Genomic DNA, 111,260 nt, shown 5'->3' on the forward strand with positions numbered 1-111,260 from the left:
CGGCTGGAAGGAGGAGATGCCGCGTCTCGTCGCGGGACTGCTCGCGTTGCAGAAGAACGGCGCGTGGCCGACGACGACCGCGAACCTGTGGGGCACGCTCGCGGTCGGCCGCTTCTCGCGGTTGTTCGAGAGCACGCCGGTCACCGGTCACACGGCGATTCAACTGGGAACGGCCACGCAATCCGTGAACTGGAGCGCAGCGCCTTCGGCCGCGCCCGCATCCGCCACGCCCGCGACGAAGACCGCGACGAAGACCGCGAACGCGCGCAGCGTGATGCTGCCGTGGACGAGCGGCTCGCTCACGCTGACGCAGGACGGCACTGGCAAGCCGTGGGCGACGATCGAAAGCCTCGCGGCCATCGCGCTGAAGGCGCCGTTCGCGGCGGGCTATCGCATCGCGAAGACGGTCACGCCTATCGATCCGGCCGTGCAAGGCGTGCTCTCGCGCGGCGATATCGTGCGCGTGCACCTCGACATCGACGCGCAAAGCGACATGACCTGGGTCGTCGTGAACGATCCGATTCCCGCGGGCGCGACGATCCTCGGCTCCGGGCTCGGCCGCGATTCCGAAGCGGCGGCCCTGGGCGAGAAGCGGGATCGCGACGCGTGGCCCGCGTTCGTCGAGCGCGGCTTCGAGGGGTATCGCGCGTATTACGGCTACCTGCCGAAGGGCAAGCTGCAAGTCGAATACACCATGCGGCTGAACAACCCCGGCACCTTCGGCCTGCCGCCGACGCGCGTCGAAGCGTTGTACGCGCCCTCGTCGTTCGGCGCGCTGCCGAATGCGCCGGTGGTCGTGAAGCCGCTCGCCGCGAAGTGACGCCATGAAGCGCCCCGGAGGAAGTCCGCTTGGGAGACGAGCCGCCTGTGTCGTCATCGCGTGCATGTTGCCGGCGACAGCCCACGCGTCGCCGAGCTTCGACGACGTGCGCGCGAATTGGCGCAGCTCCGACTGGGTGCTGCTTTCACGCGACGGCGAACCGCTTGCGCGCACGCGCATCGACAAGCGTGCGCGGCGCGGCGACTGGATCGCGCTCGCGGACGTGTCGCCGGCGTTGCGCGAGGCGATCGTCGTATCGGAGGACAAGCGCTTTTACGAGCACGCGGGCGTCGACTGGCGCGGCGCGGCCGCCGCCGCGTGGGGCAATCTGTGGAACACGCGCACGCGCGGCGCGTCCACGGTGACGATGCAGCTCACCGGCCTCATCGATGAGGATGACAAATCAACTGGACGCCGCTCGATCGGCGAAAAGGCGCAGCAGACAGTCGGCGCGCTGTGGCTCGAACGCAGCTGGCGCAAGGACCAGATTCTCGAGGCGTATCTGAATCTCGTGCCGTTTCGCGGCGAGATCGTCGGCTTGTCGGCGCTGTCGCAGACGCTCTTCGGCAAGGCGCCTTCCGGGCTCGACGAACGCGAAGCCGCGCTCGCCGCCGCGCTCGTGCGCGCGCCCAACGCGGCCTATCCGAAGGTCGCCGCGCGCGCCTGCGTCATCCTGCGCGACATGCAGACTTTGCATGGCATCGCGCGCGGCGTCGATCCTTGCGTCAATCTCGATAGCTACGTCCAGCTCACGCTGACCCGCACCGCATCCGCGCCCGCTCTCGCGCAGGGCGACGACGCGCTCGCGCCGCATCTCGCGCGGCGTATCGCGAGCGAAGTGCATCCGCAAGCCGGCGCGCGCGTGCGCTCGACGCTCGATGCACGTCTGCAGCGCTTCGCCCGCGACACCCTCGCGCGCACGCTCGCCGAACTGAACGCGCGCGCGCATCCGCGCAACGTGCACGACGCGGCCGCCATCGTGATCGACAACCGCTCGGGCGACGTGCTCGCGTGGGTCGGGTCGGCGGGCGGGCTGTCGAACGCGCCCGAGGTCGATGCGGTGCTCGCCGCGCGTCAGGCCGGCTCGACGCTCAAGCCCTTCCTCTACGCGCAGGCGATCGACGAGAAGCGCGTCACCGCCGCGACCCTGCTCGACGATGCGCCGCTCGATCTCGCGACCGGCGGCGGTCTCTATATCCCGCAGAACTACGATCACGACTTCAAGGGCTGGGTGAGCGTGCGCACGGCGCTCGGCTCGTCGCTGAACGTGCCGGCGGTGCGCACGCTCGTGATGGTCACGCCGCACCGGTTCGCGAAAACGCTCGTCGCGCTCGGTCTGCCGTTGTCGCAGGCGGGCGATTACTACGGCTTCAGCCTCGCGCTCGGCAGAGCCGACGTCACGCTGGCAACGCTCGCGAATGCGTATCGCGCGCTCGCGAACGGCGGCGTCGCGCGGCCCTTTTTCGATCTCGCGGAACATCGCGCGGCGCCAGCCGGCACGCGCGTGTTCAGCCCGGAGGCGAGCTTTATCGTCACCGACATCCTCGCGGACAACAACGCGCGCACGCGCACCTTCGGCTTCGACAGCGTGCTCGCGACGCGCGCCTTCAGCGCCGTGAAGACCGGCACCAGCAAGGACATGCGCGATAACTGGGCGGTCGGTTTCACGTCGCGCTACACCGTGGGCGTGTGGGTAGGCAATGCCGACGGCGCGCCGATGTGGGACGTTTCAGGCGTGACGGGCGCGGCGCCGGCGTGGAACGCGATCGTCAACTATCTGAACCGGCGCGCGGATAGCCGCCCTCCTCGAGCGCCCGCGGATGTGGTGACGACGCGCGTCACGTATCAGCACGACATCGAGCCGGCGCGCAGCGAATGGTTCGTGCGCGGCACGCAGATGAGCGCCATCGGTCTCACGTCCAGCGCGGCGCAGGCGGCGCGCGACGCGCAAGCCGACGCGCGGTCGGCACGCATCGCCACGCCGACCGACGGCACGATCTTCGCGCTCGATCCGGATATCCCGCCCGCGCGGCAGCGCGTCTGGTTCGAGCGCGCGACGAACGACGCGCGCCTCGCGTGGCGGCTCGACGGCAAGCCCTACGGCCACGACGCTCGCGCGGCGTGGCTGCCCTGGCCGGGCCGTCACGTGCTGGAACTCGTGGATACGCGCGGCGAAGTCGTCGATAAAGTCGGCTTCGAGGTGCGCGGCGCATTCGCGAAAACCGCCGCGCCGCCATCCAAATGATGCGTCTGAATTGCGCGGAAGTTTGCAGCGCGAAGCATTCTTCGGTATTTGTATGCGTGAACGCAGATAAAAAACCGCAACGTCATCCAATCGGCGTTTCGCAACGTTAAAGATTGTGCGGAAAGCGCGGTGCACGCGGTGGGGTCGTGCACAATGCGAGCCGTTATCGTTCGGGACGATCCATGCCTCGCGTTTTTTTGCCCTATGCTTAACGGCATCTTCCCAATTGGCCCGAACTTATCGATCCGTCATTTCTCTTTCAAAGCCTGGAGTGCCGTCATGCTGAAAAAGCTGCTGATGCTGTGCTTAGCGTTCATGATGTCGATCGGTGCGGCGTTCGCCGCGGTCGACGTCAATACCGCCGATCAAGCCGCGCTGGAATCCGTCAAGGGTCTGGGGCCGGTGAAGTCGAAGGCGATTATCGACGAGCGCACGAAGAACGGTCCGTACAAGGATGCCGACGATCTCGCGACCCGCGTCAAGGGTTTGGGCACGAAGTCGGTGGCGACCCTGGAGCAGAACGGCCTGACGATCGGCGGTTCTTCGCTGCCGCCGACTGGCAAGCCTTCGAAGCCCACGACGACGCAAGGCGGCAGCGCCGCGCCGAACTCGACCGTCAAGTCCTCGACGGCGGCCACCGCCGCGACCTCGCCCGCGGCCACGACGGCGCAGACCCCGGCCGCGACGCCTGCTGCGCCCGCCTCCGGCTCGAAGGCTTCGAAGAAGTCGAAGAAGGAAAGCGCGGCGGCAACGGCAGAAAGCGCATCGGGCCCGTCGGCGGCGAGCGATGCGAAGTCCGGCAAATCGAAGCACAGCAAGAAAGACAAGGCCGCCAGCGCCGCGGCCGCCAGCCAGTGATTCATCGGGGAACCTTGACGCAGGAAATTTGCCTTCGCGTATGACCATCGCTGAACGGCCGCTCGCGGCCGATGCCCGCGCCGCCACGTCCCGGTTTCGTCCGGATGCGGCGGCGCGAGCGAACCCACCCCACAACCTCTCGTAGTGAGACCGCCATGAGCCTACTCGATATCCTCGCCTCCACCCTCGGCAACTCGTCGCAACAAGGCGGCCAGCCTGCCCAGTCGGGGCAAGCCGCGCTGATCGCGGCTGCGCTCCAGTTCATCAACAGCCAGCCGGGCGGCATCATGGGCCTGATCCAGCGCTTCCAGCAGCACGGCGCGGGCGATGTCGTCCAGTCGTGGATCGGCACCGGTGAGAACAAGCCCATCAGCCCCGATACGCTCACGAACGTGCTCGGCCACGACAATGTCGGCGCGCTCGCCCAGAAGGCAGGCGTTTCGGGCGATCAGCTTTCGGGCATGCTGGCGGCGGTGCTGCCGCATATCGTCGATCGCGCGACGCCGAACGGCGAAGTGCCGGCCGAAGGTCAGCTCGATCTGACCGGTGTGCTCGGCTCGCTCGGCGGATTGGCCGGCCTGTTCGGCAAGAGTGAAGAGCCGAAGCAGGGTTGAGCGCGGATCGCGCAGCGTTCGGCTGATCGAAGAAAGCCCCGCAGGGTGTGCGCCCTGCGGGGCTTTTGCATTGCCGGGACGCTGGCCCGGGCGCAACAGGAAGCAAGAAAAAAGGGGCAGCGGTCTTTCCGCTGCCCCTTCGTCATTCGAATCTCGTCAGCGGACGCCGACGAGATTCGCTTTCCGCGTCAATGCACCACACGATCGAACACGAACTTCCCTTCCCGCACATCGACCGGGATCACGTCCTTCGGTCCGAAACGCCCGGCGAGAATCAGCTTGGCGACCGGATTCTCGATCTCCTGCTGAATCGCGCGCTTCAGCGGCCGCGCGCCGAACAGCGGATCGTAGCCAACCTTGCCGATCTGCTCGAGCGCCGCTTCCGCCACGTCGAGTTGCATGTCGAGCTTCGCGAGACGCTCCTGCAGACGCTGCAGTTGAATCTTCGCGATCGACTCGATATTCGTGCGATCGAGCGCGTGGAACACGACGACATCGTCGATACGGTTGAGGAATTCCGGCCGGAAGTGCAGCTTCACTTCCTCCCAGACGGCGTCCTTCACCCGCTCCTGCGGCTCGCCGACCATGCCCTGGATGACTTGCGAACCGAGGTTCGAGGTCATCACGATCACCGTGTTCTTGAAGTCGACGGTGCGGCCCTGGCCATCGGTCATGCGGCCGTCGTCGAGCACTTGCAGCAGCACGTTGAAGACGTCCGGATGCGCCTTCTCGATTTCATCGAGCAGGATCACGCTGTACGGCTTGCGACGCACGGCTTCGGTCAGATAGCCGCCTTCCTCGTAGCCGACGTATCCCGGCGGCGCGCCGATCAGACGCGCGACGCTGTGCTTCTCCATGAACTCGCTCATGTCGATGCGGATGAGATGATCTTCCGAATCGAACAGGAACGCCGCGAGCGCCTTGCACAGTTCCGTCTTGCCGACGCCCGTAGGCCCGAGGAACAGGAACGAGCCATACGGACGGTTCGGATCCGAAAGACCCGCGCGCGAACGGCGAATGGCGTCCGCCACCGCGCCGATCGCCTCGTCCTGGCCGATCACGCGCTCATGCAGCTTGCTCTCGATCTGCAGCAGCTTCTCGCGCTCGCCTTGCATCATCCGCGACACTGGAATGCCGGTGGAACGCGACACGACTTCCGCGATTTCCTCCGCGCCGACCTGCGTGCGCAGAAGACGCGGACGCGTCGGATTGTTCTGCTCCTGCGATTCGGCCTGCGTCACCTGCTTCAGACGCGCTTCGAGCTCGGGCAGCTTGCCGTACTGCAACTCGGCGACCTTTTCGAGCTTGCCTTCGCGCTGCAAACGCGTGATGTCCGCGCGCACCTTTTCGATTTCTTCCTTCAACTGCGCGCTGCCCTGCACCGCGGCCTTCTCGGCGGTCCAGATTTCCTCGAGGTCCGAGTATTCGCGGTTCAGCCGCTCGATTTCTTCTTCGATCAGTTGCAGACGCTTCTGCGATGCCTCGTCCTTCTCCTTCTTCACGGCCTCGCGCTCGATCTTCAGCTGAATGAGACGACGGTCCAGCTTGTCCATCTCTTCGGGCTTCGAATCGATTTCCATCTTGATGCGCGACGCGGCTTCGTCGATCAGATCGATGGCCTTGTCCGGCAGGAAACGGTCCGTGATGTAGCGATGCGACAGTTCCGCCGCCGCGACGATCGCCGGATCGGTGATCTCGACGCCGTGGTGCAGCTCGTACTTCTCCTGCAAGCCGCGCAGGATCGCAATGGTCGCTTCCACCGACGGTTCATCGACGAGCACTTTCTGGAAGCGACGCTCGAGCGCCGCATCCTTCTCGATGTACTTGCGGTACTCATCGAGCGTGGTCGCGCCGATGCAATGCAGCTCGCCGCGCGAAAGCGCCGGCTTCAGCATGTTGCCCGCGTCCATCGCGCCTTCGGCCTTGCCCGCGCCGACCATCGTGTGAATTTCGTCGATGAAGACGATGGTTTGCCCTTCGTCCTTCGCGATGTCATGAAGCACGGCCTTCAGGCGCTCTTCGAACTCGCCGCGATACTTCGCGCCCGCGAGCAGCGCGGCCATGTCGAGCGACAGCACGCGCTTGCCCTTGAGCGTTTCCGGCACTTCGCCGTTGACGATGCGCTGCGCCAGCCCCTCGACGATCGCCGTCTTGCCGACGCCCGGCTCGCCGATCAGCACGGGATTGTTCTTCGTGCGGCGCTGGAGGATCTGAATGGAACGGCGAATTTCGTCGTCGCGGCCGATCACCGGATCGAGCTTGCCCGCGCGGGCGCGCTCGGTCAGATCGACGGTGTATTTCTTGAGCGCCTCGCGCTGGCTTTCCGCGTCCTGGCTGTTCACCTGCGCGCCGCCGCGCACGGCGTTGATCGCCGCCTCGAGCGCCTTGCGCGTCAAGCCGTGCTGCTTCGCGATGCGGCCCGCTTCGCCGCGGTCATCGGCGACGGCAATGAGGAACATCTCGCTCGCGATGTAGGTGTCGTTGAGCTTTTGCGCTTCTTTATCGGCGGCATTGAGCAGACCGGCGAGCTCGCGGCTCACTTGAACATTGCCGTCCGTGCCCTGAACTTGCGGCAGGCGGTTGATCGCGTCGTTCAGCGCCGTCTGCAGCGCCTGAACCTGCACGCCCGCATGCGACAGCAGCGAGCGCGCGGAGCCGTCCTGCTGCGCGACGAGCGCCGCGAGCAGGTGAACCGGCTCGATGTACTGGTTGTCGTGTCCAACTGCCAGGCTTTGCGCGTCGGAGAGCGCTTCCTGGAATTTGGTGGTGAGTTTGTCGATTCTCATTTTCTGAAGCTCCAATTCTGAATACGACCAAAATGAGGCGCTTTCTGTCACTTTCAAGCGTTGTTAAGCTCGATAAGTGCGCAAATTTGCTCTTCGACAATGACGGGCGCGAGCGCCCCGGCTCAGGATGGACCTCCGGCGTTCAGCTTTCGTTCGACGGGTTCGTCAAGAAATCGGCCCGATGCGCTCAGGAAGGCGCACGGCTCGGCTCGAATGCACCCGGCGGAACCGGCGCAATGGGAATGATGCCCAGCAGCCGCGCGAGCTCGTTCGCCGGATGCGCGAGCTCGCCGACCGTGTGCTTGTCGAGTTCGGCGAGAAAGGCATCGCGCGCCGCCGCGAGCACGCCGCGCAGGCGGCAATGCGGCTGGATGACGCAGCGCTGCTGTGAGGCGGCATTCTCACCGGCGGGTTGATCCGCGAAGCAGCCGACGATCGCAAAATCGCTTTCCGTCTTGCGCACGATGTCGCCGATCGTGAGATCGTTCGAGCTCGCCGAAAGCCGCAGCCCGCCATTGCGGCCGCGCACGGTTTCGACCCAGCCGAGCTCGCCGAGCTGCTGCACGATCTTCATCAGATGGTTCTTCGAGATGCCGTAGGCATCCGAGATTTCCTGGATCGTCGAGAGACCGGACGGTCGAACGGAGAGATAGAGCAGAACGCGCAGCGCGTAATCGGTATAGTCGGTCAGTCGCATGGTGTCGCGCGAATGGGTTTAAGCGCCTCGGCACACCCTCGGCGCTTCGGCAGGCAGAGGAGAACACGAGAAAGGCCTTGAAAGGACGCGGCGTCGGGTCGCACCGATGGGCGAAAGTCCGCGCGGCGGCCAGGGAGATGACTTTCGCCCCGCCCCGCAAGGGCTAATATCCGCACGCGGGCAGCCGGAAATGAAACCGGCACGGCGCGTCGGGCAGCCGTCGCCCAAGGCAACGCCCACCCGAGTATCCGATATTTTGCTTCATATTGTTGCGTTTCGTCATCAAAATCGGCCAGCGGTCTGACCGCCGGCTTCTTGCACGACAGCTTTGCCATGAATCCAGACCATCAGCCCGCCGCGACCGAGCGGGACAGCGAACCCAACGAGACCAACGTGCGTGCGCTCGTCGAGGCCTTTTATCGCCGCGTCGATGACGATCCGCTCCTCGGTCCGATCTTTTCTCGCGCGCTCACGGGCCGCTGGGACGAGCATCTCGCGAAGATGACGACCTTCTGGTCGAGCCTCGTGCTCGGCTCGAAGCAATATCGCGGCAATGTGCAGGAGGCGCATCGGCCGTTCGACGATATCGAGCCGCGTCACTTCGCGCGCTGGCTGTCGCTGTTTCTGAACACCGTCGAGTCACGTTACGAGCCGGCCGCCGCCGTGCAGTTCATGGAGCCCGCGCTGCGCATCGCGCAGAGCCTGCAGCTCAGCAAGTTCGGCTGGGATTATCAGATTCCCGTCGAGCAGCAGGAATTGCTCGCGGCGCTCAAGCGCCAGCGCACGGGCGGCGCGCCCGAGCCGCGCTTTCCCGAGCGGCCGGACGCGGAGCCGTTTCCGGCGAAGTTCGTCGGCAAATCCGTAGACGGCAAGTAACCGCGCTCAGGTTTTCGAACCTTCCCAGCGCGCGAGCGCCGCATCGTCGGATTCGCGCGCATCAACCCAGCGCTCGCCCGCCTCGGTTTTCTCCTTCTTCCAGAACGGCGCCTGCGTCTTCAGATAGTCCATCACGAAGGCGCACGATTCGAACGCCTCCCCGCGATGCATCGCCGTCGTCGCGACGAGCACGATCTGATCGAGCGGCTTCAACTTGCCCACGCGATGCACGATCAGCACGTCCGAGCCGCGCCAGCGCTCGCGCGCCTGGTCGGCGATCGCTTCCAGCGACTTTTCCGTCATGCCGGGATAGTGCTCGAGCTCCATCGTCTCGACGGCGCTGCCTTCGTTCAGATCGCGCACCGTGCCGACGAAGCACGCGACCGCGCCCACTTTCGGATTGTCGGCGCGCAACGCGGCCACTTCGGCGCTGATGTCGAAATCGGCTTCCTGAACGCGAATTTTCGAACGCGTGGACATGTCAGCCGCCCGTGACCGGCGGGAAAAACGCGACCTCGCAACCCTCGGTGATGCGCTGCGACGGATTCGTCATCACGTGATTGCAGGCCATACGCAGCGCGCGGCCCTCGGCAAGCGTCTCCGCCCACGCGCCGCCGCGCATGCGCAGCCACGCGCGCACGTCGCCGACGTTGACCACCGTGTCCGGCACGCTGACCGTTTCGTTCGCGACGCCCAGCGCCTCGCGCACGCTCGCAAAAAATCTCAGTTCGACTTTCATGTCCAGCTCGTCCTTACCGCATCAGTTCTGAAAATGGGATGAAGCGCACGATCTCGCCCTCGCTGATCGCGTGATTCGGCGGATTGTCGATGAGGCCGTCGCCCCAGACGGTCGATGTCAGCACGGCCGAACTCTGGTTCTCGAAGAGATCGAGCCCGCCCGCCTCGTTCACGCGCGCGCGCAGGAATTCGTTGCGGCGGTCGCCTTTTTTCTGGCTGAAGTCCGCGCGCATCGAATAGACGCGCGGCGTGACGTTCTTCACGCCCGCGAGCCGCAGCAGGAACGGCCGCACGAACAGCAGGAACGTGCAGAAACTCGACACCGGATTGCCCGGCAAACCGATGAAAAACGCCTCGTCCGCCGAATCGCCGCGCCGCACCGCGCCGAACGCGAGCGGCTTGCCCGGTTTCATCGCGATCTGCCACATCGATATGCGCCCTTCCGCCTCCACCGCCGGCTTCACGTGATCCTCCTCGCCGACCGACACGCCGCCGCAGGTCAGGATGAGATCGTGGTCGGCCGCCGCGCGCCGCAGCGTCTCGCGCGTCGCGTCCAGCCGGTCCGGCACGATGCCGAGATCCGTGACCTCGCAGCCGAGCTTCGCGAGCAGCGCGCGCAGCGTGAAGCGGTTGGAGTTGTAGATCGCGCCGGGTTCGAGCGGCTCGCCTGGCATGCGCAATTCGTCGCCGGTGAAGAAGATCGCGACGCGCACCGGACGCACTACATCGAGCTCTGCGCAGCCGACCGATGCCGCGAGCCCGAGCGCCTGCGGCGTGAGGCGCGTGCCCGCCGGCAGGATGACCGAATCGCGCGTGATATCCGCGCCCTGCCGCGTGATCCATTCGCCCGGCGCGGGCGCCTGCGCGAACGCGACGCGTCCGTCGCCGGAAACTTGCGCCATTTCCTGCATCACCACCGCGTCCGCGCCCGGCGGTACCGTCGCGCCCGTGAAGATGCGCGCCGCCGTGCCTTGCGCGAGCGGTTTGGCCGCGTGACCGGCCGGAATGCGCTGCGACACCGGCAACGCGATGTTCGCGCCTTCGCCCGCGCCCGCGAGATCGGCGGTGCGGACCGCGTAGCCGTCCATCGAGCTGGTGTGCATCGGCGGGACATCGAGCGGCGAGGTCACGTCGGCGGCGAGCACGCGGTGCAGCGCGTCGAGGGTATCGACGCGCTCGCGGCCCTCCACCTGACGCGCGGCATCGAGCAGGCGGCTGAGCGCCTCGGCGGTGGCGAGCATAGGAGGACGGCTGGAAGCGGCGGGCGTGGATGACATGGAGTTCGCTTCGGGCACGCGACGCGCCCTGTTCTTGGCAATGGAGACTGCAATCCGGTCAACTATTGTAACGAGAAGGCGGGCGTCGCACGCTTTGCCGCGAGGAAGCCGTCCATGCGAGAAAACCGATACGTGCGCCGCGCCGAAGCGCCTCAAAGCCGCCGCAGGGCGGTGATACACTCGCACCACACTTCCCACGTCCATTTCCATGAAATTCTGTTCCGTCTGCGGCCACGAGGTCGGCCTGGCCATTCCGCCCGGCGACAATCGCGAGCGCTTCGTCTGCAACAACTGCGGCACCGTTCACTATCAGAATCCGCGTAACGTCGTGGGCACCGTGCCGGTGTGGGACGACAAGGTGCTGCTGTGCCGCCGCGCGATCGAGCCGCGCTACGGCTACTGGACGCTGCCCGCGGGCTTCATGGAAATGCAGGAGACGACGAGCGAAGGCGCCGCGCGCGAAACGCTCGAGGAAGCCGGCGCGCGCGTGGAAATCCAGAGCCTTTTCACGCTGCTCAACGTGCCGCACGTGCATCAGGTGCATCTCTTCTATCTCGCGCGGCTGCTCGACATCGAAGTCGATCCCGGCGAGGAAAGCCTGGAAGTGAAGCTCTTCGACGAAAGCGAGATTCCGTGGGACGAGATCGCCTTTCCGACGGTCGGCCAGACCTTGCGCTTTTTCTTCGCCGACCGCGCCGCGGGCAACTTCACGCTGCATACGGGCGACATCTTCCGCACGCTGCGCGACGGCTGATCGCACGACCCGACGCGGTCTCAAGTTCCAAGCACGAAACCTGCTTTCCCGAGAACATGGTTCCCTGGCTCGCCGACGAAGATCCCTTCCCGCCCGTCGAGCGCGCGCTCGGCGCATCGAGCGGCGCGCCGGGCCTGCTCGCCGCTAGCGCGGATCTCCTGCCTTCACGTCTCATCGACGCTTACGGACGCGGCATCTTCCCCTGGTATTCGGACGGCCAGCCCGTGCTCTGGTGGAGCCCCGATCCGCGCATGGTGCTCTATCCGGCCGAGTTCAAGGTATCCGATTCGCTGCGCAAGACCCTGAAGCGCGTGGTGCGCGAATCCGTCTGGGAAATCCGCGTCGACCACGACTTTCCTGCCGTGATGCGCGCCTGCGCCGAGACGCCGCGCGACGGCCAGCGCGGCACGTGGATCACGTCGGACATCGTGGATGCTTACACGACGCTGCATCGCGCGGGCAACGCCCACAGCGTCGAAACGTGGCACGACGGCGTGCGCGTGGGCGGGCTGTACGGCGTATCGTTCGGGCGCATGTTCTTCGGCGAATCGATGTTCGCGCACCGTACCGATGCATCGAAAATCGCGCTCGCGGCGCTCGTCGGACACTTGCGCCGCAACAAAATAGAGATGATAGACTGCCAGCAGAACACGTCGCATCTGGCGTCGCTGGGCGGCCGCGAGATTGCCCGCCGCGCGTTCGTCACGCATCTCAGACGGGCTACGGCGCAACCCGCGATCGGCTGGCGCTTCGATAAATCCGTCCTTCTCGACGTGCTGGCACGCTGATCGCTCACATAGCGTCACGCCTTTTAGCGACAAACGAATGCAGCCGCCAGGCGCGCGCCCGAATCACGCGCGCGGGCCGCCAACGACGAGACGACGCCTGCGAGAGCCGCCAACGTGACACACCCGAACGAGCTGCCGCTGTCACCGCTTTCCGCGCTGCAATTCTATGCAACAGCGCCCTATCCTTGCAGCTATCTGGAAGGGCGCGTCGCACGCTCGCAAGTCGCCACGCCGAGCCATCTGATCAACTCCGACGTCTACACCGAACTCGTGAAAGCCGGCTTCCGGCGCTCGGGCGTGTTCACGTATCGCCCGTATTGCGATGGCTGCCGCGCCTGCGTGCCGGTGCGCGTGCCGGTCGCGCGCTTCGTGCCGAACCGCGCGCAGCGCCGCGTGTGGAAGCAGCACGGCGATCTGGTGGCGAGCGTCGCGCCGCTGCATTACGACGAAGAGCATTACGCGCTCTACATGCGCTATCAGTCGGCGCGGCACGCGGGCGGCGGCATGGACCGCGACAGCCGCGACCAGTACGAGCAGTTCCTGCTGCAAAGCCGGATCAACTCGCGCCTCGTCGAGTTCCGCGAGCCCGGGGACCCCGCGCATCCCGACGAACCGGGCGAGCTGCGCATGATCAGCATGATCGACATTTTGGGCGACGGGCTTTCATCGGTGTACACGTTCTTCGAGCCGGACATGCCGAAGACGAGCTACGGCACCTTCAACATCCTCTGGCAGATCGAGCAGGCAAAGAGCCTCGACCTGCCGCACGTCTATCTCGGCTACTGGATCCGCGAAAGCGAAAAGATGGCGTACAAGGCCAATTTCCGGCCGCTGGAAGGCCTGATCGACGGCCGCTGGACGCTGCTCGACCCGGTGAACACGCAATCCGCCGGCACGCTGCCGATGCCCGGGCGCATCCACTCGCCGGACCAGCCGAAATAACCCGTGGCGCGGCCCGGACCGGCACCGCGGACAAAGCCGCTAAAATAGCGGTCTTAAAAAAATTCGCCCTCGCCGGCTTTCATTTCGTGTTCAGTTCCTTCTATCCGCTCGCGCGTTCGCATCTCTTCAAGATGGACGCGGAAGACGCTCATCACCTGACGCTGCGCATGCTGGGCGCGGCCGGCCGCACCGGTCTCGCCGGCATGCTCGCCACGCGCGGCCCCGATTCGCCGCGCACCGTCATGGGCCTCACGTTCCGTAATCCGGTCGGGCTCGCGGCCGGTCTCGACAAGGACGGCGCGTGCATCGACGGGCTCGCCGCGCTCGGCTTCGGCTTCATCGAAGTGGGCACCGTCACGCCGCGCGCGCAGCCGGGCAATCCGCGCCCGCGCATCTTCCGGCTGCCGGAGGCGAACGCGCTCATCAACCGGATGGGCTTCAACAATCGCGGCGTCGATCAGTTCGTCGCCAACGTGAAGGCCGCGCGCTATCGCGGCGTGCTGGGGCTGAACATCGGCAAAAATGCCGATACGCCGATCGAGCGCGCCGCCGACGACTATCTCTACTGTCTCGAGCGCGTCTATCCGTTCGCGAGCTATGTGACGATCAACATTTCGTCGCCGAACACGAAGAATCTGCGGCAATTGCAGGGCGCGGGCGAGCTGGATTCGTTGCTCGGCGCGCTCAAGGACAAGCAGCAGCGCCTGTCCGACCTGCACGGCAAGCTCGTGCCGCTCGCGCTCAAGATCGCGCCCGATCTCGACGACGAGCAGATCAAGTCGATTGCGGGCACGCTGCTGGCTCACAAGATTGACGGCGTGATCGCGACGAACACCACGCTTTCGCGCACCGCCGTGACCGGCATGAAGCACGGCGACGAAGCCGGCGGCCTGTCCGGGCGTCCGGTCTTCGATGCATCGAACGAGGTGATCAGCAAGCTGCGCGCTGAAGTCGGCTCGGACGTGCCGATCATCGGCGTGGGCGGCATCTTCTCGGGCGAGGACGCGCGCGCGAAACTCGCGGCGGGCGCATCGCTCGTGCAGATTTACACGGGGCTGATCTATCGCGGTCCCGCGCTCGTGAAGGAGTGCGTCGAAGCGCTCGCGTGATCCCGCCGAACGCGCATATAGACATAAGCAAACGGTATGACGCGGCGATTGCATTTTCACTATGATCGCCGCATATAACGAAGACGCTTTGCCCATCAAGAGGAAAACAACACAATGAAACTGTCCACGCTCAAGAAGCTCGTCGCCGCCAGTCTGATCGGCGCGGCATTCACGGCCGTCACCACCGCCGCTCACGCGGAAGACCTGCTCGATCAGGTCAAGCAGCGCGGCACGCTGCGCGTCGGTCTGGAAGGCACCTTCCCGCCGTTCAACTCGAAATCGCCGAACGGTGAGCTGGTCGGCTTCGATGTCGATATCGCCAAGGCTGTCGCCGCCAAGCTCGGCGTGAAGCCCGAGTTCATCACGACGGAATGGAGCGGCATCATCGCCGGTCTCCAGGCGGGCAAGTTCGATGTGATCGTGAACCAGGTCGGCATTACCGATGCGCGCAAGCAGACGCTCGATTTCTCCCCCGCCTACACGTACTCGAACGCGCAGCTGATCCAGCGCAAGGACGACACGCGCGAGTTCAAGTCGCTCGAAGAGCTGAAGGGCAAGAAGCTGGGCGTCGCGCTGGGCACGAACTACATGGACATGGCGAAGGCGGTTCCCGGCATCGACGTGAAGACGTACCCGGGCGCGCCGGAATATCTGCGCGATCTCGCCGCGGGCCGCCTGGATGCCGCGCTCAACGACCGTCTGATGCTCGCGTACCTGACGAAGAATTCGAACCTGCCGCTGCGTCCGGGCTCGAATGTCGGCGCGGGGAATCCGTCGGGCATTCCGTTCAAGAAGGGCAATCCGAAGTTCGCGAAGGCGATCGCCGACGCGATGACCCAGCTCGAAGCCGATGGCACGTTCACGAAGATCTCTGACAAGTGGTTCGGCATCGACGTGACGAAGCCGGCGAAGTAATTCGCGGCCTCTAAAGGCCGACGGGGCGGCATCGTCTGTCGATGCCGCCCTTCGTTTTTTCTGCACCGGTTTATGATGTGCCGGATTTTTCCCATTCGGCCCATTCCGTTCTTTCACCGCTTCCCCGTTCATGTCCACGACATCCCTGCTCGTTCAATCGGCGCCCGTGCTGGCGCAAGGCGCGCTACTGACGATCAAGTTCGCGCTCTATTCGATGTTCTTCGGCCTCATCGCGGCGGTCGTGCTGGCATTGATGGGCATCAGCCAGAATCGCGCGCTCGTCGCGATCGGGCGCGCCTACGTGAGCGTGATGCGCGGCACGCCGCTCCTCGTGCAGATTTTCGTCGTCTATTACGGCCTGCCGAGCATCGGCATCTCGCTCGAACCGACTCCGGCGGGCGTGATCGCGCTGTCGGCGAACGTCGCCGCATATCTGTCGGAAAGCATGCGCGGCGCGATTCTCGGCATCCACACCGGGCAATGGCTCGCCGCGTACAGCCTCGGGCTGTCGCGCGCGCAGACGCTGCGTTATGTGATCGGGCCGCAGGCGCTGCGCATCGCGGTGCCGAGCCTGTCGAACAGTCTTATCAGTCTGATCAAGGACACGTCGCTCGTGTCGGTGATCACCGTGACCGAGCTTTTGCGCAGCGCGCAGGAAGTGATCGCGGCGACCTATCAGCCGTTGCCGCTCTATCTCGCGGCGGCGTTCGTCTACTGGATCCTGTGCAGCGTGCTCGAATTCGTGCAACGGAAATTCGAGCGGCGTCTCGCGCTGCCCGGACGTCACTGAGAAACGAAAAAGCCGCTGGAAAAGCGGCTTTTTCGTATCAGTCGGTCTCGAAGGGAAAGCGCAGCTTCAGATCGCGCCGCGCGGCATCGATGATCGCGATCATGCGCATCGACATCGCGTGCGGCATGATCGGGCTCTCCGTTTCGCCGGCGCGCAGCAACTCGCAGAAATGCGCGGTTTCGTAGTTCAGGCCGCCGCCCGTGAAAGGCTCGTCGAGCTCGATCCTGCGGCCGTCCGTGTACGCGATCGTCGCGCGCGCCGGGTTCCACCAGTTCTCGTGGATCGTCACCGTGCCGAGCGTGCCGCCGATCAGCGCGTCGCCGCGGCCTTGCAGATCGAGCCCGCAGAACAATTGCGCGATGCCGCGTTCGTGGCGCACGTTGAGGCTTGCAAACACGTCGACGCCGGTTGCGCCGAGGCGCCCGATGGTCTGCACGTCGAGCGCCTCGCCCAGCCAGTCGACCGCGAGGAACGCCTCGTAGATGCCGATGTCGAGCAGCGCGCCGCCGCCCGCTTCCAGCGAGAACGACGGATGATCGAGCGGCACGTTCGCCATCGAGCAGCCCGCGCGCACGAGACCGATCTCGCCGACCGGATCGCTCTTCAGATGCTCGCGCAGCCGCAGGTAGAGCGGATAGAACGGCGGCTTCATCGCCTCCATGAAGAGCAGCTTCGCCGCGCGCGCCGCATCGATCATGCGTTGCAGGTCGCGCGCATTGACGGCGGCGGGCTTCTCGCACAGCACGGGCTTGCCCGCCGCGAAGGCGCGCAACGCGTACTCCGGGTGACTGTCCTGCAAGGTCGCGATGTAGAGCGCGTCGATGTGCTCCAGCATCGCGTCGAAGGAGTCGAAAGCGCGCGCATCGAATGCATCGGCCAGCGCGTGCGCGGGTTCCGCTCGCCGCGACCAGACGCCCGCGAGCCGCGCACCTTCGACGTGCGCGAGGCCATCGGCGAAGCGCCGCGCGATGCGTCCCGCGCCGACGATGCCCCAGCGTATCGTCGCTGCGTTGATGTTCGTATCGGTCAAATCGTGCCTCCGTGCGCAATGTTCGTCGTGCGACGCATTGTGCCTCATTGCATCGCACGGCGAATCCGCGCGGCGCCCTGAACGGCAAAAAGCCGGGACAGGTCCCGGCTTTTTGCTGACGGCGCACCCGCCGACCGACGCTTGAGACCGCCTCACACGCCCGCGGACGCGTTCACGTTCGGCGAGGCCGGCTGGCTGCTCACGCGCTCCAGCGAAAAGGCGCGGCCCACTTCCTCCGCGGCCAGATCGACGAGCGCGCGCGTCGCGGCTTCGGCGGCCGCGGGATCTTTCGCCTCGATCGCCTCGACGACGCTCTTCTGGGCCGCGAGCGTCGCCTCCCGCACGGACTCGATGCCGTCGACGATCGGATTCACCGTCACGAGCGCGCCGCGCACGATCGCCGTCATCTGTCGGAAGAACTGGTTCCCGCTCGCCGCGACGATCCGCGTGTGCAGCACCTCGTCGGCCGCCTGATATTCCGGCTCGCCCACCTGCAGGCGCGAGAGCGTGTCGAACGCGTCGCGGATGCCGGCGATCTCGTCGGGCGTCGCGCGCGCGGCGGCGAGCGCTGCCGCGCGCGGCTCGATCAGCATGCGGAATTCGATTACATCGCGCAAAAATGTCTGATCCGGCTTCGCGCGAAATCGCCAGCTCACCACATCCTCGTCGATAAGCCGCCAGTCGCTCATCGGACGAATACGCGTGCCGGTTTTCGGCCGCACGTCCAGCATGTGCCGCGCGAGCAGCATCGAGAGCGCCTCTCGCATGACGGTGCGGCTCACGTCGAACTCCTTCGAGAGGATGTCCTGCGGTGGCAGTATCGCGCCATATTTCTGCTCGACGATCCCTGAGACGAGTCCATCCATGACCTTCGACACCAGCGATCGCTCTTTGTTGTCATCCATCTCGCTTCTCCCCTCTTCGCCTGTTCCGTAGCCGTGTATATGAGCGCATCGCTTTCGCTTCCCCGGACTGCGAAAGGCACGACGGGTTCCCGACAGGTCCATTCGTCGTGCTCGATACGTTGCGTCTTCGTTGCGCCGAATGCCAGTTAGGAATTTCCTTAAAGGGTAATCCCTCTGACCTCTGCGTCGATGTTTCGTTTTCTTTCTTCTTACCGCTGCACGTGCATCCGCTGCGCTCGCGCCGCGCGCGCGCCGGCATTCATCAGGGAAACTGAAGAATGGCGGCAGCGCGGCGCGGCGCAAGCGTTTTTTGTGGCCCCTTTCGATGTCGTCGGACCGATCATGTACTCATTTGAGCAAGCATCTCGTATGCGTTCTGTGCGAACGCGAACGGAAGCTTGATGCGATATGGCTTTTGTATGATCCGACGGTTGGAACGAAAGCACCGTGGAACGGCGCGGCGCGGGGATTCGTCAGGCCTATGCTTAAACCGCGCCATCCGGTGCGCGCGTGCGTCGCGCGTCGATTGTCATTTGCTCGCGGCGCATCGATTCCCGCTCCGCCAGCGTGTGTTGATAGACCGCCATGTACTCGCTGCACACTCTTTCGACGGAAAGCTGCTGCAGATTCTGCCGCGCACGCGAGGCGAACTGACCGCGCGCCTGTCCGTCGAGCAGCAGCCAGTGCAGTTTCGCCGCCGCCTGAGCGATATCCTCCGCCGGCACGAGCACGCCCGCCGCGCCGCCGTCGAGCATTTCGGGGATGCCGCCCACGCGCGTCGCGACGATGGCGCAACCCGCCTCGCGCGCCTCGGCGATCACGAGCGGGCCCGGGTCCTGTATTGACAGCAGCGCGAATACGTCGGCGCTCGCGAGATACGGCCGCGCATCGGCGATGAATCCCGTGAAGTGCGTGACCGCCGCGATGCCGAGTTCGTCCGCGAGCGCTTCGAGCGAGCCGCGGTCGGGGCCGTCGCCGACGAGATAGAGATGCGGCTCAGGCAGAAACTCGCGCTCCTGCGCGGACTGCTCGCGCACGAGCGCGAACGCGTGCAGCAGGTCGGCGATACCTTTTCGGCGATACATGCCCGCCACGCAGACGATGTTCGGATGCCTGAGGCGCACCGGCTTCGCGGCGGGCCGGCACACGAGCCGCGGCGCGCCCACGGCACCGTTGAGCACGACCGACATGCGCTCGGGCCCGATGCCGCGCGCCTCGAGATCCAGCGCGACCGCGCGGCTCACGGCCACCATGCGATCACCCGTGCGCACCAGCGACGCGCTTTTCTGCAGTTCGTGATGAACTGTCGTGACGAGCGCGAAGCGGCGCCGCATGCTGCCGAAGCGCGATATGAGCGCGCCGGTCATCATGTGCGCGTGCACGATGTCGGGATCGAAACGATCGATGAGACGATTGAAGCCCGCGATCATCGAAGGCACACGCCACGGCTGCCGCGACTGCTGCAGCGGAATATGCGTGATGCCGTGACGTCGCAACAGCGGCTCGAAACCGCCGCCCGACGACGCGACGATCACGTCATGGCCCATTCGCGCCTGCACGCAGGCGAGATCCACCATCATGTTGACGGTGCCGTTGCCGATCGTCTGCGCGTGATTGGCGAGATGGACTATTCGCATGAGAAGAGCTTTTTTCGTGCGCGCGCCGGCGCATGCCGGCGGCGTTGATTCTTATTGTGTCGAGGCCGCGTTCCGAGGCGGCGTGAGCCGCGCTCTTTCGTCGTTCTTGCCTCGATGCCCGATGGTCCACGCCTGAACTGCTACTGACTGCTTTCCTGCGCTTCTCTCCGCTGTGCGCGCCGCCATGTGACGCCCGCAGCGGATCTCCCGTGGCGCTTATAGCAACTCGTAGGTGGTCGCGTTTTCGCGCGGAGCGAATTGCACCGCGCTCGCGCCGAGCGCTTCACGCGGCTGCCTGCTCTTTCTCGTCAGACCGATGTACGGCATGCCGTGCTCGAGAAACGGACCTTCCGTCTTGCGAAAGCCGAATGCTTCATAGAAACCGCGCAGGCTCACAGGCGCGGTCAGACGCACGCCACGGCCCGGCCAGCGTTCGGCGGCCACCGCGAGCACGCGCTCGATCAGCGCGTGCGCCGTGCCGTCGCCGCGGCGCAGCGGGCTCGTCAAGATCTTGTCGACCACCACTTCGGGATCTTCCGCATCGCCCCCTTGAATGCGCGCATAGGCGAGCACGGGCATCGAACGGCTCATATCTTCTGCTGCGAATACATGCGTGCCTGTTTCATCGCGGCCATCCGGGTCGAGATGGACATGCGACTGTTCGACGACGAACACCGCACTGCGCGCGCGCAATATCAAATAAAGCTCCCGCGCAGTGAGTTGTTCGAAATCCAGGTTTTTCCAGTTCATCGATTATCTCCATGCTTTACCGGTAATTACCGGTGTTGCGACGATTAAACGTTACTTTCTGAGCGGCCGAAAATCAGTGCGCCATCGCACCGACCCAGGCCGCACGTGCCTTTCAAATAAGTGAGACCACACGCAAAAAGGCGTCCCGGGGAAAAAGACGCCTGCTCGACGATCGGGAACGAACCACGTGGCAGCCCTTGCCTCGGGCCGCCGCGCGCGTTCGCATGCGTCGATAGCGCTCGCGTAATACGGCACCTTCATGGGAAAATCACAATGCATACCGCCATCGAACGCGACAGAGACGCACAACAAGCACATTCGCTCCGACGCGCATGCGGTATCGGATGCCGGCATTCCCGGCCCGAGGTCACGGCATGAGCGCGTTCCATACGAGCGGTGTGACGAATTCCGGCGCGAGTCGTTCCCGCGTCGTGTCACTCGATCCTCTGCGCATGCGTGCGCGGCGGCATCATGCCCACGCGCTGCATCGGGGCGAGCGCATCTGGCGAGAAGGCGTCGCGCCTGTCGATCTTTGGATAGAACTCCTGCACGGCAACGGCCTCGAGCCGCGCGCGGCGCTTGCCTTCACCGTTGCACAGGACTTCGAAGACGATCAGTTCACGCTCGGCAAGCTGCCGCCGGAAGACATCGAAAAGCTTTACGGCCTGCAGGTGCAGGAGCTTTCCGTATTCGATTCGCTCGAGGAGCGCGCGCTCGTGCAGACGCGCCGCTCGAACACCGTGCTCGTCGAAGTCGATGCATTCTTTCTGCCCGACATGCGCGCGGGCTCGTATCACCGCGAGCATGCGAAGACGACCATCGGCATCGATGTGATCGATCCGGACGCGCGGCGCCTTGGCTACTTTCATCACACGGGTTATCACCTGCTCGATGGCGACGATTACGACGGCGTGCTACGCGTCGACGCGGCGCACGATCCCGAAGCCACGATGCAGCAAGCGCTCTTTCCGCACGTCGAATTCGTCAAGCGCGTAAGAGATTCGCTTTCGGGCACGCCGCTCGCCGAAGTTTCGGCTGATCTTTTGTGCGCGCATTTGCTGCGGCGCCCGCTGCACAGTCCCATCGCCCGCTGGCGCGCGGCCTTTCCCGAGCATGTCGATACGATGCTCTCGCGCGGCGAGTCTTATGCGCGCCTTTATGCGTCCAACATGATGCGGCAGCTCGGCGCGAACTTCGAACTGCTCGCGCATTATCTGCAATGGATGCGTGAACAAGGCTTCGACATTCCCGTCCAGACGCATGCGGGCGCGCGCAAGATCGCGAGCGAAACGATGGTCATGCAATGTCGGCTCGCGCGTGCGCTTTCGCATGGACGCCGCGAACTTTGCGATGCATCGTTCGACGTGATCGAGGATGCATACGAGCGCGTCATTCCTCCCCTCGCCGATATCGTCTGTTGACCAATCCAGGCGCTGTCCGAATGGCGCTGCTTTTCGCATTCAGCAAATGCTTGCTGCAAAAACATATTCGAGGCCCTGTTTCAAGGGCTTTTTCATTCGCTTACGTTCGCGGGACATATTCGCGTTTATGTCCTCGCGATGTCTCCACCGCAATTCGCACACGGTCATTTCGCGCTCCTTAAATCGGTTCCGCATGAGATTGTCCCCAATGAAACATTTCGCGGCGCTTTTTTAGAAGGTAAATATCGGCGCCGTGAAGCATCGGTCCGACAATATTCGCGCAAACGTTTTACGGCCGAACGCCTTTCGTCAGCGGGCTGTTCCCTTCGCTACAAGCCCCGTGCGGGCGACTTCACGCCCGGTCACACACTGTTGATGCGCCAACGCGCGCGGTGTCGCGCACGCATTTTTCATAACGTGCAACGGGCGCCACGTTTTCGGCTTATGCAACGCTGCGCGGCCGACTTTTTGCGCTCCCCGTAAAGCCCCGCCCAGCAAGGCTTCGCGGGGAATCAATGGCGCTCGAATATCACGCGCGTTCGTTAGGCCACCGAGCGCATGGAACACGGATGAATCATTTTTAATTGTCCCTACGAAAGAAGGTGGATTGTCGAAGGGATGTCGACCTGTGAGGCTTGTCGCACGGTGGTCAGAAAAGCCCGGACCTCCATTCGGGGGGATTGCGCTGATGAAACTGATCGGGGCATGCACGCATTCCTAAGACCACCACCGTTCAAGACTGAAACAAAAACGCTGCGCTGCGCTGCATCACGAAAAGTACATCGGCAATGAGGCCTTGCCAGCATTGCGATTGCCCGCATTGGCATAGTCCTCGCTATTAGAGACGCACAACCCGAAGCGACGCTGACAATTAAATCAACTCAGGCGCGTGACGGGCTGCTACGGGGCTGGTGTGAAAGCTTCTTCATGCCAGTAAAAAAAATTGAAGCGCCACGCGCGAAGTTACGAGAGAGAACGAATCATGCTGACCCTCCAGTCCGACCTGCACGGCAATCACCTGCTCGGCGCACTGCCGGCGCACGAATGGCAAGCCCTCACGCCGCATCTCGAACTCGTACAACTGCGCACTGAACAACTGCTGTGCGATTCCGGTCAACGCATTCACCACGTCTACTTCCCGACGACGGCCATCATCTCCCTGCTGCACACGATGGAAGACGGCGGCTCGGTCGAAATTGCCGCAGTGGGCCGCGAAGGCATGACGGGCGTACCGGTCCTGACCGGCGGCGAAACGATGCCGACGCGCGTGCAGGTGCAGTGCCCGGGCTTCGCGTATCGCATGAGCGCGCAAGCCTTGCGCGAGCAGTTCGGCCGCTCGGACTTCTTGCGCCGCCTGATGCTGCTCTATATGCAGGCGCTTCTGACGCAGGTCGCGCAGACGGCGGCGTGCAACCGGCATCACTCGCTGAACAAGCAACTTTGCCGCTGGCTGCTGATCGAAATTGATCGTACCGCGTCGAACGAGCTGCAGGTCACACAGCAACTCATCGCCGACATGCTGGGCGTGCGGCGCGAAGGCGTCACCGAAGCGGCCGGCAAGCTTCACGACGCTGGTCTCATTCATCACAGCCGCGGCTGCATCAAGGTCGTGGATCGCGAGGGCCTCGAAGCACGCGCATGCGAGTGCTACGGGCTCGTCAAGCGGGAGTTCGACCGACTACTCCCGCGTCTTCGTGCAACCGAGGCGGCATCGGCCTCGAGCGTTTAATGGTCTGGATTAATGCAAGAAAAAAATCACGATTTGTTTGCTTGGCTGGCACGTTGTCTGGATGTAAGTCTCATCATTGCGGGCGGATTGATCGCGCATGACGTACGCTTCTCGTCGCTGGATGTCAGCGATATCGAAAGGCTGCTGATCGCGTTCAACTCCGCGCTCGCCCTCCTCCTCTTTCCCGCATTCGGCGTGTACGAAACCTGGCGCGGCAAGCCGTTCGCCATGATGCTCGCGCGCGTCACGCTCGCGTGGATGGCGGTGGTCGCGGCAGGCCTTCTGCTCGCGTTCACGCTGCATCGCATGGATGCGGTGTCGCGCCTCTGGTTCGCGTATTCGACGCTCATCTCCGGCGCGCTCATCATCGCGGCGAAACTCGTCGTGTATTCGGCATTGCGCCTGATGCGCGGGCGCGGCCTGAACCAGCGCACGGTGGCGATCGTCGGCGCGCAGGGCTTTTCGCGCACCCTGCTCGCGCATCTGAGCAGCACGCCGGAGCAAGGCTTCACGCCCGTGTGCATTCTCGATACGACGGGCGACGAAGAGCTGCACGCGGCCGGCGTCGACGCCGACGACGTTCCGACGACCGCGATCGGCGTGCGAGGCAACCGTTTGCCTGTGCTGAACGACTTCGACGAGCTCGTCGACAAGGTGCGCGACGAGGAGATCAACGAAGTGTGGCTCGCGCTGCCGCTTTCGCAGGAGCACACGATCTATCGCTTCGTGCATGCGCTGCGTCACGATTTCGTGGATCTGCGGCTGATTCCGGACACGCGCAGCATCTCGCTCTTCAATCACTCGATGACCGATGTGGCCGGCCTCGCCACGATCAACCTGACGACATCGCCCATCGGCACCTTGCAGATGTGGCCGAAGATGCTCTTCGACCGGCTGTTCGCGGCGATCGCGCTCCTCGCGCTCTCCCCGCTCCTGATTGCGATCGCGATCGCGGTGAAGGCGACGTCGAAGGGCCCGGTGTTCTTCACGCAGAACCGCAAGGGCGCGGACGGCCGGCCGTTCCGCATCTACAAGTTCCGCTCGATGGGGGTGCACCAGGAAAACAAGGGCAGCGTCACGCAGGCTACGCGCAACGATCCGCGCGTGACGAAGGTCGGCGCGTTTCTGCGGCGCACGAGCCTCGACGAGCTGCCGCAGTTTCTGAACGTGCTGTTCGGGCACATGTCGGTGGTGGGTCCGCGTCCGCACGCGCTGGAGCACGACGACCTCTACAAGGATCTCGTCTACGGCTACATGTTCCGCTACCGCATCAAGCCGGGCATCACGGGCTGGGCGCAGGTGAACGGCTATCGCGGCGCGACGGAGAAGGTCGAGAAAATGCAGAGCCGCGTGAAGTTCGACCTCTTCTACATCCACAACTGGTCGTTCTGGTTCGACATCAAGATCGTCGCGATGACGATGTTCAAGGGATTCATCGGACGCAACGCGTATTGATCTTGTCCTGGACGTAAAAAAGCCCGGCGATGCGAGTCGCCGGGCTTTTGCTTTGCCTTGCTGCGCGCGCGTGACTTACTTGTAATCGATCCGCTCGACGCCTGTTTCCGTGCCGAGCAGGCAGATATTCGCGCCGCGCGCCGCGAACAGCCCGACGGTCACGACGCCCGGCCACGCGTTGATCTGCGCTTCGAGCGCGCGCGGATCGGTGATCGACAGCCCTTTCACGTCGATGATTTCGTTGCCGTTGTCGGTGATGTAGGGCGAGCCGTCCTTCGTCACGCGCAACACGGGCACGCCGCCGAGCGCGGCGAGCTTGCGGCCGATCGCGGTGCGCGCCATCGGCACGACTTCGACGGGCAGCGGGAACGCGCCCATCACCGGCACGCGCTTGCTCGCATCGGCGATGCACACGAACACGTCCGCCACCGACGCGACGATTTTCTCGCGCGTGAGCGCGCCGCCGCCGCCCTTGATCATTGCGCCGCTGGCGTCGATTTCGTCGGCGCCATCGACGTAGATGGAGAGCGACTCGATGTCGTTCAGGTCGAACACCTCGAAGCCGTGCGCTTCGAGCCGCGCGGTGGTGGCGACCGAGCTCGACACCGCGCCGCGATAACGCGCCTTCGATTTCGCGATGGCGTCGATGAAGCAATTGGCCGTCGATCCGGTGCCGACGCCGATGATCGCGCCCTCCGGCACGTTCGCGTTCACGTAGTCGGCGGCGGCCTGGCCGACCAGTTGCTTGAGTTCGTCTTGAGTCATGGGAGCGGTGCTGCTTATCGGAGAAAACTGAGATTTTATCGGAGCGCGGGAGGTGCCCGGGCGGATCATGCAATCGCGCGCAGGAAACCGAGCGGATCGTGGCTGCGCGCCACCGACGCGATGAACGCGAACACGACGATCGCCAGCACGCCGAATACCGCCCGCGCGCCCTTCGTGCGGCCGCGCTTCAGCGCGAGCGTGCCGAGCACGATATAGATGACGAGGCCCGCGATTTTCGCGCCGAGCCACGCGGCGTTCGCCGAAAGGCCGATGATCGCGACCAGCGCGATTGCGCTCGCGAGCAGCAGCGTATCGATGATGTGAGGCAGGATTTTCGTCGCGCGCGCGGTGAGCAGGCGCGAATCCATCAGCATCCAGATCCAGCGCAGCACGAATCCGGCGATGGAAAGGCCTGCGCAGGCCATGTGGATCGCGCGCAGCGGCAGGAAGTAATCGCCCATCGTGGGCTCCCTTTTAGTTGGCGAAGTACTTGTCGAGCAAGGCCTGGGCGATGGCGTCGCTTTCCGCGTCCGCGCTGCCCGAGTAGTCCGACGGGCGGAAGTGCATCTGGAATGCGCTGAAGACGCGGCGCGTTTTTTCGTCGAGCACGCCGTCGGTGGCGACGTCGTAGCCGTAGCGCTTCAGCTTGTCCTGCAACGCGCGCACGTCGGACGGCGCTTTCGGATCGCGGCCCGCGAGATGCGCAGCGACGGTGGCGTCGTCGGGCCATGCGCCCACGCCGGCATCGTACAGCGCGTGCCATGGAAACAGCGGGCCCGGGTCGATCTTGCGCTGCGGCGCGATGTCGCTATGGCCGACGACGCGGGTCGGCGGAATGCGGTTGCGCGCGACGATATCGCGCGAGAGCTTGATGAGGGCGTCGATCTGGGCGGGCGGATAGGGTTGCCATTCGCGAACGCCGCCGTTTTCGCCGATAGGACCGAGGTTCACGTTCTCGATGCCGATCGAGGACGCGTTGAGTTCCGTCGCGCCCTGCCAGGAACTGATGCCCGCGTGCCAAGCGCGCTTGTCTTCGGGCACGAGTTGGTAGACGACCGGCTCGCCTCTTTCGATCCGCGGGGCGTCGGGGACGACGTAGTGCACGCTGACCTCGTCGCCTGTGAGGACTTCGATCGAACGGGCTTCGTCGATCTCCGTGTAATGCATCACGAGGAAGCGGATGCGGGAATCGGCGTTTTTCGCGTGGTGCCGCGTGTCGGCGATGTAGGTGCCGCGGTCGATTTGGGTGGTGCAGGCGGTGAGCAGGCAGGCCGCCATGAATCCCGCCAACGCGATTGTTTTTTTCATGCGCTTCAAGATTGTCGTTCCCAGATCGAGCGCACGTGCATCCAGTGAATCTGAAGTGCTTCGGGACTTGGCCGTTGCCGGGAATCGTTCGGCAGCCGAAGCGAACGGCCCGCGAGCGAGGCGTATTCGCTCTCTCGCAGTTCCCGCGCGATGGACACTTCATGCGTCATCGGATCGATCGCGATCAACGCGCGGTCGTACAGCGTGTGCAGGTCGGCGCGCAGCAAAAGGCCATTGCGAACGTCGTTGGTCTCCGGTCCCATGTAGCCGCAGATGTGCGCGGCTTCGAGAACCGCTTCGATCGCGCAGTCCGTAAGCGCGCAACGGCGTTCGTACGCTTCGAGGAGCTTCTTGCGGAACGCAGGCTGTCCCTGACGCATGACGATCGCGGCGAACTTCTTCTTGCGAGCATCCTCGATACTTCCGGGATCGAATGCGCCGCTCGCTTCGAGTTGCGCTTCGGCCTGCGATTCGGCTTCGCGTTCGGCTTGCGCAAACATTGCTCCTGCCCGTTGCAACGTGAAGCTCGCGGGCAGCGAGCCGCGCTGCGAGACATAGTCGAACGGGCCTTCGTATCTGAATCCGGCGCCGGCGTACTGATACTTTTTTGTGCGATAGAACAGCAACAGTTCCAAGCCGCGCGCTCGATGCTCGCTGATCCATCCATCTGTGCGCCCAGCGTTTTGACCTTGCCAGTGCAAGATGTCGCCTTCGAGCTTATCGATGTATTGGACCCGGTCCGGCGTCTTCTTCTCGGTCACGAACAGCAGGACCGAATCGAATCCGGCGGGACGAAACACGCCCGTGTTGATCGTCGCGTCTTGCGTGTTCAAGCGGCCTTTCAGATCCTCGCGCGTATAGATGCCGCCGATATCCAGCAAGTCGGAGACACGCCCGTCCGCACTTCCTTTTACGCCGCCGTCGAGACTCGCGAACTCAAATCCCAAGCTTTCGAGCTTGCGTCGAACAGTCGCCGCGCCGCCGCTGAAGTCTCTCGACCTGAGCGGGCCGCGAGCCGGATATTGATAGCCATGCGCCGCGCCGGCGATGGCTTTCGAATCGTATTGCTTTCCGCTGATTTGCAGGAAATAGCCGCGCGCTTCTCCGAAACCATATTTCGCGAGAAACGCGGGACGGCCGAGCCGATCGAATTCGTCCACCGCCGCGAGCACCGCGAGGCGGTCATTGAGATCTTCCAGCGCCATGGCGAATCGTGCTTACTTCTTGAGCTGCCTCTGCCGCACCGCCTCAAACAAACACACCCCCGACGCCACCGACACATTCAAACTCTCGACGGTCCCCGCCATCGGGATATTCATGATCTCGTCGCACGTCTCGCGCGTAAGCCTGCGCATGCCCTCGCCTTCCGCGCCAACCACGATCGCCACCGGGCCATCGAGCTTGGTCTCGTAGAGCGAAGCCGTCGCCTCGCCTGCCGTGCCGATCACCCAGACCCCCGCGTCCTTCAGCTCGCGCAGCGCGCGCGCCAGATTCGTCACGGTGATGTACGGCACGCTCTCCGCCGCGCCGCTCGCCACCTTCGCCGCGGTCGCATTCAGGCCCGCCGACCGGTCGCGTGGCGCGATCACCGCATGCGCGCCGGCCGCATCCGCGACACGCAGGCACGCACCCAGGTTATGCGGATCGGTGACGCCATCGAGCACGAGCAGCAAAGGCGTGCCCGAAATGCCGTCGAGCAGCTCGGCCAGATTCTGCGCAAGCGGCAGATCATGCGCGCGCGCGACCACGCCCTGATGCTGAATATTGCCCGCAAGCCCCCACAGGCGCGACTCGTCCGCCGCGATCAGCCGCACGCCCGCTTCCTTCGCGGTACGCAGAAAATCCTGCATGCGCCGATCCTTGCGCGTGGGGTCGTACAGCACCTCCTCGATCGACGATGCATCCGCGCGCAAACGCGCGGTCACTGCGTGAAATCCGTATAGAACCTTGAGACGTGACATGACTGATCCGAACCTTCGGTGAAAACATGAAAAGCACGACGCGGTCCGTGCCACCCGGCATCGGACCGCGCACATTCGATGGCAGCAGCGTGAACGCGCCGCCTTAACGTTTCTTGCGCGCCGGCCGCCCCTGCGAGGCCGGCTTCGACGACTTCGCCGCCGCGCCGCGTTTCTTCGCCGCGCCGCCGCGCGTGCCCGCCGCGAGCGCCGCGCCCTTCTTCGTGCCGCCGCGGGCGCGCGTGCTCGGCATATCGTCGTCGCTCATCGACCCCGTCAGCGGACGAATACGCGGACCGGCCGCCCCGATGCCGACACTCGCGGCATCGCCGACATTTGACGATAAACGCGGCGACGACGGCTTCACCGGCGTATCGCGCACGAGACGAAAATCGATCTTGCGCGCATCGAGATCGACGCGGCTCACCTGCACGCGCACACGATCCGACATCCGGTAGCGGATGCCCGTGCGCTCGCCGCGCAACTCGTTCTTGATCTCGTCGTACTGGAAGTAATCGGAGCCGAGCTCGGTCACATGCACGAGACCTTCGATGAACAACGAATCCAGCTGCACGAAGATGCCGAACGTCGTCACGCCGTTCACCATGCCGCCGTATTCCTCGCCGAGCTTGTCGCGCATGAAGTAGCACTTGAGCCAGGCTTCGACGTCGCGCGAGGCTTCGTCGGCGCGGCGCTCGTTCGACGAGCAATGCAGCCCGAGCTCTTCCCAGATCGCGACGCTGTTGCGCGCGCGGCCACGCGCGGTGTCGTCGGCTTTCTGCATCTCGCGCGCGGCTTTCGTGAGACCCGTGCTGAGCGGCACATCGTGACCGATGTCCGGCAGATACTTCTTGCCCTGCAGGATCGCGTAGATCGCGCGATGCGTGAGCAGGTCGGGATAGCGGCGGATCGGGCTCGTGAAGTGCGCGTACGCCTCATACGCGAGACCGAAGTGACCGATGTTGTCCGGGCTGTACACGGCCTGCTGCATCGAGCGCAGGACCATCGACTGCAGCATCTGCGCGTCGGGCCGGTCGCGGATCTGCGCGATCAGCGCGGCGTAATCGCTCGCGTGCGGCTTGTCGCCGCCCGTCAGCGTCAGGCCGACGCCACGCAAAAACGCACGCAGGTTCTCGAGCTTTTCTTCCGTCGGCCCCGCGTGCACGCGATACAAACCCGGATGCTTGTTGCGCTTCAAAAAGTCCGCCGCGCAGACGTTCGCGGCGAGCATGCACTCCTCGATCAGCCGATGCGCGTCGTTGCGATGACGCGGCACGATCTGCTCGATCTTGCCCTGCGAGTTCACGACGATATACGTCTCGGTCGTGTCGAAATCGATCGCGCCGCGTTTCTGGCGCGCGGCATGCAGCGCCTTGTACACGCCGTAAAGATTCTGCAGATGCGGCAGGATATCGGCGCGCTTCGCCGCTTCGGGGCCCTTCGTGTTCGTGAGCACGGCCGCGACTTCGGTGTACGTCAGGCGCGCCGCCGAATGCATCACGCCCGGATAGAACTGGTACGCCTTGATCTCGCCGCGCGCGGTGATGACCATGTCGCACACGAGCACGCAGCGGTCGACATCGGGATTCAGCGAGCAGAGCCCGTTCGACAGCTTCTCCGGCAGCATCGGAATCACGCGGCGCGGGAAGTACACCGACGTGCTGCGATCGAGCGCATCGATGTCTAGCGGCTCGTTCGGGCGCACGTAATGCGACACGTCCGCGATCGCGACCAGCAGACGAAAACCCTGCCCGCGCCCGACTGCGACCGGCTCGCAATAGACGGCATCGTCGAAATCGCGCGCGTCCTCGCCGTCGATGGTGACGAGCGGCACGTCGCGCAGATCCACGCGATGGCGGATATCCACCGGACGCACTTCGTCGGGCAGCTTCGCGGCGGTGGCCAGCGCGGCGTCGCTGAACTGATGCGGCACGCCGTATTTGCGCACGGCGATCTCGATCTCCATGCCGGGATCGTCGATGTCGCCGATCACTTCGACCACGCGGCCGAGCGGCTGGGAATGACGGCTCGGGAAATCCGTCAGATCGACGGACACCACCTGGCCGACCTTCGCCTTCTTGGGATTCTGCGTGATGAGGATGTCATGACCGATGCGCTTGTCTTCCGGCACAAGGATCAGCGCGCCGTTCTCGTTGACGAGCCGCCCGATCACGCGCTTGTTCGCGCGGTCCGTGACCTCGACGATATGCCCTTCCGGCCGCCCGCGCCGGTCATAGCCGACGATGCGCGCGAGCACGCGATCGTTGTGCATGACCTTCTGCATTTCCCCATTGGGGAGGAAGAGATCGTCCTGGCCGTCGTCGCGGATCAGGAAGCCGAAGCCGTCGCGATGTCCCTGCACGCGGCCCGCCACGAAATTCGACGGATGCGTGAGCTGATAGTGGCCGCGCTTGTCGAGGCGGATTTGCCCGTCGCGTTCCATCGCCGCCAGTCGCTTGAAAAATCCTTCGCGCTCCTGGCGCTTGATCGACAGCGCCTCGGCAATGTCGTTCGCGGCATGCGGTGTCTCGCTCGTGCGCAGCACGCCGAGAATCTCTTCACGGCTTGGAATCGGATACGGATATTTGCTCAAGGGCGTAGTCGTGTTTTTTCTCGTTGGACGGGACTTTTGCGGTGCTTTGCAACCAATAATGCGGTCATCGTTGCGGGCCATTCTAACACCCGTCTTTTAAGCGCCACGGGGCTGGGAGGCCGATCCGCCGCGGCTCGCGCCTCGTCACGCGCATTACATCGAAACGCTTGACAGGCGCTTTGGGCTCGCTATAATGGCGTTCTTTGCTGCTGACGCAACAGCGAACCGCAGCAAAAGCAACAGGAAACGCACCCTTGCCCAGGTGGCGGAATTGGTAGACGCACTAGGTTCAGGTCCTAGCGGTGGCAACACCGTGGAGGTTCGAGTCCTCTCTTGGGCACCAAGATGTTCGGAAAAGCCACCTTCGGGTGGCTTTTCCTTTTTGTGCGGAGACTGTGTTTTCGATTCAACAAGTTGTATGACTTTTCGATTGACACGGCGCCCGTTCCCGCTACAATAGCGGGCTCGCTGTACCCCTTGGCCCAGGTGGCGGAATTGGTAGACGCACTAGGTTCAGGTCCTAGCGGTGGCAACACCGTGGAGGTTCGAGTCCTCTCCTGGGCACCAAGGTCCTTATTTCGCGAGACGCTGCTTTCAGCGCATCGCATGCAAAAAACCCCACGCATCGTCGTGGGGTTTTTTGTTTTCCGCCTTCATTTTCTATTCGCTCTTCTTTCATTTTCGATTCGATTATCCAATCGATGAATCGAAACTGAATTGAATTCGTATCCTCCAATTCATTTAAAGCGCACATGCTGGCCGGATTAACCGGCCTGATTAACCGGCTGGTTTAAGCAGCCGGTTAATCGACGGCGTACACTCGTCCGTGCGAAGCGCCCGCACGCCCGGCCCGGGCGCCTGCGGCCGGTTTGCGAATTGCTGACCCGCATTGCAAATACGTCAAACGCTTGACCGAACGGAGACACTGGCAATGAGTTGGACCCGCGAACAGAGAAACGTGACGATTGCCGCCTATTTAGGCTGGACACTCGACGCGTTCGATTTCTTTCTTATGGTCTTCGTATTGAAGGATATCGCCGCCGAATTCAATACGAAAATCCCGGACGTGGCATTCGCGATCACGCTCACGCTGGCGATGCGTCCATTGGGCGCCCTGATCTTCGGCCGGCTCGCGGACAAGTTCGGCCGCCGTCCCACGCTGATGATCAACATCGCGTGCTATTCGCTGCTCGAACTACTCTCCGGCCTGTCGCCGAATCTCGCGACGCTGCTGATTCTGCGCGCCCTCTTCGGCATCGCGATGGGCGGCGAATGGGGCGTCGGCTCCGCGCTCACGATGGAAACCGTGCCGCCCTCGGCGCGCGGCTTCGTCTCGGGGCTGCTGCAGGCGGGTTATCCAACCGGCTATCTGCTCGCATCGATCGTCTTCGGCGTGCTGTATCAGCATGTCGGCTGGCGCGGGATGTTCTTCGTCGGCGTCGCGCCCGCGCTGCTGGTGATGTACGTGCGCGCACACGTGCCCGAGTCGCCCGCCTGGCGCGCGATGGAAAAGCGCGAGCGTCCCGGCCTCATCGCGACGCTCAAGAAGAACTGGACGCTCTCGCTCTACGCGATCGTCCTCATGACCGCGTTCAACTTTTTCTCGCACGGCACGCAGGATCTCTATCCGACCTTCCTGCGCGAGCAGCATCACTTCGATCCGCATACGGTGTCGCTCATCACGATCGTGCTCAATATCGGCGCGATCGTCGGGGGGCTGTTCTTCGGGGCGTTGTCGGAAAAGATCGGGCGGCGCGTGGCGATTTTCATCGCCGCATTGATCGCGCTGCCGGTGTTGTATCTGTGGGCGTTTTCGAGCGGTCCCGTGGCGCTCGCGACGGGCGCGTTCCTCATGCAGATTTCCGTGCAAGGCGCGTGGGGCGTGATTCCGGTCCACCTGAACGAGATCTCGCCCGACGACATTCGTGCGACCTTCCCGGGCCTCGTGTATCAGCTCGGCAATCTGCTCGCGGCGGTCAACGCGACAATGCAGGCATCGCTCGCCACATCGCATGGCAACAACTACGGCATGGCAATGGCGATCGTTGCGGGGGTCATCGCCGTGGTGATCGCGGCGCTGATCTTCTTCAGCCGCGAGCGCCGGGGTATCGATATGACGCGCGCGGCGCAGGAAATGGGTCCGGCCACGTAGTGCCGATGGCCGACGACTGGCCCCGCGGACATCGCGGGGCCGCGCTTACGTCAGGCTCCGCGTGGAACGCGACGCGACCCGCCTTCGCTTCCTTCGAAGGCGAGCTTTTCCAGCAGTTCCAACAACACGTGCCGGTCCGGGATATCACCTGCCTGCTTTCGCTTGCGGCGCAATCGGTGCACCGTACTCGGCGATACGCCGAGGTATCGGCTAAGCGCTCCAACCGGCGCGCCGTTCTCCAGGCAGAACAACATGACGAATCGTGCGACCGGCGTGATGCGTTCCGCTGCGTCCCAATACAGCGACAGCGCCCGGTGTGTGCAGGTTTCGTGAATGCTCGCGATTAGTCTCAGGTTCAACGGTACTCTTATAATTTTCATGCCTCCTTTGGCAAGAGTCAGCGATAACAACAAGTCTCCTGAAATGCAGGCCCAGTCCGGGAATGATGCTTCTTCGGGTACTTCACCGATATTTAGCCTGACTAATTGATCTAGACGCTTCAAAGTCCACTAAGCTCCGGTGACCATGTGCACGTGGCAGGTGGTCACGACAAGAAGCTGGCCCGTAGTGACTTGCTGTGTTGAACTTTCTCACTGGACGACACAGCGCCCTTTTGGTCCCCGCCTCGCGCGGGGATCGATAAATGCTCACGCATTGCGCCGAATGCCTTGAGCATGTACTCGATCTAGATCAAGATATTTTTATCCCGTCTCAGACAAGTCGGGAAGTGGACTATTCTGAGTTTAAGAGTCTCCTTAGTATTTGGAAGGAGTCTTATGTTTTCACGACTGAAATTGTCTCGCAACTGTAAAAAGCTCACGTAGAGAGATCAATCGAGACGATTGGCACGTCGCGTGCTTCTGGCTTTTCATCTCAAGCTCGTCGTCTCTCGTCGGAGACCCGTGATGCTCGCTGCCTACGCCGTCACATTTCTCCTGCTCGCGGGTGTCCTCACGTTCTTTCAGGCCGCCGCTCTCGCCTGGTTTGCCGGGCTGGCGGCCTGGGTCGCCCTGGGGGGCGCCGTCGGCCTCGTGAGCGTCGGCGGCGCGGTCGTTCTCTCGATCATCTTCGTGCTGCCGGCGCTCGTGCTCGCCGCGAAGCCGCTGCGACGTGCGCTGATCAGTCGCAGAGTACTGGACACGTTCCGCAAGATCTTGCCGGAGATGTCGTCGACGGAGCGTGACGCCATCGAAGCCGGCACCGTCTGGTGGGACGCCGAGCTTTTTTCCGGACGTCCGGCGTGGGACAGCCTGCTCGCGCACGGTGCGCCAAAGCTGACGCAGGAAGAGCAAAGCTTCATCGACAACGAATGCGCGCAACTGTGCGAGCTATCGAATGACTGGGATACGACCGCCATCTGGCAGGATTTGTCGCCGCAAGCGTGGGCGTACATCAAGGAACAGGGCTTTCTCGGCATGATCATCCCGAAGCGGTACGGCGGACGCGCGTTCTCCGCCTATGCGCACTCGCAGGTCATCATGAAGCTCGCGACGCATTCGTCGGCGGCGGCGGTGTCGGTGATGGTGCCGAATTCGCTCGGGCCCGCCGAGCTGCTGCTGCACTATGGCACCGAGGAGCAGAAGAACCACTATCTGCCGCGGCTCGCGCGCGGCGACGAAATCCCCTGCTTCGCGCTGACGAGCCCTTACGCCGGCTCCGATGCCGCCGCGACTCCCGATACGGGCATTGTCTGCCGCGGCGTGCACGATGGCCGCGAGACGCTCGGCTTTCGCGTCACGTGGGAGAAGCGCTACATCACGCTCGGGCCGATCGCGACCGTGCTCGGCCTCGCCTTTCGCGCGCTCGACCCCGAGCATCTGCTCGGCGGCGACGAAGCGCCCGGCATCACCTGCGCGCTCATTCCGACGACGCACCCGGGCGTCGACATCGGACGGCGGCACTGGCCGCTCAACGCGGTGTTCCAGAACGGCCCGAACTCGGGCAAGGATGTGTTCATCCCGATGGACTGGGTCATCGGCGGGCGCGCGCAAGTCGGCAACGGCTGGCGCATGCTGATGGAATGCCTCGCCGCCGGGCGCGCCATCTCGCTGCCTTCGTCGAACGTCGGCATGGCGAAGCTGGCCGTGCGCGGCACGAGCGCGTATGCCGCCGCGCGCCGCCAGTTCCGCACGTCGATCGGCCGCTTCGAAGGCATTCAGGAAGCGCTCGGGCGCATGGGCGGCAATCTGTACGTGATGGACGCGGCGCGGCGCCTGTCGGCACAGGCCGTCGATCTGGGCGAGAAACCTTCGGTCATATCGGCGATCGCGAAGTATCACATCACGGAACGCGCGCGAAAGGTGATCAACGACGGCATGGATGTCGTCGCGGGCAAGGGCATCTGCATGGGGCCATCGAATTTTCTGGCGCGCGCGTATCAGCAAATGCCGATCTCGATCACGGTCGAAGGCGCGAACATCCTGACGCGCTGCCTCATCATCTTCGGACAGGGCGCGATCCGTTGCCATCCGTACGTGCTCAAGGAGATGACAGCCACGCGCGAGGACGATCCACACCGCGCGCTGCGCGATTTCGACGAAGCCTTCTTCGGCCACGCGAGCTTTCTCGCGGCCAACGCGGTGCGCAGTCTCGTGTACGCGTTCGGCGGCACCGCGCTCATGCGCAAGCCCGCGCGCGCCGATGCGCGTCTCGTGCCGTATTACCGCGCCGCCACGCGCCTGTCGAGCGCGTTCGCTTTGTTCGCCGATGTCTCGATGCTCGCGCTCGGCGGCGAGCTGAAGCGCCGCGAGCGGCTTTCCGCGCGGCTCGGCGACATTCTCTCTCAGTTGTACCTGCTCTCCGCGACCTTGAAGCGCTTCGAGGACGACGGCCGTCCCGAAGCCGATTTGCCGCTCGTGCGCTGGGGCGCCGAAGATGCGCTCTTTCAGGCGCGCGCCGCGTTCGAAGGCTTGCTCGCGAACTATCCGAACCGCGCGGCGGCGGCGTTCCTGCGCGCGATGGCGTTCCCGTTCGGCGTGCCGCACGCAGCGAGCACCGACGCGCTCGGCAACGAGGTCGCGATGCTGATGCAGACACCCGGCGATGCGCGCGAGCGGCTCGTCGCGAACTCGCACGTTTCGGCATTCGAAACCGATCCGGTCGCGCGCGGCGAAAAACTGCTCGCGCTCACACCGGCGGTCGCGGCGCTGGAAGCGCGTCTGCGCGAGGCCGTCAAGGCGGGCCGGACCGCCCCGCTGCCGCAAAGCCCGCACGATATCGAAGCGTGGACGCAGGCTGCGGCGGAGCATGGTTTCATCGACGAAAACGAGCGGGCGCTGCTCACGCAATGGGCAGCTCATGCGCGCGAAGCGGTGAAAGTCGATGATTTTTCCTCAGACTTCGGTATCCTCGAAGCATTGCAAAAGCGCAGCGCGGCGCTCGAGCGGCAGTTGCCCGAAGCCATCGCCTGATGCATGCGGACCTGAAGCCCGCAGACCCACGGCACCGCCGCGCGCCCGACGACCGATCGCCAATCGATGAAAGACCGCTATCTCGACTTCGTCAATTCGCCCTTCGGCATGAGCATCGCACGCTCGCTCGGCCTTCCGCGTCCCGAGGTATTGCGCCGCTATCGCGCGGATCATGCCGAATTCGGCGGCATGGCCGCCATCGGCGCGGGGCCGTCGCCCGCGCTCTTCGATGACCTGATGGCCGTGCTTTCCACCATCGGCATGACGAGCGTCGCGCATGAGAGCGCGGCCGGCTGGCTGCCGGTTGCCGCGCGTCACGGCGCGATGAGCGGGCGCTTCGAGCCGCGCGCCCGCGATGCGCTCGCGAGCGATCGCGCGGATCGTGTCGAAGCGCTGATCTTCGATGCAACGGGCATCGTCGAAAGCGGCCAGCTGCATTCGCTCTACGCGTTTTTTCACGACGCGCTGCGCTCGCTCGCGAAGAACGGGCGCATCGTCGTGCTCGGGCGGCCGCCCGCCACGCGCGCGAGCGTGCCGGCCGCCACCGCGCAGCACGCGCTCGAAGGCATGGTGCGCTCGCTCGGCAAGGAAGCGCGCAACGGCATCACGTCGAACCTGCTGCGCGTCGCCGATGACGCGAATTTCGAGTCGGCGCTGCGCTTCTTTCTCTCGCCGCGCTCGGCCTATGTGTCGGGCCAGGTCGTGACCATCGATGCATCGTCCATTGCGCCGGACAGCTGGGCGACGCCGCTCGCGGGCAAGCGCGCGCTCGTGACGGGCGCGGCGCGCGGCATCGGCGCATCGATCGCGGCGGTTCTGGCCGGACACGGCGCGATCGTCACGGGGCTGGATGTCGAGACCGTCCGCGATGCGCTCGATCAAACCATGCTCTCGATCGAAGACGCATCGCCCTCGGGCGGCGCGCATGCGGCGCTCGTCGCGGACATCGCCGCGCCCGAAGCGCCCGGTGAGATCGCCGCGGCGCTTGTCGCGTCGGGCGGCATCGATATCGTCGTGCACAACGCGGGCATCACGCGCGACAAGACCATCGCGCGCATGACCGAAGAGATGTGGGACAGCGTGATCGACATCAATCTGCTGGCGCAGGCGCGCATCGATGAAGTCCTGCTCGCAGAAGGCGTGCTGCGCGACGGCGGGCGCATCGTCGCGGTGTCGTCGATCAGCGGGATCGCGGGCAATCGCGGACAAACCAATTACGCGACCTCGAAGGCGGGCGTGATCGGCCGCGTGCACGCGATGGCGCCCTCGCTGCGCCAACGCGGCATCACGATCAACGCGGTCGCGCCCGGCTTCATCGAAACACACATGACCGCGCGCATGCCCTTCGGCGTGCGCGAGGCCGGCAGACGGCTCAACTCGATGGGACAAGGCGGCCTGCCCGTCGATGTCGCCGAGACCGTGGCGTGGCTCGCGAGTCCGGGCAGCGCGGGCATCACGGGCAACGTCGTGCGTGTGTGCGGCCAAAGCCTGATCGGCGCGTGAGGGGAAAAGACGCATGCACGCACCGACCATGCCGCGCGCCCGCACCGTCGTCATCGATACGCTGCCGCCGCCCGCGAAGCTCTACGGGCGCGCACTGCCCGCGCTCTTCAGGCGCTCGCGCGCGCCGGAGCTGCCCGCGATCCGGCTCGTGCGTCCCAATGTGAAGCTCGACGCCGAGCAGGTCGGCCGCTATGCGCGCGTGTGCGGGTTCATCCCCGAGCACGGCGTGCCGCTCACGTTCCCGCACGTGCTCGCGTTTCCCTTGCATCTGATGATGCTCACGGATCCGTCGTTTCCGTGGTCCGCGCTCGGCGTCGTGCATCTCTCGAACAGCGTGCGCCTGCGGCGGCCGCTCGCGGCGGGTCAGAACCTGCGCATCGAAGTGGAGTGCGGGCCGCTCGTGCCGCATCAGAAAGGCCAGGCGTTCACGCTGCATACGCGCATCTACCGGCGCGGCGAGGCCGTGTGGGACGGCGACAGCGTCTATCTGAAGCGCGGCGTGAGAAGCGAGAGCGCCGCGCCGCCGTCAGACGTGATCGAGGCCGCCGATGCGCGCGTGCCGCTCCTCGCCCGCGAGGCGCGCTGGCAGCTTCCGCCGCAGCTCGGACGCGATTACGCGAAGGCATCGGGCGACTTCAACCCGATCCATCTGCACATGCTGAGCGCGAAGGCGTTCGGCTTTCCACGCGCGATCGCGCACGGCATGTGGACGCTCGCGCGCACGCTCGCGGCGCTGCATCCGGTCAAGGCGCTCGCGTCCGGATACGCGCACGGCGATTTCAAGTCGCCGCTTTACATCCCCGGCGAAGCGACGCTGTGGACCGCCGCGCCCTCGCCCGCCGCGCGCGATTTCGAAGTGCGCGATCTCGCGGGCGACCGGCCGCATCTGCGCGGCCATTTCGAATGGGAGCTGCCATGAGCGACGCGCGGCATGAGGTTCGCAGGGTGGCGATCATCGGCAGCAACCGCATTCCGTTCGCACGCTCGAACACGGCATACGCGAGCGCGTCGAATCAGGACATGCTGAGCTTCACGCTGCAAGGGCTCGTCGACCGCTACGGCCTGCACGGCATGCGGCTCGGCGAAGTGGCGGCGGGCGCGGTCGTCAAGCATTCGCGCGACTTCAACCTGACGCGCGAGGCTGCGCTTTCGACCACGCTCGCGAAGGAAACGCCCGCCTACGACGTGCAGCAGGCCTGCGGCACCGGCCTCGAAACGGTGATCCTGGTCGCGAACAAGATCGCGCTCGGACAGATCGACGTGGGCATCGCGGGCGGCGTCGATACGGCGTCGGATGCGCCTATCGCCGTGAACGAGCGCATGCGCAAGATCCTGCTCGAAGCGAATCGCGGACGCTCGGCGGGCCAGCGCCTCGGCGCCTTCGCGAAGCTGCGGCCCGGCATGTTCTTCAGGCCGCTTCTGCCGCGCAACGCGGAACCGCGCACGAACCTCTCGATGGGCGAGCATTGCGAACTGATGGCCAAGCGCTGGAAGATCTCGCGCGAAGCGCAGGACGCGCTCGCGGAGGAAAGTCATCGCAAGCTCGCGGCGGCGTATGGGCGCGGCTTCTTCAACGATCTAATGACGCCGTACAAGGGGCTCGCGCGCGACAACAACCTGCGCCCCGATGTGTCGCTGGATCAGCTCTCGCAACTGAAGCCCGTGTTCGATCGCGACGCCGGCACGCTGACCGCCGGCAATTCGACGCCGCTCACGGATGGCGCATCGGCGGTGCTGCTCGCCTCCGAGCAATGGGCCGCCGAGCGCGGACTGCCCGTGCAGGCGTTCCTGACGTACTCCGCGACCGCGGCCGTCGATCACTTCGACAAGCGCGAAGGCCTGTTGATGGCGCCCGCCTACGCGGTGCCGCCAATGCTCGCGCGCGCCCGCCTCGCGCTGCAGGATTTCGATTTCTACGAGATCCACGAAGCATTCGCGGCGCAAGTGCTGTGCACGCTCGCCGCGTGGGAAGACGACGAATACTGCCGCACCGCGCTCGGCATCGACGCGCCGCCCGGCTCCATCGACCGCGCGCGTCTCAACGTCAACGGCGGCTCGCTCGCGACGGGCCATCCGTTCGCCGCGACGGGCGGGCGCATTGTCGGCACGCTCGCGAAGATGCTCGCGAAGGCGCCCGCGCGCGGCGACGGCAAGCCGCTGCGCGGACTGATCTCGATCTGCGCGGCGGGCGGTCAGGGCATCGTCGCGATACTTGAGCGGTAAGCAGCAGACGTAGAAAGACAAGGCGTGCTATCGACGTGTAGCAACGAGATGAGTTGCGCCAACGGAGACACCACATGAGCCCGGGACAGGCAGCGCCGCGCGGAGCCCTGGAACCGCACGCGACGGACGGCATCTGGTATGCGTCGTATCCGCCGGATGTCGCGCGCGAGATCGATCCTTCGCGCTATCGCTCGCTCGCGCATTTCTTCGACGAATGCGTCGGGCGGTTTCGCGATCGCGTCGCGTTCGTGAGCCTCGGCTCCGAGCTGAAGTTCGCCGCGCTCGGCCAGAAGGCGCATGCGTTCGCAACGTATCTGCAGGACATCGGCGTGAAGCCCGGCGACCGCGTCGCGCTGATGATGCCCAACACGCTCGCCTATCCCGTCACGATGTTCGGCACGCTGATCGCGGGCGCGATCGTCGTCAATGTGAATCCGCTCTATACGGCGCGCGAGCTCCGTCAGCAGTTGCAGGACAGCGGCGCGCAGACCATCGTCGTGTTCGAGAACTTCGCGAAGACCGTGCAGGACGCGCAGCCGGGTACGCGCGTGAGGAACATCGTCGTGACCGGAATCGGCGATCTCCTCGGCAAGGGGCTCAACGTGAAGGGCCGCGCGATCGATCTGCTCGTGCGTCACGTGAAGAAGCAGGTGCCCGCGTACAGCCTTCCCGATGCGGTTCGCCTGCCGCAAGCGCTCGCGCGCGGCGCGCGGCGCCGGTTCGAGCCGGTGCGAGTCGGTCATGGCGATATCGCGTTCATTCAATACACCGGCGGCACGACGGGGGTCGCGAAAGGCGCGATGCTCACGCATCGCAATGTGATCGCCAATCTGCTGCAGGCGCTCGAATGGGCGGGCGGACGGCTCGTCGACGGCGAGGAGATCATCGTCACGCCGCTGCCGCTCTATCACATCTATTCGCTGACGGTGAACGCGCTCGCCTTTCTCGCGATCGGCGCGCGCAATGTGCTGATCGTCAATCCGCGCGACATCCGCGCGCTCGTGCGCGCGCTGCGTCACGAAAATTTCACGGCGATCACCGCGCTCAACACGCTCTACAGCGCGCTCATGGACAACGAAGACTTCCGCAAGCGCAACTTCTCCGCGCTCAAGCTCGCGATGGCGGGCGGCATGGCGACACAGCGCGTGATCGCCGAACGCTTCAGGGCGATGACCGGCCAGTCGCTCGTCGAAGGCTACGGCCTCACCGAATGCTCGCCGCTCGTCTGCGCGACGCCGCTCGATGCGCATGGCGACAGCGCCTTCGCGGGAACGATCGGCGTGCCGGTGCCCTCCACGATGGTGCGTCTGCGCCGCGAAGACGGCGCCTGGGCGAACGTCGGCGAACCCGGCGAGCTCTGCGTGCAGGGCCCGCAAGTGATGAAAGGCTACTGGAACCGTCCCGAAGACACGGCGCAGGCTATCGACGCGGACGGCTGGCTCGCGACCGGCGACATCGGCGTGATGGATGCGCGCGGCATCATCCGGCTCATCGACCGCAAGAAGGACATGATGATCGTGTCGGGCTTCAATGTGTATCCGAACGAGATCGAGGATGTGCTCGCGGCGCATCCGAAGGTGCGCGCGGTGGCGGCCGTGGGCGTGCCCGACCCCGTGACGGGCGAGCGCGTGAAGGCGTTCGTCGTGCGCCGCGACGACTCGCTCACGGTGGAAGAACTGCTGAAGTTCGCCCGTTTACACCTGACCGGCTACAAGGTGCCTTCGTACGTCGAGTTCCGCGACGCGCTGCCGCTCACGACGATCGGCAAGGTGTTGAGGCGCGAATTGCGCGAAGCCGGATTGCAGCCATCGAAACCGCAGGATCGGCTTTAGGAGATGCTCATGCCGCGTGCGCGATGCCGCCGGACGCTGGACGTGCGGCTCGCCCGCGCGTGCCTCTTCTGCTTCTGCGCGATGTTCGCGAGCCTCTTCGCGCGCGCGCAAACGAAAGACGAAATCGCGCAGGTCGCCGGTCTCGGCCTCGAGCAGCAAGTGCAATGGCTCGCGCAGTCGGCCGCGAGCGGCGCGCTCGCGAAACTCGACGATGCCCGGCTCGTCGCCCTCTTCCGCTCGCTCGATGCGCGCACCCTGCCGCGCTATCTGCAGGACGGCCTGCGCGACTTCGCGTCCTGCGAGTTCACGATGCGCCGGCGCGAGCGCATCAAGGGAAAATGGCCGAAGCGCGAGGATCACATGCTCGTGCGCGTCACGCGCGAGCCGCTGCGCATCTACGCCAAATGGCTGCCCGATGGCGCGCACGCGGGCCAGGAAGTCATCTACGACGATTCCAGGCGCCCCGACCAGCTCTACGGTCATCTCGGCGGCTTCCTGAGCGTCGTGCCGATGTGGACCTCGGTGAACGGCGTGTTCGCGCGCGCGCAGTCGAATCACTCGATCCGCGAACTCGGCATCGATGCAATCACGCGGCGCTTCATCGACGAGGGACGCAAGTTCGCGGAAGCCGGCATCACGAAGCCGTCGAATATCGAAGTGAAGATCGTCGACGGGATGCGCGTGGTCGCCTTCACCTATGAAACGCCCGATGGACAACCCGAGTTCTACGCGAAGAAGGAAGTGCTCGGGCTCGACCTCGAGCGGCCGCTCTTTCGCACGCTGGAGTCGTACGACAACGACGGCGAGATTTTCGAAAGCATCGTGTTCGAGCACATCGAAACCAAACCCTTCGACGATCTGACGTTCGACCCGAAGAATCCCGACTATCGCTTCTGATCGAAGCCTTAATGAAACGCCCCCTGACTTCGTGACACGTGGTGTAACAACGGGCCGCACCGCGCGCCGCGCGTTTTAAGTTTCGCCTAAGAGTCGGCCGATAACCTGCCCGCATCCCATCGACATCAAGGTCTGCGCACAGGCGTCATGCCGAGAGCGCCGCGTATCGTCATGCAAACTTGAGGACATCTTTCATGAACCTCCGCCGTCCGGCTTCCGCACCCGTGCGAGCCATCAAAAGGCTTCTGAGCCACCACGAAATCGCCACATTGCTTTTGCTGATGCACGCGCCCATCGACGTCATGGCCGCCACGCCCGATGTCGCCTCGCTGCAGGAATATGGATATGTCGAGATCGTGTCGCCGGAAGTGGGCAAGCCGGAGGTGCGGCTCACCGAAGACGGCAACGCGGTGCTGCGCGGCCTCGGCGTCAAGTAAAGGCATTCTCCGAACCGGGCCTCGCGGACGCCCGCCAACGCGAACTCTGTAATAATCGGTCGATCCCTTTCACCATCGACCAAGGAGTGATTCGCGATGTCCGCCCTCTCGCCCATCCTGCAGCGCGTGCTCATCACCAACGACGACGGCATCGACGCCCCTGGCCTCGCCGTGCTCGAAGCGGTCGCCGCGGAACTCGCGCACGAAGTCTGGGTCATCGCCCCCGAGCACGATCAAAGCGGCACGTCGCACTCCATCAGCCTGCACTCGCCGCTGCGCATATCGCGTCAGGGCGAGCGGCGCTACGGCGTGCAAGGCACGCCCGGCGATTGCGTCGTGATGGCCGCGCGTCACATCATGAAGGACGCGCCGCCCACGCTCGTGCTGTCCGGCATCAACCGCGGCGCGAATCTGGGTGTCGAAACGATGTTCTCCGGCACTGTCGGCGCGGCGATGACAGGCCTCCTGCTCGGCCTGCCGTCGATCGCGCTCAGCCAGGCATTCACCGACCGCGAGAACGTGCGCTGGGATACGGCGCGCGCGCTGGCGCCGGGCGTGATCAGCCAGCTGCTGTCGATTTCCCACGACGCCCCCACGTGCCTGAACGTCAATTTCCCCGATTGCGACGCGTCCGCCGCCGGTCCGCTCACCGTGACGCGGCAAGGCGTCGGGCTCGTGGAAGGCATCGATGTGCTGCCGCTCGTCGATCCGCGCGGCATCGACTATCACTGGCTGCGCTTCCAACGCGGCCCGCGCCCGAATTCGCCCGATAGCGAAACGGCGGTGGTGGCGTCCGGCCGCGTGTCGGTCACGCCGCTGCATTTCGATCGCACCGACGAGCGCACCTTCGCCACGCTCGAAGCGGGTCTGAAACACGGCGTCTGAGTCTGGAACGCGCGCCGCTAGAACGTTTCCTCGCAGACGTAGCCGATCGCTTTCTCGTATGCTCCAGCGATCACGACAAGGAGACGACATGACCCGTTCCATCGGCCCGCGCGGCGTGCGCCTGACGCTCGGCGCACTCTGCGCCACCCTCGCTGCGAGCGCGTTCGCGCAGGCGGCGACGCCCGTCGGCACCTGGCAGACCATCGACGATCAGACCGGCAAGCCGAAAGCGATCATCCAGATCGTCGACGACGGCAGCGGCCAGCTGTCCGGCAAGGTCGTGCGCGGCGTCGGCGAGTTCGATCATCCCGACAGGCGCTGCACGGCCTGCACCGACGAGCGCAAGGATCAGCTGATCAAAGGCATGACGATCATCACCGGGATGAGACAGGATGGCGAGACATGGGACGGCGGCCGGATTCTCGACCCCGAGAACGGCAAGCTCTACAAGTGCAGGATGAAGCTCGAGGACGGCGGGCAGAAGCTCGTCGTGCGCGGGTATGTCGGCGTGTCGCTGCTGGGACGATCGCAGACGTGGGTGCGCCAGCAATAAGCGATGAGCGGCAGCGTCAGACAAGATAAAAGCCGGTCGAAGATGCTTGTCTTCGACCGGCTTTTTCATTGCATCACGGATTTTGAAGTCAGCAGGCTCAGGCGGCGTGCCGCTCCTGCGCTTGCGCGGCTGCCGGCACTTCAGCGCTCTCGAGCTTGAACTCCGCCGGCACGCGCATGCGGGAAGTCATCAGCGAATAGAGCGATTCGCCAGCCGGCCCGAACAACTGAGTCATCACGCGCAGCAGCACGCCCGACTCGTGCCACGCCTTGAAACGCCGATACGGAAAGGCGCTGTGAGCCGCGTCCAGCAAGGCTGTAGCCTCTGACCGGGTTCCACTGGGACACTACTGGGACACCGACATGGCGACGATCACACATAGACCGGACAACGTACCTGCACGCAAATGGCAGGCGAAGGTCAGAAGGAAAGGCTTCCCCTCACAGAGCAAGGCATTCGCCTCCCGCGCCGAAGCAGAGGTATGGGCCAGAAGCATTGAGGCCGAATACGACAAGGGCCACGCCGTCGATCACAGCGACGCTCGGGACACGATCCTGCGGGATCTGCTCCGGCATTACCTCGTGGACGTGGTGCCACGGCAGAAAGGCCATGAGACGGAAGGCCACAGAGTCAGGTTCCTGATGCGGCAGCCTGTGACGGCGTTCTCACTGGCGAACCTGACGCGCTCCGCGCTCGTCGCGTACCGAGATCACCGGCTGCGTACCGTCAGCGGCTCGACCGTGCGGAAGGAACTGCTGGTCATGCGGCGGGCCATCGAACACGGCAGGAAAGAAATGGGGCTGTACTTGGCCGAGAATCCGCTCGTCTGGATCAGGTTGCCCGAGGAGAATGAAGCTCGGGAGCGGCGACTCGCACCGGGAGAGGAAGAACGCCTGCTCGTGGAGTGTCAGGCAGCGCGTGCGCCGTACCTACTGCCGCTCGTCGTGCTCGCCATCGAGACCGGCATGCGGCAGTCAGAAATGCTCGGGCTGACGTGGGATCGGATCGACACTGCGCGCCGGGTCGCGTACCTGCCGACGACGAAGAACGGCCAGCCGCGTGGCGTGCCGCTGACCAGACGGGCCGTGCAAGCAATCGAATCGATGCGGAATGCCCGCGTTTACCAATGGTCCCGCGAACCTGCTGGCGGGCCGTTCCTGCACGTCTCTGCGACAGTAGTGCGCCATGCTTTCATGCGCGCTAGAGACAAGGCCGGGATGCACGATCTGCGGTTCCACGATCTGCGCCATGAGGCTGTCTCGCGGCTATTCGAACGCGGACTGAACGTGATGGAGGTCGGCTCGATCTCCGGCCACAAGACGCTCTCGATGCTTCGCCGTTACAGTCACCTGTCGATGGATCACCTGCTGTCCAAGCTCGACTAAACAGCGCCGCTCGCGTCGGCTTCGCCTCGCTCGGCTGGCGCCCGCGCCAACAGATGGCGCATCGGAAGGCGGCTCGCGCCGCCCTCATTAGATGAACGTCCGATGCTTGCGCCGCACGATCAACGAGACAAGCGCCTCGCTCACACCGTACTTTCGGGCAAGCGCCGCGCCTCCGCATTCCTTGGAGCCTCGCACGTATTCTGCCCGGATAGCGTGTACCTTTTCATCCGTAAGCTTTGCATTGCCATTCCGTGCGCCGATCAGTTCCGTACCGTCGCGGCGTCGGTCCTTCGCGTTCTCCTTCCGCGTCTTCCAGTTCAGATGGACCGGATTGCAGCACAGCCGGTTATGGCATGGTCCGTGTGCGGCTTCTCTGTATTCGCCATCCTCCGGCCAGCCGTACGCAAACATCAGCGCCAGCCTGTGCACCGGGAAATATCGCCGTCGATGATAGACGCGCCCGTACCCATTGTCTGCAAGCGGGCCTTGCCAAATCCAGCAGCCGCGTTCGTTCTCAACGCTCCGGCTTCTGATACCACTTAACGTCATAAAAGCTCCTTGAATACTTCAGGGTTGATGTTGTTCCGCACGTCATGCCAAACTGTCTCCGCCGAGGAACGGGGACACTGACCGCCCTAGTACCTGCACTCGATCAACTATCGGAGAGCAAGGTATGGGTACGCTTCAGAAACGTCCGAACGGTAACTGGACGGGCAAGATTCGCCGCAACGGTTTTCCCTCGCTATCGCAGACATTCCGCCATCGCTTCGAAGCGGTCGCATGGCTAGCGGAACAGGAAGCTGCGCTAGACGAACGTGTTGCCGCCGTGCGCGTGGCCGAACACAACAAACGCATCGCGTCGGAGGGCGATCCTCGCTATCTGTTGTTCGGCGATCTCATGCGTCGTTACCTCGAAGAGGTGTCTCCGCAGAAGGACGCTTCTGGCGAGGAGGCCATCCGTATGCGCGGGTTGCTGAAACACAGCATCGCCGCGTGCCCTGTCGGTGCAATGAATGGCGCACGCGTCGCGGAATGGCGCAACGAGAGACTGAAGTGCGTCAGTGGATCGACGGTGAGGCGGGACAAGAATCTGCTCTCTCATGTAGTCGAGATCGCCCGGAACGAGTGGGAAGTGAACATCGACCCTAACCCGTTCAAAGGCGTTCGGATGCCGCGAGAGAATTTGGCCCGCGAACGCCGTCTGTCGCATGCCGAGGAAGTCGCGCTGCTCTCCGCATGTGGCGATACGTGGAGTCCGTTCGTCAGACCCATCGTCATACTCGCGTTGGAAACGGCTATGCGGCGTGGCGAAATTCTTGGACTGACATGGGAGCGGGTATTCCTCGCGGAGCCGTCCGTTCAATTGGTACGCACGAAGACTGGTAAGCCACGTGGTATTCCATTGTCGCGCCGGGCAATCGCCGTGCTACAAGAGCTACGCCCGAACTCGCCAGAAGACACCCGGCTGGAGGGACGCGTATTTCCGGGCCTCTCCGCGAACGCATTGAAGCTCGCCTTTCGCCGCGCCGTCGAGCGGGCGAAGATCAAGGACTTCCGCTTCCACGATCTTCGGCACGAAGCGACCTCTCGCCTGTTCGAGAAGGGACTATCCGTTATGGAAGTAGCCAGCATCACCGGCCATCAAGACGTAAGGATGCTGCGCCGGTACACGCACCTGCAAGTGCGCGATCTGGCTCGCAAGCTAGGCTAGGCGTAACGCTGGCGCGGCAGCAGCCTCGTAAGAAGCCGCTGCCGCGCCGCGCATCATGCCGTGGCGGCGCGACCGATCAAACGTCGCCCGACAATGTGAAATTGAAATTGCCGCCACTACTGCTGCTGTCGCTGCCGCCGAGATTCCAGTCATTGCGGGACTGGCCGCTGTCGAATCCGTACTTGTCACCGCCACCAGCGTTCGTATTCGTCCACGAGTCGCCCACGGAGTTGACGCCGTTGATGATCGCGTTGGACGAGTAGTTCTGCGTCTGTCCGACACCGCCGCTGCCGTTGGTGTTGTCGCTTCCGCCGATCATCGTGCCTTGGTTGTTGCCCTGCCTGAACTGCTGAAAGCCACCGCCACCTGTTGCGCCCATTAGCGCCATCTGTGCCGCCGTGAGGTCGGGCGACTTAGCAGGCTTGATGTACATCGTCGGGATCGCCGCCTGATAGTTCATGTTCGCCACCGTCTCACCGTAGTCCTGCGACAGGATGAGGTTCGAGCGCAGCCCGCTGTTCTGCATCGCCGCGTCGAAGGACACCTGCTGCATCTTCGTGGACTGGTTGACGGCGAGCCGCGCATTACGGCCCTTCATCGTGGCGCGCATGATGTCGGAGCTAGAGCCACCCACACCACGCGCCGCGTTGTCGGCGTTGATCGCACCAAGCGCCTGTGCAGCCTGAATTTGCTGCTCGACGTTGCCGCGAATCATCGAGTCCATCACGCGAGCGTGGTTGGTCTGCGCGATGTTCCACTGAGCGCCCGCAGCCTGCGCCTTGGCGCTGTTGCTGATCGAGCGCTGCGTATTGGCGAGATTCGCCTGCGCTGCGGCGAAGCCGTTGCCAGCGTCGCGCAGCTTGTTCGCGTTATCCGCCTGATCTTGAGACAGCAGATTCGCGGCATCCGTCTTGGCCGAATCCACCGTGTACTGCGCGTTGTTCTGCGCGTTCAGGATCGTGCCTTGATACACGCCCTCGACTGCGCCCGCGATCATCTGCATGAATTGACACATCGTGTTCTCCTGTCGATTAATGAATTGTCGAAGAGGCGATCACTGGGATCAGCCCGAGCATTGCGCCTTGCCCGAACCGCGTCAGGTACGCCAGCACCTCGGGTCGCGCCGGATGTCCCGGTCGCATGATGACTAGACCCATGAACTGCGCTAGCCGCACCTCGCCTTCTGCGGCGTTGCGAGCGTGCTCGTTCGCCTCCGCTGCGAGTTCAGCTAACGAACGGCCTGACGGAATGCGGCAAGGCTCTCCGATGTAGGTGATGCTCATTGTTTCCTCCTTAGATTGACCAGCCCGCCAGCCGAAGCAAGGCGATAAGGTCAGGGTGTTGGTTGCAAAGCTCGAAGATGCGATTGCGCGGGACGCTGCCGAAGTCCTCACTGTCGATGTGGAGCGCAGGACAGCGCACCGCGAGCCGCCCCGTCGGGTATTGCCTAGCGGACCACTCGCCGCTGCGGTACTCGATGGATTCGCCAGCCCTCTCGCGCCGTCGCTCGTCTTGTCGGGCCAGATAGCCGTCGCGGGATTGGCTCGCGTGCCAGCGTGTGATGCACCGGCCTCGGGCGTCCGTTTCGAAGTGCGTGCGCTTCCGCTGGCATGTCCAGCACGAGGAGTTGTACACACGTCGCCGAGTCGTGCCGCACCGCTCGCACAGCCTGCCGTCGAACCATGTGCAGCCAGCAATCAGCGCGTCGATGCGGGCTTGATACCGGGTCTGCTCGCGCAGCACCCGCTCGAAGGCATGGTCAGCGCGGGCGATTTCACGGTGTCGCTTCGTCAGCTTGGCGGCGTACGGCGCGATCGACCACAGCCCGCGCTCTCTGTGCCGCCGTGCTCCCTTTGGTCGCGCCATGTCAGCGCCCGGTCTTGCGCGCCTGCCGCTCGCGCTGGTTGCGCTGGTTGCAGGCTGAGCACTTCCCGTCCAGCACGCGGCGGCGCGTCGTCCCGTCCGTGTTGCATGTGTTCGAATGCTCGAAGCCGGACTCACCAGCTACAAAAGCCCGCCACCGTTCCGCACCGTACTTGTATCGCATCCGTGGTGCGTACATCGGGTCCACGCGCATTCGCGCCGTATGTGCTGGAAGGTCAGCCCTACGGAGAATCAGCCTCATACCGACACCTTGCGGGCTGCGATCTCGGCGGCGAAGTAGTCCCGCACCTGTCGCTTCGTGAGCGCAAGCGCCTCGTCACCCGTCAGATGGCTACGGATGGCGACGCGCTGACAGCGGTCAAGCACAGCGAGCAAGCCCCGTTGCACCTGTCGCAGCGTCCTGGCCTCAGTCTTAAGCTCAGCCTTCAGTTCGTCGTCGTACAGCAGCGGCATCACAGCGCGGCCCCGTTCATCACGGCAGCGGTGCGGGCGTGGATCAGCGCGCCGCGCACGGTCTTGAGCACGGCGGTCTGCGTGCTGCCGATGTCGTCCGCAATGTCACTGATGCGATCACCGGACAGGAAGCGGTCGAGAACCGTGGCGCGCTCCTCGGGCGTCAGGCTCTCGAAAGTCATGGCTCGATGCACGTCGGACGGACGCACGCCGATACGCGCTGCCGTAGCATTGAAGAGTTCGTTGCTGTTGCCGACGCGAGCGGCACGGATTTCGATAGCTGACAACTTAACCACTGATGTAACCCCGCGCATGGTCTGCGTAGTGCTTCATCAGCGCGTTGAACGGGTTCGCAGGATCACGTCGCAATACAGCAGCCGGAATCAGTTCGGGACGCCGTGACACGGCGCTCAGGAAGATACGGTTCTGATTGTTCAACGGCTGCTGGATCGGAGTGCCGCGCAGCGTACCGTGCACGATGTACGACGGCATCCCGCCGTTGCGAGCGTCGCCCACCAAGTTGATAGCTGTGACCTCGTACTCACGGATAGCGCGGTCATCGTCGGCAGCGCGGATGCCATCGAGATGTTCATTGATGAAGGACGCTTCCGCTTCGGCAGCGAGGAGGATTTCGCTAGCGGCCTGCAAGCGCTTAAGCTGCTCCACGAGCGGCGCAGCGTCACGGATGATCGCGGCAAGGTCGATCAAGCGCTCGCGAGCGGCTGCTTCCGTCGCAGGCATCGGGTATCGGATCAAATTCTTCTTCGACATGTGTTGCTCCTTTAGTCTGTTGGTTAGATGCCGACCCGCATCGCGGGCGGCTCTACTGTGGATGCCCGGATCACGCTCCGGCCCAGCGGCCATTAGGCGGTGACGGGCGACCCAGCTGCTGTACGGTCAGCGGCCTGCTCCTCGGCGGTGCGGGCCATGCCGCCGCCAAAGCGCGCTCTAAACGCTACTGCGTGCTGCGCCTGCCGCTCCTCGTACATGCGGACGCGCTCGATTGCCGGAATGCGCTCGCCGTCGATATGCGTAGGGACTTTCTCCATAACGACTCTTAGCGGAGAAGGTGCGGCGCGATGGCAAACATCGCTTTGCGTCCGCGATAGTCACTGCCTGTTGCGGTCGTGGCACGAACGCGACCGTTGCTTGCGCGAGCCATGCTGATCTGCTTTCCCATATCAACAATTGCGGCGCGCACGATGTCCGGAGATTCGTGTACCGCGTCGATACTGGCCTGATCCGAAACCGTCAGACCGTTAAGCTCCGCGAAGCGGATCGGGTCGTCATAGAGGTTCACGCCGTACATCGTGGTAAGCACGCGCTCCAATTGCTCGTCATGCGTGACTGCCGCATAAGCCGCACCGCCGATACGAGGACGATCAACGACAGTCCCATGGCCGCGAGTCGGGAGCGTTCCCCCGAATTGATGAACGTCATTACCCTTCGCGTCCTTCCGAACGATTCTTGCTCCACCTGCCATGTTTGTACTCCTTATTGAATGCTCGTGAAGGAGGCCACGAGCTAGCCTATGTTTACTGCTGGATTGCCTTTACTGCTGCCTTCTCGCGGGCCTTGTACTTGCGGGCCGCGTAAGTCGGGAGGGAGCCGGTAAGCTGCTCCACGACTTCACGCCATGTGCAGACGCCGCTCTTGCTCGCCCGACGAGTAAGGGCTTCGTAGTAGGCGCGGGCCTCGGCGTTGTGCTCCAAAGGGTGAGCAATCTGTTTACTCATTTCATGCTCCTATCTGGGACTACTTCTTGAGGTTAAAGGGTGGCGCGAAGTTGATTTCCGCTTCGCGGGTCTGCCGGATGCGCTCCGTATGCGCCTGATCCTCAAGCTGTTTCGGCGTGAGAACCGGCTTCCGGTCTCTCGGATCACGACGGAAACCTTCTGTCGCTAGGAACCGATGTCTGACGTTCATTTAGTACCTCGCTTCGATTGATGAAATGACCGGGATTGTTCGTTGCTCAATAAATAGGCAACGAAGCTAAAGGGACGGACCGCAAACCCTTATGTCATCGTTGCCCAAAGTGGCGGGGCCGGATCGCAAACCCGCATCCAGCCATGAGTCCCTATAGGGCTCCCGCATAGCAGCAGTAGAAGCTTTCTAGCAGCCATCAGAACGGCCAATCTGGTGACTCCAAAGTCGCCACATCGAGACGGGTCATAGTCGGTGCGCTCGCTAACCGCCTCGCGTACTCCACGACGTTCGCAGTGTGCCTAGCTCGCTTCGCTCGCTGCATCTGCTCACGCAGTACGTCTACTGCCTCGGCTCTGATTGCCATGTTCAGTCGCTTCTTCAACTGCGGATTGTCGAATAGCAGAACCTGCTCCATGTCAAGCATCAAGAGAAACTCAACGTCGCTGCGCTCCTCGTTCGCGACCAGATGAATCCTGTCCTTCGCGATGAACGACTCTCCCATTGGCTCCGGCAGTCTTGGCGGCTTCGCCTGCCCGACTGCCTCGCCTAAGCTGACGCCCTTGAACCGTCGTGCGGCACGGATAGCACGGTCAGCATCTAAGTCATACCCGGTCGGCTTCTGTACCGCTCGCTGTCCCGGCCTCCTACGTGTTGCCATAGTCCTCCTTCCTTGTTGCAGGACACCCGGCTGGATGCCCTGTAAAAAGGTTGGTCGCCATGTGGATCGAAGCGGTAGCCCGTACTGCGGCCTGCACTCCCCACTGCTGCCTTCGGTCGGCCTCAATCAGCCTGCCCCGGTGCCGCCACCGCACTCCCGCCGATGCGGGCCGTAAACGACAAAAGGCGGGTTCTGCGACTCACCGAAACGCCGACATTGGCAATCCGATGATCTTAGAACCCGCCTTCCTACCGCCACGAGAGATGGTTGTCTCGTACGGTCACTGCACTGGTGCGGTTCGGGAGAATTGCTTCTCGCCAATCAGTGCAGCGGGATGGATTCTGTCATCGGTACATTGGGCTGTCAAGCGGCATATCGAAATTTCGTTCGGTATATCGAACAGGTAGCGTGATTCAACGCCCTCCGAGGGTGGCTCACCTGCGGTTACACCTGCGCCGGACTCGGAATCCGTAGCCGCACAGCGAACGCTGTTTGTCCAATGAGTCACGCGAAATTGATTCCTCGATTCGGCGAGTAGCGAGACGGAGCGCAGACGGGCGACGTTTCCTCGTCTTTCAAGTCGTCCGAAATTGAATCTCTCGTCTTGTGAGTCCGTCAAAATGACAGAAGCCCGCTCTGTGGCGGGCCTCCGACGAAATGCTGCATTTCACTATTGAGGTTGATCTGCGGACGGCATCGGTCATAATCATCTTGGGCGCTTGCATGGCGCTCGTCCTCATAGTGTCACTTGCCCGGCCTCGCGCCGGGCCTTTCTGCGCCGCCGATACTCAATGCGCGTAGTCGGTGCTCGCCGTCACGCACCGGCAGTCCAGCGCGCACTCTCCAGCCGCTTCCGCCCGAATCAGCGCGTCGATAGCCCGAAGCTCGTCAACCTTCGCACCGGTGGCCTCGGCCACGGCCTGCCACGCAGCAGCGCCTGCCCACGCCGCCCGGACTGCACGCAGCGCCTTCTCGCCGTCGCTGGCATCAGCCGCCCACGGCGCACCCTGAAGCTGCCAGCCTGCCGTATCAGCGACGGTCCCGGCCTCGGCCAGCGCCTCGTACCCTGCTTCGCCAGCGTCGGCAAGCTCCGTCGCCCGGTCCTCATAGCCGATGTAGAACTCCATCTGCTCCTCCCGGTCGCCCCGCCATGCCGGGCATACCTCGCTGGAGACGAACGCCCACGCCATAGCGCAATGCTCGGCCATGCTCGACGGGCGATGCCCCATCATCTCGGCTTCGTCGGCGGTCGGTTCCTCGCCAATGGACATCAGCCAGCCCCAATCCACTTCAGCGAAGAACGCGCCCTCGCTGTACGCGCCGTGCGGCATGGAGTGCGTGATGGACGGTTCGAAGGTTCCTGCGTTGTTGTTCTGGTTCATGATCCTCTTTTACGGTATCGTGCGAGCGCGCTGGCCCGCGTGTTCAAGGGTTGCCCGGTCGGTCTTGGCGGATAGGCCGGGTTGCTACGGCGTGCGGTGCCAGCGCCCTACTCGGCGGCTCCTCCATCTTGCATCAGACCCGCTGCGCGCAATGCGCGTGCGATGGTGGGCCGCGTGGTCTTCAATGTGTCAGCGATCTGGCTATAGCTCATGCCCCGCTGCCGGAGGTCAACAATTCGCCTGTGCATGTCGGCGTCTGCCTTGCGACCTGCGTAGCCCTTGCTCTCGGTCAGGCCAGCCGCATCCTTCGCCCTGCGCCGTTTGACGCCCTGCGCTGCGCGCTCCCGCCGCACCTCGTAGTCCTCGCGTGCCTTAGCTGCCGCAAGCTCGACCATCAGATCACGAATGGCTGTCTTCGTCGCATCGTGCGTCCAGTCGTTGCGCTGCGCTTGTGTGGCCTTCAGCAGTTCCCAAGTCATTGGGACGTACTTGGCGACGATCAACACGCGCTTCGCCCTGATGCGCTCCTTAAGCGCTTCCCAGTCATCCTGCGTCAGACGCGTCAAGCGGTCGATTCCCTCTACCAGCAGCACATCGCCCGGATGCGCCTCGGTCAACAGATCATCCAGCGCTGGCCTGTCCAGCTTCGTGCCGGAGGCATTCTCGACGTAGAAGGCCGTAATTCGCGCACCGTGCTCTCCCGCGAACTTGGTAAGGCTGTCGCGTGCACGGTCAGCGTCTTGGTCTGATGTGGATGCTCGAAGGTATGCGCGAATCGCCATGATGATCGCTCAGTAACGTTTAGGAGCTTGAATCGTAACCAGTAACGAATAGGATGTCAATGATTCAATTACGTTACTGATAGACGCGCTGGCGCAACGGTTCCGTTACCGCATGCCCTAACGTACTGACTACACTGATGGCACGGCGATAGCTGAAAGCGCAAATGAAGAGAGAAAAGCGATGCGTGATACGCGAAGAGCAACGTCTGAACTCGTCACAGCGAGCATTCGAATCGCAAAGTTGGATGTTCAGATCGAGAGACAGCGAGTCCAAGTGGAGCGCTTTCGTCAGGCGGGAATCCCGTCTGGTCAGTCAGAGCGCTTGCTGGCGCTGTACACCCGTTCACGAGAGGCGGTCGCGATCTTTCGCGGCGTCGTTCTGAAACGTGTGAAACAGAACACCTAGACGCCGATTGTCACGTGCCCGACGGCTCAGATGAGCATTCGTGCGCGTGCTCGCGCCTCCAGAACGCGGGCGCGGGCGCACGGGGGCGCAGGCAGGCGCGTGGGCGGCGTAAGTGGCCGCGAATAGGCACAGTAATTTTGGGTCGAGCGGCTTGGACGACCGGCACCATACGACATTGTTGTAAAGACACACTTCCAATACTTGTTACATAAAATTACACTCTCCCTCGGCCTATCGTCAGGTCAATAACGGAGAACGAGGAATGAGAGGGCATCTATTTACAGCCGCAGCAGCGGCGGTCATCTTGGCGGCGTGCGGGGGCGGTGGCGGAAATGACAACGCCGCGTCGTCGGCAGCGGCACCTGCACCTACGCAGTCGGCGGCGGGGCTTTACACGGGGACCACGGACACGAATAGGCAGACTTCCCTGCTTGTGCTGGACGATGGGCGGGTGTACTCGCTGTACTCGGTGATCGGCCATCCGAGCATCATCGCGGGCGGCGTGATCGGTTCCGTCGCGTCGAGCAACGGCACGCTGTCCAGCGGCAGCGGCTTGGATTACAACCTCGAAGGGCAAGGCGTGAACTCGGTCACGCTGTCGGGCACGTACGCAGCTAAGACATCGGTGAACGCCACGGTCCAGTACGCGAACGGGGCGAAGGTCAGTTTCAATGGCAAGTACGACGCGAGCTACGACACGACGCCGACGCAGGCCACCGTGACCGGCACGTTCAAAGGCCAGAGTGTCACCAACCTCGGCAGCGATGCAAGCGTGACCATCACGGCAGACGCGAACGGCTCGATCACTGGCAACGGGACAGGATGCGCTTTCACTGGCTCCATCAAGCCGCACGCGTCTGGGAATCTGTACGACGTGACGATCACCTTCGGCGGCGGTTCGTGCGCGTATCCGAACACATCGGCAACGGGTGTCGCAGTGGTCAGCGGAACGACGATGCACGCCGAACTGCAAACGCCTTCTAAGGCGGGCGTGCTGTTCCTCGGTACGAAGCAATAACGCTGGTAGCGCAAGCGGACTGCTCCGTTGTGGCCGCTTGCGCGCCAACGGGTAACGACTCAATCAATAGGACCATCGAATGAAACGGGGAAGGTTGTTTATTGCCGCCGCAGGTTTCGCGGCACTCGCGGGCTGTGCGTCGCCTATGGTGTGGAATAAGTACGGCGCAAATCAATCCGATTATCAGCAGGACTCGTACGCTTGCGAAAAGGATGCTCGCCAAAGCGGTTACTTCGGCGGCGGAATTGCTGGCGCGATCAACATGCGTGAGTTCTTCAAGCACTGCATGGTCGCACATGGATGGGCGCTTCAAAATTCATAGTTTGCACAGGCTTGTCGCCTGAGCGCTGTTGCCGAAAGAAGCGCGTGGGGGAACCCGGTTCAGAACAAGCGTTCGGCCCCCCCCGATCGGAGCTGCCCGCGACGGGTAAAGCAGAAATGATCGACGGGCAGCGCTTCAACAGCCATTAAGAATCGACAGACCATTGCATCTGCACATGGTATAGTGTCCACGGCGAGCAGAGACACAAGATGTAGTGTCGACTTGCATGCTTCCACGAATTGTTTGCATGCCATGAGTGATAATCAAACAACGATCCTACTGCGACAAATAAAGCAGATCATTGAAGACCCGTATGCCGAGCGCGTTAGGGCGAAGTATCCTGCATTGGCCGCTCAGTGGCCGGTGGTTTCGGGCTGCAACTTGCTCGTGGGACAGTTCAGCGGATGGTTCATCCTTGTGTTCAAGCACACTGCTACCAAAGTGATGCGGGCGAACGACGGGCTTAACGGATTAACGCCAGAAATCGTTGGTGTGGACGCGATAACTGAAGAAAACAAAGAGCTTGTTCGGCAACGGTTCATCGACATGCACGGGTTGTCTTTGAATGACGCCGTTGTTTTCTCCGCCCCGCAAGGATTCAATGTCGCCGAATTGGATGTCATGATGCAACGCCATGAAAGAGCACGTGGACTCGCGCCTATGAAAATCTTCTTGAGTCACAAGTCAGCAGATAAGCCACTGGTTCGGCAGTACAAGCAGTTGCTCGCCGATCTCGGTTTTGACCCATGGTTGGATGAAGACGCCATGCATGCCGGTGTCGAATTGGAACGCTCTCTGCTAAAGGGCTTCGCAGATTCGTGCGCCGCGATCTTCTTTGTCACGCCGAACTATAAGGACGATAACTATCTCGCGTCGGAAGTGGACTACGCGATTCAGGAGAAGCGTACGAAGGGTGATCGCTTTCAGATCATAACGCTGGTCTTTAGCGAGAACGGCAAAAAAGGAGCGGTGCCTGAGTTGTTGCGTCGGTATGTCTACAAAGAGCCGTCGTCTGATCTGATTGCCTTCCAAGAAGTACTCCGAGCCCTTCCCCTTCGGGTCGGCGCGACGCACTGGTGCGTATAAGAACATGATGTTCAATCAAGATTCGCTCAGGACAATCAGATGATCGGTGAAATTTCGGCAGCGCTGTCGAGCGTTAACACGGCGATTCAGATCGCAAAGTCGGCAATGGGCGTGCAGCAAGACGTTGCAATCAAGCTTGAAATCAACAGGATGCTCGACGCAGTTCTTGAGGCAAAGACCGGTTTGTTGGATGCCTCTGAGAAGATAGCGGCACTCCAGGAAGAGTTGCGACAGACGAAAGCGAAGCTAACGGCTCAAGCCGACTTATCCAGCTACGAGTATGTACAGCTAGAGACCGGCGCGCAGGTGGTTACACGGAATGGGGAAAGCAACGGCCGACCGTTTTGCCCGACTTGCTTCGAGTCCAAGCAACTGCGCGTCCTCCAGTCAGAGTTGGATGATTCGTATCTCCGCTGCTTTTCCTGCAAAGGCGTCTTCAAGCGCGACTTCAGGCAGGACGAGGCGATGGATGAGACGCTCGGGCGTTTCGACAGCTATTGACGTGATCGACTAGCTGCGCGGTCCGTCACCTTGCTTCTGCTCGGCAAGGGCAGAACGCGACTTGGCGCGCTGGGACAATCCTGGGACAATCAGTCTGCAAAACCCAGTCAGAAGCTACGCCCGCCCCTGCCGAAGCCCCGCGCCACAAGGCTCCCGCAGCAGCACGCCCGACTCGTGCCACGCCTTGAAACGCCGATGGCAGGTCTGATACGACGGATATTTGCGCGGCAGCGTGGACCACGACGCGCCGCTGTACATGACCCAAAGCACACCGTTGAGCACGGCGCGGGTATTAGCGAGCGGCCGGCCCCGCAGCTCCGAACGCGGACGCAGTTCGGGAAGCAGCGGTGCCACCATTTGCCATTCTTCGTCCGACAAGTCGCGATAGGGCTTCACGGTATTCTCTCCAATTTGCTGTCTGATTACTGGCATCGACGATACCGAGTACCCGAGAGCAGGCAAATAAGAGTGGTCCGAATCTTGAAAAAGCCTGAAAAGCCTTATGCCGATTGGCTAGCCGCAGATTTTTGATTCTCGTATTAGGTCAGCGAAATATCCGCGACACGCCGCGGCGCCTCCAGATACTCCTTCGACTGCATCTCGACGATGCGCGAGACGGTGCGCGCGAACTCGTTGGCCATCGGCCCTTCGACGTACAACTCCTCCGCGGGCACCGCCGCCGACATCAGCAGCTTCACCTTGTGGTCGTAGAACACGTCGATGAGCCACGTGAAGCGGCGCGCCTCGGACGCCATGCGCGGTGTCATCTGCGGCACGTCCGAGAGAATCACCGCGTGAAACCGGTTCGCCAGTTCGAGATAGTCGTTCTGCGAGCGCGGGCCGCCGCACAATGTGGCGAAGTCGAACCACACGACGCCGTCGGCCTTGCGCAGCGCCTTGATCTCGCGCTTCTCGATATGCAGGATCGGGCTTTCGTCGGGCACGGCCGCGAGCTTGGCGAAGTCCGCCCGCAGCGCCTTGTCGGCGGCGGCGCCGAGCGGCGTGTGATAAGCCTGCACCTGCGACAGCGTGCGCTTGCGGTAGTCGGTGCCGGCATCGACATTGAGCACGTCGAGATACTGCTTGATAAGCTCGATCGCCGGCAGCAGACGGTCGCGATGCAGCCCTTCCGGATACAGCGTGTCCGGCTCGTAATTGGACGTCATCACGAACTGCACGCCGTTCTTGAACAGCCGGTCGAGCAGGCGATACAGAATCATCGCGTCGGCGATATCGGAGACGTGGAATTCGTCGAAGCAGATCAGCCTGTATCGTTTGGCGATGCGTTTCGCGAGTTCGTCGAGCGGATCGGCCTGCCCTTTCAATTCTTCCAGCTCGCGATGCACCTCGCGCATGAACTCGTGAAAATGCAGGCGCGTCTTGCGCTGCACGGGCACGACCGCATAGAAGCTATCCATCAGGAAGCTCTTGCCGCGTCCGACGCCGCCCCACATGTACACGCCGCGCGGCAGGTCCGGATGCACGAGAAACTTCTTGAGCGCGTTGGAGCGGCGCGACTTGTACGCGACCCACTCTTCGTAGCAGCGCTGCAGGCGCGCGACCGCCGCGAGCTGCGCCTCGTCCGATTGATAACCCCGCGTGCGCAGTTCGTTGTCGTAGTATTCGGTGACGTTCATCTTCTGCCGTTCGAAGTGACGAAGGCGAGCGGTTTGATCCGCTCGCCTTCGTTGCGATGCCTTGCGTGTTGCCCGAAGTCGAGCCGAATTACATGTTCAACGCGCGCTTGTCGACGGCGAGCGCCGCTTCACGCATCACTTCCGACAGCGACGGGTGCGGATGGCAAATACGGCCGATGTCTTCCGACGCCGCCTTGAACTCCATCGCGACGACCGCTTCGGCGATCAAGTCCGACGCGTCCGCTGCGATCACATGCACGCCGAGGATTTCGTCCGTCTTCGCGTCGGCGATCATCTTGACGAAGCCTTCTGCCTTGCCGATGCCGAGTGCGCGGCCATTGGCCATCATCGGGAACTGGCCGGTCTTGATCTCGCGGCCTTCGGCCTTGAGCTGCTGCTCCGTCTTGCCGACCCACGCGATTTCCGGTTCCGTGTAGATGACCCACGGCACGCAGTTGTAATCGATGTGCGGCTTCTGACCGTCGATGATCTCCGCCACCGCCACGCCTTCGTCTTCCGCCTTGTGCGCGAGCATCGGGCCGCGCACCACGTCGCCGATCGCGTACACGTTCGGCACGCTCGTCGCGCAGTGATCGTCCACGTCGATGAAGCCGCGCTCGTTGGCCTTCAGACCGATCGACTCGAGACCGAGGTTATCGGTATTCGGCACGCGGCCGATCGACACGATCAGGCGATCCGCTTCCAGCGTCTGCGCGTTGCCCGCGTTGTCCGTATAGGCGATCGACACGCCGTTGGCCGAAGTCTTCACTTCGCCGATCTTCACGCCGAGGTGAATGTCGAGGCCTTGCTTCTTGAACTGCTTCGCGGCTTCCTTCGCAAGCGCTTCGTCGGCGGCGCCGAGGAATTGCGGCAGCGCTTCGAGCACGGTCACTTCCGCGCCGAGACGACGCCACACCGAGCCGAGCTCCAGACCAATCACGCCCGCGCCGATCACGGCGAGCTTCTTCGGCACGGAGTCGAACGACAGCGCGCCTTCGTTGTCGGCGATGAGCTTGTTGTCGACCGGAATGCCCGGCAGATGGCGCGCTTTCGAACCCGTCGCGATGATCACGTTCTTCGCCGTGACGACTTCCGTCTCGCCTTCGCCCGACACTTCGATCTGCACGCCGGCCGCGTTCTTGCCGGTGAACTTGCCGTGACCCTTGAGCCACGTGATCTTGTTCTTGCGGAACAGGAACTCGATGCCCTTTGTCATCTTCTCGACGATGCCGTCCTTGCGGGCGAGCATCTTCGACACATCGAGCTTCACGTCCGACACGCTGATGCCGTGATCGGCGAGATGCTTCGACGCATTCTCGAATTCCTCCGACGACGCGAGCAGCGCCTTCGACGGAATGCAGCCCACGTTCAGGCACGTGCCGCCGAGCTTGAGCAGTCCGGCCGGGTTCTTCCACTTCTCGATACACGCAACCGTCTTGCCGAGCTGCGCTGCGCGAATCGCCGCGATATAGCCGCCAGGGCCCGCGCCGATCACGACGACATCAAATTCCTTGGACATGACTTTCCTTTTTTGAACTCCGCTCCTGCGGAGACGCCTCGAACAGCGCGCGCGAGCCTATCGCGCGCGCCGAGGCACGATGCTTTTTACAGGTCCAGCAGCAGACGGGCCGGATCTTCCAGCGCGTCCTTCATCGCGACCAGCGACAGCACGGCTTCGCGGCCGTCGATGATGCGGTGGTCGTACGACAGCGCGAGGTAGTTCATCGGACGGATCACGATCTGGCCGTTCTCGACAACCGCACGTTCCTTCGTCGCGTGCACGCCGAGAATCGCGGACTGCGGCGGATTGATGATCGGCGTCGACAACATGGAACCGAACACGCCGCCGTTCGAGATGGAGAACGTGCCGCCGGTCATTTCCTCGATCGACAGTTTGCCGTCCTTCGCTTTCTGGCCGAATTCGGCGATCTTCTTCTCGATGTCGGCGAGGCTCATCTGATCCGCGTTGCGCAGGATCGGCACCACCAGGCCGCGCGGCGAACCGACCGCGATACCGATGTCGAAATAGCCGTGATAGACGATGTCGTTACCGTCGATCGACGCGTTCACGAGCGGGAACTTCTTCAGCGCATGAACGGCGGCCTTCACGAAGAACGACATGAAGCCGAGCTTCACGCCATGTTCCTTCTCGAAGCGATCCTTGTACTTGTTGCGCAGATCCATGACCGGCGCCATGTTGACTTCGTTGAACGTCGTCAGGATGGCGTTGGTCTGCTGCGACTCGAGCAGACGCTCGGCGATACGCGCGCGCAGACGCGACATCGGCACGCGCTGTTCCGGGCGGTCCTTGAGCCACTGGTCAGCCGATGCCGGAGCCGAAACTTGCGGCAGCGACGGCTTCGCGGCGCGCGCGGGCGCTGCGGCCGGAGCCGGCGCGGCGGCCTTGGCGGCAGCGGGTGCGCCAGCCTGGGCGGCGAGCGCGTCGCCCTTCGTGATGCGGCCGTCGCGGCCCGAACCCGACACCTGATCCGCCGAAACACCCTTCTCGGCGAGGATCTTCGTCGCGGCCGGCGATGCAGCGCCGCCCGTCGATGCCTGCGCGGCAGCCGGAGCGGCCGCAGCCGTTTCCGCGACCGGCGCGGGCTTCACTTCGGCGTCGCCGGCAGCGGCGACGGCGGCAGGCGCTTCGCCCGCTTTCGCTTCGGTGTCGATCTTCGCGATGAGTTCGTCGGCGGTGACGATATCGCCGTCGTGCTTGATCACTTGCGCCAGCACGCCGGCGGACGGCGCGGGCACTTCGAGCACGACCTTGTCGGTCTCGATTTCGATGAGGATTTCGTCCTGCGCAACAGCCTCACCCGGCTTCTTCTTCCATTGCAGCATGGTCGCTTCCGAGACCGACTCGGAAAGCTGGGGAACCTTGACTTCTACGATAGCCATTTCTGTATCTTCCTGATGCGTGTCTGTGTGTGTACGAGCAGCGAGACCGGGGAACATCCGTTCGCCCGGCCTCGATCAAGCATGCTTACTTCGCGATGGTCTGCGCGCCCTTCAGGCGGCCGAACGCGCCTTCCACGAGCGCCTTCTGCTGCTCGTAGTGCTTCGCGTAGTAGCCGACCGCAGGCGACGCCGAAGCCGGACGGCCGCTGTAGGCCAGCTTCATGCCTTCGCGCATGCCCTCGCGCAGATGGTGCTCGATGTAGAACCAGGCGCCCTGGTTCTGCGGCTCGTCCTGCACCCAGACCACTTCGGTCGCGTTTTCGTACTTCTTGAGTTCCGCGTCGAACTGCTTGTGCGCGAACGGGTACAACTGCTCGATACGCACGATGGCGACATCGTTGCTCTTCGCTTCGCGGCGATGCGCGACGAGGTCGTAATACACGCGGCCCGAACACACGACCACGCGCTTGACCTTCTTCGCCTCGATCGCTTCGTCGACTTCACCGATGACCGGCTGGAACGTGCCCTTCGACAGTTCCGACAGATCCGACACGGCTTCCTTGTGACGCAGCAGCGACTTCGGCGTGGCGATGATCAGCGGCTTGCGGAACAGGCGGATCATCTGACGGCGCAGCAGGTGGAAGATCTGCGCCGGCGTCGTCGGCTGGACCACTTGCATATTGTGATCCGCGCACAGTTGCAGGAAACGCTCGATACGCGCCGACGAGTGCTCCGGACCCTGGCCTTCGTAGCCGTGCGGCAGCATCATCGTGAGGCCGGAGACGCGGCCCCACTTCACTTCGCCCGACGAGATGAACTGGTCGATCACGACCTGCGCGCCGTTCACGAAGTCGCCGAACTGCGCTTCCCACGCAACGAACGTGTTCGGCTCAGCCGTCGAATAGCCGTACTCGAAGCCGAGCACCGCTTCTTCGGACAGCACCGAGTCGATCACCGTGAACTTCGCCTGGCCTTCCGCGATGTTCTGCAGCGGAATGTAGGTGCCGTCGTTCCAGCGCTCGCGGTTCTGATCGTGCAGCACCGCGTGACGGTGCGTGAACGTGCCGCGGCCCGAGTCCTGGCCCGTCAGACGCACGGCGTAGCCCGATGCGACCAGCGACGCGAACGCGAGGTGCTCGCCCATGCCCCAGTCGAGCTTGGCTTCGCCGAGACCCATGGCGCGGCGGTCGTTGATGACGCGCTCGACGAGCGGGTGAACCTTGAAGTTTTCCGGAATCGTCGTGATGCGCTCAGCCAGACGCTTCAGCTCGGCGAGCGGCACCGCGGTGTCGGCCGCGTCGGTCCACTTGCGGTTCAGGAACGGAACCCAGTCCACCGCGTACTTGCTCTTGTAGTTCGAGAGCACCGGATCGATGGTGTGATGGCCTTCGTCCATCGCCTGACGGTATTCCTTGACGAAGCTGTCCGCGTCTTCGGCCTTGATCACGCCCTGCTGCACGAGCTTTTCCGCGTAGACGGCGCGCGTGCCCGGATGCTTCGCGATGGTCTTGTACATCAGCGGCTGCGTGACCGCCGGCGTGTCCTGCTCGTTGTGGCCGAGCTTGCGGAAGCAGATGATGTCGACGACCACGTCCTTGTGGAACTTCATGCGGAAGTCGATCGCGAGCTGCGTCGCGAGCACGACGGCTTCGGGATCGTCGCCATTCACGTGCAGCACCGGCGCCTCGATCATCTTGACGACGTCCGAGCAGTACAGCGTCGAGCGTGCATCGCGCGGGTCCGACGTCGTGAAGCCGATCTGGTTGTTGATGACGATATGCAGCGTGCCGTGCGTGCCGTAGCCGCGCGTCTGCGCGAGGTTCAGCGTTTCCATCACGACGCCCTGGCCCGCGAAGGCTGCGTCGCCGTGAACTTGAACCGGCAGCACTTGCAGGCCTTCTTCGTCGCCGCGGCGATCCATGCGCGCCTTGGCCGAGCCTTCGACCACCGGATTCACGATTTCCAGGTGCGACGGGTTGAACGCGAGCGACAGGTGAACCGGGCCGCCTTCCGTTGCGACATCCGACGAGAAGCCCTTGTGGTACTTCACGTCGCCGGCCGGCAGGTCATCGACGTGCTTGCCTTCGAATTCGGCGAAGAGGTCGGCCGGCATCTTGCCGAGCGTATTGACCAGCACGTTGAGACGGCCACGGTGCGCCATGCCGATCACGATTTCCTGCACGCCGTTCTTGCCCGCGTGGCGGACGACTTCGTCCATCGACGCGATGAAGCTCTCGCCGCCTTCCAGCGAGAAACGCTTCTGGCCAACGTATTTGGTGTGCAGGAAACGCTCGAGGCCTTCGGCGGCCGTCAGGCGGTTCAGGATGTGCTTCTTCTTGTCGTTCGAGAAGTTCGGCGTCGAACGGATCGACTCGAGCTGCTCCTTCCACCAGCGCTTCTGCTCGGGATCGCTGATGTACATGAACTCGGCGCCGATCGTGCCGCAGTACGTATCGCGCAGCGCCTTGACGATGTCGCGCAGCGATGCCTGCTCGAAACCGAAGTACAGATTGGTCGCGTTGAAGACCTGATCCATGTCGGCTTCGGTGAAGTCATAGAAGCCGGGTTCGAGTTCGGGGATGGCGGGACGCTCGCGGCGCTTGAGCGGATCGAGATTCGCCCATTGCGTGCCGAGGAATCGATACGCGCCGATGAGGGATTGAACGTAGACTTGCTTTCGCGCGGTGGTCAGATCACCGGTGGTTTCACGCGGCAGGAAGGCGTTCGCCTTCGCGCGCTGGGCGAAAGATTCGACGATGGGGCCGTGGGCCACGTCGTTGTGAGCCGTGCCGTCAGATGCGGGCACGTTCTGCAACGCGTCGAAGTAGGCGCGCCAGGTCTCGGGCACTGACGCGGGATTATCGAGATATTGCTCGTACAACTCTTCGACGTACGGAGCATTACCGCCGAACAGATAAGAGTTCGACTGGAATTGCTTCATCATTTTACGCTCACCTTTCTTCGAGTTTCTCGAGGAAGTGCGGGTTACGAAACCTTCCGCGCCACGGCCTGACCGTTTAGCGGATTGCGCGAATCAAGTCTGCTTGGAAGGACCTAAAAAGCGACAGCTAATCCGAGAAGCATAGCACAGAACCAATCGTCATATGACCGATCGCCGCATGTGCTCTGCCCTCGTCATCCTTTATGCAACAAGGATGTGCGGGCTTTTGTGAGATAAGCAAGAGTCCCTTGCACGGTATCGGAAAACGAAAAAGCCGCCCGAAGGCGGCTTTTGTTTGCACGAAGCGAACCGATGCTTAGTCGGCCGATGCCTCGCGGCTCGCGCGGCGACGCTCGTGCTCCTTCAGGTGACGCTTGCGCAGACGAATGGACTGCGGCGTCACTTCGACGAGCTCGTCATCGTCGATGAACTCGACCGCGTATTCCAGCGACAGCGAGATCGGCGGAACGAGACGCACGGCTTCGTCGGTGCCCGAAGCGCGCACGTTGGTGAGCTGCTTGCCCTTGATCGGGTTCACGACGAGGTCGTTGTCGCGGCTGTGAATGCCGATGATCATGCCTTCGTACAGCGCATCGCCCGGCGACACGAACATGCGGCCGCGATCCTGCAGCTTCCACAGCGCGTACGCGACGGCGGCGCCGTCATCCTGCGAAATCAGCACGCCATTGCGACGTTCGCCGACCGAGCCTTCCTTCACCGGCGCGTAGGAATCGAACGTATGGCTCATCAGGCCCGTGCCGCGCGTGAGCGTGAGGAACTCGCTCTGGAAGCCGATCAGACCGCGCGCCGAAATCTTGTACTCGAGACGCGTGCGGCCACGGCCGTCGGACGTCATGTCGAGCATTTCGCCCTTGCGTCGGCCGAGCTCTTCCATCACGCCGCCCTGATGCCCGTCTTCGATATCGACGGTCAGGTTTTCATACGGCTCGCACTTCACGCCGTCGATTTCCTGCAGCACCACGCGCGGACGCGACACGGCGAGTTCGTAGCCTTCACGGCGCATGTTCTCGACGAGAATCGTCAGGTGCAGTTCACCACGGCCCGAGACTTCGAACGTGGTTTCGTCGCCCGTATCTTTCACGCGCAGCGCGACGTTGTGATTCAGTTCCTTCGTCAGACGATCGCGGATCTGGCGGCTCGTGACGAACTTGCCTTCCTTGCCCGCGAGCGGCGACGAGTTCACGAGGAAGTTCATCGTGAGCGTCGGTTCGTCGACGGTGATCATCGGCAGCGCGTCGGGCTGTTCCGGCGAGCAGATCGTCACGCCGATGCCGATTTCCTCGATGCCGTTGATCAGCACGATATCGCCCGCTTGCGCCTCTTCGACCTGCACGCGCTCGAGGCCATGGAACGACAGCACCTGATTGATCTTGCGATTCAGAATGGCGCCGTCCGGACCCGAACGCACGGCCACCTGCATGCCCGGGCGGATACGGCCGCGCGCGACACGGCCCACACCGATACGGCCCACATACGAGTTGTAGTCGAGCGAGGTGATCTGCAGTTGCAGCGGAGCGTCCGGATCGGCCGGGCGCACGGGAACGTGCTGAAGGATCGCTTCGAACAGCGGGCGCATCGTGCCTTCGCGCGTTTCCGGTTCCAGGCTCGCGTAGCCGTTCAGGCCCGACGCGTACACCACCGGGAAGTCGAGCTGCTCTTCGGTCGCGCCGAGCTTGTCGAACAGATCGAAGGTCTGGTTGATCACCCAGTCGATGCGCGCGCCCGGGCGGTCCACCTTGTTGATCACGACGATCGGCTTGAGACCGAGCGCGAGCGCCTTCTTCGTGACGAAGCGCGTTTGCGGCATCGGGCCTTCGACGGCGTCGACGAGCAGCAGCACGGAATCGACCATCGACAGCACACGCTCCACTTCACCGCCGAAGTCCGCGTGTCCCGGCGTATCGACGATATTGATGTGCGTGCCTTCGTATTCGACGGCGCAGTTCTTGGCCAGGATCGTGATGCCACGTTCCTTTTCGATGTCGTTCGAGTCCATGACCCGTTCGGCGACCTGCTGGTTTTCCCGGAACGTGCCCGACTGACGGAGCAACTGGTCGACGAGCGTGGTCTTGCCGTGGTCGACGTGGGCAATGATGGCGATATTGCGGAGGGCGCGAGTCATATTGAGATGTCTTGGTTGTGCGCCGTCGGAGGAAGCCTCATCTATGAGACTTCATGGCTCGTCAGCCCCTCTTGAACCATCATGCGAAGCATGAGTATGCGGGCCCGGCGCGGTGAGAACCGAAAATTATAGCACGCACGGATGACCTTATCTGGCAATAGGACTCAACCCGTAACGCTCGCCCGCCATCGCTCCCGTCGGCGCGCCGCCCAGAAAGGCGCCGCCGATTGTTAAGCATTTTCAGAAAAGATCCTTGCAGCACCTGTAACGCACCTCTATAATGCTGCCTAGTCAACTATTGCATTCGCACCGTTATTTACAAATGAGCGACGCCCCGAAATCCACGGCGATCGGCGATTACGTGCTGGCCGAGAGTGTCGGCTACCTGATCGGCCGAGTGCGCTCGACCATGTGGAACATGGTCACGCAGCACACGAGTTCCGAACTGAACATCACGGGAACGCAGGCGAGCATCGTCTTCATGCTGGCCGTCGGCAAGTGCGCGACGGCGGCCGACATCGCCCGAGAATACGGCATCGACGCGAGCGCGGTCACGCGTCTCATCGACCGTCTGGAAAAGCGCGGCCTGCTCTCGCGCGTGCGCAGCGAGGAAGACCGGCGCGTCGTGCGCCTCGCGCTCACCGACGAAGGTCAGGCCACCGCCGAGAAGATTCCCGCCATTTTCGCGCGCGTGCTCGATCATCTGCTGACGGGCTTCACGCCGGAGGAAGTGGGCTTCCTGAAGAGCATGCTGAGACGAATTCTCGCGAACTCGTGCGACCCGTCCGTGGCATCGCTGCTCAACTGCAATGATAAGCCTGGTACGTGATTGCAGCGTCAAGCAAATCGGCGCGGCATCGCCTTTCAAGATCATTGCAATGTCCATCTTTAATTCTCATCTCAAGAGACGAGATATGAAACACCTCTCCCTGTCCGCGCAGCGCTTCCCGAGCCGTGCCAAAGGCGCCGCGGCCGCGGTCGCCGCTGCGTTGGCGTTCGCGGGCTGCGCGAACTACTCGGGCATTTCGAGCGACAAGCAGATTGCGTCGCCGAACAATTTCGAGGCGACGCAAAGCGTGCCCGGGCAAGGCGGCCAATGGCCGACGCTCGACTGGGCGAAGCAGTTCGGCGACCCGCAACTGCCGCAGCTGATCGACGAGGCGCTCGCCGGCAACCCGAGCATCGCGCAGGCGCAGGCGCGCATCGCGAAGGCGTCGTCGTATACCGAGACATCGCGCTCGGCGCTCTATCCGAAGGTCAACGGCTCGTATTCGTGGACGCGCGAACTGTATTCGGCCAACGCCCTCTTCCCGCCGCCCTACGGCGGCACCTGGTACAGCGAGAACAACGTGCTCGCGAGCGCATCGTGGGAACTGGATCTCTGGGGCAAGAACCGTTCGCGGCTGAACATGGCGGTGTCGCAGCAGAAGGCCGCCGAGGCGGACATGCAGCAGGCGCGCGTGACGCTCGCGGCGTCGGTTGCGCGCACGTATAACCAGTTCGCGCTGCTCTACGCGCTGCGCGATGTCGCCCAGCGCGAAATCGCGAACCGGCAGGACGTCGGGCGCATCACGAACGGGCGCGTCGCGGCCGGGCTCGACACGAACGTCGAGCGCCGCACGGCGGAAGGCAATGTCGCGACGAGCCAGACGAACTCGACCGAGCTCGACGGCCAGATCGAAGCCGTCCGCTATCAGCTCGCCGCGCTGCTTGGCCAAGGCCCGGACCGCGGTCTCAAGATCGCCAAGCCCGTGATCGACCCGAACGTCAACGTGACGCTGCCCGACAACGTGCCCGCCGATCTCGTCGCGCGCCGCCCGGATATCGTCGCGGCGCGCTGGCAGGTCGAAGCGGCGACGCACAACATCAAGGAAGCGAAGGCCGAATTCTTCCCGGACATCAACCTCGCGGCGGCGTTCGGTTTCGACGCGTTCGGCTGGAGCCGCTTCCTGCAGGCGAGCAGCCGCCAGATCCAGATCGGGCCGGCGGTGCATCTGCCGATCTTCGATGCGGGCGCCCTGCGCGCGCAGTTGAAGGGCCGTTACGCCGATTTCGAAGGCAATGTCGCGAATTACAATCAGACGCTCATCAATGCGATGAACGACGTCGCGACCAATATCTCGGCGATCCGCTCGCTCGACAAACAGATGGCCGACGCGAATCGCGCGCTCACGGCGGCGACGAGCGCCTATCAGCTCGCGGTGATCCGCTACAAGGCGGGCCTCTCGCCGCAACTGCAGGTGCTCAACGCCGACGAGAACCGTCTCGCCAACGAGCAGACCGTGACGAATCTGCGCCTGAAGCGCACCGATCTGCAGATCGCGCTGATCAAATCGCTCGGCGGCGGCTTCGACGCGACGAGCACCAATCTGGCGATCGACGGCAGCGGGCAGCAACAGGCGAGCGCGCAAGCGGCAAATCAGGCCGCGCCGTCGAAATAAGCCGCGCGCAAGAACACGCATCAGACCAAATACGAAATATTCGGAGTCTTTCATGAGCGACCCTCAACAAACCGCCGCCGCGCCCGCGCCGAAACAGAGCAACGGCAAACGCCGCCGGCTGATGACGCTGATCGTGCTCGTCATCATCATCGCCGCCGTCGCGTACGGGCTGTATTACTTCCTGATCGCGCGCTTTCACGAAAGCACCGACGACGCCTATGTGAACGGCAATGTCGTGCAGATCACGCCGCAGGTCGTCGGCACCGTGATCTCGGTGAACGCGGACGACACGCAGACGGTGAAGGCCGGCGACCCGCTCGTCACGCTCGATCCCGCCGACTCCAAAATCGCGCTCGATCAGGCCGAGGCGAATCTCGCGCAGGCTGTGCGCCAGGTGCGAACGTTCTTCGTGAACAACAACCAGTACGAAGCGCAGATCGCATTGCGCCGCTCGGATCTCTCGCGCGCGCAAGACGACCTGAAGCGCCGCATGCAGGTTGCGCAGACGGGCGCGGTGTCGCAGGAAGAAATTTCGCACGCGCGCGACGCGGTCCGCGGCGCGCAGGCCGCGCTCGACGCCGCCGAGCAGGAGCTCGCGTCGAACCGCTCGCTCACGGCCAATACGACGATCGCCGATCACCCGAACGTGCTCGCCGCCGCCGCGAAGGTGCGCGACTCGTACATCAACTACGCGCGCAACACGCTGCCGGCGCCGGTGACGGGTTATGTCGCGAAGCGCTCGGTGCAGGTCGGCCAGCGCGTGTCGCCGGGCAATCCGCTGATGGCCATCGTGCCGCTGAACGCCGTGTGGGTCGACGCGAACTTCAAGGAAGTGCAACTGAAGCACATGCGTATCGGTCAGCCGGTCGAACTGACGGCCGATCTCTACGGCTCGGGCGTCGTGTATCACGGCAAGGTGATCGGTTTCTCCGCGGGTACTGGCTCGGCGTTCTCACTCCTGCCCGCGCAGAACGCGACGGGTAACTGGATCAAGGTCGTGCAGCGCCTGCCGGTGCGTATCGAGCTCGATCCGAAGGAACTGCAGGAGCATCCGCTGCGCATCGGTTTGTCGATGAATGTCGACGTGACGATCAAGAACGAGGAAGGCGGCCAACTCGGCAACGCGCAGAACACGGTCTACCAGACCAACGTGTTCGACAACTACGGCGCGCAGGCCGATCAGGAAATCGCGCGCATCATCCAGCAGAACGCGGGCACGGGCGCGGGCACGCCCGCTCAGAGCTCGTCGTCGGCCACGCGCGGGAAGGCGACGAAGTCGGCATCGACTGCGAAGCTGATGTAAGCGGATTCGCCACATGTCTTCGCAAAACGTCGTTCATCCGCCGCTGTCGGGCGGAAAACTCGTCATCGGGACGATCGCCGTGTCGCTCGCGGTGTTCATGAACGTGCTCGACACGTCGATCGCGAACGTCTCGATTCCGTCGATCTCCGGCGATCTCGGCGTGTCGTCGGATCAGGGCACGTGGGTCATCACGTCATTCGCGGTCGCCAACGCGATCTCGGTGCCGCTCACCGGCTGGCTCACGCAGCGCCTCGGCCAGGTGCGGCTCTTCCTCGGCTCGATCATCCTGTTCGTGATCGCGTCGTGGCTGTGCGGTCTCGCGCCGACGCTGCCCTTCCTGCTCGCCGCGCGCGTGTTTCAGGGCGCGGTCGCCGGCCCGATGATCCCGCTCTCGCAAACGCTCCTGCTCGCGAGCTATCCGCGCGAGAAGGCGCCGATGGCGCTCTCGATGTGGTCGATGACCACGCTCATCGCGCCGGTCGCGGGCCCCGTGCTCGGCGGCTGGATCTCCGACAACATCTCGTGGCCGTGGATCTTCTACGTGAACATCCCGGTGGGCATCGCGGCGGCGATCGCCACGTTCGCGATCTTCCGCGACCGCGATTCCGCCATCCGCAAGGCGCCGATCGACACCGTCGGGCTCACGCTGCTCGTGGTCTGGGTCGGCTCGCTGCAGATCATGCTCGACAAGGGCAAGGATCTCGACTGGTTCAACTCCACGACGATCGTCGTGCTCGCGCTGATCGCGGTGATCTCGTTCGCGTTTTTCATCGTGTGGGAGCTGACGGCCGAGCATCCGGTCGTGGATCTTTCGCTGTTCGAGCTGCGCAATTTCACGGGCGGGACGATCGCGCTGTCGATCGGCTACGGGCTCTACTTCGGCAATCTCGTGCTGCTGCCGCTGTGGCTGCAGACCGATATCGGCTATACCGCGACGAACGCCGGCCTCGTGATGGCGCCCGTCGGCCTCTTCGCGATCCTGCTCTCGCCGCTCACCGGCAAATTCCTGCCGCGCACCGATCCGCGCTATATCGCGACGGCCGCGTTCCTCGTGTTCGCGCTATGTTTCTGGATGCGCTCGCGCTACACGACCGGCGTCGATACGTGGGCGCTCACGGTGCCGACCTTGATCCAGGGCATCGGCATGGCGGGCTTCTTTATTCCGCTCGTGTCGATCACGCTGTCGGGCTTGCCGGGGCATCGGATTCCGGCGGCATCGGGCTTGTCGAACTTCGTGCGGATCATGTGCGGCGGCATCGGCACGTCGATTTTCTCGACGGCGTGGGAGCATCGCTCGATCGTGCATCACGCCCAGCTCGTCGAAGGCGCGAACTCGTATAACCCGGTGTTCGCGAACTCGATACAGCAAATGAACGCGCTCGGCTTCTCGCAAGAGCAAGCGCGAGGCCTGTTCAACAGTATGGCCACGCAGCAGGCCGCGCAGCTCGGCGTGAACGACATGTTCTATATCTCGGCGGGCATTTTCGTCGCGCTGATCGCACTGATCTGGATCACTCGGCCCGAGCGTTCGGGCGGGGGAGATTCGGCGGCGGCGGCATCGGCGGCGCATTGATCGCCTTGCCAGCCTCGATAAAAAAGAGCCCGGTTCAAACATGACCGGGCTCTTTTTCATTGTGCCGTGACGACCAACCGTTCGGGCGCAAGCACGCCTTCTCCCGCACGCGCCACGCCAAGCAATCGGCCACCGTCTTGCGCATAGACGCGCACGCGGCCTTCTTCGAGGCGCGTTTTCACGACATCGGTCAGCTTCAGCCGCTGGCCGTGCAAAAAGCGCTTGGTCGCTTCCTCGTTCAACTGGACCGCCGGGAACGTGGACAAGAGCGCATCGACAGGTTGAAGCCGTTCGTCGCGTTCCGGTTCGCTCAGGCTCGCGAGCTGATCCAGCGTGACCGCGTGTTCGAGCGTCAACGTGCCGACGCCCGTGCGCCGCAGCGCCGTCAGATGCGCGCCGCAACCGAGGGTCTCGCCGATATCTTCCGCCAATGTGCGCACATACGTGCCCTTGCTGCACGTTACGCGGAACGTCACGAGCGGCAGCGCGCACGCGAGCAACTGCAGCGCGTGAATGGTCACCTGGCGGCCTTCGCGCTCGACCGTCTGCCCGGCGCGCGCATACTCGTAGAGCGGCTTGCCGTCGCGCTTGAGCGCCGAATACATCGGCGGGACTTGCACGATGTCGCCGATGAACCGCTTCATCGCTTCGACGACCGCTGCTTCGTCGCACGTGACCTCGCGCGTATCGATGGCTTCGCCTTCGGCATCGCCCGTGGTGGTGCGGATGCCGAGGCGCATCGTCGCTTCATACGTCTTGTCGGCGTCGAGCAGGTCTTGCGAGAACTTCGTCGCCTCGCCGAAGCACAGCGGCAGCAAGCCTGTCGCGAGCGGATCGAGCGTGCCCGTGTGGCCCGCCTTCTTCGCCAGATAAATCCGCTTCGCCTTGATCAGCGCGTCGTTGCTCGAAAGCCCGAGCGGCTTGTCGAGCAGCAGCACGCCGTCGAGTGCGCGGCGCGGAATCTTCGGCCGCGCCTGTTTTTCCGAACCGCTCATCGCTCAGGCGCCTTCCTGATCGTCGTCGGCATCCTTCGCGCGCGTCGCGTTCGCTTCGTCGATCAGGCGCGACATCTCGACGGCCTTCTCGATCGTCTGGTCATAGTGGAAATGCAGCGTCGGCACCGTGTGGATGTGCAGGCGCTTGAAGAGCATATTGTGCAGATGTCCCGCCGCGTGATTGAGACCTTGCTCAGTCTGCTTGGGATCGCCCGTGAGCGTCGTGAAGTAGACCTTCGCGTGCGCGTAGTCGGGCGTGAGCTCGACGCTCTGGATCGTCACGAGTCCCACGCGCGGGTCTTTCATCTCGCGCATGAGTTCCGAAAGATCGCGCTGGATCTGGTCCGCAATCTGCACGTTGCGGTTCGCGGATGTCCGTTTTTTAGCCATGATGTCGTTTCCGTATTTCTTTTCTTGCCGCCTGAAGCAAAAAGGGCGGAGCGAGCCGCCAGGCCCACCCCGCCCTTTTATCAGCGGCTAACGCATTACAGCGTGCGAGCCACTTCCGTCACTTCGAAGACTTCGAACTGGTCGCCTTCGACGATGTCGCTGAAGTTCTTGATCGACATACCGCACTCGAAGCCCTGACGCACTTCCTTGACGTCGTCCTTGAAGCGCTTGAGCGAATCGAGCTCGCCGGTGTGGATCACGACATTGTTGCGAATCACGCGCACCGACGAGGAACGCTTGACCACACCGTCCGTGACCATACAACCCGCGATGAGACCGACCTTCGGCACGCGGATGACCTGACGCACCTCGACCATGCCCGTCACCGTCTCGCGCTTCTCCGGCGCGAGCATGCCGGACATCGCCGCCTTCACCTCATCCACTGCGTCGTAGATGATGTTGTAGTAACGGATGTCGATGCCGTTCGCCTCGGCCACCTTGCGCGCTTGTGCATCCGCACGCGTGTTGAAGCCGATGATGACCGCCTTCGAAGCCGTAGCCAGGTTGACGTCCGATTCGCTGATCGCGCCGACCGCGCTGTGCACGATCTGCACGCGCACTTCGCTGGTCGACAGCTTTTGCAGCGATTGCACCAGCGCTTCCTGCGAGCCCTGCACGTCCGCCTTGACTATGAGCGGCAGGTTCTGCACTTCGCCTTCGCCCATTTGCTCCAGCATGTTCTCGAGCTTCGCGGCCTGTTGCTTGGCCAGCTTGACGTCGCGGAACTTGCCCTGACGGAACAGCGCGATTTCGCGCGCCTTGCGCTCGTCCGGCAACACGATGACTTCCTCGCCCGCCGCCGGCACTTCCGACAGACCCTGGATTTCCACCGGGATCGACGGACCTGCTTCCTTGGTCGGCTTGCCGGTTTCGTCCAGCATGGCGCGGACGCGGCCATAGGCGCTGCCCGCGAGAACCACGTCGCCGCGGTTCAGCGTGCCCGACTGCACGAGGATGGTCGCGACCGGGCCCTTGCCCTTGTCCAGCTTGGCTTCGATCACGAGGCCCTTGGCGGCGGCTTCCACCGGCGCGGTCAGCTCCAGCACTTCGGCTTGCAGCGACACGTTTTCCAGCAGATCGTCAATGCCGCGGCCGGTCTTCGCCGACACTTCGATGAACGGCGAATCGCCGCCGTACTCTTCCGGCACCACGCCTTCCGCGACGAGCTCCTGCTTCACGCGCTCCGGGTTCGCTTCCGGCTTGTCGATCTTGTTGATCGCCACGACGATCGGCACGCCGCCCGCCTTCGCGTGGGCGATTGCTTCCTTCGTCTGCGGCATCACGCCGTCATCGGCCGCAACGACCAGAATGACGATGTCGGTTGCCTTCGCGCCGCGCGCACGCATGGCCGTAAAGGCCTCGTGACCCGGCGTGTCGAGGAAGGTGATGACGCCGCGCGGCGTATCGACGTGATATGCGCCGATATGCTGCGTGATGCCGCCCGCTTCGCCCGCCGCCACTTTCGCGCGACGGATGTAGTCCAGCAGCGAGGTCTTGCCGTGGTCGACGTGACCCATCACGGTGACGACCGGCGGACGCGGCAGCTTCTCTGCCGTGTCTTCGGTGGCTTCGCCTTCGATGAGCAGCGCTTCCGGATCGTCCAGCTTCGCCGCGACCGCGCGATGACCCAGTTCCTCGACGACGATCATCGCGGTTTCCTGGTCCAGCACCTGGTTGATCGTGACCATCTGGCCGAGCTTCATCATCACCTTGATGACTTCCGAAGCCTTCACCGACATCTTGTGCGCGAGGTCCGCGACCGAAATGGTTTCCGGCACGTGCACTTCACGGATGATCGGCTCGGTCGGCGCCTGGAAGGACGTCGCCTGCTCCTGATGCTTGCCGCGACCCTTCGGACCGCCGCGCCAGCCGCGATCGACGCCGCCGCTCGAATCGCCGCGCGTCTTGATGCCACGGCGCTTGGATGCGTCGTCCTGCTGCCAGCCGCCCTTGCCGGCCTTCTTCTTGTCGCCTGCGCCTGCCGGAGCCGTCGATGCGGGCGCCTGTGCGCCGCCGGCAGCCGGCTTCTTCGCCGCTGCGGGACGTGCCGCCTGCGCGCCTTCCGGCTTGGCCGGCTTGTGCAGCGTGCCCTTCGCTTCGGCGGCCTTCGCCGCTTCCGCCGGCTTCGGTGCGGGCGCGGGTTCCGGCGCCTTCACCTGCGCCTTGCGCGGCGTGTTCATCATTTCGCGAATCGCGCGCGCTTCGGCTTCCGCCGCGGCACGACGCTTCGCGATGGCTTCCTGTTCGAGACGCGCCTTTTCAGCGGCTGCCTTCGCTTCTTCTTCCGCCTTCTTCGCGGCTTCGCGCTGCGCGGCACGCTCGCTCGCGGCCTTCTCTTCAGCAGCCTTTTCGGCGGCCTTTGCGGCGGCTTCGCGTTGCGCTTCGTCGTTCTGCTTTGCTTCCTGCTTGGCTTCCGCCGCCGGCTGGGCACGCGCTTCCTGACGCGCAGCCTGAGCCGCGCGCGAGATTTCCGCCGCCTGAGCCGCGGCCGCCGCGCGGCGCGCTGCTTCCTCTTCCTGCTTGCGACGCTCGGCTTCCGCCGCTTCCTCGCGGGCGCGGCGTTCGGCTTCTTCGCGCTCCAGTTGCGCCTGACGCTCCTTCAGCTCGCGCTCTTCGCGCTCGAGCTGCTCGGCGGCATGGCGCGCTTCTTCCTCGCGGCGCTGGAGTTCGGCCTCGTCGACTTCCGGCTCCTCGACATGATTCGCCGCCGGCTCGGGCTGCTCCGCGCCGGTTTCATCGCGCTTCACGAAAACACGCTTCTTGCGCACCTCGACCTGAATGGTGCGAGCTTTACCCGTTGCGTCGGATTGCTTGATTTCCGACGTATGCCGGCGGGTCAAAGTGATCTTGCGCTTGTCGGCGTCGGCGGAACCGTGCGACTTGCGCAAATGATCGAGCAGACGCGCCTTGTCCGTCTCGGACAGGTCGTCGTTCGCGCTCGCTTTCTGGACGCCAGCCGCCTGCAGCTGCTCGAGCAGGACGCCCGCAGGCATTTTGAGTTCCGCGGCAAATTGGGCTACGTTGTTACTCGCCATTCATTCCTCTTGATGCAAGGACCAATCCTTGCGGTTAGATCGGGGTCACGCGGCCAAACAGGCCGCCAAATATCAGTGCGCCATGGTCATTTCTCACTGGAACCAGTGTTCACGTGCTTTCATGATCAACGCCTTAGCGGCATCCTCTTCCATACCGGTCATTTCGACCACTTCATCTACTGCCAGCTCCGCGAGGTCGTCGCGGGTCTGAATCTGGTGCTCCGCGAGCTTCGCCAGAAGCTCGTTGTCCATGCCTTCGAGGCTCTTCAGATCGAGCGCGACGCCTTCCACTTTCTCTTCGTTGGCGATCGCCATCGTAAGCAATGCGTCGCGTGAGCGGTTGCGCAGCTCGTGCACGGTGTCTTCGTCGAAGGCTTCGATTTCGAGCATTTCGTTGAGCGGCACGTAGGCGATTTCTTCGAGGCTCGTGAAGCCTTCGTCGATCAGGATGTCGGCGACTTCCTCGTCCACATCCAGACGCGCCATGAACAGGTCGCGCAACTTGCCACGCTCTTCGTTCTGCTTCAACGCCGACTCGTCCGGCGTCATGATATTGATCTGCCAGCCGGTGAGCTCGCTCGCGAGCCTCACGTTCTGGCCGGCGCGGCCGATGGCGACGGCAAGCTCGTTCTCGTCCACGACGACGTCCATCGAATGCTTTTCTTCATCGACGACGATCGACTGCACGGCTGCCGGCGCGAGGGCGCCGATCACGAACTGCGCGGGGTCTTCCGACCATAGCACGATGTCGACGTTCTCGCCACCGAGCTCGTTGCGCACGGCCTGCACGCGCGAACCGCGGATGCCGACGCAGGTGCCGATCGGGTCGATACGCTTGTCGTAGGCGATCACACCGATTTTCGCACGCACGCCGGGATCGCGCGCGGCCGCCTTGATTTCCAGCAGGCCTTGTTCGATTTCCGGCACTTCGAGCTCGAACAGTTTCATCAGGAATTCGGGCGCGGTGCGCGAAAGCTCGATCTGCGGGCCGCGCGCGGTGCGGTCGACCTTCGCGATGTACGCGCGCACGCGGTCGCCCACGCGCAGGTTTTCCTTCGGAATGAGCTGGTCGCGGCGCAGCAGCGCCTCGACACGGCCCGATTCGACGATGAAGTTGCCCTTGTCCAGGCGCTTCACCGAGCCGGTCATGATCTTTTCGCCGCGCTCGAGGAAGTCGTTCAGGATCTGCTCGCGCTCGGCGTCGCGCACCTTCTGCAGAATGACCTGCTTGGCGGCCTGAGCCCCGATGCGGCCGAATTCGATCGACGGAATCGGCTCTTCGATGAACTCGTCCACCTGCGCGTCGGGCTTTTGCTCCTTCGCTTCGAACAGCAGAATTTCCTGATCCGGCTCTTGCAGGCCGGCCTCGTCCGGCACGACGCGCCAGCGGCGGAAAGTTTCATGCTCGCCGCTCTCACGGTCGATTGCGACGCGGATATCCACGTCTTCCTCGAAGAGCTTCTTCGTTGCGGAAGCAAGCGCAGCTTCAAGCGCTGCGTACACGACGTCCTTGTTGACGTTCTTTTCGCGTGCCAGCGCATCCGCCAGCATCAATACTTCGCGACTCATTGTTTACGGCTCCTAAAGTCAACCTTGGGGACGAGACGTGCGCGGTCGAGGTCCGCGAGCGTGAAATCCAGCATCGCAGCGCCGTCCTTCCCTTCAAATTCCAATCCGATCTTTTCGCCTTCGGGGGCGTGCACGATGCCACGGAACGACTTGCGCCCGTCCAGCGGCTTTTTCAATGTGATAACGGCTTCGCTTCCCGCGAAGCGCTCGAAATCGGCCAGCTTCTTGAGCGGGCGATCGAGCCCCGGCGACGACACTTCGAGCCGGTCGTAGTCGATGTTCTCGACTTCGAGCAAGTATTGGAGCTGACGCGTGACCTTCTCGCAGTCCTCGATGGCGATACCGGCCGGCTGGTCGATATACACACGCAGCATGCCGCCTCCCGAGCGCTCGAGATCGACAAGCTCGTAGCCTAGGCCCGAGACCGTGGTTTCTATCAATTCCGTCAGTTGCACAGTAACTCCAAGGTGTTCGCGCGCTCCACGCCGAAACACCTGCGGGCGAGCGCCTTCATGCGGGCGCGCACCCCTGCTCCCGAGATGCCGAACCGAAAAGCCAAAAAAAAATGGGCGCAACGCCCATCTTTTTCAACCGAGGTCGCACCCAGGCAGCGAAGAAAAACTACGTGCCCAGCGACTTCATGATTTTAGCCATTTTTCAGGATAAACGCAAACGTAACGCGCCCTTTCGGGCCCGTTGCGGCTACTTTCGCGTCGATTCGTATCGGCCGCGCTGAAAAAGCGCAGCGTGCGCTTTTCGTCACCGGAAGCGGCCGGGGCATCGCTACATTGCCCGATCGCGCTTCGCGGTGGCGAATTTGCATTTTCTTTACGCTTTGCGCATCAGCGGCCGCGCGAGCGATTGCGCGCGCCCCGGGCGGCACCGGCCTTGCCCTGCCCCGCGCCCTGCTGCGCACCGCCCTGGCGATTGCCGCCACGCTGCGGATTGCCGCCCGCGGCGCGCTTGCCCGCACCGCCCGCGCCCTGCGGCCCGCCTTGCGGGCGAGCGCCGCGCGGAGCCGGCCGGCCGCCGGTTGCACGATTGCCGTTCGGCTCGTTGCCAATACGGTTGCCGTTCGGCTCTCGGCCCCCGCGACGGCCCGTGCCGCCCGCGTTGCCCGCACCTGTATTGCCGCCGAAGCCGCCCGCGCCGCCGAGCCCGAAGGCACCGGGCATACCGCCCGCCTGACCGCGTCGTCCACCGCGTCCAGGCGTCTGCTGGGTCATGCGCGAATGCGAACTCAGCACTGGCTCGCGCGTGATGAAACCCATTGATGTCTGCATCGGATCGGGCTGCACGCGCGGCGTGGCACTACGGCCGCCCTTCTCGGCCGTCGGCAGCTTCAGTCCGACCGACGCCATCAGGCTGCGCACCTGATTGTCCTCGAGTTCCTCCCATCGGCCGCGCTTGAGGCCGCGCGGCAGCGCGATCGGACCGTGACGCGTGCGGATCAGGCGGCTGACCATGAGACCCGCCGCCTCGAACATGCGGCGCACTTCGCGATTACGGCCTTCCGCCAGCGCGACGTGATACCAATGGTTGGTGCCTTCGCCGCCGCCGTCCTGGATGCGCAGGAAGTTCGCGGGGCCGTCGTCGAGTTCGACGCCCTTCAGGAGCTTCTGCTTCATCGCTTCCGACAACTGGCCGACGACGCGCACCGCGTATTCACGCTCGACGCTGTAGCGCGGATGCATGAAGCGGTTCGCCAGATCGCCCGAGGTCGTGAGCAGCAGCAGGCCTTCGGTGTTGAAGTCGAGACGGCCGACCGCGAGCCACTTGGCCGTTTTCATCGACGGCAGCTTGTCGAACACGGACGGACGGCCTTCCGGGTCCGCGTGGCTGACGATCTCGCCCGTCGGCTTGTGATAGAGCAGAATGCGCGGCGGCTTGCTCGCAAGCTTGCGCTTGACCGGCTTGCCGTTGATGCGTACCTGGTCGGTCGGCATGATGCGCTGCCCGATGTGCGCGGGCTCGCCGTTCACCGATACGCGGCCGGCGATGATCAGTTCTTCCATGTCGCGGCGCGAGCCCATGCCCGCATCGGCGAGCACCTTGTGCAGCTTCGGCGCGTCCTCGTCCGGCTCCAGCACGCGCTTTTGCTGCGGGGCGTTGCGGCCGCGGCGAAGCATCGGTGCACGCACACCGGCGGCGCCGTTGTCGGCGTCGAAGGCCGGCGAGGTGACATAGGCGAAGACATCGTCGACGGCGGCAGCGGCCGCGCTCTCGACCGTCGCGGGCCCTGCGTCGTTGCGTTTGCCGCGCTTTTGCTGCGGCGGGTTCTTGCGCCGGCCGCCTTCGCGCGGCGCGGTCGCGGCGGCCTGAGCGGCCGCTTCGTCGGTCGCTGCCTCGGCACCGACTTCGGCGGCTTCGCCGGCTTCGGCGCGCGCATTCTTGCGGCCTCGCGGACTCGCCCCTTCGCTCTTGCGCGGTTTCGCGGCCGGGTCCTTGCGCGGTGTGCGCACCTGCGCGACGACGACGCCGTCCGGCGGCGTCTCGTTCACGGCGCCCGGCGCGCCCGGAGCGCCTTCCGCGCCCTTGGTCTTCGCGACAGCGCGACGCCGTGCGATCAGGCTGCGCGGCCCGCGGCGCAGTCCGCGGCGCGGACGGTCATCGCCCTCGCCGCCCTCGTCGGCGCGGTCGGTGCGCGTGCTTTCGCCGGCGTCGGCCGACTCAGGTGCGTCCGCGGCGTGCACAGGGCGCGCGGATTCAGGCGAATCGCTGTCGTGGGAGTGTGTCAAAACAACCTCAAATGTCGAATCGCGCGCCCGTCGCGGGCGCGTCTAAAAATCCGCTGATCGGTCCGGCTGGTCGTCTCGAAATGATCTTTATGGAGAGCCGATTGCCCGATCAGGGGCCATGCAATTTGCGTCAGGCGCGGCGCGCCTTCGGTTCTTCGGAGTCGTCGCCCAGTTCGTCGTCGTTCGATGGACTCGCGTTTTCTTCCTCTTCACGCGGCATCGGCACCTGCGCGGTGCTCAACGGCTGCGCGTGAAACCCGGCGGGCGATGCGACGCGCTCTGCTTGCGCGTGCACATGTTCCGTTCCGAGCCTTTCCTGCTGTTCTTCTGTCTGCTCTTGCTCCGCCGAAACGCCGGCCGCGCTCTCATCGCCGCCGGATGCTTCGGTTTGCGCCTGTTCGGCCGCCTCAATGCCGTTGACCGGTGCGGCGATATTGCGTTCCCCGTCGCCCGGCGCTTCCGATGCTTCCAGTACCTGGGCGACGGCCGGCTGCGCGTCACCGGCCACGCTGTCGGGAAATTCGATCGAATGCTGCGCGAGCAGCGACGCCTCGAGTTGCGCCGACGGATTGTCCAGCGCGGGCAACTCGTCGAGCGCGGTCAGGCCGAGGTCGTCGAGGAACTGCTTGGTCGTCGCGTACAGCGCGGGGCGGCCCGGCACGTCGCGATGACCGATCACCTCGATCCAGCCACGGTCCTCCAGTTGCTTCACGACCTGCGTGTTCACCGTCACGCCGCGAATCTCTTCGATGTCGCCCCGCGTAACCGGCTGCCGATAAGCAATGATCGCCAGCGTTTCGAGCACGGCCCGCGAATATCTGGGCGGTTTCTCCGGGTGCAGCCGATCGAGATAGATCCGCATCGCCGGCTTGCTTTGGAAGCGCCAACCCGAGGCGAGCGCCACCAGTTCCACGCCGCGCCCCGACCAGTCGGCCTTGAGCGCTTCGAGCAACGTGCGAACGGTGTCCGCCGAGATGTCGTCGGCGAACAGCTTGCGCAATTCATTCAGCCTCAGCGGTTCCTGCGCGCAAATCAAAGCAGTCTCGAGGACGATCTTCGCCTCTTGGGTATTCATGCAGCTTGGGTCAACCCTGTATGGTCAATGATTCAATTCAAATCGGGCTTGCGCAGGACCGAACGCTACCAAAATGGTGCGAACGATAAAGCTGGACGCGGAATTTCAAGACGCGCTCGCCCGATTGTAATCGGTCATATTGATTGGGAGCACGCACCGGGGAGAGGCGAAATTGGGCGATCGGTGAGCGAATCGCCGGGCCATCCCAGCCGGACGAGGTGGCGCTTTCCTAGGCGAAAGCGCGTGACTGAGCGCCATATTACGCAAAAAGAACCGGGGCGTAAAGGTGATCGCTTCATCCTCCCCTGGACTCACTCGACGCCGGCGCCTGGCGACCGGCGTCCGTCGGCACCACTCAGGCGACGCCGCGCGCCGCCAGGAAACGCTGCAAACGCTCGACGCCCGCATCGAGACGCGCCGGATCGCACGCATAGCACCAGCGCACGAAACCTTCGCCTTCCGCGCCGAACGCGCTGCCCGGCGCGAGCCCGAGGCCGGCATCGCGCACGAGCGACTTGCACAGTTCGAGGCTATTGGCCGCACCGGGCAGCGAGAAGAACAGATACATCGCGCCATCGGGCGCGCGCACGTCGACGCCTTCGATCGTCTGCAAGGCTTTCACCAGATGATCGCGGCTCGCGCGCAGATCGGCGACGAGCGTCTGCGCGAAGCGCTCGCCCTCTTCCACCGCGACGACGCCCGCCTGCTGCACGAACGACGGCGCGCACGACGTGTTGTACTCGACGAGCTTGCCGAGATCGTCCATCAACTGTGTCGGCGCGACGAGCCAGCCGAGCCGCCAGCCGGTCATGAGCCACGCCTTCGAGAACGAATTGACCGCGATCACGCGCTCGTCGCGCGTGGCGAGATCGAGGAATGACGGTGCGACGCGCGCGCCATCGCCGTAGTACAGGCGCTCGTAGACTTCGTCCGCGACGATCCAGATGCCGTGACGGCGGCAGTGTTCCAGCACGATGCGCTGCTGATCGCGCGTCATCGTCCAGCCGGTCGGATTGTTCGGCGAGTTGATCATCAGCATGCGCGTGCCGGGCGTGAGCGCGGCCAGCAGGCGCTCGAGATCGAGCGTCCAGCCGCGCGGGCCGTAGCTCAGCGAAACCGTCTCGACGCTCGCGCCGAGAATCTTCGGAATCTCGACGAGGTTCGGCCAGAGCGGCGTCACGGCGACGACGCGATCGCCCGCGCCGACGACGAGCTGCGCCGCGAGCATCAGCGCGTTCACGCCGGCGCTGGTCACCGCGATGTGGCCGGGCGTCGTCGCGCCGTGCAGCGCGCTCACGTAGCGGCCAAGGGACTCCCGCAGCGGCGCGATGCCGAGATTGTGCGTGTAGAACGTGGCGCCGTCGGCGAGCGCGCGGCTCGCGGCGTCGCGAATGAACTGCGGCGTCACGCGATCCGACTCGCCGAACCAGAACGGCAGCACGTCGGCGACGCCGAAGCCCGCGTTCGCCACCTCGCGGATCTGCGAGGGCCTCAACGCCCGCACGGCGTCGCGCGCATTCGGCGCGCCGGATCCGTGCGCGCCCGCCAGTTGACTCAGCTCGCTGACCACCGCCCCTTCGGATTCACTCATCCTGCGCCCCGTCGTCTTGTCTTAAAAAAGGAAGTCTAACGCGCGCGCCGCCAATCCGAGACGGCAAGCAAGGTCAGACGAGGTCTTCCGCACGCTGCGGCAGCGACGCAATCAGCGACCAGACCGATTCCGCCGCCGGCGACAGCGAGCGATCGCGCCGCCGCACGAGTTCCACGGTCCGTTCGGCGCGCGGCTCGAGCGGCAGCGCGACGAGCGACGAATCCGCCGGCAGCGGCAGCGCGAGCCACGGCAGCACGCTCACGCCCACGCCGGCCTCGACGAGGCCGAACACGGTGGCAGAGTGGCCGAGCTCCTGCACCACCTGCGCTTCGACGCCATGCTCCTGCATCACGGCATCGATGATCGGCCGGCTGCCGGACGCCTGGTCGAGCATCACGAGCCGCTCGCCGGCGAGCGCTTCCCACGGCACCGCGGCTTCACGCCCGAGCGCATGGTCGCGCCGCGCGACGAGACAGAACGAGTCGGTCATCACCGGCTCGCCATGCAGTTCATCCGACGAAAACGGGCCGATCACCACGCCGAAATCGACCTCTCCGGACTTCACCTTGCGCACGACATCGGACTGCACATCGTCGCGCAGGCTCAGCGTGATCAGCGGAAACTGCCGCATGCAGGCCGCGATCACGCGCGGCATCAGCCGGCACGCGACGGTCGGGCTCGCCGCCACGGTCACGCGCCCCCTGCGCTGCTGCCCGAGATCGCGCACTTCGCGCAGCGCTTCGTCGAGGTCCGCCAGGAGGCGGGACACGGTGCCGACGAGATTCACACCCACATCGGTCAACTGGACTTCGCGCGTCGTCCGGTCGATCAGCTTGAGGCCGATCTCGCCTTCCAGCTCGCGCACGCAGCGGCTCACCGCCGATTGCGTGAGGCCGATCTCATCGCCCGCGCGGCTGAAGCTGCGCAACCTCGATACTTCGATGAAGACGCGCAGTTGCCGCAACGTCACGTTCAATGGCGCAGTCATTCAAAATGCTCATCAATATGCTTGTTTCATGCGCGATTATAGCTTCCATTGAACTGATCTGATGCGCGAACGTACGTTTCGCTGCGGTGCAGCAATTTACTGAAACGCACGCCAGATGGGCCTATTGCACAGGATTGGTGATTGTCCCGATTTCTTAATCAGTCCGATTCGGGTCTGATACGGGCCATGCTGGCATCGCGTCAGCCTACTGCCACGCGGGTCTCCCGGATTTCATGACACGCATGGCACGGTTCTCGCATTTCATTGCGCACAGAGGTCGGAGCCATACGCGGTTACATCGAACATCGTCCGCCGCATCTGCTCCGGCCTGTCCCTGGTATTCGTTCTTCGGATTCCGACCAGAGTGCGCGGCGCGGGGCAGCGCACCGGGGTTAGCTTCGCTGAGGTGAGATATGGTGCTGTTCGACGACTTAAGAGATAACGAGTGGGCCTTGGTTGAGGCGTTGTTTTGTTCCGAGCCGGCGCGTAGCGAGCGGCGCGGCCGTCCGCGCGTCGAAGCGCGGGCCGTGGTGAACGCGGTGTTATGGGTGCTGTCGACGGGCGAAGGCTGGTCGAAGCTGCCGGGACGCTATCCGTCGCCGCCGACCTGCCGTCGCCGCTTCGACGAATGGCAGGCGGACGGCACGCTGGCCGAGATCGTGAAGCGCCTGTCCAGCAACGGACGCGAGGTGTCGTTGCGCGGGCGCATCGGTTCGAGCGCCGCGAAGCCGCCTGCGCCGCCGAGCCGCGATCGTCTGCGCGGCGCATTCTGGACGAACCCGGAATCGTGGCGCGCGCCGGCCAAGATGGCCTGAGCTTGTTCGCATCGAAGGGAAGCCGGCTCGACGGCTTCCTGCAGGACATTTCCGCTCTCGCGCAGGCTATGGCTTGCGCGAACCTCCCTCCCTTCCAGACTCGTCGTGCTTGCCAACCGGCAGCGGATCATTTGTCGCGCGCTCGATCTGCGTGCGTTACGTCGTAACACGGACACGCGCCGTGCTTCGCCGACGAAACAACTCTTTACCATTCCTTACAGCGCTTTGACGCCTCGAAGCATAGCTTGGTGAATGATCGAACAAGCCTCATGAAGGCTTCGAGGATTTCATCATGAAGGCATCGACTCTGCTCGTTCATGGCGCCTTCGTCGCGCTGACGAGCACCGCGGCGATGAGCCAGGCCCAACCTCCGCCTCCGTCATCCGATTTCCATGTGAGCACGAAGGCATCGATGGCCGCACCGCAGAATGCCGGAAACAATCGAGAGGCGGCACCGCCGGCGCCGCGTGGCGACTTGCGCGGCGATATCGCGAGCAATGTGCGCGCGCCGCGTCCCGATTCGGAGCGCGCGGCACGCCAGCAGCATCATTGACGCTCGCTCGCGGCCATATTGCATTAGCGTGGAACCACTCCGGCGCGCATCAGTCACAGCCTATGCCATGAGCACAGCGTGGCAACAGTGAGATCCGGTCTGCCCGTATCCTTCGTGATACGGGCATTTTTTTGACTGCAGGAACGTGTCGGACTCTTTCATCCGACGACAGCGCTCCCTCGACCCATTCGTCGACCGTCGACCGCGTCTGGGCGTGCCCGGCAGTCCTAGACTCGCGCCTCCAGAACCGCTTCCTGACCACCGAACGTGTAACGCTCAGCGCGGCGCAAATCCCAGTCGCTGGAGCGTTCGTCGCGTGAGAGCCGCGAGAATTCATGTTTGCCGCGGTCAGTCACCACGGCGATATCGACCGGTGCATGGAATCCGGGCGCGGGCGCCACGGTGCGCTGTCGGGCGAGTTCGAGCAATCCGAGCGCGCGCAGGAGATCGAAAACGTTGGGGCGTTTGGCCCAGGGAACCTGACGGTACTGCGCTCGGCGAAGTGCTTCGAGTACAACTTCGTTGGAATACGTGGTCATCTCGTTCTTTCTTCCTGTGCAGCCATGACGACGCTCGTGACAGTCGCAAGACGGTCCGCGACGTCGACTAAACGCGACGCGCCGAATTTCGTCTGCGAAGCGAACTGAGTGAATCGCAGTCGAATGTTTGGCCGCCGCTTGCGTTAGGTGCTGCTTTCTATTACAAGCCCCCGTTGAGAGCGCGCTAATCACGCGCTTTGCTGCGACTCCGCCGATGCGTTCCAAAGCACGCGATGACGGAACGAATTGTCCTAAAACCAATACGTTACCCCAATCAAATTGGTTCTATTCACTTTATTGCTGCTTTTTTTTGCATTATTCGCGCTATGGCGACGCCGTCGCGCGCAGATTGCGATTGTCATGCTGGCGCTCGCATGGGCCGTCGGCGCGGGCTGGTTTGCGAATCCGCTGCTCGATCTCGCCCAGCGCGGCTATGGCCACACCGGGACGCCCGCCTTCGCGCCCAGAACGACGATCGTTCTGATGGGCGGCGGGACAGCCCGAAGCAGCTCGGGACTCGTGCCGAAGTCCGATGCGGCGCCGCGCATCCCGGCCGCAGCGGCGCTTTATCGACAGTGCCGCGCAACCGGCGCATCGTGCACGGTGATTCTGAGCGGCGGCGATCCGCAGCACCACGGGCAGGCCGAAGCCGACAACTACGCGCCATACGTGCTCGCGCAAGGTGTCGCTCCGGACGATCTCGTGCGCGAAAACAAGAGCCTCAACACGTATCAGAACGCGCGCAACGTAGCCGGTATTCTGGGCCCCGCACATGACAATCGTTTGATCATTGTCACATCCGCGTATCACATGCGGCGCTCCCTGCGCGCCTTCGAAGCCTTCGGCTATGCGCCTGTGCCTTATGTGTCGGACGTGCGCCACATTCGCGCGACGATCTTTCCGCGCATCCGGGGCTTCGTGAACAGCGAACTCGCGCTGCACGAACTCGTGGGACTCGCGCGCTTCGACGTTTATCGCTGGCTGCATCTTTATTGACCCGGGAGTCGCTTGACCATGAGTCGATGCTAAGCACTCGCAAATAATTCGCCAGTGACATTTGGTCATACTGGCGCACAGCCGACACACCACCGTCCGATTCCGGGCTTATGATTCGAATTGACCGACCATCAACCGCGCGAGGTTCGCGGCTGACGGCTCGCGAAGCAGCGGGAGCGATTTTTGCTCACGCTGATAGGGTGGTTTCACCGGATCGGACAGGCGATTCCCGGGTTCAAATACTACTAGGAGGTAACAATGAAGAAAGTGTCCCTGGCTGTTCTGTTGTCCCTCAGCGCGGTCGCATCGGGCGCGTACGCCCAGAGCGATCAAGGCGTGACGATGAGCACCGATCCCGCGAAGATCGCTGACATCGAATCGCGCGCGCAAAACCTGCAGACGCAGCAGGCCAACATGCAGAGCACGCCCGCACAGCCTTCACACAAGTCGTCGCATCACAAGAAATCGCACAGCAAGCCGATGTCCGGCTCGAGCCAGTAAGGCCGGCTTTCTGCGACAGATGCTGTAAGGCACGGGGCCATCACGCCGCCCTTTGGTCGATGGATCGACCAAAGGGCGGCGGGGACGCTTTTGATCTGTGAATCGCGCGCGGCGTTACGCGCGCCTCGCGCGATGCTCGACCCAGTCGCCGCTCTCGATGCGCGGCAAACCGTCGACGGCCGCCGCCGCGACCGGATAAATCAGGCAATCGATCCGATCCCTTCTCCCCTCGACATCCACCTCGACGTGCAGGCGATGCGAGCGGAATAACCCTTCCACGCCTGGATAAACCTCTTCGATTTCATCGAGAACCGGCACGAGCGCGTCATCGATCTGATAGACGTCGCCGCGAATCGGCGCACCCTCGTCGTCGATCACGAGGCCCGGATACTTGCCGAAGTCGAAGAGCCGCCCCTGGACATGCGCCGCGCCGATCCATACCGGCGTCGCGATGGCATGGCGCGTGGCCGCGCGGTTGATATCGTTGACCTCGCCCGCGCGCAGCGTGCCGTAGACAAAAACGTATTGCATCGAAGAAAGCGCTCCTGTTGTCATCGGGGTGATGAACGGCATTATGCGCTGCGCAAAAATCGCGATGTCCGGGCGCACGCTTTCGGCTACCATCGGCGCGTGGCTGCCGGTGCGGACCGGACGCCGCGGCACATCAACCCGAGCGAACATGGCTACGTTTGTCGAATCGAGATCGCCGAATGAGGAAGTCGAGCATCTCGACATTCCCGTGGAGCATTCGCCGACGCTCGATCATCCGATTCGCGTGCGCTCGCGCCCGGTTCCCTACGGCGTGCGGATCGCGCTGCACACCCATCCGTGGGCGCAGGTCGCCTACACGTCGCGTGGCGTGCTGCGCGTCGCGACCGCCGATTCCACCTGGATGGTGCCGCCCTCGCGGGCGATCTGGGTGCCGCCCAATGTCACGCATGAAGTCGTGATTGTCGAGGACGCATACCTGCGCACGCTGTATGTGGATGCGAGCGTCGTGCCGGCCGGTCTGGACGCGTGCCGGGTGGTCGAGGTGTCGCCGCTGCTGCGGGAAGTCATCGCCGCGCTCGACGAAGAATCCATTTCCCGCCAGCGCGAACGGCTGCTCGGCACGCTCGCGCTCGATGAGATCATCCGCTCGCAGCCCCTGCCGCTCTCCGTGCCGATGCCCAACGAAAAGCGCCTGCGCGCCCTGTGCAACGCCGTGCTCGCGGATCCGTCCCATTCGGATCTGGAACGCTGGTCATCGGAAGCAGGCGCCAGCACGCGCACCATCGCGCGGCTCTTCAGGCGCGAGCTCGGCGTGAGCTTCTCGCAATGGCGCCAGCAGGCCGTGCTCGCGCGGGCGATTCCCCTGCTGAGCCAGGGCCGGCCGCTCGCGCAAGTCGCGCGCGAACTCGGATATCAAAGCCAGAGCGCCTTTTCCGCTATGTTCCGCCGCGCGTTCGGCGAAAGCCCGCGCGCTTTCTTCGCGCGCGATGGCGGCGACAACCGCGACTCACGCGATGCCGACGGCGTCTAGGCCATATTGCCTCTAGACCCGCCGAACCATGTGGCGGATGGCGCCGAGCTGCGCGAGCCGCGGTCCGGCGGGCCGATAGCCGAGGCGCACGTAGAGGCGTGCCGCGGGATTATCGACGAACACGCGCAACTGGCATTCGGCAAGCCCGCGCGCCCTCGCCCATCGATGCGCGGTGTTGAGCAGGAACGTGCCCGCGCCGCGCCCGCGATAGCCCGGCGCGATCTGCACATCGCGGATATGCAGCGAGTTGTCTTCCTCGGTGACACGCATCACGCCAATCGGCATGCCGTCCGCCTGAAGGATGAAGTTTTCGGATTCGCGCCAACTGGAGAGAAAAAGATCGCCGCGCCAGACGAGATTGTGACGCCGGTAATAGCCGACCATGTTGTCGTGCGTGAGCGCTTCGGCGAAGGCGAAGTCCGCCATGGTCGCTTGGCGCAGTTGGTAGAGCGAGAGATCTTCGGTCGGGTCGAGCATCGCACGGGTGCTGGGCACGAGAACAAGTGCCTAAACACTATGACAGTGCGCGCGGGCTGGCAATGGTCAATATTACGAGAGACCAGAAATAGAACGTGTACAGAACGTGTACGAAAAGGAATTGCCCGATGAACGGCAACGGCGGAAAAATGCAGGCAAAAAAAATCCAGCCCTGAGGCTGGATTTTTTCACACAACGATTTGGCGGAGCGGACGGGACTCGAACCCGCGACCCCCGGCGTGACAGGCCGGTATTCTAACCAACTGAACTACCGCTCCACTTCTTTTCATCGATTCGCGGTGTCGTCCGCGAATCTTGCAGCGCTTTTACTAGCAGCCGCCGATGTTCTGGCGTCCCCTAGGGGATTCGAACCCCTGTACTCACCGTGAAAGGGTGATGTCCTAGGCCTCTAGACGAAGGGGACTTCAACTTCTACACAGCCTGCGGCGAAAAAAAACCGGCTCTCATTAGCCGGAGTGTTCCTGCTCGCAAGCGTTGGCGGAGCGGACGGGGCTCGAACCCGCGACCCCCGGCGTGACAGGCCGGTATTCTAACCAACTGAACTACCGCTCCACTTCTTTTCATCGATTCGCGGTGTCACCCACGAATCTCGCAGCGCTTTTACTAGCAGCCGCCGATGTTCTGGCGTCCCCTAGGGGATTCGAACCCCTGTACTCACCGTGAAAGGGTGATGTCCTAGGCCTCTAGACGAAGGGGACAGAAACTTGTGATTCTGTCTTTACTACTGCTTCGCTCATCAGCTTATTTACTTGCCACCGATCAGCGAAGACCGAAATTCTATACGACTTTGTGCCGCTTGTGAAGTATTTTTTGCGACTTCCGATAATTCGGAGAACAAGCTTCGCACTACTCCAACTGTTCTTTGGTGGAGGTAAGCGGGATCGAACCGCTGACCTCTTGCATGCCATGCAAGCGCTCTCCCAGCTGAGCTATACCCCCTTGCAGAACAGAAACGAGATTGTATAGGGCGTTTTTGAAGTTGTAAATACCATCTGACGACTGAAGCGAAATTTTTTTGCCTCGCTTCGCGCGATCACGCGCAAAGGATGACGCGCCGCCGTGCAGCCGCCATCCTTCCCCATGCGTTCAGCCCGCCGCCTTCTCCAGGCGACGCAGCACCGCATCGCGGCCGAAGAGCATCAGCACCGCGTCGATCGACGGCGTATGCGTCGTGCCCGCGACCAGCAGGCGCACCGGCATCGCGAGTTGCGGCATCTTGAGCTTGTGCGCCGCGAGCGTGGCCTTGAGCGCCGCCGCGATCGCTTCCTTGGTCCAGTCGACGTTCGCGAGCGCCGCACGCAAGTCCGCGATGGCCGGACGCACGGCATCGGTGACGTGCTGCGCGAACGCTTCCGGATCGATCGCGGGCTCGCGATAGAACATCGCGGCGTTATCGGCGATCTCCTTCACCGTCGATGCGCGATCCTTCAGAAGCCCGATGACCTGATCGAGCGGCGCGCCGCCACCGACCGCCGCGGCTTCGACGCCCGCCTGCAGCAGGAACGGCTGCGTCAGCTCCGCGAGCCGGACGTTATCCGCTTCCTTGATGTAATGCGCGTTCAGCCAGTTGAGCTTGTCATGGTCGTACTGCGCGGGCGACTTGCCGAGATGCTCGAGATCGAACCATTCGACGAACTGCTCGCGCGAGAAGATCTCCGCATCGCCATGCGACCAGCCGAGACGCGCGAGATAGTTGACCACGGCTTCGGGCAGGTAGCCGTTGTCGCGATAGCCCGTCACGCTCATCGCGCCGTGACGCTTGCTCATCTTCTCGCCCTGCTCGTTCAGCACGGTCGGCAGATGCGCGTACACCGGCACTTCGCCGCCCAGCGCGCGCAGGATGTTGATCTGACGCGGCGTGTTGTTCACGTGGTCGTCGCCGCGAATGACGTGCGTGATCTTCATGTCGAGATCGTCGACGACCACGCAGAAGTTATAGGTCGGCGTGCCGTCCGGACGCGCGATCACGAGATCGTCGAGTTCCTCGTTCGAAATTTCGATGCGGCCTTTCACGGCGTCGTCCCAGGCGACCGCGCCCGAGAGCGGATTGCGAAAGCGCACGACCGGCTTCACGCCTTCCGGAATCGGCGGCAGCACCTTGCCGGGCTCGGGGCGCCACGTGCCGTCGTAGCGCGGCTTTTCGCCGGCGGCGCGCTGACGCTCGCGCAGCGCGTCGAGTTCTTCCGTCGACATGTAGCAGTCGTACGCGAGGCCCTTCTCCATCATCTGCGCGACGACCTCGCGATAGCGGTCCATCCGCTGCATCTGATAGAACGGGCCTTCGTCGAAGTCGAGGCCGAGCCACGCCATGCCTTCGAGAATCGCATCGACCGATGCATCGGTGGAGCGCTCGAGATCGGTGTCCTCGATGCGCAACACGAAGGTGCCCTTCATCTTGCGCGCGAACGCCCACGGATAGAGCGCGGAGCGAATGTTGCCGAGATGGATGAAGCCGGTCGGGCTCGGTGCGAAGCGTGTACGGACTTGGGTGGTCATTGCATTTACTCGATGGATGGCGGCGCGCGATTTCGCGCTCGAAGACCGCTCAAAATGAGACGAAATTATACTCGCCGGCCGCTTTGTGCCGTTCCGCGAACCTTTTGTTTTATGATGTGCGCGCTTTTCACGTATCTCCCGACATGCCCGCACGGACGGGCCGCACGGGGCCCGCTGCATCGCCGGAGCACACCTTGAATTCATCGTCACCTCGTCTTTCGCGCCGCGCGTTTTCGCTCGCGGCCGCATCGTCCATTCTTGCCGCCTGCACCAGCACGAGCGGCGGCGCGTCGGGCGAGACCGCATCCGCGCCCGCCGCCCCGCCGCTGAAGACGGAACCGCAACGGCCAATACGCATTGGCCTCGCGCTCGGCGGCGGCGCGGCGCGCGGCTTCGCGCACATCGGCGTGATCAAGGCGCTGGAGGCGCGCAACGTGCGCGTCGATCTCGTCGCGGGCACGAGCGCGGGCTCGGTGATCGCGGCGCTGTACGCGTCAGGCATGAACGGCATCGCGATCAACAAGCTCGCGCTGACGATGGACGAGGCATCCATCAGCGACTGGGCGATGCCCTTTCGCACGCGCGGCATCCTGCAAGGCGTCGCGCTGCAGAACTACCTGAACAAGACGCTCGACAATCGCCCGATCGAGAAAATGGCGAAGCCGCTCGGCATCGTCGCCACGGATCTCAGGAGCGGCCAGCCGATCCTCTTTCAGCGCGGCAACACCGGCGTGGCGGTGCGCGCGTCGTGCAGCGTGCCGTCGATATTCGAGCCGGTGAAAATCGGCGATCGCGAGTATGTCGACGGCGGGCTCGTGAGTCCGGTGCCCGCGGCGTTCGCGCACAAGATGGGCGCCGACTTCGTGATCGCGGTCGATATTTCGGCGCGGCCGGAAAGCGGCCTCACGTCGAGCTCGTTCGACGTGCTGATGCAGACCTTCACGATCATGGGCCAGACGATCAAGGCCTACGAGCTCGACAAATACGCGAACGCGGTGATCCGCCCGAATCTCGCCGCGATGAGCAGCAGCGATTTCAGCCAGCGCAACGCGTCGATCCTCGCCGGCGAGGAAGCGGTCGCGAAGATGTGGCCCACGCTGCAGCGTCAACTGGCGGAACGCGGCGTGCGGGTCTGAGTTTTTGGTGCCTGGAATGCGACGAGGCCACGCAATATTGCGTGGCCTCGTTTTTTTGACGTCGCGCTTAACGCTGCGACTTCACCTTGTCCGCGGTCACGTCGGCGGGCTGGCCGCCCCACGTCGCGCGCAGATAGTTCGCGAGTTGCGCGAGCTGTTCGTCGCTATAGGTGCCCGCGAAGCCGGGCATGGCCTGCATGCTTTCCACACCGGTGAACGGCTGCGCCTCGATGCCGTCCAGCATCGACGCGATCAGGTTGCGCGGATCGGCCTGGCGCAAGGTCGAGTTGCCGTGCATCGCCACCGCGACGTGCGGCTTGCCCTGACCATCGAAACCATGACAGCCCGCGCATGAATCGAGATAGAGGCCGCGGCCCGCCGCGAGTTGCGCCGCATCGTCGGCCTTGACCGCTGCGAGCGGCGCAGGCGCGGGCGGCGCATCGCCGAGCAGGTAGACCGCGAGCGCGCGCAGATCGTCGGGGTCCAGATGCTGCGTGCTCAGGTACACCACGGGATGCATCTCCCCGAACGCCGAGCCCTGCTTCGCCATGCCCGTCGCGAAGAACGCCTGCAGATCGGCGCCCGTCCAGCCGCGCGCGGCGAGCGCGGCTGGCGTGATGTCAGGCGCGCCGATGCGCCCAAGCTCGCCGCCCTGCAGCGTCTTCGCGTCCTGCATCTGGCCGAACGCGCCGCGCGGCGTGTGGCACTCCGCGCAATGGCCGAGCGCGTTGGCGAGATAACGCCCGCGCGTCCAGTCCGCCGACTCCCCCGACGATACATCGGGCAGCGCGTCCTTCAGGAACAGCAGGTCCCAGAAACGCACGGCGAAGCGCGCGTTGTACGGGAACTTGAGATCGGCTGCGATGTTCGGCACGGCGGCCGGCTTCACCGTCATCAGGTAGGCGTAGATCGCGTCGGTGTCCTCGCGCGACATCTGCCGATACGACGTGTAGGGCATCGCCGGATAGAGCTTGTGCTCGGGCGTCACGCCATCATGCAGCGCGCGATAGAAGTCCGCGGCGTTCCATGTACCGATGCCGTGCTTCCGATCAGGCGTGATGTTGGTGCCATAGAACGTGCCGAATTGCGATTCGAGCTTCACGCCGCCCGCGAACGGGGCGCCGTGGGGCGCGGTATGGCATGCGGCGCAATCGGCGGCATGCGCGAGATAGCGGCCGCGCTCGATCTGCTCGGGCGAGCGCTTCGGCGGCGTCGCGGCGTCGTTCTGCTGGCCACAGCCGGCGAGCGCGAAGGAAGCGGCCAGCAACGGAACCGCGAGGCGCGTCAGGATCGATCTCATCATGCGGCGTCCTTCACGAGTCCGGGCGTCGACAACACGAGATCCTTCACGGCCTCGTAGTAGCGCACGTAGCCGGTGCAACGGCAGATGTGCTCGTTCAGCGCAGCCATGATCGTCGACTCGATCTGATCCTTCTCGACCGGATTGCGCTTCAGCTTTTCGAGCAGCACGGTCGTCGCGTTGACGAAGCCCGGCGTGCAATAGCCGCACTGGAAGCTGAAATGCTCGAGGAACTTCTGCTGCACCGCCGACATCTCGACGACTTCGCCATGCTCGTTGCGCTTCGCGTGACCTTCCACGGTGCGCACCGTCTTGCCGTCGAAGAAATGCGCGCCGTTGATGCAGCTGCGCACTTCTTCGCTCGTGCCGTCGGCCTGATCGACGATCACGACGCACGCATGGCAGATGCCCTGCCCGCAGCCGAAACGCGAGCCGGTGAGCCCGAGATATTCGTGCAGAAAATCGATCATCGGCAGACCGGCCGGCACCTGCATCGGGCCGACCTTGTTGCCGTTGATGGTCATCGAGAGCGCGCGTGTCTCGACGCCCGCAGCGGATTGGATGGCCGTCATGCGAGCACCTCCTGAATGTTTTGCGGCGTCACCGGCAGATCGGTGAAGCGATGTCCGATCGCATGCGCGATCGCGTTGACGATGGCTCCGGCCACCGGAATCATCACCACTTCGGCGATGCCCTTCGGCGGATCGGTTTCGGTGAGCGGCGGCAGGATTTCGCTCGTCTGCTTCCACACGGCGACGTCGCCCGCGAGCGGCAGGTGATAGCGGTTGAAGTTCCACGTTCCGTTGCCCGGGCCGTCCTCGTAGAGCGGCAGATACTCGTGCAGCGCGTGGCCGATGCCCATCGCGATGCCGCCCTGCACCTGACCCGAAACGAGCGCCGGCGCAAGCTGATTGCCGCATTCGAGGATCGAGTGATGCGAGAGCAGGTCGACCTTGCCGCTCGCTTCGTCGATCGCCAGTTCGACGAGCGTGCCCATCGCGCTGTAGTAAGTGACCGTCGCGTTGTTGCGGCTCACCGGCGGAATGAACACTTTCTTGCGATTGAGCACGGTGTAACCGTTGGGCGTGAGCTTGCCGTCCTTGCCTTCGCCGTGACGCAGCGAAAGACCGTCGATAGGCAGGCGCTCGGCATTGCCGGCCATGTCGAAGAGCGCCTCGCTCCATTGCCAGCGATTGAACGTGTGCACCGTCGCGCCGGTGACGAGCCCGAGTTCGTGCGCCTTTTTCGCGAGCTGCTCGAACGGCAGCGCCTCCAGGCCATCGGCGGAAAGCTTGCCGTCGACCCAGCGCGCATCCTCGATGCGCACGATGAACGACGCCGCCTGACCGCCGCCGATACCCTGTCCCCAGATCGCCATCGCGGCGGGCCACAGACCCTGGCGGAACACGACGCGCGCCGCTTCACGCGTGGCGTGCGTGTAGTAATAAGCCGAATTGGTCGCGCTCGCGGGCGAGGCGAAGGTCGGCGACCAGCGCGGATTCGCGCTCAGCCGATCCTGCTCGGCCTGCGACATGATGTACGGATCGCCGCTCGACACGACCGGCAGATCGGACCAGTCGGTGATCGACATATGCACGTCGACGGCCGGCTTGCCCAGCCATTTCGCGACCGCGAGCGCCTGCGCCGTCGACGAGCCCGTGCCGATCTCGGTCCCCGAGTGCGACAGCGAAATGCGTCCGTCGGCGGTGAACTCGACCTTGGCGAACGCGCTTTCGGCGCCCGTGCCGAAATCCTTCTGCACGCACGAAAATCCAATGCCGTAACGCTTGCCGGGATGCGCTGCCTCGTAGTCCGTCTTGCGCTTCGAGCGGTCCTTCCACAGCGGATGCGCCTGCGCCTTCTTCAGTACTTCCTCGGCGCGCATCATGCCCGCGGGAATCGCGCCCTGCGTGTTCTTCATGCCGGTGCGGAACACGTTCTTCAGGCGCAGCTCGATCGGATCGACGCCGAGCTGCTCGGCGATGTCGTCCATCATCATCTCGGTCGCGGCCATGCTTTGCAGCGTGCCGTAGCCGCGCGCCGAGCCCGCGTCGACGGCGCGCGAGGCGCTCGCCGTCGCGGCGAGATCGCTTTGCGGGATGTAATAGATCGACTGCGCGGCGGTGGCGCCAACCATCGCGACCGAAGGCGAGAAGTTGCAGCGTCCGCCGCCATTCGCCTCGAACTCGCCCTTGAGCGCCTGAATCAGGCCGGTCTTTTTATCTACCGCCATGCGATAGCGCATGTCGAACGCGTGACGCTTCAGCGAGCTTTGAAACTGCTCGAAACGGTCGTTGGCGAGACGCACCGGACGGCCGTCGCCGTACATCGCCGCGACGAGGCCGTAGAACGGCATGTTGTAGTGGTCCTTCGAACCGTAGCCGACCGTGTAGCACGGATGCAGAAACAGGCTCTTCACCGGGAAATCCGACTTCGACGCCATGTCGATGGCGCTCTGCGCCACTTCCGTCGGCCCTTGCGTCGGAATGACCATGTGCAGTGATTGCGTCGCGGCGTCATACCAGCAATTCGCGTTGTCCGGCTCGAGCGCGGCCGTATCGACCGATTGCGTGCGATACCGGCGATCGACGACCAGCCAGTCCGCCGGCGGCTGATCGAGCGCGTGCGCGATCTGCTGCGCGTGGAACGCGCCCTGCCCGTCGAGCTTGCCGTGCTCGTCGGCATCGGCCCAGACGGGCGCGCGCTTCTTCATCATGTGCGGGAAGAGCGGCGTGTCCTTCAGGCTCGAGAACGTGTCGTCGTCATAGGGCGTCTTGCCGCCGACGCGCACGAAGCGAAACGCCGCCCACGGATCGCGCTCGAGCGGGCCGGTCACCGCGCCGTAGCGGATCACTTCGTCGCGGAACTGGAGCTTGTCCTTCGCGAAGCGAAAGCGCGCGAAGTCGTGATAGATCAGCATCGCGACCGCCTGCCCGAGATAGGCGGGGGTCTTGCCCGTGGGCAGGAGCATGTCGTCGCCATAGAACGCCGGGAACGCGAGCTTGTCGCGCGCGAGATCGTCCGCCGTGACGATGCGATCCGGCGCGAGTCCGGCCGCATCGAGCACCGACAGGTCGATGCCCTCGTAGACGCGGTCCGCGAGCGTCGTGCGCAGCATCAAAGCATGCGACTGCGCCCCGGGCCAGTGCGGCATGTCGGATGCGCGGATGTCGCGCGCGAACACCTTCGCGCCCGTCACCTTGGCAATGCCGTCGATGCGGAATTTCGCTTCGCCGTTTTTCGCGTCCCATTGGACGGGCGTCAGAATCTTTTCTTCGAACAGCGCGGCGAATGCACGGCTGCCGAGCGGCGCGACGAATATCGACACGCCCGCGAGCGCGCCCGCCTTCAGAAAACCGCGCCGGGACAGGCCGAGCCTTCCCATGTACATCTCCTTCAAGTGATCGCCAACGAGTCGTCCAGAGCGGGACCAGCGCCCGCCACCGGGGTGCGGCAAGTGAAAATTTGTATGCAATGCGAAGCATGGTCACGCAGGCGATTCATCTGCGAACGCGTGACTCAGGTGGTCGGCGTTGATTGCCGACGCGCAGCGGGCGCGATTTTAAGTCGCGGGGGAAGGCCCAACAACGCCGGCGACGTCAAGTTCTGTCAAAGATGGACGGCGTCGCGGGGGGCGAAATCGATGGACGAAAACAAAAACGGCGGCTCGCGATGAGCCGCCGTTTCCGGGAAATGCAGGCGTGACCGGATCAGTAATCCGCGTCCTCGATCCACGCTGCCTGGATCGCCTCGAGAATCTTCTCGTTGGATTTTTGCGGATCGTCGTCGAAGCCGTCGAGTTCCATTACCCAGCGATGCAGGTCAGTGAAGCGCACATATTGGGGATCGATATCCTGATGCGCGTCGGTGAGTGCCATCGCGATGTCCTGAGTATCTGTCCACTTCATGGGCGAGCCTCCTGTCAGTGATTTTCTTTGGCGTGGTTGATGGAGTACCGGGGGATCTCGACCACCAGATCCTCGTCGGCAGGCACCATTGCCTGACATGATAACCGCGATGTCGGTTCGAGACCCCACGCTTTATCGAGCAGATCGTCCTCGTCCTCCTCGGACGGTTCGAGCGAGTTGAAGCCCTCCCGGATGATGACGTGGCAGGTCGTGCACGCACACGATTTCTCGCAGGCGTGCTCGATCTCGATGCCGTGTTCCAACAGATTGTCGCAAATGCTCTTGCCGGTGTCGGCGTCGATCACCGCGCCGTCCGGGCAGAGTTCCACGTGAGGCAGCACAACGATTTGAGGCATGAGGCTGGTCTTCCGTAAATGCTTGATTGTTCGATGAATCAGACGTCGTCGAGCTTGCGGCCCGCGAGCGCGCGGCGAATGCTCTTGTTCATGCGGCGCGCGGCGAATTCGTCGGTGCCCACGGCGAGCGCCTTGGTGGCGTCTTCGATCTGTTCGACCGAATCGCCGTTCGCGAGCGCCGCCACTTCCGCCACGAGCGCCTGGATTTGCGCGCGCTCTTCGTCGTCGAGCAGTTCGCCGTCGGCTTCGAGCGCGGCGTGCGTCGCTTCGATGAGGCGCTCGGCCTCGACCTGCGCCTCGCGCAATGCACGCGCCCGCATGTCGACATCCGCGGTCCTGAAGCTCTCTTCGAGCATGCGCGCGACTTCGTCATCGGCGAGACCGTACGACGGCTTCACCACCACCGACGCCTCCACGCCCGACGTCTGCTCGCGTGCGAACACGGAAAGCAGCCCGTCCGCATCGACCTGATAGGTCACACGAATGCGCGCCGCGCCCGCGGCCATCGGCGGAATGCCGCGCAGCTCGAATCGCGCGAGCGAACGGCAGTCCGACACGAGTTCGCGCTCGCCCTGGACGACGTGGATCGCCATCGCCGTCTGGCCATCCTTGAAGGTCGTGAAATCCTGAGCGCGCGCGGTCGGGATCGTCGAATTGCGCGGGATGATTTTTTCGGTGAGGCCACCCATCGTCTCGACGCCGAGCGACAGCGGAATCACGTCGAGCAGCAGCCAGTCGTCGCCTTCGCCGCGACGGTTGCCGGCAAGCAGATCGGCCTGGATCGCGGCGCCGAGCGCGACGACCTGATCCGGATCGAGATTGACGAGCGGCGGCTGGCCGAAGAACGCCTCCACCGCGCGGCGGATCACCGGCATGCGCGTCGCGCCGCCAACCAGCACGACGCCCTTGATGTCCTTCGGCGCCACTTTTGCATCGCGCAGCGCCTTTTTCGTCGGCGTGAGCGTGCGCGCGACGAGCGCCTGCGTGAGCTCGGCGAACTGCGCTTCGGTCACGGCGATGTCGATTTCGCCGCCCGTCGACAACGTCGCCTGAACGCGCGTCTCGGGCGCGGACGAAAGCGCTTCCTTCGCCGTGCGCACGCGATCGAGCATCAGGCGCACGTCTTCCGGCGTATCGAGCGTGACGCCCGCCTGCGCCAGCACGTGACGATACAGCGCGTGATCGAAATCGTCGCCGCCGAGCGCGGAATCGCCGCCCGCCGCGAGCACTTCGAAGACGCCTTTCGTGAGCTTCAGGATGGACAGGTCGAAGGTGCCGCCGCCCAGGTCATAGACGGCGAACAAGCCTTCGGCGCCGTTATCGAGACCGTAGGCGATCGCGGCCGCCGTCGGTTCGTTCAGAAGCCGCAGCACGTTCAGGCCGGCGAGCTTCGCCGCGTCCTTGGTCGCCTGACGCTGGGCTTCGTCGAAATATGCGGGCACCGTGATCACCGCGCCGACGAGGTCCTCGCCGAGCGTGTCTTCCGCGCGATAGCGCAGCGTCGCGAGAATTTCCGCCGACACTTCGACCGGGCTCTTCACGCCGTCGATGGTGCGGATCTGCACCATGCCCGGGGCATCGATGAAGTCGTACGGCGCGTTCTCCGCGCCCTCCACTTCACTCTTGCCGCGGCCCATGAAGCGCTTGACCGAGACGATCGTGTTGCGCGGATCGGTGACGGCCTCTTCCTTCGCAGTGCGGCCGATGCGCCGTCCGCCCTTCTCCAGATAGCGCACGACCGACGGCAGCAGCACGTGGCCGTCCTCGTCGGGCAGCGCTTCGGGCACGCTGCTGCGCACGGCCGCGACGAGCGAGTTCGTCGTGCCGAGATCGATGCCGACCGCCACGCGCCTTTGATGCGGCGCCGGCGCCATGCCGGGTTCTGAGATTTGCAGTAATGCCATCGTTGATCTTGTGGGGTTGTGTGCGGCGAGCTCGTCTTTATGCGTGCTCTAGCCGTTCGATTTGCGCGCCGATCTCATGCGCCACGCGCTCGATGAACATCAACTGGCGCACCGCCTCGCTCGCGGCCTGATCCGACCCGCTGTCGAGCAGCGCCTCCAGTTTCGTAAAGCGCACGCGCTCTTCCTCGCGCAGATCGTCGAGCAATGCTTCCAGCGCGCCGATATTCTTCGCGCCCGCGGCATCCTCGATATTTTCGCGCCATTCCATCTGCTGCATCAGAAAAGCCGGCTCCATCGCGGTGTTGTTCTCCGCGCCGACGTCGACGCCGCGCTGCGACAGCATGTAGCGCGCGCGCTTCAGAGGATCGCGCAGCGTCTGATACGCCTCGTTGGCGTGCGTCGCCCATTGCATCGCGAGACGGCGTTGCGCGTCGCCGGCGGCGGCGAAGCGGTCGGGATGCACTTGCGCCTGCACGGTGCGATAGGCGTCGTCGAGCTTCTGCTGATCGACGGCGAAGGTCTGCGGCAGATCGAAGAGAGCGAAGTGACTGTCGGTAAGCGAGGCCATGACGATGGTGTGGTTTCAGGTTGCGCGAATGAAAAAGGCGGCACGCGCCGCCTCTTTTGCCGATGCTGCCGGCGCCACGCGTCTCAGACGCGGAACGATTCGCCGCAGCCGCACTCGTCCTTCGCGTTCGGGTTGTTGAACTTGAAGCCTTCGTTCAGGCCCTCGCGCGCGAAGTCCAGTTCGGTGCCGTCGAGATACGGAAGACTTTTCGGATCGATCACGATCTTCACGCCCGCCGACTCGAACACGGTGTCTTCCGGCGCGAGCTCGTCGACATATTCGAGCTTGTACGCCAGGCCCGAACAGCCCGTCGTGCGCACGCCCAGCCGCAGGCCGACGCCCTTGCCGCGCCGCGTCAGATACTTCTGCACATGTTGTGCCGCCTTATCCGTCAACGTGATTGCCATAGTCTTCGCTTCTCTTTTCAAGGCGCCACGCACACGCATGGCGCCCGCTTTCGTCACTTACGCCGCGTGCTGCTTCGATTCCGATGCCTGCGCTTCCGGCGCCGCGACGCCGTGGCGCTGCTTGTAATCCGCGACCGCCGCCTTGATGGCGTCTTCCGCGAGAATCGAGCAGTGGATCTTCACCGGCGGCAGCGCCAGTTCCTCTGCGATCTGCGTGTTCTTGATCGTGAGCGCCTGATCCAGCGTCTTGCCCTTCACCCACTCGGTGACGAGCGAGCTCGATGCAATCGCCGAGCCGCAGCCGTAAGTCTTGAACTTCGCGTCCTCGATCACGCCATCCGCGCCGACGCGAATCTGCAGCTTCATGACGTCGCCGCATGCGGGCGCGCCGACCATGCCGGTGCCGACCGTGTCGTCGTCCTTCGAGAAGGAGCCGACGTTGCGCGGGTTTTCGTAGTGGTCCAGAACCTTGTCGCTATAAGCCATGATTCAAACTCTCCTAATATTCGGTGTCGCGTGTCGCTCAGTGTGCCCGCTCAGTGCGCGGCCCACTGGATGGTCGAGATGTCGATGCCGTCCTTGTGCATTTCCCAGAGCGGCGACAGATCGCGCAGCTTCGCGATCTTGTTCTTCAGCAGGTTGATCACGTAGTCGACGTCCTGCTCGGTGGTGAAGCGGCCGACCGTGAAGCGGATCGAGCTGTGCGCGAGTTCGTCGTTGCGGCCGAGCGCGCGCAGCACATAAGAAGGCTCCAGCGACGCCGACGTGCACGCCGAACCCGACGACACCGCGACATCCTTCACCGCCATGATCAGCGACTCGCCTTCGACGAAGTTGAAGCTGATATTGAGGTTGTGCGGCACGCGGCGTTCCATGTCGCCGTTGACGTACACCTCTTCGATGTCCTGCAGGCCCTTGAGCAGACGATCGCGCAGCATGCGGATGCGCTCGTTCTCGGTCGCCATTTCCTCACGCGCGATACGGAACGCCTCGCCCATGCCGACGATCTGATGCGTCGCGAGCGTGCCCGAGCGCATGCCGCGCTCGTGACCGCCGCCGTGCATCTGCGCTTCGATGCGCACGCGCGGCTTGCGTCGCACATACAGCGCGCCGATGCCCTTCGGGCCATACGTCTTGTGCGCCGAGAACGACATCAGGTCGACCTTCAGCTTTTGCAGGTCGATTTCGATCTTGCCGGTGGCCTGCGCCGCGTCGACGTGGAAAATGATGCCCTTCTCGCGCGTGATCTCGCCGATCGCCTCGATGTCCTGGATCACGCCGATTTCATTGTTCACGCTCATCACGGAGACGAGAATCGTGTCCGGGCGGATCGCCGCCTTGAACTTCTCCAGATCGATGAGGCCGTCGTCCTTCACGTCGAGATACGTGACTTCGTAGCCTTCGCGCTCCAGCTCACGCGTGGTGTCGAGCACGGCCTTGTGCTCGGTCTTCACGGTGATGATGTGCTTGCCCTTGCTCTTGTAGAAGTGCGCCGCGCCCTTGATGGCGAGGTTGTCCGACTCCGTCGCACCCGAGGTCCAGATGATCTCGCGCGGATCGCAATTCACCAGCGCAGCGACGTTCTCGCGCGCTTCTTCGACCGCACGCTCTGCATTCCACCCGTACTGATGGCTGCGCGAGGCCGGATTGCCGAACTGCTCGCGAAGATACGGGATCATCTTGTCCACCACGCGCGGATCGACGGGCGTCGTCGCGCTGTAGTCCATGTAAATGGGCAGGTGGGGAATATCGTTGTTCATCAGTCGCTCCGGGAAAATCGGTCAAAGCTCTTGGCTGGGACGCTTCTTGTCTCGCGCGCGCGGCCCTTGCCGGCGCGGCGTTCAGTCATCCGGCCAGGTTGAAAATGGAATTCGGACCCTTGGGCACGACGCGCGCGGCCTCGACGCCTGCCGATTCGGCGCGCCGGTCCCGCAGCACCGCCGACGAGCCTTCGCGTGCGCGCTGCTGGTCGACCAGATCCTTCAACGAGACGGAATCGAGATACTCGACCATCTTCTGGTTGAGCGTCGCCCAGAGCTCGTGCGTCATGCAATGGCCGTCGTGCTGCTTGGTGCCTTCGCACGAACCCTTGCCGCCGCATTGCGTGGCGTCGATCGGCTCGTCGACCGCGATGATGATGTCGGCCACCGTGACGTTCTCCGCCCGGCGCGCGAGGTTGTAGCCGCCGCCCGGGCCACGGACCGATTCGACGATCTCGTGCCGACGCAGCTTGCCGAAGAGCTGTTCGAGGTAGGAAAGCGAGATGCGCTGGCGCTGACTGATGCCTGCCAGCGTCACCGGGCCCTGCTCCTGGCGCAATGCCAGGTCGATCATCGCCGTGACGGCGAAACGGCCTTTCGTGGTGAGTCTCATAATTGGGGGCTAACGCTAATACTCGAGGATTTTCGTCAAGTATAAATAGCCCACAGTTTTAGTCAAGTATCCGGGGCGCGATAAGTAGCTTTTTAATTGATTTTCCCTGCGCGCAGGCAATCAACAGGCGCCACCGGCATTCAGGCCGTCAGTTGGGCGCGCAGGGCTTTCAGCAAGCCCTCGCAGGCGTCCTCACACTGATCGAGCACTCTTTCGAAGCCTTCTTCTCCGCCGAAATAGGGGTCGACCACGACGCGGCTGTCGTCGCGAGTGGCGAATTCCATCAGCAGACGGATCTTGTCGCGGTGCTCGGGCGGGCAGACTGCGTTCAACGCGGTGGCGTTGGCGTCGTCCATCACGATGAACAGGTCGAAGCGCGCGAAATCGTCAGCGGCCACTTGCCGGCCACGCAGGCTCGACAGATCGTAGCCGCGCTTTTTCGCGGCTTTCTGGGCGCGCTCGTCGGGCGCCTCGCCGATATGCCAGTCGCCCGTGCCGGCCGAATCGATGACGATCCGCTCCGCGAGCTTCGCGCGCTCGACGAGGTCGCGCATCACCCCTTCCGCGCTGGGCGAGCGGCAGATATTGCCGAGACAGACGAAGCAGACCGCGATCGAGTTCATCGAGCAAAGGAAAATTCGTTATGCGCGGCGGCTGAACCAAAGCCGCCGGAATGCGTCCCGAATTATACAAAGAGGCACAAGTTCTCGCCTGAACGGTTGGTCACTCGACGCGGTGGATGTCGTGCGTGACGAAGCGGGATTCGCCGTTGGGCATGTCGAGCCAGTCGCGATGCGCAAGGGTGCGGCGCATATCGGCGAGGCCGCTTTCCCAGTGCTCCCGCATCGTCGAGAAGCCGAACTGGTAGTCCTTGTAGTGGCCCTCGTATTCCTTGTGCCGATAAATCAGGTGAATGATGTTGTAGCGCTTGGAGCACGCGAGATCGGCGGCAAGCCGGCACCATTCGTCGTTCTTGCGGATGTCCTCGGGCACGAGATCGAGCACGTGCTGCAAGACATTCCGGTAGCGCTGCGAGCGCTGCATCTGATCGGTGACGAGCCGCGTGCGGCTCGAAAACTGCACGTCCTTCACGCGCCCCATCACGTCGACGATGCTGTCCGGCACCGGCCCTTTCGCGCTCCACAGATCGACCTGGAAGGCGAGCGTGTCGCGGCGCGGCGTCGCCTGCGCGATCTCATAGAGCGGCGTGTTCGACATGAGACCGCCGTCCCAGTAGAACTGCCCGTCGATCTCGACCGCGGCGAAGCCCGGCGGCAGCGCGCCCGACGCGATGAAATGCTCGGCGCGCAGTTTGGTCTTCGTGTTGTCGAAATAGGCGAAATTGCCGGTCGCGACGTTCACCGCGCCGACCGACACGCGCGTCTCGCCGGAATTGATCCGGTCGAAGTCGCACAGGCGCTCCAGCGTGGCCTTGAGCGGCGTCGTGTCGTAATAGCTCGCGGTTTGCGGCGAGCTCGACGCGATCGGCGAAGGCGGCGGAAAGCGCGGAACGAAAAAGCCCTTCTGCCCTTCGACGATCGCGCCGAACGCCTGCATCGCGGTGAACGCCTTGCGGATCTCGTCGGCGGAGTCGAACAGCGCGCGCTCGACGAACGCCGGCAACGGAAACCCGAACGCGGGCTGGCAGATCGTCTCCCAGAATTCCAAGAGACGCGTCACCCGGTGCTCGGGCGCATTGCCCGCGATGATCGCGGTGTTGAGCGCGCCGATGGAAATGCCGGCGATCCAGTTCGGATGAATTCCCGCCTCGTGCAGCCCCTGATAGACGCCCGCCTGATACGCGCCGAGCGCGCCGCCGCCCTGGAGCATGAGCGCGATCGTTTCGTAGGGCGGCAAATGGATGCGCGATTCCTCTTCAGCGGATTCGTCACGCGCGGCCGACTTCCGATTGACCGCGCGCCCCCGTCGTACCACTTCTTCGTTTTCGATTTCCGACATCCCGCGTCTTCTCCGTTATTGCATGAACCAGCCGTGACTCACGACGAACGATTGCCCCGTCAGCGCCGCCGTTTCGAACGCGGACAGGAAAAGCACGGTCTGCGCGACATCCTCAACGGTCGTGAATACGCCGTCCACCGTGCCGCCCAGCATCACCCTCTTCACCACTTCCTCCTCGCTGATCTTCAGCTCCTTCGCCTGCTCGGGAATCTGTTTGTCGACGAGCGGCGTGCGTACGAAGCCCGGACAGACGACATGCGAGCGCACGTTGTGCTTCGCGCCCTCTTTCGCGAGCACGCGCGCGAGGCCGAGCAGGCCGTGTTTCGCCGTGACGTAGGCCGACTTGAGCGGCGATGCCTCGTGCGAATGCACCGACCCCATGTAGATCACGATGCCGCCGCGATCGTCCTTGTACATGTGCTTCAGCGCGGCTTTGGTGGTGAGAAACGCGCCGTCGACGTGGATTGCCATCATCTTTTTCCAGTCGGCGTAGGCGTAGTTTTCGATCGGATTGACGATCTGGATGCCGGCGTTCGACACGAGGATGTCGACCGAGCCGAACTCCGACGCAACGCGGTCGATGCCGCGGTTCACCGCGTCTTCGTCCGTCACGTCCATCGCGACGCCGACGGCCTTGCCGCCCTTGCCGCGAATTTCCTCGGCGACTGCGTCCGCGCCCGCCTGGTTCAGGTCGGCAATGGCGACCGACGCCCCCGCGCCGGCGAGCGTGAACGCGATCGCGCGGCCGATGCCGCTCGCCGCGCCCGTCACGACCGCGGTCTTGCCGTCGAGCTTACCGTTTGATGACATGCGAACCTCCTATCCAGTGGAAGACATCGTGAATGACAACATCCATCGGCACGGCCATCAAGCTGGCCATTCGGCATAGGAAACCTCTCGCTGAACATCGGAACGCCTAGGCCATTCGGCCGACTGTTCACGCATGCCAGGGAGCGGTTATTGTGCATGAAGGACGCGGTGCGCTGCAGCGAGGAAGCGGGCACCGCGAAAATCGCATCGGATGGCGTCGGCTAGAATAAGCACCCTTCCTTGCGCACGTTTTCATTCCAGCTTTTCACGCCCCGCGCGGGCCTCTCGTCATGCTCAGTTATCGTCACGCTTTTCATGCAGGCAATCACGCCGATGTGCTGAAACACGCAATCGTCGTTCAGATGCTTCGCTATCTCGGCCAGAAGGACAAATCGTATTGGTATATCGACACGCATGCCGGCGCCGGGGTCTACTCCCTCGTCGAAGGCTTCGCGACGAAGAACGCCGAGTTCGAGACGGGCATCGGCAGACTTTGGGATCGCGACGATCTGCCGCCGCTGCTCGCGGATTACGTCGATGAAGTGAGGGCGCTGAACACAGACGGCCATCTGCGCTTCTACCCCGGCTCGCCCTATCTCGCGTGGCGCACGATGCGCGAGCAGGACCGTATGCGGCTTTTCGAGTTGCACAGCACGGAGATCGACGTGCTGCGCCACAATTTCCGCGACGCCGGCCGCCGTGCCATGGTGTACGAAGGCGACGGCTTCGAAGGCATCAAGGCGATTCTCCCGCCGCCGCCGCGCCGGGCGCTCGTGCTGATCGACCCGTCGTATGAGGACAAGCGCGACTACGCGCGCACGCTCGCCTGTCTCGAGGAATGTCTCACGCGTTTCGCGACGGGAACGTACGCGGTCTGGTATCCGATCGTCACGCGCATGGAATCGCAGCGCTTCGCCGATCAGTTGAAAGCGATTCAGCCGAAGGGCTGGCTGCACGCGGCCTTGACCGTCCGGAAAGCACCGACGGACGGCTTCGGCCTGTACGGCAGCGGCATGTTCGTACTCAATCCGCCGTACACGCTCGCCAAGGAACTGAAGGAGTCACTGCCCTATCTCGTCGATACCCTCGGCGAGGACGACGACGCGGCGTTCAAGCTGGAACATCGCGCGGACTGAACTGGGCTGGAGATCATGGATGAGGCGTGCGCGGCACTCTCGGCCGCGGTACGCCGCCCGGCTGTACGGGCACATTGGGCTGCCCGCTCGAAAATTCGACATAAGGCGAAACGACAATGGGCGGCTGCTCCTGCTGCGGGAGTTCCGGCAACGTCGCCATCGGCACCATGCCGGGGCCGCCGAGCGTCCCGCTCTGAAGCACGGTCCCGCTCACGCCACTGTGTATGCCGGTTTGCGTATCGAGCACCAGAGGCTCGCCGCCCGGCTTCGCGAATGCCAGTTGCGAGCCGCACCATGCCACGACAAGCGCGACGCAAAAACGCGCCGGTAGCTCAACGCGATAGCGCTTCGGAGCGCGGATTTTCGTCGTGTTCTTGATGTGCCCTGCCATCGCGCGCTCTTTATGTAGACGAAACTGCTTTACCTTACCCCCGTGGCAAGCTTTAGGCTAGGCGTTCCCGCTCAGAACGAGTCATGCAACCGCCTATTTCCCAGGAGATACGATGAAATCAACGAGAATCGCGCTTGTCATCTTCACGGCCCTCTGTAGCGCAAGCGCGATCGCGCAGAACGCCGCGCCCGCGAGCGACGCAATGCCCGGCATGAACATGGAGCAGCACGCGCCGAAGCCCACCGACGTCTCGTCCACCGCGGCGTTTCAGGCCGCCGATCAGAAGATGATGTCAGGCATGTCGAGCATCGAATACACGGGCGACGCCGACCGGGACTTCGTCGCGCACATGATTCCGCATCATCAGGGCGCGGTGGAAATGGCGAAGGTCGAGCTGAAGTACGGCAAGGATGCCAAGCTGCGCAAGCTGGCCAAGGACATCATCGCTGCGCAGAACAAGGAAATCGCGTTCATGAAGCAATGGCTGGAGCAGCATCCGCACAAGCAATGAAGTGCGAATCGGCGCGGCGCTGCCGCGCGCGCATC

107 protein-coding genes and 7 tRNA genes (1 of these 114 cut by a window edge) are annotated in these 111,260 nt (G+C 63.7%); 44 read left to right on the forward strand and 70 right to left on the reverse strand.

Annotated elements, in window-relative coordinates:
* The 4 genes from AC1Z32_RS21895 to AC1Z32_RS21910 form a co-directional block, all read left to right on the forward strand.
* A protein-coding gene (locus AC1Z32_RS21895) for an alpha-2-macroglobulin family protein (RefSeq protein WP_483480540.1) crosses the window boundary here: on the forward strand, positions 1–820 show its end. The gene continues 5,216 nt to the left of window position 1, outside the view; the window shows 820 of its 6,036 coding nt (coding positions 5,217–6,036); its start codon lies beyond the left edge, outside the window; the stop codon is at positions 818–820.
* Between the two features lie 4 nt (positions 821–824).
* Entirely contained in the window at positions 825–3,065 is a 2,241-nt protein-coding gene (gene pbpC / locus AC1Z32_RS21900) for a penicillin-binding protein 1C (RefSeq protein ID WP_483480541.1), read from the forward strand.
* Between the two features lie 279 nt (positions 3,066–3,344).
* Positions 3,345–3,923 carry a ComEA family DNA-binding protein gene (locus AC1Z32_RS21905; RefSeq protein WP_483480542.1) on the forward strand — a complete coding sequence of 193 codons (579 nt, stop codon included), beginning with the start codon at positions 3,345–3,347 and terminating at the stop codon, positions 3,921–3,923.
* 155 nt (positions 3,924–4,078) lie between these two features.
* Entirely contained in the window at positions 4,079–4,537 is a 459-nt protein-coding gene (locus AC1Z32_RS21910; protein WP_483480543.1) for a YidB family protein, read from the forward strand.
* A 188-nt stretch (positions 4,538–4,725) separates the two neighbouring features.
* On the opposite strand, the gene clpB is transcribed toward AC1Z32_RS21910, so the two are convergent.
* Positions 4,726–7,323: an ATP-dependent chaperone ClpB gene (gene clpB, locus AC1Z32_RS21915; RefSeq protein WP_483480544.1), complete on the reverse strand. Its 2,598-nt coding sequence runs from the start codon at positions 7,321–7,323 to the stop codon at positions 4,726–4,728.
* Positions 7,324–7,510: 187 nt separating this feature from the next.
* Positions 7,511–8,020 (reverse strand): Rrf2 family transcriptional regulator, encoded by a 510-nt coding sequence (locus tag AC1Z32_RS21920; protein WP_483480545.1) that lies wholly within the window; start codon positions 8,018–8,020, stop codon positions 7,511–7,513.
* A gap of 333 nt (positions 8,021–8,353) precedes the next feature.
* Between AC1Z32_RS21920 and AC1Z32_RS21925 the strand changes: the two genes are divergently transcribed.
* The gene (locus AC1Z32_RS21925) at positions 8,354–8,896 is read left to right on the forward strand and encodes a group III truncated hemoglobin (protein ID WP_483480546.1); all 543 of its coding nucleotides are present in this window, start codon (positions 8,354–8,356) and stop codon (positions 8,894–8,896) included.
* Positions 8,897–8,902: 6 nt separating this feature from the next.
* Here the strand turns inward: AC1Z32_RS21925 and moaE are convergent, their stop codons facing one another.
* The 3 genes from moaE to AC1Z32_RS21940 are packed head-to-tail and all read right to left on the reverse strand — an operon-like array spanning position 8,903 to position 10,875.
* Positions 8,903–9,376 carry a molybdopterin synthase catalytic subunit MoaE gene (gene moaE, locus AC1Z32_RS21930; RefSeq protein WP_483480547.1) on the reverse strand — a complete coding sequence of 158 codons (474 nt, stop codon included), beginning with the start codon at positions 9,374–9,376 and terminating at the stop codon, positions 8,903–8,905.
* Between the two features lies 1 nt (position 9,377).
* A complete protein-coding gene (gene moaD / locus AC1Z32_RS21935) occupies positions 9,378–9,635 on the reverse strand; it encodes a molybdopterin converting factor subunit 1 (protein ID WP_062605582.1) in 258 nt (85 codons plus the stop codon).
* 13 nt (positions 9,636–9,648) lie between these two features.
* The gene (locus AC1Z32_RS21940; protein WP_483481714.1) at positions 9,649–10,875 is read right to left on the reverse strand and encodes a molybdopterin molybdotransferase MoeA; all 1,227 of its coding nucleotides are present in this window, start codon (positions 10,873–10,875) and stop codon (positions 9,649–9,651) included.
* Between the two features lie 244 nt (positions 10,876–11,119).
* Between AC1Z32_RS21940 and AC1Z32_RS21945 the strand changes: the two genes are divergently transcribed.
* The 6 genes from AC1Z32_RS21945 to AC1Z32_RS21970 all read left to right on the forward strand — a co-directional run bounded on the left by AC1Z32_RS21945 (position 11,120) and on the right by AC1Z32_RS21970 (position 16,209).
* Positions 11,120–11,665, forward strand: a complete 546-nt coding sequence (locus tag AC1Z32_RS21945) for an NUDIX hydrolase (protein WP_062605586.1) — start codon at positions 11,120–11,122, stop codon at positions 11,663–11,665.
* A gap of 56 nt (positions 11,666–11,721) precedes the next feature.
* Positions 11,722–12,453: a leucyl/phenylalanyl-tRNA--protein transferase gene (gene aat, locus AC1Z32_RS21950; protein ID WP_483480548.1), complete on the forward strand. Its 732-nt coding sequence runs from the start codon at positions 11,722–11,724 to the stop codon at positions 12,451–12,453.
* 114 nt (positions 12,454–12,567) lie between these two features.
* The gene (locus AC1Z32_RS21955; protein WP_062605590.1) at positions 12,568–13,395 is read left to right on the forward strand and encodes an arginyltransferase; all 828 of its coding nucleotides are present in this window, start codon (positions 12,568–12,570) and stop codon (positions 13,393–13,395) included.
* Between the two features lie 86 nt (positions 13,396–13,481).
* Positions 13,482–14,504, forward strand: a complete 1,023-nt coding sequence (locus AC1Z32_RS21960; RefSeq protein WP_483480549.1) for a quinone-dependent dihydroorotate dehydrogenase — start codon at positions 13,482–13,484, stop codon at positions 14,502–14,504.
* Between the two features lie 114 nt (positions 14,505–14,618).
* Positions 14,619–15,419 carry a cystine ABC transporter substrate-binding protein gene (locus AC1Z32_RS21965; RefSeq protein WP_483480550.1) on the forward strand — a complete coding sequence of 267 codons (801 nt, stop codon included), beginning with the start codon at positions 14,619–14,621 and terminating at the stop codon, positions 15,417–15,419.
* Positions 15,420–15,549: 130 nt separating this feature from the next.
* On the forward strand, positions 15,550–16,209 hold the full coding sequence (locus AC1Z32_RS21970; RefSeq protein ID WP_483480551.1) for an amino acid ABC transporter permease: 660 nt from the start codon (positions 15,550–15,552) through the stop codon (positions 16,207–16,209).
* Positions 16,210–16,246: 37 nt separating this feature from the next.
* Here the strand turns inward: AC1Z32_RS21970 and AC1Z32_RS21975 are convergent, their stop codons facing one another.
* The 4 genes from AC1Z32_RS21975 to AC1Z32_RS21990 form a co-directional block, all read right to left on the reverse strand.
* On the reverse strand, positions 16,247–17,287 hold the full coding sequence (locus AC1Z32_RS21975; RefSeq protein WP_483480552.1) for a Gfo/Idh/MocA family protein: 1,041 nt from the start codon (positions 17,285–17,287) through the stop codon (positions 16,247–16,249).
* Between the two features lie 104 nt (positions 17,288–17,391).
* On the reverse strand, positions 17,392–18,144 hold the full coding sequence (locus tag AC1Z32_RS21980) for a FadR/GntR family transcriptional regulator (RefSeq protein ID WP_483480553.1): 753 nt from the start codon (positions 18,142–18,144) through the stop codon (positions 17,392–17,394).
* 485 nt (positions 18,145–18,629) lie between these two features.
* The gene (locus tag AC1Z32_RS21985; RefSeq protein ID WP_483480554.1) at positions 18,630–19,781 is read right to left on the reverse strand and encodes a glycosyltransferase family 4 protein; all 1,152 of its coding nucleotides are present in this window, start codon (positions 19,779–19,781) and stop codon (positions 18,630–18,632) included.
* Between the two features lie 216 nt (positions 19,782–19,997).
* Entirely contained in the window at positions 19,998–20,531 is a 534-nt protein-coding gene (locus AC1Z32_RS21990; protein WP_483480555.1) for a GNAT family N-acetyltransferase, read from the reverse strand.
* 374 nt (positions 20,532–20,905) lie between these two features.
* On the opposite strand from AC1Z32_RS21990, the gene AC1Z32_RS21995 reads away from it, so the two are divergent.
* The 3 genes from AC1Z32_RS21995 to AC1Z32_RS22005 all read left to right on the forward strand — a co-directional run bounded on the left by AC1Z32_RS21995 (position 20,906) and on the right by AC1Z32_RS22005 (position 25,136).
* Positions 20,906–21,952, forward strand: coding sequence for a DUF1839 family protein (locus AC1Z32_RS21995; protein ID WP_483480556.1), 1,047 nt, complete (start codon positions 20,906–20,908; stop codon positions 21,950–21,952).
* A 982-nt stretch (positions 21,953–22,934) separates the two neighbouring features.
* Positions 22,935–23,681 carry a Crp/Fnr family transcriptional regulator gene (locus AC1Z32_RS22000; RefSeq protein WP_014191659.1) on the forward strand — a complete coding sequence of 249 codons (747 nt, stop codon included), beginning with the start codon at positions 22,935–22,937 and terminating at the stop codon, positions 23,679–23,681.
* A 33-nt stretch (positions 23,682–23,714) separates the two neighbouring features.
* Positions 23,715–25,136 (forward strand): undecaprenyl-phosphate glucose phosphotransferase, encoded by a 1,422-nt coding sequence (locus tag AC1Z32_RS22005; protein WP_483480557.1) that lies wholly within the window; start codon positions 23,715–23,717, stop codon positions 25,134–25,136.
* Between the two features lie 75 nt (positions 25,137–25,211).
* On the opposite strand, the gene rpiA is transcribed toward AC1Z32_RS22005, so the two are convergent.
* The 6 genes from rpiA to rnr all read right to left on the reverse strand — a co-directional run bounded on the left by rpiA (position 25,212) and on the right by rnr (position 31,760).
* On the reverse strand, positions 25,212–25,901 hold the full coding sequence (gene rpiA, locus AC1Z32_RS22010; protein WP_483480558.1) for a ribose-5-phosphate isomerase RpiA: 690 nt from the start codon (positions 25,899–25,901) through the stop codon (positions 25,212–25,214).
* 65 nt (positions 25,902–25,966) lie between these two features.
* Complete coding sequence (locus AC1Z32_RS22015; protein WP_483480559.1) at positions 25,967–26,362, reverse strand: SirB2 family protein; 396 nt, start codon at positions 26,360–26,362, stop codon at positions 25,967–25,969.
* A 13-nt stretch (positions 26,363–26,375) separates the two neighbouring features.
* Complete coding sequence (locus AC1Z32_RS22020) at positions 26,376–27,209, reverse strand: N-acetylmuramoyl-L-alanine amidase (protein ID WP_483480560.1); 834 nt, start codon at positions 27,207–27,209, stop codon at positions 26,376–26,378.
* A 5-nt stretch (positions 27,210–27,214) separates the two neighbouring features.
* Complete coding sequence (locus tag AC1Z32_RS22025; protein WP_483480561.1) at positions 27,215–28,414, reverse strand: HNH endonuclease; 1,200 nt, start codon at positions 28,412–28,414, stop codon at positions 27,215–27,217.
* 12 nt (positions 28,415–28,426) lie between these two features.
* Complete coding sequence (gene rlmB, locus AC1Z32_RS22030; RefSeq protein ID WP_483480562.1) at positions 28,427–29,170, reverse strand: 23S rRNA (guanosine(2251)-2'-O)-methyltransferase RlmB; 744 nt, start codon at positions 29,168–29,170, stop codon at positions 28,427–28,429.
* Between the two features lie 103 nt (positions 29,171–29,273).
* Positions 29,274–31,760, reverse strand: a complete 2,487-nt coding sequence (rnr, locus tag AC1Z32_RS22035) for a ribonuclease R (protein ID WP_483480563.1) — start codon at positions 31,758–31,760, stop codon at positions 29,274–29,276.
* A 256-nt stretch (positions 31,761–32,016) separates the two neighbouring features.
* Here rnr and AC1Z32_RS22040 point away from each other — a divergent pair.
* From AC1Z32_RS22040 to AC1Z32_RS22050, 3 genes are all read left to right on the forward strand, one after another.
* Positions 32,017–32,103 (forward strand) — tRNA-Leu (locus tag AC1Z32_RS22040).
* A 137-nt stretch (positions 32,104–32,240) separates the two neighbouring features.
* Positions 32,241–32,327 (forward strand) — tRNA-Leu (locus tag AC1Z32_RS22045).
* 364 nt (positions 32,328–32,691) lie between these two features.
* Complete coding sequence (locus AC1Z32_RS22050) at positions 32,692–33,912, forward strand: MFS transporter (RefSeq protein WP_483480564.1); 1,221 nt, start codon at positions 32,692–32,694, stop codon at positions 33,910–33,912.
* 50 nt (positions 33,913–33,962) lie between these two features.
* Here AC1Z32_RS22050 and AC1Z32_RS22055 read toward each other — a convergent pair whose 3' ends face one another.
* Entirely contained in the window at positions 33,963–34,415 is a 453-nt protein-coding gene (locus AC1Z32_RS22055; RefSeq protein WP_483480565.1) for a hypothetical protein, read from the reverse strand.
* 402 nt (positions 34,416–34,817) lie between these two features.
* Here AC1Z32_RS22055 and AC1Z32_RS22060 point away from each other — a divergent pair, with 402 nt between their 5' ends.
* From AC1Z32_RS22060 to AC1Z32_RS22100, 9 genes are all read left to right on the forward strand, one after another.
* Positions 34,818–37,322 (forward strand): acyl-CoA dehydrogenase, encoded by a 2,505-nt coding sequence (locus tag AC1Z32_RS22060; RefSeq protein ID WP_483480566.1) that lies wholly within the window; start codon positions 34,818–34,820, stop codon positions 37,320–37,322.
* A gap of 66 nt (positions 37,323–37,388) precedes the next feature.
* Positions 37,389–38,825: a 3-oxoacyl-ACP reductase gene (locus AC1Z32_RS22065; RefSeq protein WP_483480567.1), complete on the forward strand. Its 1,437-nt coding sequence runs from the start codon at positions 37,389–37,391 to the stop codon at positions 38,823–38,825.
* Positions 38,826–38,838: 13 nt separating this feature from the next.
* A complete protein-coding gene (locus AC1Z32_RS22070; RefSeq protein ID WP_483480568.1) occupies positions 38,839–39,744 on the forward strand; it encodes a MaoC/PaaZ C-terminal domain-containing protein in 906 nt (301 codons plus the stop codon).
* Positions 39,741–41,048 carry an acetyl-CoA C-acetyltransferase gene (locus tag AC1Z32_RS22075; RefSeq protein ID WP_483480569.1) on the forward strand — a complete coding sequence of 436 codons (1,308 nt, stop codon included), beginning with the start codon at positions 39,741–39,743 and terminating at the stop codon, positions 41,046–41,048. Before AC1Z32_RS22070 ends, AC1Z32_RS22075 begins: the two co-directional genes overlap by 4 nt.
* A 74-nt stretch (positions 41,049–41,122) precedes the next feature.
* Positions 41,123–42,880 (forward strand): AMP-binding protein, encoded by a 1,758-nt coding sequence (locus AC1Z32_RS22080; RefSeq protein WP_483480570.1) that lies wholly within the window; start codon positions 41,123–41,125, stop codon positions 42,878–42,880.
* 81 nt (positions 42,881–42,961) lie between these two features.
* Positions 42,962–43,777, forward strand: a complete 816-nt coding sequence (locus tag AC1Z32_RS22085; protein WP_483481715.1) for a DUF1571 domain-containing protein — start codon at positions 42,962–42,964, stop codon at positions 43,775–43,777.
* Between the two features lie 194 nt (positions 43,778–43,971).
* On the forward strand, positions 43,972–44,214 hold the full coding sequence (locus AC1Z32_RS22090; RefSeq protein ID WP_483480571.1) for a hypothetical protein: 243 nt from the start codon (positions 43,972–43,974) through the stop codon (positions 44,212–44,214).
* A gap of 96 nt (positions 44,215–44,310) precedes the next feature.
* Complete coding sequence (gene surE / locus AC1Z32_RS22095; protein ID WP_483480572.1) at positions 44,311–45,099, forward strand: 5'/3'-nucleotidase SurE; 789 nt, start codon at positions 44,311–44,313, stop codon at positions 45,097–45,099.
* Positions 45,100–45,187: 88 nt separating this feature from the next.
* Complete coding sequence (locus AC1Z32_RS22100) at positions 45,188–45,652, forward strand: DUF2147 domain-containing protein (protein ID WP_483480573.1); 465 nt, start codon at positions 45,188–45,190, stop codon at positions 45,650–45,652.
* Positions 45,653–45,749: 97 nt separating this feature from the next.
* On the opposite strand, the gene AC1Z32_RS22105 is transcribed toward AC1Z32_RS22100, so the two are convergent.
* Positions 45,750–45,965: a hypothetical protein gene (locus AC1Z32_RS22105; protein WP_483480574.1), complete on the reverse strand. Its 216-nt coding sequence runs from the start codon at positions 45,963–45,965 to the stop codon at positions 45,750–45,752.
* A 49-nt stretch (positions 45,966–46,014) separates the two neighbouring features.
* On the opposite strand from AC1Z32_RS22105, the gene AC1Z32_RS22110 reads away from it, so the two are divergent.
* Complete coding sequence (locus AC1Z32_RS22110; protein WP_483480575.1) at positions 46,015–47,037, forward strand: site-specific integrase; 1,023 nt, start codon at positions 46,015–46,017, stop codon at positions 47,035–47,037.
* A gap of 87 nt (positions 47,038–47,124) precedes the next feature.
* Here AC1Z32_RS22110 and AC1Z32_RS22115 read toward each other — a convergent pair whose 3' ends face one another.
* Positions 47,125–47,586, reverse strand: a complete 462-nt coding sequence (locus AC1Z32_RS22115; protein WP_483480576.1) for an HNH endonuclease family protein — start codon at positions 47,584–47,586, stop codon at positions 47,125–47,127.
* 124 nt (positions 47,587–47,710) lie between these two features.
* Here AC1Z32_RS22115 and AC1Z32_RS22120 point away from each other — a divergent pair, with 124 nt between their 5' ends.
* A complete protein-coding gene (locus tag AC1Z32_RS22120) occupies positions 47,711–48,748 on the forward strand; it encodes a tyrosine-type recombinase/integrase (RefSeq protein WP_483480577.1) in 1,038 nt (345 codons plus the stop codon).
* Between the two features lie 76 nt (positions 48,749–48,824).
* Here AC1Z32_RS22120 and AC1Z32_RS22125 read toward each other — a convergent pair whose 3' ends face one another.
* The 13 genes from AC1Z32_RS22125 to AC1Z32_RS22185 all read right to left on the reverse strand — a co-directional run bounded on the left by AC1Z32_RS22125 (position 48,825) and on the right by AC1Z32_RS22185 (position 55,833).
* Positions 48,825–49,763, reverse strand: coding sequence for a hypothetical protein (locus AC1Z32_RS22125; RefSeq protein ID WP_483480578.1), 939 nt, complete (start codon positions 49,761–49,763; stop codon positions 48,825–48,827).
* 16 nt (positions 49,764–49,779) lie between these two features.
* Complete coding sequence (locus tag AC1Z32_RS22130; RefSeq protein WP_483480579.1) at positions 49,780–50,031, reverse strand: hypothetical protein; 252 nt, start codon at positions 50,029–50,031, stop codon at positions 49,780–49,782.
* A 10-nt stretch (positions 50,032–50,041) separates the two neighbouring features.
* Complete coding sequence (locus tag AC1Z32_RS22135; protein WP_483480580.1) at positions 50,042–50,614, reverse strand: hypothetical protein; 573 nt, start codon at positions 50,612–50,614, stop codon at positions 50,042–50,044.
* A gap of 255 nt (positions 50,615–50,869) precedes the next feature.
* Positions 50,870–51,085: a hypothetical protein gene (locus AC1Z32_RS22140; RefSeq protein WP_483480581.1), complete on the reverse strand. Its 216-nt coding sequence runs from the start codon at positions 51,083–51,085 to the stop codon at positions 50,870–50,872.
* Complete coding sequence (locus AC1Z32_RS22145) at positions 51,085–51,372, reverse strand: hypothetical protein (protein WP_483480582.1); 288 nt, start codon at positions 51,370–51,372, stop codon at positions 51,085–51,087. Before AC1Z32_RS22145 ends, AC1Z32_RS22140 begins: the two co-directional genes overlap by 1 nt.
* Position 51,373: 1 nt before the next feature.
* Positions 51,374–51,856: a hypothetical protein gene (locus tag AC1Z32_RS22150; RefSeq protein WP_483480583.1), complete on the reverse strand. Its 483-nt coding sequence runs from the start codon at positions 51,854–51,856 to the stop codon at positions 51,374–51,376.
* Between the two features lie 92 nt (positions 51,857–51,948).
* The gene (locus AC1Z32_RS22155; protein WP_483480584.1) at positions 51,949–52,134 is read right to left on the reverse strand and encodes a hypothetical protein; all 186 of its coding nucleotides are present in this window, start codon (positions 52,132–52,134) and stop codon (positions 51,949–51,951) included.
* An 8-nt stretch (positions 52,135–52,142) separates the two neighbouring features.
* Positions 52,143–52,568, reverse strand: coding sequence for a hypothetical protein (locus tag AC1Z32_RS22160; protein WP_483480585.1), 426 nt, complete (start codon positions 52,566–52,568; stop codon positions 52,143–52,145).
* A 52-nt stretch (positions 52,569–52,620) separates the two neighbouring features.
* On the reverse strand, positions 52,621–52,821 hold the full coding sequence (locus AC1Z32_RS22165) for a hypothetical protein (RefSeq protein WP_483480586.1): 201 nt from the start codon (positions 52,819–52,821) through the stop codon (positions 52,621–52,623).
* A gap of 19 nt (positions 52,822–52,840) precedes the next feature.
* Positions 52,841–53,011 (reverse strand): hypothetical protein, encoded by a 171-nt coding sequence (locus AC1Z32_RS22170; RefSeq protein WP_483480587.1) that lies wholly within the window; start codon positions 53,009–53,011, stop codon positions 52,841–52,843.
* 196 nt (positions 53,012–53,207) lie between these two features.
* Positions 53,208–53,669: a hypothetical protein gene (locus AC1Z32_RS22175; RefSeq protein WP_483480588.1), complete on the reverse strand. Its 462-nt coding sequence runs from the start codon at positions 53,667–53,669 to the stop codon at positions 53,208–53,210.
* 788 nt (positions 53,670–54,457) lie between these two features.
* Positions 54,458–55,051 (reverse strand): hypothetical protein, encoded by a 594-nt coding sequence (locus AC1Z32_RS22180; protein ID WP_483480589.1) that lies wholly within the window; start codon positions 55,049–55,051, stop codon positions 54,458–54,460.
* 107 nt (positions 55,052–55,158) lie between these two features.
* A complete protein-coding gene (locus tag AC1Z32_RS22185; RefSeq protein WP_483480590.1) occupies positions 55,159–55,833 on the reverse strand; it encodes a recombinase family protein in 675 nt (224 codons plus the stop codon).
* A gap of 857 nt (positions 55,834–56,690) precedes the next feature.
* Here AC1Z32_RS22185 and AC1Z32_RS22190 point away from each other — a divergent pair.
* From AC1Z32_RS22190 to AC1Z32_RS22205, 4 genes are all read left to right on the forward strand, one after another.
* Positions 56,691–57,257 carry a hypothetical protein gene (locus AC1Z32_RS22190; RefSeq protein WP_483480591.1) on the forward strand — a complete coding sequence of 189 codons (567 nt, stop codon included), beginning with the start codon at positions 56,691–56,693 and terminating at the stop codon, positions 57,255–57,257.
* A 79-nt stretch (positions 57,258–57,336) separates the two neighbouring features.
* Complete coding sequence (locus AC1Z32_RS22195) at positions 57,337–57,579, forward strand: hypothetical protein (RefSeq protein ID WP_483480592.1); 243 nt, start codon at positions 57,337–57,339, stop codon at positions 57,577–57,579.
* A gap of 252 nt (positions 57,580–57,831) precedes the next feature.
* Complete coding sequence (locus AC1Z32_RS22200) at positions 57,832–58,665, forward strand: toll/interleukin-1 receptor domain-containing protein (RefSeq protein WP_483480593.1); 834 nt, start codon at positions 57,832–57,834, stop codon at positions 58,663–58,665.
* Positions 58,666–58,704: 39 nt separating this feature from the next.
* Complete coding sequence (locus AC1Z32_RS22205) at positions 58,705–59,166, forward strand: hypothetical protein (protein WP_483480594.1); 462 nt, start codon at positions 58,705–58,707, stop codon at positions 59,164–59,166.
* A gap of 114 nt (positions 59,167–59,280) precedes the next feature.
* Here AC1Z32_RS22205 and AC1Z32_RS22210 read toward each other — a convergent pair whose 3' ends face one another.
* The 6 genes from AC1Z32_RS22210 to typA form a co-directional block, all read right to left on the reverse strand.
* Positions 59,281–59,562 carry a transposase gene (locus AC1Z32_RS22210; RefSeq protein ID WP_483480595.1) on the reverse strand — a complete coding sequence of 94 codons (282 nt, stop codon included), beginning with the start codon at positions 59,560–59,562 and terminating at the stop codon, positions 59,281–59,283.
* 143 nt (positions 59,563–59,705) lie between these two features.
* Positions 59,706–60,803, reverse strand: coding sequence for a cell division protein ZapE (gene zapE, locus AC1Z32_RS22215; protein ID WP_483480596.1), 1,098 nt, complete (start codon positions 60,801–60,803; stop codon positions 59,706–59,708).
* Positions 60,804–60,891: 88 nt separating this feature from the next.
* Positions 60,892–62,322, reverse strand: a complete 1,431-nt coding sequence (gene lpdA, locus AC1Z32_RS22220; protein WP_483480597.1) for a dihydrolipoyl dehydrogenase — start codon at positions 62,320–62,322, stop codon at positions 60,892–60,894.
* 86 nt (positions 62,323–62,408) lie between these two features.
* Positions 62,409–63,704, reverse strand: coding sequence for a 2-oxoglutarate dehydrogenase complex dihydrolipoyllysine-residue succinyltransferase (gene odhB / locus AC1Z32_RS22225; protein ID WP_483480598.1), 1,296 nt, complete (start codon positions 63,702–63,704; stop codon positions 62,409–62,411).
* Positions 63,705–63,789: 85 nt separating this feature from the next.
* Positions 63,790–66,648 (reverse strand): 2-oxoglutarate dehydrogenase E1 component, encoded by a 2,859-nt coding sequence (locus AC1Z32_RS22230; RefSeq protein WP_483480599.1) that lies wholly within the window; start codon positions 66,646–66,648, stop codon positions 63,790–63,792.
* Between the two features lie 313 nt (positions 66,649–66,961).
* Complete coding sequence (gene typA, locus AC1Z32_RS22235) at positions 66,962–68,788, reverse strand: translational GTPase TypA (protein WP_483480600.1); 1,827 nt, start codon at positions 68,786–68,788, stop codon at positions 66,962–66,964.
* 322 nt (positions 68,789–69,110) lie between these two features.
* Here typA and AC1Z32_RS22240 point away from each other — a divergent pair, with 322 nt between their 5' ends.
* The 4 genes from AC1Z32_RS22240 to AC1Z32_RS22255 all read left to right on the forward strand — a co-directional run bounded on the left by AC1Z32_RS22240 (position 69,111) and on the right by AC1Z32_RS22255 (position 74,105).
* Positions 69,111–69,617: a MarR family winged helix-turn-helix transcriptional regulator gene (locus tag AC1Z32_RS22240; protein ID WP_483480601.1), complete on the forward strand. Its 507-nt coding sequence runs from the start codon at positions 69,111–69,113 to the stop codon at positions 69,615–69,617.
* An 85-nt stretch (positions 69,618–69,702) separates the two neighbouring features.
* Positions 69,703–71,229 carry an efflux transporter outer membrane subunit gene (locus AC1Z32_RS22245; RefSeq protein WP_483480602.1) on the forward strand — a complete coding sequence of 509 codons (1,527 nt, stop codon included), beginning with the start codon at positions 69,703–69,705 and terminating at the stop codon, positions 71,227–71,229.
* Positions 71,230–71,281: 52 nt separating this feature from the next.
* Entirely contained in the window at positions 71,282–72,532 is a 1,251-nt protein-coding gene (locus tag AC1Z32_RS22250) for an EmrA/EmrK family multidrug efflux transporter periplasmic adaptor subunit (RefSeq protein ID WP_483480603.1), read from the forward strand.
* 13 nt (positions 72,533–72,545) lie between these two features.
* Positions 72,546–74,105, forward strand: coding sequence for a DHA2 family efflux MFS transporter permease subunit (locus tag AC1Z32_RS22255; protein ID WP_483480604.1), 1,560 nt, complete (start codon positions 72,546–72,548; stop codon positions 74,103–74,105).
* Between the two features lie 56 nt (positions 74,106–74,161).
* Here the strand turns inward: AC1Z32_RS22255 and truB are convergent, their stop codons facing one another.
* The 9 genes from truB to AC1Z32_RS22300 form a co-directional block, all read right to left on the reverse strand.
* Positions 74,162–75,100, reverse strand: coding sequence for a tRNA pseudouridine(55) synthase TruB (truB, locus tag AC1Z32_RS22260; RefSeq protein ID WP_483480605.1), 939 nt, complete (start codon positions 75,098–75,100; stop codon positions 74,162–74,164).
* 3 nt (positions 75,101–75,103) lie between these two features.
* A complete protein-coding gene (gene rbfA / locus AC1Z32_RS22265) occupies positions 75,104–75,490 on the reverse strand; it encodes a 30S ribosome-binding factor RbfA (protein ID WP_483480606.1) in 387 nt (128 codons plus the stop codon).
* Between the two features lie 95 nt (positions 75,491–75,585).
* A complete protein-coding gene (infB, locus tag AC1Z32_RS22270; protein WP_483480607.1) occupies positions 75,586–78,585 on the reverse strand; it encodes a translation initiation factor IF-2 in 3,000 nt (999 codons plus the stop codon).
* A gap of 93 nt (positions 78,586–78,678) precedes the next feature.
* Positions 78,679–80,154, reverse strand: a complete 1,476-nt coding sequence (gene nusA, locus AC1Z32_RS22275; RefSeq protein WP_483480608.1) for a transcription termination factor NusA — start codon at positions 80,152–80,154, stop codon at positions 78,679–78,681.
* The gene (gene rimP, locus AC1Z32_RS22280) at positions 80,151–80,609 is read right to left on the reverse strand and encodes a ribosome maturation factor RimP (RefSeq protein ID WP_483480609.1); all 459 of its coding nucleotides are present in this window, start codon (positions 80,607–80,609) and stop codon (positions 80,151–80,153) included. Before rimP ends, nusA begins: the two co-directional genes overlap by 4 nt.
* Before the next feature lie 387 nt (positions 80,610–80,996).
* Positions 80,997–82,892 (reverse strand): 23S rRNA pseudouridine(2605) synthase RluB, encoded by a 1,896-nt coding sequence (gene rluB, locus AC1Z32_RS22285; protein ID WP_483480611.1) that lies wholly within the window; start codon positions 82,890–82,892, stop codon positions 80,997–80,999.
* 130 nt (positions 82,893–83,022) lie between these two features.
* The gene (gene scpB, locus AC1Z32_RS22290) at positions 83,023–83,967 is read right to left on the reverse strand and encodes an SMC-Scp complex subunit ScpB (RefSeq protein ID WP_483480613.1); all 945 of its coding nucleotides are present in this window, start codon (positions 83,965–83,967) and stop codon (positions 83,023–83,025) included.
* A 355-nt stretch (positions 83,968–84,322) separates the two neighbouring features.
* Entirely contained in the window at positions 84,323–85,558 is a 1,236-nt protein-coding gene (locus tag AC1Z32_RS22295) for a pyridoxal phosphate-dependent aminotransferase (protein WP_483480615.1), read from the reverse strand.
* Positions 85,559–85,631: 73 nt separating this feature from the next.
* Entirely contained in the window at positions 85,632–86,534 is a 903-nt protein-coding gene (locus AC1Z32_RS22300; RefSeq protein ID WP_483481716.1) for a LysR substrate-binding domain-containing protein, read from the reverse strand.
* Between the two features lie 425 nt (positions 86,535–86,959).
* On the opposite strand from AC1Z32_RS22300, the gene AC1Z32_RS22305 reads away from it, so the two are divergent.
* Together AC1Z32_RS22305 and AC1Z32_RS22310 are read left to right on the forward strand one after the other, a co-directional pair.
* Positions 86,960–87,361, forward strand: a complete 402-nt coding sequence (locus tag AC1Z32_RS22305; RefSeq protein ID WP_008349224.1) for a transposase — start codon at positions 86,960–86,962, stop codon at positions 87,359–87,361.
* A 292-nt stretch (positions 87,362–87,653) separates the two neighbouring features.
* Positions 87,654–87,914 carry a hypothetical protein gene (locus AC1Z32_RS22310; protein ID WP_483480617.1) on the forward strand — a complete coding sequence of 87 codons (261 nt, stop codon included), beginning with the start codon at positions 87,654–87,656 and terminating at the stop codon, positions 87,912–87,914.
* Between the two features lie 227 nt (positions 87,915–88,141).
* Here the strand turns inward: AC1Z32_RS22310 and AC1Z32_RS22315 are convergent, their stop codons facing one another.
* Positions 88,142–88,453 (reverse strand): hypothetical protein, encoded by a 312-nt coding sequence (locus AC1Z32_RS22315; protein WP_483480619.1) that lies wholly within the window; start codon positions 88,451–88,453, stop codon positions 88,142–88,144.
* A gap of 360 nt (positions 88,454–88,813) precedes the next feature.
* On the opposite strand from AC1Z32_RS22315, the gene AC1Z32_RS22320 reads away from it, so the two are divergent.
* Both AC1Z32_RS22320 and AC1Z32_RS22325 read left to right on the forward strand, forming a co-directional pair.
* Positions 88,814–89,449, forward strand: a complete 636-nt coding sequence (locus AC1Z32_RS22320) for a YdcF family protein (RefSeq protein WP_483480621.1) — start codon at positions 88,814–88,816, stop codon at positions 89,447–89,449.
* Positions 89,450–89,707: 258 nt separating this feature from the next.
* Positions 89,708–89,950 (forward strand): hypothetical protein, encoded by a 243-nt coding sequence (locus AC1Z32_RS22325; protein ID WP_483480623.1) that lies wholly within the window; start codon positions 89,708–89,710, stop codon positions 89,948–89,950.
* A 114-nt stretch (positions 89,951–90,064) separates the two neighbouring features.
* Here AC1Z32_RS22325 and AC1Z32_RS22330 read toward each other — a convergent pair whose 3' ends face one another.
* Positions 90,065–90,481 carry a gamma-glutamylcyclotransferase family protein gene (locus tag AC1Z32_RS22330; protein ID WP_483480625.1) on the reverse strand — a complete coding sequence of 139 codons (417 nt, stop codon included), beginning with the start codon at positions 90,479–90,481 and terminating at the stop codon, positions 90,065–90,067.
* A 148-nt stretch (positions 90,482–90,629) separates the two neighbouring features.
* On the opposite strand from AC1Z32_RS22330, the gene AC1Z32_RS22335 reads away from it, so the two are divergent.
* Complete coding sequence (locus tag AC1Z32_RS22335; RefSeq protein ID WP_483480627.1) at positions 90,630–91,472, forward strand: AraC family transcriptional regulator; 843 nt, start codon at positions 90,630–90,632, stop codon at positions 91,470–91,472.
* Positions 91,473–91,484: 12 nt separating this feature from the next.
* Here AC1Z32_RS22335 and AC1Z32_RS22340 read toward each other — a convergent pair whose 3' ends face one another.
* The 7 genes from AC1Z32_RS22340 to gltX all read right to left on the reverse strand — a co-directional run bounded on the left by AC1Z32_RS22340 (position 91,485) and on the right by gltX (position 94,466).
* On the reverse strand, positions 91,485–91,967 hold the full coding sequence (locus tag AC1Z32_RS22340) for a GNAT family N-acetyltransferase (RefSeq protein WP_483480629.1): 483 nt from the start codon (positions 91,965–91,967) through the stop codon (positions 91,485–91,487).
* 183 nt (positions 91,968–92,150) lie between these two features.
* Positions 92,151–92,227: transfer RNA gene (locus AC1Z32_RS22345), tRNA-Asp, on the reverse strand.
* Positions 92,228–92,297: 70 nt separating this feature from the next.
* Positions 92,298–92,373 (reverse strand) — tRNA-Glu (locus tag AC1Z32_RS22350).
* A 72-nt stretch (positions 92,374–92,445) separates the two neighbouring features.
* Positions 92,446–92,522 (reverse strand) — tRNA-Asp (locus AC1Z32_RS22355).
* Positions 92,523–92,592: 70 nt separating this feature from the next.
* Positions 92,593–92,668, reverse strand: a tRNA-Glu gene (locus tag AC1Z32_RS22360).
* Positions 92,669–92,833: 165 nt separating this feature from the next.
* Positions 92,834–92,909 (reverse strand) — tRNA-Ala (locus AC1Z32_RS22365).
* 147 nt (positions 92,910–93,056) lie between these two features.
* A complete protein-coding gene (gene gltX, locus AC1Z32_RS22370; RefSeq protein WP_483480631.1) occupies positions 93,057–94,466 on the reverse strand; it encodes a glutamate--tRNA ligase in 1,410 nt (469 codons plus the stop codon).
* 194 nt (positions 94,467–94,660) lie between these two features.
* Here gltX and AC1Z32_RS22375 point away from each other — a divergent pair, with 194 nt between their 5' ends.
* Positions 94,661–95,602: a patatin-like phospholipase family protein gene (locus AC1Z32_RS22375; RefSeq protein WP_483480633.1), complete on the forward strand. Its 942-nt coding sequence runs from the start codon at positions 94,661–94,663 to the stop codon at positions 95,600–95,602.
* Positions 95,603–95,669: 67 nt separating this feature from the next.
* Here the strand turns inward: AC1Z32_RS22375 and AC1Z32_RS22380 are convergent, their stop codons facing one another.
* The 14 genes from AC1Z32_RS22380 to AC1Z32_RS22445 form a co-directional block, all read right to left on the reverse strand.
* Positions 95,670–96,905 (reverse strand): c-type cytochrome, encoded by a 1,236-nt coding sequence (locus AC1Z32_RS22380; RefSeq protein WP_483480635.1) that lies wholly within the window; start codon positions 96,903–96,905, stop codon positions 95,670–95,672.
* Positions 96,902–97,474 (reverse strand): (2Fe-2S)-binding protein, encoded by a 573-nt coding sequence (locus tag AC1Z32_RS22385; RefSeq protein WP_483480637.1) that lies wholly within the window; start codon positions 97,472–97,474, stop codon positions 96,902–96,904. The genes AC1Z32_RS22380 and AC1Z32_RS22385 overlap by 4 nt, the downstream gene beginning before the upstream one ends.
* Positions 97,471–100,287: a xanthine dehydrogenase family protein molybdopterin-binding subunit gene (locus AC1Z32_RS22390; RefSeq protein ID WP_483480639.1), complete on the reverse strand. Its 2,817-nt coding sequence runs from the start codon at positions 100,285–100,287 to the stop codon at positions 97,471–97,473. Before AC1Z32_RS22390 ends, AC1Z32_RS22385 begins: the two co-directional genes overlap by 4 nt.
* A 325-nt stretch (positions 100,288–100,612) precedes the next feature.
* On the reverse strand, positions 100,613–100,810 hold the full coding sequence (gene iscX, locus AC1Z32_RS22395) for a Fe-S cluster assembly protein IscX (RefSeq protein WP_483480641.1): 198 nt from the start codon (positions 100,808–100,810) through the stop codon (positions 100,613–100,615).
* Positions 100,811–100,824: 14 nt separating this feature from the next.
* Complete coding sequence (gene fdx, locus AC1Z32_RS22400; protein WP_483480643.1) at positions 100,825–101,166, reverse strand: ISC system 2Fe-2S type ferredoxin; 342 nt, start codon at positions 101,164–101,166, stop codon at positions 100,825–100,827.
* Between the two features lie 38 nt (positions 101,167–101,204).
* The gene (gene hscA / locus AC1Z32_RS22405) at positions 101,205–103,070 is read right to left on the reverse strand and encodes a Fe-S protein assembly chaperone HscA (protein WP_483480645.1); all 1,866 of its coding nucleotides are present in this window, start codon (positions 103,068–103,070) and stop codon (positions 101,205–101,207) included.
* A gap of 37 nt (positions 103,071–103,107) precedes the next feature.
* A complete protein-coding gene (gene hscB / locus AC1Z32_RS22410; protein ID WP_483480647.1) occupies positions 103,108–103,638 on the reverse strand; it encodes a Fe-S protein assembly co-chaperone HscB in 531 nt (176 codons plus the stop codon).
* 83 nt (positions 103,639–103,721) lie between these two features.
* A complete protein-coding gene (gene iscA / locus AC1Z32_RS22415; RefSeq protein WP_049653932.1) occupies positions 103,722–104,045 on the reverse strand; it encodes an iron-sulfur cluster assembly protein IscA in 324 nt (107 codons plus the stop codon).
* 57 nt (positions 104,046–104,102) lie between these two features.
* Entirely contained in the window at positions 104,103–104,531 is a 429-nt protein-coding gene (iscU, locus tag AC1Z32_RS22420) for a Fe-S cluster assembly scaffold IscU (RefSeq protein WP_483480650.1), read from the reverse strand.
* 50 nt (positions 104,532–104,581) lie between these two features.
* Positions 104,582–105,805 (reverse strand): IscS subfamily cysteine desulfurase, encoded by a 1,224-nt coding sequence (locus AC1Z32_RS22425; RefSeq protein WP_483480652.1) that lies wholly within the window; start codon positions 105,803–105,805, stop codon positions 104,582–104,584.
* A gap of 85 nt (positions 105,806–105,890) precedes the next feature.
* Positions 105,891–106,418 carry a Fe-S cluster assembly transcriptional regulator IscR gene (gene iscR, locus AC1Z32_RS22430; protein ID WP_483480654.1) on the reverse strand — a complete coding sequence of 176 codons (528 nt, stop codon included), beginning with the start codon at positions 106,416–106,418 and terminating at the stop codon, positions 105,891–105,893.
* Between the two features lie 140 nt (positions 106,419–106,558).
* Complete coding sequence (locus AC1Z32_RS22435; protein ID WP_483480656.1) at positions 106,559–107,041, reverse strand: low molecular weight protein-tyrosine-phosphatase; 483 nt, start codon at positions 107,039–107,041, stop codon at positions 106,559–106,561.
* Between the two features lie 100 nt (positions 107,042–107,141).
* Complete coding sequence (locus tag AC1Z32_RS22440) at positions 107,142–108,377, reverse strand: patatin-like phospholipase family protein (RefSeq protein ID WP_483480658.1); 1,236 nt, start codon at positions 108,375–108,377, stop codon at positions 107,142–107,144.
* A gap of 15 nt (positions 108,378–108,392) precedes the next feature.
* Positions 108,393–109,187, reverse strand: coding sequence for a 3-hydroxybutyrate dehydrogenase (locus tag AC1Z32_RS22445; RefSeq protein ID WP_483480660.1), 795 nt, complete (start codon positions 109,185–109,187; stop codon positions 108,393–108,395).
* 290 nt (positions 109,188–109,477) lie between these two features.
* On the opposite strand from AC1Z32_RS22445, the gene AC1Z32_RS22450 reads away from it, so the two are divergent.
* Positions 109,478–110,323: a 23S rRNA (adenine(2030)-N(6))-methyltransferase RlmJ gene (locus AC1Z32_RS22450; RefSeq protein ID WP_483480662.1), complete on the forward strand. Its 846-nt coding sequence runs from the start codon at positions 109,478–109,480 to the stop codon at positions 110,321–110,323.
* Positions 110,324–110,336: 13 nt separating this feature from the next.
* Here the strand turns inward: AC1Z32_RS22450 and AC1Z32_RS22455 are convergent, their stop codons facing one another.
* Entirely contained in the window at positions 110,337–110,714 is a 378-nt protein-coding gene (locus AC1Z32_RS22455) for a hypothetical protein (protein ID WP_483480664.1), read from the reverse strand.
* Positions 110,715–110,826: 112 nt separating this feature from the next.
* Between AC1Z32_RS22455 and copM the strand changes: the two genes are divergently transcribed.
* Entirely contained in the window at positions 110,827–111,225 is a 399-nt protein-coding gene (gene copM / locus AC1Z32_RS22460) for a CopM family metallochaperone (protein WP_483480666.1), read from the forward strand.
* Positions 111,226–111,260: the final 35 nt, after the last annotated feature.

It is taken from the genome of Caballeronia sp. 11_S32 (assembly GCF_056930355.1).

Excerpts from the sequence above, each read along its gene's own strand:
- pbpC (WP_483480541.1), top strand. The coding sequence starts at position 825 with ATGAAGCGCCCCGGAGGAAGTCCGCTTGGGAGACGAGCCGCCTGTGTC.
- AC1Z32_RS21905 (WP_483480542.1), top strand. The coding sequence starts at position 3,345 with ATGCTGAAAAAGCTGCTGATGCTGTGCTTAGCGTTCATGATGTCGATC.
- AC1Z32_RS21910 (WP_483480543.1), top strand. The coding sequence starts at position 4,079 with ATGAGCCTACTCGATATCCTCGCCTCCACCCTCGGCAACTCGTCGCAA.
- clpB (WP_483480544.1), bottom strand. The coding sequence starts at position 7,323 with ATGAGAATCGACAAACTCACCACCAAATTCCAGGAAGCGCTCTCCGAC.
- AC1Z32_RS21920 (WP_483480545.1), bottom strand. The coding sequence starts at position 8,020 with ATGCGACTGACCGACTATACCGATTACGCGCTGCGCGTTCTGCTCTAT.
- AC1Z32_RS21925 (WP_483480546.1), top strand. The coding sequence starts at position 8,354 with ATGAATCCAGACCATCAGCCCGCCGCGACCGAGCGGGACAGCGAACCC.
- moaE (WP_483480547.1), bottom strand. The coding sequence starts at position 9,376 with ATGTCCACGCGTTCGAAAATTCGCGTTCAGGAAGCCGATTTCGACATC.
- moaD (WP_062605582.1), bottom strand. The coding sequence starts at position 9,635 with ATGAAAGTCGAACTGAGATTTTTTGCGAGCGTGCGCGAGGCGCTGGGC.
- AC1Z32_RS21940 (WP_483481714.1), bottom strand. The coding sequence starts at position 10,875 with ATGCTCGCCACCGCCGAGGCGCTCAGCCGCCTGCTCGATGCCGCGCGT.
- AC1Z32_RS21945 (WP_062605586.1), top strand. The coding sequence starts at position 11,120 with ATGAAATTCTGTTCCGTCTGCGGCCACGAGGTCGGCCTGGCCATTCCG.
- aat (WP_483480548.1), top strand. The coding sequence starts at position 11,722 with ATGGTTCCCTGGCTCGCCGACGAAGATCCCTTCCCGCCCGTCGAGCGC.
- AC1Z32_RS21965 (WP_483480550.1), top strand. The coding sequence starts at position 14,619 with ATGAAACTGTCCACGCTCAAGAAGCTCGTCGCCGCCAGTCTGATCGGC.
- AC1Z32_RS21970 (WP_483480551.1), top strand. The coding sequence starts at position 15,550 with ATGTCCACGACATCCCTGCTCGTTCAATCGGCGCCCGTGCTGGCGCAA.
- AC1Z32_RS21975 (WP_483480552.1), bottom strand. The coding sequence starts at position 17,287 with ATGAGGCACAATGCGTCGCACGACGAACATTGCGCACGGAGGCACGAT.
- AC1Z32_RS21980 (WP_483480553.1), bottom strand. The coding sequence starts at position 18,144 with ATGGATGACAACAAAGAGCGATCGCTGGTGTCGAAGGTCATGGATGGA.
- AC1Z32_RS21985 (WP_483480554.1), bottom strand. The coding sequence starts at position 19,781 with ATGCGAATAGTCCATCTCGCCAATCACGCGCAGACGATCGGCAACGGC.
- AC1Z32_RS21990 (WP_483480555.1), bottom strand. The coding sequence starts at position 20,531 with ATGAACTGGAAAAACCTGGATTTCGAACAACTCACTGCGCGGGAGCTT.
- AC1Z32_RS21995 (WP_483480556.1), top strand. The coding sequence starts at position 20,906 with ATGAGCGCGTTCCATACGAGCGGTGTGACGAATTCCGGCGCGAGTCGT.
- AC1Z32_RS22000 (WP_014191659.1), top strand. The coding sequence starts at position 22,935 with ATGCTGACCCTCCAGTCCGACCTGCACGGCAATCACCTGCTCGGCGCA.
- rpiA (WP_483480558.1), bottom strand. The coding sequence starts at position 25,901 with ATGACTCAAGACGAACTCAAGCAACTGGTCGGCCAGGCCGCCGCCGAC.
- AC1Z32_RS22015 (WP_483480559.1), bottom strand. The coding sequence starts at position 26,362 with ATGGGCGATTACTTCCTGCCGCTGCGCGCGATCCACATGGCCTGCGCA.
- AC1Z32_RS22020 (WP_483480560.1), bottom strand. The coding sequence starts at position 27,209 with ATGAAAAAAACAATCGCGTTGGCGGGATTCATGGCGGCCTGCCTGCTC.
- AC1Z32_RS22025 (WP_483480561.1), bottom strand. The coding sequence starts at position 28,414 with ATGGCGCTGGAAGATCTCAATGACCGCCTCGCGGTGCTCGCGGCGGTG.
- rlmB (WP_483480562.1), bottom strand. The coding sequence starts at position 29,170 with ATGTCACGTCTCAAGGTTCTATACGGATTTCACGCAGTGACCGCGCGT.
- AC1Z32_RS22050 (WP_483480564.1), top strand. The coding sequence starts at position 32,692 with ATGAGTTGGACCCGCGAACAGAGAAACGTGACGATTGCCGCCTATTTA.
- AC1Z32_RS22060 (WP_483480566.1), top strand. The coding sequence starts at position 34,818 with ATGCTCGCTGCCTACGCCGTCACATTTCTCCTGCTCGCGGGTGTCCTC.
- AC1Z32_RS22065 (WP_483480567.1), top strand. The coding sequence starts at position 37,389 with ATGAAAGACCGCTATCTCGACTTCGTCAATTCGCCCTTCGGCATGAGC.
- AC1Z32_RS22070 (WP_483480568.1), top strand. The coding sequence starts at position 38,839 with ATGCACGCACCGACCATGCCGCGCGCCCGCACCGTCGTCATCGATACG.
- AC1Z32_RS22075 (WP_483480569.1), top strand. The coding sequence starts at position 39,741 with ATGAGCGACGCGCGGCATGAGGTTCGCAGGGTGGCGATCATCGGCAGC.
- AC1Z32_RS22080 (WP_483480570.1), top strand. The coding sequence starts at position 41,123 with ATGAGCCCGGGACAGGCAGCGCCGCGCGGAGCCCTGGAACCGCACGCG.
- AC1Z32_RS22085 (WP_483481715.1), top strand. The coding sequence starts at position 42,962 with ATGTTCGCGAGCCTCTTCGCGCGCGCGCAAACGAAAGACGAAATCGCG.
- AC1Z32_RS22090 (WP_483480571.1), top strand. The coding sequence starts at position 43,972 with ATGAACCTCCGCCGTCCGGCTTCCGCACCCGTGCGAGCCATCAAAAGG.
- surE (WP_483480572.1), top strand. The coding sequence starts at position 44,311 with ATGTCCGCCCTCTCGCCCATCCTGCAGCGCGTGCTCATCACCAACGAC.
- AC1Z32_RS22100 (WP_483480573.1), top strand. The coding sequence starts at position 45,188 with ATGACCCGTTCCATCGGCCCGCGCGGCGTGCGCCTGACGCTCGGCGCA.
- AC1Z32_RS22110 (WP_483480575.1), top strand. The coding sequence starts at position 46,015 with ATGGCGACGATCACACATAGACCGGACAACGTACCTGCACGCAAATGG.
- AC1Z32_RS22115 (WP_483480576.1), bottom strand. The coding sequence starts at position 47,586 with ATGACGTTAAGTGGTATCAGAAGCCGGAGCGTTGAGAACGAACGCGGC.
- AC1Z32_RS22120 (WP_483480577.1), top strand. The coding sequence starts at position 47,711 with ATGGGTACGCTTCAGAAACGTCCGAACGGTAACTGGACGGGCAAGATT.
- AC1Z32_RS22125 (WP_483480578.1), bottom strand. The coding sequence starts at position 49,763 with ATGTGTCAATTCATGCAGATGATCGCGGGCGCAGTCGAGGGCGTGTAT.
- AC1Z32_RS22130 (WP_483480579.1), bottom strand. The coding sequence starts at position 50,031 with ATGAGCATCACCTACATCGGAGAGCCTTGCCGCATTCCGTCAGGCCGT.
- AC1Z32_RS22135 (WP_483480580.1), bottom strand. The coding sequence starts at position 50,614 with ATGGCGCGACCAAAGGGAGCACGGCGGCACAGAGAGCGCGGGCTGTGG.
- AC1Z32_RS22140 (WP_483480581.1), bottom strand. The coding sequence starts at position 51,085 with ATGCCGCTGCTGTACGACGACGAACTGAAGGCTGAGCTTAAGACTGAG.
- AC1Z32_RS22150 (WP_483480583.1), bottom strand. The coding sequence starts at position 51,856 with ATGTCGAAGAAGAATTTGATCCGATACCCGATGCCTGCGACGGAAGCA.
- AC1Z32_RS22155 (WP_483480584.1), bottom strand. The coding sequence starts at position 52,134 with ATGGAGAAAGTCCCTACGCATATCGACGGCGAGCGCATTCCGGCAATC.
- AC1Z32_RS22160 (WP_483480585.1), bottom strand. The coding sequence starts at position 52,568 with ATGGCAGGTGGAGCAAGAATCGTTCGGAAGGACGCGAAGGGTAATGAC.
- AC1Z32_RS22165 (WP_483480586.1), bottom strand. The coding sequence starts at position 52,821 with ATGAGTAAACAGATTGCTCACCCTTTGGAGCACAACGCCGAGGCCCGC.
- AC1Z32_RS22170 (WP_483480587.1), bottom strand. The coding sequence starts at position 53,011 with ATGAACGTCAGACATCGGTTCCTAGCGACAGAAGGTTTCCGTCGTGAT.
- AC1Z32_RS22175 (WP_483480588.1), bottom strand. The coding sequence starts at position 53,669 with ATGGCAACACGTAGGAGGCCGGGACAGCGAGCGGTACAGAAGCCGACC.
- AC1Z32_RS22180 (WP_483480589.1), bottom strand. The coding sequence starts at position 55,051 with ATGAACCAGAACAACAACGCAGGAACCTTCGAACCGTCCATCACGCAC.
- AC1Z32_RS22185 (WP_483480590.1), bottom strand. The coding sequence starts at position 55,833 with ATGGCGATTCGCGCATACCTTCGAGCATCCACATCAGACCAAGACGCT.
- AC1Z32_RS22195 (WP_483480592.1), top strand. The coding sequence starts at position 57,337 with ATGAAACGGGGAAGGTTGTTTATTGCCGCCGCAGGTTTCGCGGCACTC.
- AC1Z32_RS22200 (WP_483480593.1), top strand. The coding sequence starts at position 57,832 with ATGAGTGATAATCAAACAACGATCCTACTGCGACAAATAAAGCAGATC.
- AC1Z32_RS22205 (WP_483480594.1), top strand. The coding sequence starts at position 58,705 with ATGATCGGTGAAATTTCGGCAGCGCTGTCGAGCGTTAACACGGCGATT.
- zapE (WP_483480596.1), bottom strand. The coding sequence starts at position 60,803 with ATGAACGTCACCGAATACTACGACAACGAACTGCGCACGCGGGGTTAT.
- lpdA (WP_483480597.1), bottom strand. The coding sequence starts at position 62,322 with ATGTCCAAGGAATTTGATGTCGTCGTGATCGGCGCGGGCCCTGGCGGC.
- odhB (WP_483480598.1), bottom strand. The coding sequence starts at position 63,704 with ATGGCTATCGTAGAAGTCAAGGTTCCCCAGCTTTCCGAGTCGGTCTCG.
- AC1Z32_RS22230 (WP_483480599.1), bottom strand. The coding sequence starts at position 66,648 with ATGATGAAGCAATTCCAGTCGAACTCTTATCTGTTCGGCGGTAATGCT.
- typA (WP_483480600.1), bottom strand. The coding sequence starts at position 68,788 with ATGACTCGCGCCCTCCGCAATATCGCCATCATTGCCCACGTCGACCAC.
- AC1Z32_RS22240 (WP_483480601.1), top strand. The coding sequence starts at position 69,111 with ATGAGCGACGCCCCGAAATCCACGGCGATCGGCGATTACGTGCTGGCC.
- AC1Z32_RS22245 (WP_483480602.1), top strand. The coding sequence starts at position 69,703 with ATGAAACACCTCTCCCTGTCCGCGCAGCGCTTCCCGAGCCGTGCCAAA.
- AC1Z32_RS22250 (WP_483480603.1), top strand. The coding sequence starts at position 71,282 with ATGAGCGACCCTCAACAAACCGCCGCCGCGCCCGCGCCGAAACAGAGC.
- AC1Z32_RS22255 (WP_483480604.1), top strand. The coding sequence starts at position 72,546 with ATGTCTTCGCAAAACGTCGTTCATCCGCCGCTGTCGGGCGGAAAACTC.
- truB (WP_483480605.1), bottom strand. The coding sequence starts at position 75,100 with ATGAGCGGTTCGGAAAAACAGGCGCGGCCGAAGATTCCGCGCCGCGCA.
- rbfA (WP_483480606.1), bottom strand. The coding sequence starts at position 75,490 with ATGGCTAAAAAACGGACATCCGCGAACCGCAACGTGCAGATTGCGGAC.
- infB (WP_483480607.1), bottom strand. The coding sequence starts at position 78,585 with ATGGCGAGTAACAACGTAGCCCAATTTGCCGCGGAACTCAAAATGCCT.
- nusA (WP_483480608.1), bottom strand. The coding sequence starts at position 80,154 with ATGAGTCGCGAAGTATTGATGCTGGCGGATGCGCTGGCACGCGAAAAG.
- scpB (WP_483480613.1), bottom strand. The coding sequence starts at position 83,967 with ATGAATACCCAAGAGGCGAAGATCGTCCTCGAGACTGCTTTGATTTGC.
- AC1Z32_RS22295 (WP_483480615.1), bottom strand. The coding sequence starts at position 85,558 with ATGAGTGAATCCGAAGGGGCGGTGGTCAGCGAGCTGAGTCAACTGGCG.
- AC1Z32_RS22305 (WP_008349224.1), top strand. The coding sequence starts at position 86,960 with ATGGTGCTGTTCGACGACTTAAGAGATAACGAGTGGGCCTTGGTTGAG.
- AC1Z32_RS22310 (WP_483480617.1), top strand. The coding sequence starts at position 87,654 with ATGAAGGCATCGACTCTGCTCGTTCATGGCGCCTTCGTCGCGCTGACG.
- AC1Z32_RS22315 (WP_483480619.1), bottom strand. The coding sequence starts at position 88,453 with ATGACCACGTATTCCAACGAAGTTGTACTCGAAGCACTTCGCCGAGCG.
- AC1Z32_RS22320 (WP_483480621.1), top strand. The coding sequence starts at position 88,814 with ATGCTGGCGCTCGCATGGGCCGTCGGCGCGGGCTGGTTTGCGAATCCG.
- AC1Z32_RS22325 (WP_483480623.1), top strand. The coding sequence starts at position 89,708 with ATGAAGAAAGTGTCCCTGGCTGTTCTGTTGTCCCTCAGCGCGGTCGCA.
- AC1Z32_RS22330 (WP_483480625.1), bottom strand. The coding sequence starts at position 90,481 with ATGCAATACGTTTTTGTCTACGGCACGCTGCGCGCGGGCGAGGTCAAC.
- AC1Z32_RS22335 (WP_483480627.1), top strand. The coding sequence starts at position 90,630 with ATGGCTACGTTTGTCGAATCGAGATCGCCGAATGAGGAAGTCGAGCAT.
- gltX (WP_483480631.1), bottom strand. The coding sequence starts at position 94,466 with ATGACCACCCAAGTCCGTACACGCTTCGCACCGAGCCCGACCGGCTTC.
- AC1Z32_RS22380 (WP_483480635.1), bottom strand. The coding sequence starts at position 96,905 with ATGATGAGATCGATCCTGACGCGCCTCGCGGTTCCGTTGCTGGCCGCT.
- AC1Z32_RS22385 (WP_483480637.1), bottom strand. The coding sequence starts at position 97,474 with ATGACGGCCATCCAATCCGCTGCGGGCGTCGAGACACGCGCGCTCTCG.
- AC1Z32_RS22390 (WP_483480639.1), bottom strand. The coding sequence starts at position 100,287 with ATGGGAAGGCTCGGCCTGTCCCGGCGCGGTTTTCTGAAGGCGGGCGCG.
- iscX (WP_483480641.1), bottom strand. The coding sequence starts at position 100,810 with ATGAAGTGGACAGATACTCAGGACATCGCGATGGCACTCACCGACGCG.
- fdx (WP_483480643.1), bottom strand. The coding sequence starts at position 101,166 with ATGCCTCAAATCGTTGTGCTGCCTCACGTGGAACTCTGCCCGGACGGC.
- hscA (WP_483480645.1), bottom strand. The coding sequence starts at position 103,070 with ATGGCATTACTGCAAATCTCAGAACCCGGCATGGCGCCGGCGCCGCAT.
- hscB (WP_483480647.1), bottom strand. The coding sequence starts at position 103,638 with ATGGCCTCGCTTACCGACAGTCACTTCGCTCTCTTCGATCTGCCGCAG.
- iscA (WP_049653932.1), bottom strand. The coding sequence starts at position 104,045 with ATGGCAATCACGTTGACGGATAAGGCGGCACAACATGTGCAGAAGTAT.
- iscU (WP_483480650.1), bottom strand. The coding sequence starts at position 104,531 with ATGGCTTATAGCGACAAGGTTCTGGACCACTACGAAAACCCGCGCAAC.
- AC1Z32_RS22425 (WP_483480652.1), bottom strand. The coding sequence starts at position 105,805 with ATGAACAACGATATTCCCCACCTGCCCATTTACATGGACTACAGCGCG.
- iscR (WP_483480654.1), bottom strand. The coding sequence starts at position 106,418 with ATGAGACTCACCACGAAAGGCCGTTTCGCCGTCACGGCGATGATCGAC.
- AC1Z32_RS22435 (WP_483480656.1), bottom strand. The coding sequence starts at position 107,041 with ATGAACTCGATCGCGGTCTGCTTCGTCTGTCTCGGCAATATCTGCCGC.
- AC1Z32_RS22440 (WP_483480658.1), bottom strand. The coding sequence starts at position 108,377 with ATGTCGGAAATCGAAAACGAAGAAGTGGTACGACGGGGGCGCGCGGTC.
- AC1Z32_RS22445 (WP_483480660.1), bottom strand. The coding sequence starts at position 109,187 with ATGTCATCAAACGGTAAGCTCGACGGCAAGACCGCGGTCGTGACGGGC.
- AC1Z32_RS22450 (WP_483480662.1), top strand. The coding sequence starts at position 109,478 with ATGCTCAGTTATCGTCACGCTTTTCATGCAGGCAATCACGCCGATGTG.
- AC1Z32_RS22455 (WP_483480664.1), bottom strand. The coding sequence starts at position 110,714 with ATGGCAGGGCACATCAAGAACACGACGAAAATCCGCGCTCCGAAGCGC.
- copM (WP_483480666.1), top strand. The coding sequence starts at position 110,827 with ATGAAATCAACGAGAATCGCGCTTGTCATCTTCACGGCCCTCTGTAGC.